Genomic DNA, 115,343 nt, shown 5'->3' with positions numbered 1-115,343 from the left:
TCATCAGTAAGGTCAAATGCATCATCTCTTACTGGATTTTTTGCGGATAAACTAAAGTGATTATCTCCTATTTCGTCTTGAAATTCTTCGTTTTTTATCATTAAAAGCAACTATTATTGTGGGTGTAAATATTTAAGGCGTAAAGATAAATAATAAAAATTAAAGAATTTCTATAGCTTCTACTATTTAAGACGACTTTATCGGTTCTAAAGGTCGTTTTAGTTTTTAGAATTGATCCTAAAAACAAAAGGCAATAACACAGTAGTTATTGCCTTGTTGTAAAATATTTTAGAATAGTATTAAAACTATAGGCTTACGGCAGCGTTTAATTGGATCGCATTGTAAACCGGAATTGCAGCTTTTAATATTCGTACCGCACTAATCAAGTCTTCTTTCTTTAATACATATGCAATTCGTACCTGATTTAATCCCATTCCTGGAGTCGAGTAAAAACCTGCTGCTGGAGCTACCATTACAGTTTCTCCATTCAAATCGTAACTTTCTAAAAGCCATTGTGCGAATGCATCAGCGTTGTCAATAGGTAGTTGTGCAATACAATAAAAAGCACCTTTTGGTTTGCTTACTATGACCCCTTCTATAGTATTCAGTTCTTCTACTAAAGTGTCTCTTCGTTCTCTATATTCTGAAATCACCTCGTCAAAATAACTTTTTGGAGTGTCTAAAGCTGCTTCGCTTGCAATTTGTTCAATTGTTGGAGGGCTCAATCGTGCTTGGGCAAATTTCATAGCGGTAGCCATTACTTCTTTGTTTTTAGAAACGATACATCCAATTCTGGCACCACACATACTATATCTTTTTGATACGGAATCAATCATAATAGCATGTTCTTCAAGACCTGGTACGCTCATTACTGAATAATGAATATCTCCATCGTACGTGAATTCGCGATATACCTCATCAGAGATCAAGAACAAATCATGTTTTTTGACTAAGGCAGCTAATTGCATGATTTCTTCTTTAGAATATAAATATCCTGTTGGGTTTCCGGGATTGCAAATAAGGATAGCCTTTGTTCTTGGAGTAATCAATTTTTCAAAATCTTCTACTGCTGGTAAGGCAAAACCTGTTTCAATTGTTGAAATAACAGGCACAACGGTAACACCTGATGCTGTTGAAAATCCATTGTAATTAGCATAAAACGGTTCAGGGATAATAATTTCATCCCCTTGATCCATCGTGCTTCCCATGGCAAACATAAGCGCTTCTGATCCACCTGTGGTTATTATAATATCTTCAACATTTACTGAAATACCTTGATTGATATAATAAGCGGATAATTTTTTTCTATAGCTTTCGTTTCCTGCAGAATGGCTGTATTCTAAAATTGTTAAATCAATGTTTTTAACGGCATTCATTGCAACTTCAGGTGTCTTTATATCGGGTTGGCCAATATTTAAATGGAACACTTTATTGCCTTTTTTCTTGGCTATCTCTGAGTAAGGAACTAATTTTCGTATAGGAGATTCAGGCATTTGTTTGCCTTTGTTTGATATTTTTGGCATAGTCTTAATTATTGAATTGCAAATTTGCAATTTTTTTTTCGAATTTATTATAATCATTGTGCGTATATATTGTTAAATCTGCATTTTTGGTATGATTTATTTAGTATTTTTATGTAAAAGAATCGCAATGAAAAAAACAATATTTTTAATTCTTATTTTTCTTTTTCTGTCTCCACTTTTTGCACAAGAAGGATTTCAGTTTGAAAACGATAGTGATAGAATCAGCGTACCTTTTAAATTAATTAATAATTTAGTTTTTGTACCGATAAAAGTCAATGGCATAGAATTGAATTTTTTATTGGATACCGGTGTAGCCGAAACGATATTGTTTAGTCTGGAAGAAAAAAAAGAAGTCCGTTTTTTTAATGCAGAAAAAATATTATTAAAAGGTTTAGGCAGTCAAGAAGCTGTTGAAGGATTGAAATCGACTAATAATATACTGGAATTTAGTAGTTTAAAAAACACCAGTCACATGCTTTATATTGTTTTAGATCCTGAATTTAATCTCTCATCTCACATAGGTATTCCCGTAAATGGAATTATTGGATACCAGTTTTTTCGTAATAATTTAGTTGAAATTAATTATGAAAAAAAGAAGGTTATTGTTTACAAAGAGAGTAAAAAAAACAGAACTAAAATCGAAAAGAAATTTAGCATTATTCCAATTACCCTTGAAAAATCGAAGCCATATTTGAAAAGTACTGTATTTCAACACAATAAAGCGGTTCCCGTTAAGTTGTTGATTGATATAGGTAATAGTGATGCTATTTGGTTGTTTCAGGACCGTTCAGAGTTTATAAAGGTTCCTTTGAAAAATTTTGACGATTTTCTTGGAAGAGGTTTCAGTGGTGACGTAGAAGGTAAAAGAGGTAAAATCCAAAAATTTCAAATGGCAGATTTTGAATTTAATAATCCTGTGGTGGCTTTTCCTGACACGACTTCGATACGAAATGTCTCTATGGTACCCGATCGGATGGGGTCTGTAGGAGGGGAGATTATGAAGCGATTTACGGTTGTATTTGATTACCAAAACCAACAAATGTATCTCAAAAAAAACAGGGATTATCACGCTCCGTTTAGCTATAATAAAAGCGGGGTAGAGATACAGCACAATGGATTGCAATGGGTTCAGGAAACAGTTAGAATGGAAACGGTTTCGCTGGGCGCTAAATACAATGAGAACAGCGGGGTTAAAATGACGAATGATTTTAAGTACAAATTTCAATTGAAGCCCATCTATGAAATTGCGCATGTTCGGAAGAATTCTCCTGCCGCCAAAGCGGGATTGCAAAAAGGAGATATTATTATTTTGATTAATAATAATGTCACTCATAAATACTCATTGCAAGAAATTAATTCTATGTTTAAATCTGAGGGGCTTAAGTGGATTAGTTTAGAAGTAGAACGCGAAAGCGAAATCTTAAAGTTCCGGTTTCAGCTCGATGATATTTTATAAAAAAAACACTTCTAAATAATTTTAGAAGTGTTTAGGTATATTCTATTATTTTTTAATTGGATAGGACTTCTCCTTTAATCTTTAGTGCAACTCGTCCTGCTTCATAATTTACTGCATTCGATTCTACTGTCAATGTTTTTCGGATGGGTCCAGGTGCCATATTGTATTTCACGGTAATTTTTCCCGTTTTTCCAGGCATGATGGGCTCATTTGGTTTTGTCGGAACAGTACATCCACAGGTAGACAAAACGTTAGTTATAATTAATGGAGCATTACCAGTATTTGTAAAAATAAAATCACGAGTGCCGTTTTCAGTTTTGGTCACCTTGCCATAATCGATAGTATTGTCTTTGGCAGCAAATTCAATTTTAGGTCCATTTTGAGCAAAACTGATACTGCTGAACAATGTTAAAGCGAATAATGCTATTATTTTTTTCATTTTAAAATTTTTAAAATCATTTAAGTAAATATACTTTCTTTTAATTAACGTACAAATTTTTATTTCTCTTTTTATAGTCTACTTAATTATTTACTTTTGTTGCTCATACAAATACAAATATCAGACCAAAGTCTAAATGGGTATTTGTTGCGTTGGTTATGCGTTTAACTGAACGAACAAACAATTGAATTTAACGATTAAACGAATCTATAATAATGATTATTCCTGCACAATTTGACGCTAAAACTATTGAAGATAAGTGGTATGACTACTGGATGAAAAATAATTATTTTCATTCAGAACCTGACCAAAGAACACCCTATACCATAGTTATTCCTCCACCCAATGTGACTGGTGTTTTACACATGGGACACATGTTAAACAATACCATTCAAGACGTCTTAATCAGAAGAGCGCGACTTAAAGGTTTCAATGCTTGTTGGGTTCCGGGAACGGATCATGCATCGATAGCGACAGAAGCTAAAGTGGTAGCTAAGCTGAAAGCCGAAGGAATTAATAAAAATGATTTAACCCGTGAAGAATTTCTGGCCCATGCATGGGAATGGACGGATAAATATGGAGGCGTAATTTTAGAGCAATTAAAAAAACTGGGTGCTTCTTGTGATTGGGAGCGAACTAAGTTTACCATGGACCCTGATATGTCAGCATCTGTAATTCGTTCTTTTGTAGACTTATACAATAAGGGATTAATTTACAGAGGATACCGAATGGTGAATTGGGATCCTGAAGCCAAAACAACTCTTTCTGACGAGGAAGTAATTTATGAGGAACAACAAGGGAAATTGTATTTTCTAAAATATAAAATCGAAGGAAGCGAAGACTTTCTTACGATTGCCACAACACGTCCAGAAACTATTTTTGGGGATACTGCAATTTGTATTAATCCAAATGATGAACGTTTTGCACATTTGAAAGGGAAGAAAGCGATTGTGCCCATTTGTGGTAGAGTAATTCCAATAATTGAGGATGTATATGTTGATATAGAATTTGGAACAGGTTGTTTAAAAGTAACTCCGGCTCATGATATGAATGATAAGGCGTTAGGGGAGAAGCACCATCTTGAAATTATTGATATTTTCAATGAAGATGCTACTTTGAATAGTTTTGGGTTGCAGTATCAGGGACAAGATCGTTTTGTGGTACGGGAGGCAATAGCCAAAGAATTGGAAACCATCGGCGCTTTGGCCAAAACAGAAACCCATTTGAATAAAGTAGGAACTTCTGAAAGAACCAAAGCCGTAATCGAACCTCGTTTATCAGACCAATGGTTCCTGAAAATGGAAGATTTGGTAAAACCAGCTATTAAATCAGTTTTAGTTGACGGAGAAATTAAATTGCACCCAAAACGTTTTGAGAATACGTACGCTCATTGGTTAAACAACATCCGTGATTGGAATATTTCCCGTCAATTGTGGTGGGGACAACAAATTCCTGCGTATTTCTATGGTGACGGGAAAGAAGATTTCGTCGTTGCTGAATCTATTGAAGACGCTTTAGTTCTGGCAAAAACCAAAACGTCAAATGCAGAACTTCAAACCTCTGATTTACGACAAGACGTAGATGCTTTGGACACTTGGTTTTCGTCTTGGCTGTGGCCAATGTCTGTTTTTGGAGGAATTATGGATCCGGAAAGCGAAGATTTCAAATACTATTATCCAACCAATGATTTAGTAACCGGACCGGATATTTTATTTTTCTGGGTGGCGAGAATGATTATTGCGGGTTATGAATATACTGATAAAAAGCCGTTTACGAATGTGTATTTAACCGGCTTAGTTCGCGATAAACAGCGTCGTAAAATGTCTAAATCATTAGGAAATTCTCCTGATCCTTTAGCGTTAATAGAGAAATTTGGTGCTGATGGCGTTCGTGTGGGACTTCTTTTGAGCGCTTCTGCAGGAAATGATATCATGTTTGACGAAGAATTGTGCAACCAAGGAAAAGCGTTTACTAACAAAATATGGAATGCTTTCAAACTAATAAAAGGTTGGGAAGTATCCGATGCAATCCCGCAACCGGAATCTTCCAAAGTGGCTATTGAATGGTATGAGGCTAAGTTGCAACAAACACTTCTGGAAATTGAAGATAATTTCGAAAAATATAGAATTTCGGAAGCTTTAATGGGAATCTATAAATTAGTTTGGGATGATTTTTGTTCTTGGTTTTTAGAAATGATAAAACCGGCTTACCAGCAGCCTATTGACAGCGTAACTTTTGCGAAAGCAATAGAAATGTTAGAAAATAATCTAAAATTATTGCATCCGTTTATGCCATTCCTGACAGAGGAAATTTGGCAAATTCTTGCCGAAAGAACTACTGAAGAAGCATTAATTGTTTCGACTTGGCCAGAATTAAAGCCGTTTAATGCAAGTATAACAGCTGATTTCGAAAATACAATTGAGGTAATCTCCGGAATCAGAACGATACGCAAAGACAAGAACATTCCGTTCAAAGATGCGATTGTACTGAAAGTGATGAATAATGATAAAGCGTCAACGTATTTCGATTCGGTGGTGATTAAATTAGGAAACATTACATCGTTAGAATATGTTTCGGATAAAGTGGACGGAGCATTGTCTTTCCGTGTAAAATCGAACGAATATTTCATTCCAATCACTGGGAACATTGATGTAGAAGCGGAGATTGCTAAACTTACCACTGAGTTGATGTATACGCAAGGTTTCTTGAAATCGGTTCAAAATAAACTGGCAAATGAGAAATTTGTAGCGGGTGCGCCAGAGAAAGTATTGGCAAACGAAAGACAAAAAGAAGCTGACGCTTTGGCAAAAATTGAAACCATCGAGCACAGTTTGAATGGATTGAAATAAGTTTAAATCTCTTATAAAAATAAAAATCCCAATACTGAAATTTTCAGGATTGGGATTTTTTATGTTTTAAAGGAAAATTTAGCCTAATAAAAACAAGAAAATTAACGGAAAAATTACTCCGGCTAAAGCCAGTTTCCATCCTCTGTTTTTCCAGCTGAATTTCCCAGCTTTAATCATAACAGTTCCAGTTAAGGCAATGATGATCAAACTTATCGCAAAAATATCAGAATAGTAAATCCAGAAATTGGAGGTGCTTTTATGTAATTTCATTGTTTGGCTTATGAGTGGTGTTTTAGAAAAAGAAACGATTTCACCTTTACCAGTTTTCAGGTCAATTTCAACATCGTGTTTTTCAAAAGAAATTTTAAAAACATCTTTCTTTACATTATGGCGTCTGAATTTATCATCGATACCCAATTGTTTTCCTAAATCTTCAGCAAATTTCTCATCGATTTTACTTTCTGCAGGAAGGGTTACTGTTATGGCTTTTGTTTCCGTAGTATATTTTTCAGGGTGCCATAATTCTCGGTGGTTCATCATAAGTCCGGAGAAAGCAAAAGAAACAATAAGTCCGATGTAAAAATAGCCTAAATCGCGGTGTAAGTTTCTTCCTTTAATTTTTTTCATGAATTTAAATTTATGATATTAATTTTTTGTAAGACCAGTTATTTTATAAAAAGTTTAATTAAAATTTATATTTTAGACTTGTCATTACTTGACGCGGTGCAATAGGATTTACACTGTAATTTTCATGAACGGTATAATTTAGCTCATTTGTTATATTTGATAACTTGCATAAGATAGAAACTTGTTTCCAGGTGTATCCTGCTGATATATCTATTGTTGTGTAACCCTCAAGAGGAATTTCTCGGTCATAAATTCCGTTAGGTAATGATTGGTCAATTTGATTGTTCCAGCCACCCACTCTTTTTCCAATATAATTTCCTGAAGCCCCAAAAGAAGCTCCTTTTATTATTCCAGAAGGCAACGTGTAGAAAAAGCTAAGGTTAGCGGTGTTTGCAGGAGTTCTTGCTAAACGATCTCCTTCTATAAAGCTTCCTTTTAACCCAGACGTTTTAGTGAAGCGCATGTCATTATAGCTGTAGCCAGCTATAATATTAAAACCATCTAAAGGATTTGCAATAATGTCAAATTCTACTCCTTTACTGGTTGTTTCTCCGCTTAACACTTTTATTGACGTGTCTATATTGCTGGAACCATCGACTTTAAATTCAGCAGTTTGGGCTAAGTTGCTGTTTGTTATTTGATACACCGTAATGTTTGTACTTAATTTGCCTCTCCAAAAATCCTTTTTTAATCCCACTTCATATTGGTCGATAATTGAAGGCTCAATGGCTTTTAAATCAACTGTGGTTCCAGTATTTGGTGTAAATGAATTCGAGTAACTTGCAAAAAGTGACATGTTTTTTGTTGGTTGAAATACAACTCCTAATTTTGGAGTGAAAGCTTCATCTTTGCGTTTTGGAGCTTCTGTAACCGTAGCTTTAATCAAGTCATAAGTGTTCACTTGTGCTTCTTGCCATGACCAGCGAATTCCTGCCAATATTTTAAATTTTTCGGTAATAGAAATTAAATCCTGCGCATAAATTCCAAAACGGTTGGTATCCGTTTTTACAATTCTGGTATTCTTTGAATCTGGAATAGCGCCTCCTTGATTAAAATTTCCGAAATCAAATATGTTGCCACTCCCATATGTTGTTGGGCTAAATGTAAAAGTATAGGCTTCTGTAAATGAGTTTTCCATATCAACACCAGTAAATAATTGGTGTTTTACTTTTCCTGTCGAAAAATTTCCTTGTATGCTTAATTGCTCTCCAATGATTTGTTCGAGGTTTTTATTTTGTCCCAAAGGTCTTTTCCAGTCCCCATTAGCAGCCGGTTGAATGCGTTCCGTTCCTTTAGAAGTTCTACTGAAGTTTTGAAAAGAAGTATTGAAATTTAATTTCCAGTTGGTGTTAAAATCATGTTTTACCAATCCTGAAACGGTAGCCTGTTTCGTTTGTCCGTTAGACCAAGTCGCTCCAAAATAGGTATTACGAGGGATATCAATGATTTCCTTTCCGATGATGGCAGTTCCAAAGTCTGGGGTCCAATCGTCTTTTAAATAGTCTCCTTGTAAAAGAATCTCTGTTTTATCACTAGCTTTAAAAAGAACCGAAGGATTGATATAGTACCGCTCTTTTGTCACATTGTCTCTAAAACTTTCGGAATTTTCATAAGAACCGGTAAATCGATAAGCGATAATTTCGTTTAAGGGTCCGTAAATATCAATTGAAGGTTTGTAAAAAGAATAACTTCCCATTTGCATGGCAATTTCTCCTCCTTTTTTGAATGAAGGTGTTTTGGTTACCATGTTCAAAATTCCTCCAGGGGCAACATTTCCATACAATAGAGCAGCGCTTCCTTTTAAGACTTCAACTTTTTCTAAAGAGGAGACTTCTGGAATTGAACCACTATTAAAACGAAATCCATTTTTAAACATATTATTGGCAGACATATCATATCCTCTTGAGAAGAAAGATTCTTGGGCGCCACCACGAGCTGATCCAACATATACGCCATTAACATTTTTTATTACATCACTTAGTCGTATTGCCTGCTGCTGTTCTATAATTTCACTCCCTATAATTTGGATACTTTGGGGAATATCCATTGGTTTTAGACCAGAACGTACTGCTGTAACTGGTTTTTTATGTTGATTTTGAGTAACAATTACTTCTTTAAGAATCCCACCTTTCTTGTTTTTTATGGTATCTATAACGGTGTCGAATGTTTCAGTGTTAGCTGTATTTTCGATTCCGTTTGCTGTTTCTTGTGCAAAGCCGCTTGCGCTAAATAATAAGGTCAAAACGGGTATTATAATATTTTTCATGATTATTTATTTGGATTGAATAAAAATAACGGTGCAAATATATAATCTGATTTTCATTTAACAAAACTTATTTAGATTAAATATGAATAGTATTTAAAATTATTTTATACTGCTTTGAAATACAGTATTTTGTCAAAAAAAAATCCTTACTTTTTAAAGTAAGGATTTTAATTAAAGTGTCAAATGTTAAATTTTAATATTTTGTTTTCGGGTTTTACCCCACCAAATATAGAATCCTGTGATAGGAAGACTCGCAATAAGTAAACTGACTAGAAAAGCAAATATTTTTCCGGCTAAACCGAAAACACCGCCGGTGTGAATATCATAATTAAGGAGTATTAATTGATCAGCAATTTTAGCTTCCTTATATCTTCCGTAAATGTGGTCTACTTTTTGTTCCTGTATCGTATATTGGTCAAAATAGCGGTAATCTATTTTTCCATACGTTCCTTCATCAGGATTTGCATTAGCAGCAATGGAAGAAAAGGCATTTTCTGGAGGATGGACTTCTATTGATTTCGCATTAGGGTATTCTTTTTTCATTAATGCCCAAATTTGATCTAACGGTTTTTTTACATATTTTGTTTTTTTGGTTGAAATAGGATCTTCATAAACAAGTGATTTTTCTCCGCCCAGAACAGTATAATATGAATAACTAAACCACTGAAAACCCCAAACTAAGCCGGTAATTGCAAAAATAATTGCAAAAACAAGCACATAAAAGCCAGTAATGGTGTGTAAGTCATAGTTTTTACGTTTCCATTTCGGGGCCTTTTTCCATTTAAACCAGAAGCGCTGTTTTACTGCATTTTTATTTTTTGGATACCAAAGTATGAATCCTGTAATAAGCATTATTAAAAATACTAATGTTGCCGATGCTACAACCAGTTGTCCAACTTCATGTGGTAACCAAAGGTAGAAATGCCCATCAAGAATAAACTTAAAAAAACCTTCTTCCATATTAGTAGTTGCAAGTACTTCTCCTGAATACGGATTTAGATATACTGTATAATGATAAGTAGGTTCAAAATGGAAAAATATAGCTTCAACAGCTTTAACGGGACCATTATATTTTATAGCATGAAGTATTTTGTTTGGTATTTCTTTTCGGGTAATTTCTTCTAATTGGGAGGGTAAAAGAAAAGCTTTTTCTTGTTTTTCAACAAACCGATATGTTTCGGTAGTGTTCTGAATTTCTTCCTGAAATGCATAAAGGCATCCCGTTACCGCAATAATAAAAACAATCAAGCCCGAGGTCAAACCCAGCCAAAGATGAATTTGTAGAATCGCTTTTTTTAAGGTGTTGTTTTTCATTAAAAAAGGATAAAACTCCTCAGTATAACAAGGAGTTTAGTTAAACAAAATTACTTCTGAAACTTAAAATTTATATGTTAAACCAGCGGTAACATTTCTCAAACGTTGTGGAGTTACAGTAGACCAACCTGAATAATATTTTTCGTTTAAAGCATTATTTAATTTCAAGGAGATATTAAATTTATCATTAGAGTAAGACAAAGCCGAATTTAAAACACTGTAATTTGGTAATTCAAAAGTGCCAATATTTGCCCTGTTTAAGGTTTTGTAAGCACTAGCATAATTTCCGCCAAACCCAATTCCGAACCCTTTCAATTTTCCTGAAGTCAACGTGTAATTAGCCCAGAAGTTAACGAGTGTTTCCGGTCCTGCTTCTTCGGGTCTTAGTCCTAAATAACCATCTCCGGGATTGTCTTTGGTTACTTCACTTTTATTGTTACTGAATCCAGCTATGATGTTAAATCCTTTTACCGGATTTGCAGTAAAGCTTACTTCAACTCCTTTGCTATTGACTTCACCCCCCTGAATCGCATTGTTGATATTGTTTGGATCGGTCATCAATCGGTTTCTTACATCAATAGTATAATAACTGATTGATGCGGATATAATATCTTTATATAAGTTTGTTTTTAAGCCAAATTCATATTGATTGGCTTGTTCTGGATCAAATGATTTCATTCTCGGATTAGAACCATCAATTTCAGAAATTTCTCTGGGTACTACGTTAATAAAACCATTCATATAATTTGAAAATACCGAAACTTTATCTTTGACTAACATATAAACCAACCCAAATTTTGGTGAAACTGCTACTTGGTTGTTTTCTTCCGTAGCCGTTGTAGATTTGAAGTGATCCACTCTTAAACTGGTCATTACGGATAACTTATCGGTTATATTTAGTACGTCTGAGGCATAAGCACTAATAACTTCCGTTTCTGCAGTAGTATTTCCGCTGAAGGAACCTACTAATAAATTATCAACTCCCGCTTGTGTCAAATCTCCGGAATCGGATCCATTAATTAAAGAAACCACACCGTTTCCTAGCCAGCCTGTGCTCCCGTTTAGTATACTTGATTTATAATAATCAACACCTGCGACCAATCGGTTTCTTAAATTTCCAATTTTAAAATCTCCAATGAAATTCTGTTGAATATCAGTTGCTAATGTTTCTCCGTTTCTTTTAGAAATGAATCTTGAAAAATTATTTCCGTTTGAAGCGTCAAATAAATAGGAATAGTATCCACTGGTTTTACTATTGCTTCTGGATAATACAGTTTGAGATGTCCATTGATCAGATAACTTGTACAACATTTGAGCTTGTAAATTATAAGTAGGATTACTAATAGACAATTCATTGGAAGTAAATGATCTTTTATAATTTCTTTCAAATAATTCTATTGAATCAAAGGATAGAGGCGCGTATCTACTCAAGAAAAGCATGGGTGCATTTGAAGAATTTCTATTAGTAAATTCAGTATTTATTAAAAACGAAAGTTTATCATTTACTTTATAACTCAATGAAGGCGCAAAGAAAAACGATTTGCCGAAACCTGCATCTAGAAATGAATTTTCTTTTTGATATGCTGTATTAATTCGTATGGCAACATCAGCGTTTAAAGGTAGATTTATGTCGGCGGTGATTCGGTCCATTCCATATGAGCCAGAATTATAACTAATTTCTCCACCAAATCTTGAAAATGGTTTTTTAGTTACAATATTTATTAAACCACCATAAGAAATCAAACTGCTTCCAAATAATGTCCCTGATGGCCCTTTGATAACCTCTATATTATCCACGTTTGCAGGATCAATACTTCCGTTATTTATTCCTGGAAGCCCGTTTATCATAGTTGGTTGAACAGAAAAACCTCTCATTGTAAAATATTCAGCACCATCTCCGCCACGTCCAGTTGACTCCCAAAGACGTGTTATTCCAGTCGCATTTTTTAACGCATCACTAAAGTTAGTTACCACTTGCTCTTTAAGTAACTCGCTAGTAACAGTGTTGTAAACTTGTGGATTTTCAATATTGTTCAAAGGCATTTTAGAAACCGTAGTGCTTTTTTCTCTTTTATACCTGTATTTGTTGGTGTTAATAATAACTTCATTTAAAATTTTCAGGGAATCTTTTTTTTGCTCTTTTGTTTCTTGAGCACTAGCTGTTATACTAACTAATAAGATGGACAGGTAAAGTGTATGTATCGTTTTCATTTATTTAGATTAATTAAAAATAATAATGCAAATATAGAAGAGCTTTCTATTTTAACAAAACTTATTTAGACTAAATATAAATAATATTTTAAAAAATGTTTTTATAGTATTGAAAAACAGTAATTTAAAAGCATAAAAAAAACCTTGCTTTTCAGGGTAAGGTTTTAATGATAAATAAATGTTAAACTTATTTGATTTTTTTCATTGAAAATTGTTCAGTGCTCGGTTTTCCTTGTTGGATTCCCGAAATTTTAGCTACTAAACCGTCTGGAGTGATGTGGGTGTAGCTAATTTTTTGAGGATAGTCGTGTTTTGGGTTTTCAAAAACCAATTGTTTCTCTGTTGTAGTGGTCAATAGGAAAGCAACTGGCTTATCATTATTTTGTCCTTTTACAGTAGCAGTGTAGGTTAATTGTTCCCCTTTTTGCTGTAAGGTTATAGATTCAAAATGCAAGGTGTCTTTTTCATTTATAAAGTATGACTGTGCTTGAAAGGTGCTGTCGTTTACTTTTCTCCAAGTTTCAGTAAGGTTACCTTCAGCTGATTTGTTTTCCCAATTACCCAAAAGCCAATTTGCCGCTTTGATTTTTTCATTTTTGTTTGAATCTGACTTTTTACAAGCAGAAATTGCCAAAAGTAGAACGAGAATAATGAATGTTTTTTTCATGGATTTCAAATTTAGATTTGGTAATGAAATTAATACAAATTTATCAAAAAGATTACTTCAGCATGCAATTTTTTAGTGGAGTTCAGGAAATTATATTTGCAACTAGTCCGGATAAAGTGTGTAATCTGAAAAGTTGCTAAAAAACGGGGGAATGTTCTTAGATGGTTTCTTTCAAAATAGTATAAACCAATTCTTTAGTAGGTTTTTGATCTTTTAATTTCGTTCTCACCACCTCAAAAGTAACTTTGAAATCACATCCCAATTTATAGTTGCTGCAACCATAAGCGGTTTTTCCTTTCAAAACCGTTCCTTTTTGACATTTCGGACAGGCTAATTCGTCTGGAATGGCTTTCGCCTCCGTTTTCTTAGGTTCTAATTTGAGCTGGAAATTCTCATCAAACCGAAGCAAACCTTCCACAACACCGGAATCGGTTTTGAAATCTTTCAAGTTTACGGTAGATCCTTTTTGCAGCAATCGCAAGTATTGGTTCTCAGATATTTTTTTCTCCGCAAAAGTGTAGGGCAATAGAAACGTGCAACCTGCTTTGTAATCGCCACACCCATAAGAAGATTTTCCTTTGATGAGTGTCGCTTTTTTACATTTCGGACAGGATTCCGCCAAAATTCCTGCCGCTTTCTTTTTCTCAACTTTAGCCACTACTTTTTGAACGCTTCCTACATGCGAAATATTGGCGCATCTGGTTTCACTGCGTACTTCATAAACCAAGACTTCAACCATGCGCTTCATATTGTTGATAAACGCTGCGGCGGTAAAAGTTCCTTTTTCAATATCTTTCAACTGCTTTTCCCAGGAACCGGTAAGTTCAGCCGACTTGACCAAATCATTTTGAATGGTATCAATAAGCTGAATTCCTGTAGGCGTTGGCAAGACCTGTTTTTTGTTTCGAACGATGTATTGGCGTCTAAAAAGAGTCTCGATAATATTGGCTCGTGTGGATGGACGCCCAATACCGTTTTCTTTCATCAATTCGCGTAAATCTTCATCGTCAACTTGTTTGCCCGCGGTTTCCATGGCGCGCAATAAGGTTGCTTCCGTAAACTGGTTGGGTGGCTTAGTTTCCTTTTCTAAAAATGAGGGTTCGTGTGGTCCTTTTTCGCCTACAACAAAACTGGGTACTATATCGGCTTCTTTTTCTTTGGCATTCGGGTCTTCGAAGACTATTCGAAAGCCTTTTTTTAAGATTTCTTTTCCGGTGGTTTTGAAAGCTAAATCGGCGGCTTTCCCGATTACGGTGGTATTGGCTACCAAACAATCGTCATAAAACACCGCAATAAAACGCTTTGTAATTATATCATACACCTGTTGCTGATTGTATTGCAAATTGCTTTGAATCCCCGTTGGAATAATCGCATGGTGATCGGTTACTTTCTTGTCATTGAAAACTTTGGTCGATTTTTTAATCTTTTTTCCTAAAAGTGGTTGCGTCAATGCGGCATAATTGGTTAAATTTTGTAGAATGCCAGGCACTTTTGGATAAATATCATTCGGCAAAAACGTGGTGTCGACTCTGGGATACGTGACTACTTTTTGTTCGTACAAAGTTTGGACAATTTTAAGCGTTTCATCTGCCGTAAAGCCAAACTTGGTATTGCAATACACTTGTAAGCCTGTTAAATCAAACAGTTTAGGTGCAAACTCATTGCCATTCTTTTTTTCGACAGAAACTATTTCGAAATCACTTTCTTTGACTTTTTGGGCCAAAATTTCGCCATCTTCTTTCTTCAAAAAGCGTCCTTCCTCGTAACTAAAAAGCGTCTCTCGATATACCGTTTGCAACTCCCAATACGGTTGTGGTTTAAAATTTTCAATTTCCTTGAAGCGGTCCACGACCATGGCCAAGGTTGGGGTTTGTACCCTTCCGATAGACAATACTTGTTTGTATCCGCCATGTTTTACGGTGTACAAACGGGTGGCATTCATACCCAGCAACCAGTCGCCAATGGCTCTGGAAAATCCTGCGTAGTATAAATTATCGTAGTTGGCGGATGGTTTCAAGTTCTCAAAACCTTCTTTGATGGCTTCGGTGGTTAGGGATGAAATCCACAAGCGTTTTACTTCACCTTTGTACTGGGCTTCGTTCATCACCCAGCGCTGAATAAGTTCTCCCTCTTGCCCGGCATCCCCGCAGTTGATGACGAATTCCGCTTTGTCAAACAGGCTTTTTATGATTCTGAATTGCTTTTGAATACCCGAATTTTCGACCACTTTGGTTTCAAATTTCTCGGGAAGCATGGGCAGGTTGTTCAAATCCCAACTTTTCCAGTGGGGTTTGTAATCGTTCGGTTCTTTCAGGGTGCATAAATGGCCAAAGGTGTAGGTTACGGCATAGCCATTGCCTTCGTAATACCCATCGTGTTTGGTATTGGCTCCTAAAACGGATGCGATTTCGCGGGCTACACTTGGTTTTTCGGCAATACAGACCTTCATTTTCTCCTTCTAATTTAAGGGCGCAAATTAGGAATTTAGAAGTTGGTATTAAAAAGAAATCGGTAGGAGTTATGAACGGGTTTGATTTTTTTAGGAGCAGAACGAATGGTTTTTTTAGGTACGAACGGTCCTGCTGTCCGCTGTATCTCTGCGCTACGCTGCGAGGATGCCGCTTCCATTAGGGCTAATGATTTCGTTTCATTTTCATAATAACGAAAGCAAAAGATACTGTAGCTTGTTATTTATTTTCTCCCGGAATGTATTTGTGTGAGCCGTCACAGCTGGGCATTTTTTTAGACAATCCACAGGTACAATCGTTGATTCCTTTTCCGCCAAGAATACGCGGAATGTAATTTTCTATTCTCGTTTCCCGAGTTTTGGATTGTTTGGCAGCCGAAAAATACAAATTGTAGGCTCGTTGTCGTCCCGGTGTTAAGGCCTTAAAAGCAGTTTTTAAGTCGGGGTTTTTGGCTAAGGTATTTTGTAATTCTGCCACCAGTTCAAGTTCGGTATTGCTTTTGAAATTTACTTTCAATCCTGCTTTTTCTATCTCAATGGCTTCATAAATATAGGCTTTGATTATAGATTGCTGTGCTATGATTTCTTCCAAATGTGTAAACTTAAAAAAACGCATTGCCTGACTGTTTTCTCCAGGTTTGCAAAGAAAACCATTGCTGTCTTGAAGTAACGTTCCTTTAAAAAAGCTAAGCGCACAGGATTCTTTAAAACTGCCTATAATTACAACATTATGAGCCTGAAAACAGTAACATGGCGTACGCCACTTGAATTCTTCGGTCAGCCCGCAATCAAGCAGTAATAGGCGTAATTGCTCTATTTCGGGCTGCCATTTTTTGGCATTGTTTATAAAATCATCAACTTTGGAATTCATTGTATTAGATTTTAAAAAATAAAGAAGATTTTGGTTTTATAAAAGTATTAAAAAACCGCGTTGTAAACGTTATGATGGTGCTAAAAATTAAAATTGGCACTCGTTGCCGGAGCACCGTTGGGATTATCTTCATATTGTTCAATCATAAATTTATTTTCGATTTTCTGTAACTTGAGTCTTCCTTTACCCTGTTTTTAGGCTAGCGCGAGCGTCCCGCTCGTGAACACAATATTGTCTCGTGTTTACAACGAAAAACGAATGAATAGATGATTCTGATTACGTTCACGAGCGAGACGCTCGCGCCAGCGGGGGGATTCCTTTTTATTAGATTTTAATAATAAAGAAGGTTTCAGTTTTATAAAACTATTAAAAAACCGCGTTGTAATTTCTATGTTATATTTTAAAAACATCCAGTCTTTGTATCCATTGAATTTCTGACTCTACAAACGTAAGTCTGGTCTTTATTATTCGGTCCGATTTATCCCTAGGGTTTTTAGTGATAAATCTCGCCTTGGAATTATTAAAATCCAAAGTGTATTTTTCATCAAAGTCATCCTGTTTTTTGGAAGAGAAACTAATCACATTGTCTTTCGCAGTCCATTTTCCTTTTCCGTATTTATATACTTCAGGTGGAATTCCGTTTTTGATTTTAGAATAGGAATGAAATACAAATGTTCCATCTTGATGTAAGGTTAATTTATAGTCAATAAAATGATTTCCTTCTTTGCTAAAAGTGCGATTGTAATCACCAGCAAATGCATTCGATTGCGCGAATATGGTAATGTTGAACATTAAAAGTAAGGTGGTAAGTAGTAATTTCATCGGTTTGGTTTTTTAATGTTTTTATAACTTTCTGACTTGTTTTATCTGCCCTCGTTTATGGGCACTGAATGCAATTCTGCCTTTACTTTGTATTAGATAAAAAAAATGGATACGAAAAACCAAACCCATTTATATCATAGATTGAAACTATAAACGATTGTTTGAAATCAGTAAACTTTGTATCCATAACAAATGCTGGATTTGGTTAGAAACTTTTTTTACTATTTGGCTAATTTGATTTTGTTTAGAGTAAAATTCAAATTTGAAATATCAGCTGTAACCTCATTTATTCTTGAGTTTGTAAAATACAAGTAGTTGTTATATATACTAAATGTATCTGCCCATTTTATTTTATCGCCTTCTACCAAAGTGTGAATACTGCCATCTGGTTTTCGATACTGGATTTTATTGTTTTCTAAATCGGCAAAATATAAATTACCATTGTCGTCAAATAGCATGCCGTCCGGTGCGGCAGTTTTTGCCTCAAATCGAACGCTTTTTCCCATGCTTTTTTCATCTTCAGAGTCAAGCATATTTGTTGCAATTGAATAGAGGCTGTATCCTGTAAGGGCATGAAAATAAAGTCGGTCGTTTACAGTGTCTAAGGCTATTCCATCAGAATGAATGGTATTTTTCCATTTTTTGTCTCCAAATGTTAAAAAGTTTTGTTCGGCAGCTGTTGATTTGTGGTTGTCTAAAACTCTTCTGGAACGACCTGATTTAATGTCTATGATGACAATACCAGAGTTTCCTGAGTCAGTAAGATAGATTTTTTGAGTTTTTTTATCTATCCTAAGATCGTTGATATAAGAATTAGGGTGGTAGCTGTTTTTATCTAAAATATAGGTTTTAACTAATTTATCAGTTGTCAGATCAAAAACAAAAAGACGAGGCGCATCCAGTACATTTTCGAATAATTGGCTTCTGGTGTCTAAAACATACAATTGGTTTTCAAAGGCAACTACTGATTGCACTCCAACAAATTTGTTGGCCACAACTGGCTGTCCAATCTCCCAAGAATTCCAATTTTCATCCGGATAGCTTTCTTGAACGGTAGTATTTGTTATTTCCACGACTGAATCATCAACTCCTTTTTTCCATCTCGGAAAGTTTACAAAAATACGCCCGGCATCAGTAAGTGTGACTCCGGTAACTTGTTGCCCTTTGAACGCAGCAACTTCTATCACTTGATTTGCTGTGCTGTCAACTTGATGATTTTTAACTTCGGCCGTTTTTTTGCTAGTTGTTTCTTTACAAGAAACAAAGAATGTAACTATTGAAAATATAATAAGGATCTTTTTCATTTTAGATGGTTTTATTTGTGGGCAACTGAATTAAGGGATTGCGTGGAACGAAGCAATGCCACAAAGTTAGACTATTATTTTAGTTGATTCTCTTTGTGGGCACAGTTTGCAAAAACTGCGTTAATGATTGTGGATATCCGAGCGATAGGGTTAATCATATTTCGGGGAGAAGAGGATCTCTTCTTTAATGTTTGTTTTATTCGAAATTCTAATCTCTTTTAAACAAGCACCTTTTTCATCTTGGGTTTCACAGGATATTAAAACTTCGTCAATAAGTGTATCCTTTTTGTCCTTGGCAACAATTTTAGAAAGTTCTTTGTTCGTATAATAAAAATACTGGGTGCTGAAAGTTGTAAAATTATCCACTATTTTATCAATAGTTCCATCGGTATTATAATGATAAATGGCTTCGTTTTCTTTGTATTGTTTTTTAGTGTAACAGCTGATACGTTCACGGTGATTTGGTTTCCAACGTGTTTTACAGTAATAAGGTTCTCTATCTGGATACAATTCCACTTCAAACCATATTTTCTTTTTGGTTTCTTGCAATAGATTGCCTAGTGAATCGACAGTTTTGGAGTATTTAATGCGGCCATTTCTAGTAAAGATCATTTGCTTTTTGTGCAAAAGCTTTTTCTGATTATTTTCTACTACATATATTTCTTCGGTAGCCGATTTTATTCCTTCAGGCAGCTGTCGTTTCTGAATGTACTTTTTTGTTGTACATGATTGTACCGCTAAGAGTAAGATAATAAAAAATAAAACTTTCATAATCGTAAAGTTTAGTAGGCACTAAGTTACGAATTTTAAAAGATTTAAATATATAGTTTTCACGTTGCTAACGCTACGACTGTGCTCTAAATTAAAATTGACACTCGTTGCAAACGAGCGCTAGCGGTTTTTTTTGACTGTTTAAAATTCTTCTTCAATTAATTCTCTGTTTGCCATTGCGCCCGCTACTCCGCCCATTGCAATTGCGTATGATACTGAACGCATTAAACTTGTTATATCACCACATGCAAATATTCCTAGTTTACTTGTTTTTTGAAACGAGTCAATTTTTATGTAATTCTGTTCTGTCAGTTCGCAACCTAACTGTTTTGGTATTTCACAATGCTGTTCAAATTTCGGTCTAGTATATAATGCATTTATTCTTTCTGAAGTTTTATGGTGAAAAACGACATTTTGAATTTGTCCTGAGTTGTGTTCAAAGTGGTTTATTTCTGTTTCAATTATTTTTATGTGGTGCGTTTCTAATTTTATAGTTTGCTCTTTTGTCAATGTTGATTTTCCATTTGTAAAGATTGTTAAATCCTTTGTCCAGTTATTAATTAACTTGCCAATTTCAAATGCCATATCACCGTTTGCTAAGATTCCTGTTTTGTCGTTCTTATATTCGAAACCATGACAATATGGGCAATGAATAACCGAAATTCCCCAACATTCAGCAAATCCTTTTATATTTGGGATAATATCTTTTACTCCTGTCGCAAAAATTAATTTCTTTGCGGTGAATTTTTTATTAGTTTGAGTTGTTATTTCAAAACCGTTTGTAGCTTTTATTCCGCTTACTGCGATTCCATTGTAAAATTTTACGGTTTTGTATTTTTCAACTTGCTGTTTAGCAAGCGTTGAAATTTCTTTTGGCGTTTTTCCGTCTTGCGTTAAGAAGTTGTGTGAATGTGGCGTTTGAAGATTGCAAGGTTTTTCACTATCTATAATTAATACCTTTCTTAATGCTCTTCCTAATGCCATTCCTGCTGAAAGTCCTGCATAACTTCCGCCAACAATTATTACGTCAAATATATTACTATGTTTCATTTTACTAAATTTTGTAAATGCAATTATTGGAATTCTAATGCTTTGAAAGGCGCTGAGCCTTGCTTAGATAATAGTCTACGAGTCAATATATTTTATATAATTATATATATCTTCAAAGTAGCTGTAGTCGTTAAATTTATGTTCAACTTTGCCAGATTGCATTTTTCATCAAGATATTTTCAAGAGATAATAACTAATGTTTTTCAGGAAATGTGGCGTATTTGCTTCGTTATCAGATAACATTCCTTTTTTTTCAAGAGCGTTATTTGTCCCTCTATAGTTTTAGGTGTTTTGTTCGCTATATTGGTATAAAAAAAAAGACCAGAAGGCTGTTCTTACGGGAAGCGCTACTGGTACGATTAGAACAAATATATATACAGTTGTATTATTGTGCAAATTTTTTAACATTTATTAGGGCTTATCAACAACATCAAGGGTTTGTAATTTAACAAATGTTTGAATTATAAATAAATATAATGAAATTTTACTGAAAACCGTAAACGCTATCTTTTTAACAAAAATCCCCTAGCCCTGATAGCAGCGGAATCCTTTTTCTGGTCTCGTTTTTTTTACGAGACCAGAAAAAGATATAGCGAATAGCAGGAAACAGCTCCTGAAAAAAAAATGTGAAATTTGAAAGTCAAAATGTGTAATATTTAACTAAATGTGTGTAATATTTCACTAATTTTGCACTCCAAATAAAGGACTAAGAAAATGTTAGACAGACTTCAAATAGTAAAACAACGTTTCGATGAGATATCGGATTTGATCATTCAGCCGGATGTGATCTCGGATCAGAAGCGTTATGTGCAATTGAATCAAGAGTATAAAACTTTGAAAGCTTTGGCTGAAAAGCGCGATGAATACGTGCTTCTCATGGCAAATATGGATGAGGCAAACGAAATAATAGCGGATAACAGTGATGCAGACATGACCGAAATGGCCAAAATGCAACTGGATGAAGCCAAAGAAAGATTACCGGAACTGGAGGATGAAATCAAATTTATGTTGATTCCTAAAGATCCCGAAGATGCCAAAAATGTTATGGTGGAGATTCGTGCCGGAACAGGTGGGGATGAAGCGAGTATTTTTGCAGGGGATTTATTTCGTATGTATACGAAATATTGTGAAAACCGTGGTTGGAGGACTTCGGTTGTGGATATGAATGAAGGTACTTCGGGTGGATTTAAAGAGGTAATTTTTGAAGTGACCGGCGAAGATGTTTACGGAACCTTGAAGTTTGAGGCGGGTGTTCACCGTGTGCAACGGGTACCACAAACAGAAACGCAAGGTCGTGTACACACTTCGGCAGCAACTGTTATGGTATTGCCGGAAGCAGAAGAGTTTGATGTGCAGATTGATATGAATGATGTACGTGTGGATTTTTTCTGTTCGTCAGGACCAGGGGGACAATCCGTAAATACAACTAAATCAGCCGTTCGTTTGACGCATATTCCAACAGGATTAGTAGCGCAATGTCAGGATCAAAAATCACAACATAAAAACAAGGACAAGGCATTTGGCGTTTTGCGTTCCCGTTTATACGAACAAGAATTAGCCAAAAAACAAGCTGAGGATGCCACCAAACGTACTTCTCAGGTAAGTTCTGGTGACCGTTCTGCTAAAATCCGTACGTATAATTATGCACAAGGTCGTGTAACGGATCACCGTGTTGGATTGACATTATACGATTTAGGAAACATCATGAATGGTGACATTCAGAAAATTGTTGACGAATTAGCATTAGTCAACAACATGGAAAAATTGAAAGAAGCAAGCGAAGTTTTCTAAAAAATAGAAGCAAGAATAAAAGTAAAAAGACCATGCGAATAATGAGCATGGTCTTTTTTTATGAATCAAAAACAAACCGATTCTCTTTTATGGATTGGTAAGGTTTGCTGTCTCTAGTTTCGTTTTGCGTTGAAGAATTGAATTTCTCAAAGCTTCATATTTAGCAGTGGCAGGATTAATTTCGGAGTCAAAAACGGTAGTGTCCTCTAATCTGTCAATTTTTGTATTTAGTTGATCCGATTTTTTTTCAAAATATTTTTCAATAGTATTCCATTTGGTAAGCGCATCTATGGAGCTTATATTCGCTACAGAATCAATGAAGCGGATATAATTATTTGTGGCTATTTCAGCTTTTTTTTCATTTTCACTTTTACATGAAGTAACAGTTATTGCTATTGAAAGAATACCTAATAGCGGCATTAAATTTTTCATTTTTATTAGATTATAATTGGAATCCGTTAGCCAGTTTTAAGGGCATCTTCTTGAATTATTAATTGCAATTGGCCTTTTAAACACACACACACACGCACACAGGTTATTGTATGGTTTTATCTCGAAATTGTTGATTTATTCATGTTTTTTAAATTATCCAAGTTTGTTTTTTCATCATTTAAAAGCTCTTTTGAATTTCCTACTAATTGGCGATAGTTATTTTTGTGTTGAGTCTTATTTTGAGAAATTTTATCCGACAATCTACCAGCACAATCTTTAAGTATATCTTTAAAACCGATGCCTTTATTTGCTATTATTTTTCTTGTTTCACTTCCTTTTGCTGGAGCTAATAATACCCCTAAAACGGTTCCTACTAATATACCACTCAGTATTCCTACTGCTAAATTGTTGTTTTTCATAATCATGGTTTCAAAAATTAAAGTTTTATCCTTTTATCACTTTTAGTAAAATTGCTATTACGGCTAGTATTAATAAAATATGAATGATGTTACTCACACTATAAATGAAAAATCCTAGGGCCCAAAGTAGCACTAACACTACTGCGAATATGTATAATAAATTTTGCATAATTTGGTTGTATTTTTTAGTAGCCTCGATTCTTAAAATGCTATTTTAATATTTCAACAATATGTAGCGAGCTTTAAGAAATATTCTTTCTTTTTCTATATTTTCAAATCGATAATTTTATCAGACGTTTATTTGAAAGCGATTAAATTTTAATGCTGTTCCGGCGATTAAGCTTTACTAAAATTCCGCTACATTATCTTTTTTGATATAATCTACCAAAACGAATAATTCATACTAAGGTCTTTTTTGTTATTTTGAATCCAAAAGAAATCTTCCATTTTCCATAAAGAGAACCTTTGAATACAGATGTACTAGAATGACGATTAATCTAAATTTTTACCGTTGCATGATTTTTTAGATAAATTGCTACAAAATAGCACTAAAAAGACTGTTATTGCTTGTATCGCGTTTTTCGTTATGACGCTTTCACAATTTAGTTTTGATTTCACAAAGGTGCAAAGTCACTCTTCATGGTTTGTTACATTAATCCCTAAAATTGTTACAGAATTTAACGATGCATTTTTTCATGCTAAATCAAATCGAATGTTTTGAAAGTTATTACAGTAATGTGAAGAATACCAATTTTTTATAAAACAATTGCACTTAAATTTTATAAGTAGTGCTCTGTGAGAAATATCGTTGCAGATTCAAAAGACTTTGGTTCTAACCAATCAGTATTTTAGTACTTGCAGTGAAATTGTTTTTGAAAAAGAAAAGCAAAAAAATACTATACTTTAAAAGTAAATTTTATAATATATAAGTATTTGTAGAAAGGGAATTGTTTAAAGATACAGAGACTATAAAAACATATGATTAAAAAGAACAACAGTAAACTCTTTTAAACTTTTTGAAAGTTTCCTCAAGCAACAGGAAGATAAATGATAAATGTAGCACCTTCATTCAGCACTCCAGTTGCAACTATAAATCCCTTATGATTTTCCACTATTTTTTTACAAATGGCAAGGCCAATTCCTGTTCCTTCATACTCGTTTTTGTTGTGAAGTCTATTAAAAAGTATGAAAATTTTCTTTGCGTAAACTTGTTCAAAACCAATCCCGTTATCTTTAACAGTAATTTTAAAGTAGTGTTTGTCATTATGGGGTAATAATTCCTCTTCATTGGCAGAGATTATAGAACAATTAATTGTGATAATTGGATTACGGTTCTCTTTACTGTATTTTAAAGAATTACCAATTAAATTAATGAACAGCTGTTGGATTTGGAACGGAATTACTTTTAAAGTTGGCAATTCATTACATTCTATAATTGCCTTTTTTTCTTCAATAATTTGCGCTAATTCTTGTTTTGCATTTTCAAATAAGTAATTTAGATTAGAGTCTTCAAAAATTTTTTCTGTTTTATTTGCCCTTGAGAATTGTAATAAATCGTGAATAAGAATTCGCATTCTGTTAGCAGATGATTGAATGCTTGCTATATATTGTTGTCCGGATTGAGATAAATTAGGATAATCTTTGCTGATTAATCGGGAAAGAAAAGTTTCAATTTTGCGCAAAGGTTCTTGCAAATCGTGACTTGCTATGTAATTAAATGCAGTTAATTCCTTATTGTTATTTTCTAATTCTCTGTTTCTTTCCTCAATAAGATTTTTAGCATAGACTTCCTCCGTCACATCACTAGTGGTTCCAATAAAGGTTCTGTTTCCGGAGGAAATATTTACAATTCGTCCCAATCCTCTAAAATACCGGATCTCACCATTTTTTCGTATCACTCTGTAGGTAAAAGGCGGAAGGTCATTATCAATAAAAATTCTGTTTGTATTCTGGATCACAAATTCTAAATCATCAGGATGAATAAAATTTAAAAACTGCTCTAAATTAGCTTCAAAAGATTGTGGCTCACAACCCAGAAGTCTGTATTCATTATCGGAGAAGCTATAGGTGTTGTTTTCTAAATTTAATTGCCAACTACCAAAGCCACCTACTATTTCTGCAAGATTATTGGCTTCATTGGCAAGAGAAAGTGTGTTGATAGTTTTTCTAAGAAGCACTAAATCCTTACTCATTTTAATAAAAGCAATGGTTATTAAAATTAAGGTAACTAATAGAGTTAAATAAATCAGTAGAGGAGTATAATTCATAGTTGATTCATAATCCTTTTGCCTATTATTCAAAAGATTTTTTTGGGTGATAATCATATCTTCTATTTTTAGCCGAATAGAATCCATAGTTTCTTTACCAACGATCAAATTATTCTTAAATAATTTTTCATCAGAAATCCCAAGTTCGGTTAGATATAATGTTTTTGAAAGATAGTTTTGTTTTTTATTAATAAAATACAATAGCTTTTTTAAATTACTTTGTTGTGTTCTACTATTTGCCGTAAGAATTGAAATTTTTTTATAGGAAGTTCTGACTAACGTTTTTGAATTATCATAAGGAGTTAGGAAACTCTTATCTTTTGTTAAAATATACCCTCTTTGTCCGGTTTCAGCATCTTTTATGTAAGACATCAGCCGTTCAAGTTCTGCATTGACTTCATGACTATTACTGACCCAGGTAGACGATTTCTTTAAAACCGTAATGTGTTTAAAAGTAATACCACCAATAAAAAATATAATAGCTACAGAAATTATAAAAATTATTTTCAGAAAAAGCGGTGATTTATGAAGTTGAATAAATTTCATTTTACATTCTCATTAAAAAATTATCTTTGTTTAATCCAGAGGTGTGGTATTGCCAATTTATGGTAACAATATCGGAAAGGATTTTCTTTAAAGTATCAAAATCATTTGGTTTTTTAATGTAAATATTCGCGCCATTAATGAAGGTCTCTTCAATGTGTTCTTCAGACGATGAGGTTGAATATATGGCTATTGCAATATCATTTAGTTTCTCATTTTTTTTGATTTCCAATAAACATTCAACACCATTCTTTTTTGGCATATTTAAGTCTAGGAAAAGTACATTTGGTAAAATGGATTCAGAATTATTCAAATAATTCATCAACTCTACACCATCATTAAAAGTATTGACTTTAGTGTTTATTTTGAGTTCGCCAAAAGCATCTGTAAAAAATAACCTGTCGTCTTCGTCATCATCTGCTAGGCAGATGTTTATATAATCGTTAGTCATAATGTTAGTGTTTAGCTGTTATTTTTAGTTGCTAATTCTCGTCGTTTAATAATAATCCTCTGAAAAGCAGAGGGAGTCATTCCTGTAGTATGTTTAAATTGGGTACTTAAATGGGCAACACTGGAATAATTTAATTGGATGGAAATTTCAGTTAAATTAAGAGGAGTATTTATCATTAATTGTTTTGCTAATTCTATTTTTTGAATAATAATAAAATGTTCAATAGAAGTATAGGTAACTTCTGAGAAAATATTAGACAAATAGGCATAACTCAAGTTCAACTTGTCGGCTATATATACGGAACTTTTTATATTTAATGGTTTTTCATTGTTGACCATTTCAATTATTGAGTCTTTTATTTTCTGAACTAATACACTTTTTTGATTTTCAACTATTTCTATACCATATTCTTTGAAAACACAGGTGATTTCCTCAATCTTTCCCGAAGGTACTTTTTCTGAAAAATTTAATTCGCTAAACCCTATCATATTAAATTTATATCCCAATTCAGATAGTTTTTCCTGAATGATTTTCTTTGTCATTTGAGCATAATCAAACTTTAAATATACTTTCATATAAACTTTTGTTTAATAGTAAAGATATAAAAAGGTTGCTTTTAAATTCAGTTTTGAAAACCATATATTCTAATTTTTGGAATTGAACTAGGTATTTGTGCCTTATTTTTAATTAATCATAAATCACTATTACTTGATTTTAAAGGTATTATTAAGATTTAAAAATCTTGTAGTTTTTGTTTTCTCCAATCAAAATTTTTAATTTAATTATTCAACAATCGTTAAATTTGTGTTTTTTTTAACATTTAAAGCCTGATTTTGTTTCTTTTTTTAGGAATAGGAACACAAATAGTAACAATTGGTATTGCATGGCGGGTGTATTTAACCCTCGATTTTTAGGAATGTGTTTGCTTAATTTGTTTCTTTTTTTAGAGAAAAAAATAGGCGTACATGATTTTTTTATAAGTAGAAGCAATAATTGATTTTTAAATAATCGAGTAAGTTTGAATTTTATCCCTGCATTATAATTAATATTGATTGTATGTTTGTAATTTTGCCACACAACTATATAATAATGACAACACAAGAACTTATTGAACAAATTCAACAAAAAAAATCATTCCTATGTATAGGACTAGATGTTGATTTAAATAAAATTCCACAGCATTTACTAGTGTTGGAAGATCCAATTTTTGAATTTAATAAAGCTGTAATCGATGCGACCAATGATTTAGCGGTGGCTTACAAACCCAATATTGCTTTCTATGAAGCTCACGGAATAAAAGGATGGTTGTCCCTTCAAAAAACTATTCATTACCTCAATGAAAAGTATCCTGAAATTTTTACTATTGCTGATGCTAAACGTGGAGATATTGGGAATACGTCTTCCATGTATGCCAAAGCTTTTTTTGAAGATTTGGATTTTGACAGTGTTACTGTTGCGCCATATATGGGAAAAGATTCTGTGGAGCCCTTTCTAGCGTTCGAAAATAAACATACGATTATGCTGGCTTTGACTTCTAATGAAGGAGCGTTTGATTTTCAGACTTTAAATGTAAACGGAAAAGAATTGTACAAACAAGTGTTAGAAACCTCTAAAACTTGGAAAAATAGTGAAAATCTCATGTATGTTGTTGGGGCTACTAAAGCCGAATATTTCATTGAAATTCGTAAAATTGTCCCTGACAGTTTCTTACTAGTTCCGGGTGTTGGTGCGCAAGGCGGAAGTTTGTCCGAAGTTTGTAAATATGGCATGAATGCCAATGTTGGATTGCTTATTAATTCTTCCAGAGCGATTATTTATGCTTCAAATGGAGCCGATTTTGCTGAAAAAGCGAGAGAAGAAGCATTGAATATGCAACAAGAAATGGAAGTAATTTTAAACGATATTTAACCGAATTAATTTTACATTGCCTGTGGGGAAGCATTAGTGGGCTTCTTTTATATGGTTTGAATTTTATTTACGTGCCGTTACTAATATAATAGAGCCTTGCTGTTTAAGGTTTAAACAAAATTATGAAATCATTTGTTGACCAACTTGGAACTCCGCATTTTTTCGAAACTTCACCTAAACGTATAATCTCGCTCGTTCCTTCACAGACAGAATTACTGTATGATTTAGGTTTGGAGGATCGAATTGTTGGGATTACTAAATTCTGTGTGCATCCGTATCATTTAAAATCGACTAAGAAAATCGTTGGTGGAACCAAAAAGGTTCATTTCGAGAAAATTAGATTGTTACAACCGGACATTATCATTTGCAATAAAGAGGAAAATACGGAAGAAATTGTTGCTGAGCTGAGTAAAATTTGTCCGGTTTGGGTGACGAATATTGTCACCATTGAAGATAATTTTAAAATGATTACCGATTTTGGTCAGCTATTCAATTGTAGAACTGAAGCCCAGAAATGGAACGACAAATTGGCTTTTGCCTTGAGCGATTTTAAAAAATTTATCAAAGACATACCGGTTAAAAAAGCAGCGTATTTCATTTGGAAAAACCCTTTTATGGTCGCGGGGTCTGATAACTTTATCAATGAATTACTGAAACTAAACCACTTTCAGAATATCTACGAAAATAATCCTCAAACTATGGGACGTTATCCTGAAATAGAACTAAAAAAAATACGCTTAGAAGGCGATCCGGATTTGGTTTTTCTTTCTTCGGAGCCTTATCCTTTCAAAGAGGAAGATGCATTCGAAATAGGAAGACATACACATCACGCAAAAACGGTGTTTGTTGACGGGGAAATGTTTTCTTGGTATGGAAGCAGGCTATTGAAAGCGTTTGATTATTTTAAAAAAATGCATCAAAAACTATAATTCACATTCCTCTAAAATCAATTCTTCTGTTGGTAAGTAAGAATTGATAGCCTTCTTTTCGATTTTAAAATTTTGCTCGGAGAGTTTTTGGTATTCTCTTTTAAGCTTTTCTATTTCACTTTTCTCTTTCAATAATCCTTTCATGGGTGTAATTTTTTTGCAAATTTACGTTTTACAAGTATAAAACAAGCAATATTATTTGTTAAGATTGGGATTTAAAATTAAAGTTCTATTTTTACCAAAAAAATACGTGATTAATTACACCATTTACGAAAATAAAAACAGTGATCAATGGGTGACTTTTGTTCATGGTGCTGGGGGTAGTTCTTCAATTTGGTTTAAGCAAATACGTGATTTTAAGAAACAGCACAATGTTCTATTATTGGATTTACGCGGTCACGGGGAATCAAAACCTACATTGAAAACGGCTTTCAAACAAAAATATACCTTTTCGGCTTTAGCCAATGATATTCTAGAGGTCTTAGATTTTCTAAAAATTAAAAAATCACATTTTGTAGGGATTTCTTTGGGTACCATACTCATCAGACAATTAGCAGAAATGTATCCGGAACGCGTGCAAAGCATGATTCTGGGGGGCGCAATCCTAAAAATGAATTTCCGTTCTCAGGTATTGATGCGATTGGGAAACATGTTTAAATATGTACTCCCTTATTTGGTTTTATATAAATTTTTTGCGTTTGTCATTATGCCTAAAAAAAGTCACAAGCAATCTCGTGTCCTTTTTATTAATGAGGCTAAGAAGTTATACCAGAAAGAATTTATTAAATGGTTTAAACTCACTGCCGAAATTAATCCGGTTCTCAAATGGTTTCGTCAGGTCGAATTAAATATTCCTACGCTTTATGTAATGGGTGAAGAAGATTATATGTTTTTACCATCGGTTCAGAAAGTAGTAGAGAATCACTATAAATCATCTAAACTCTTCGTAATAGAAAAATGTGGGCATGTAGTAAATGTGGAGCAACCTAATGCTTTCAATGATGCAGTTCTTTCTTTTATAAATACAGCTAAATAAAAAATGCCTGCATTATAAAATGCAGGCAATTCTTTAACTAACCAAAACCAAAATAATAAATAACCAGTTTATTACTCTGCAAAGATCACCCATAAGGGAATGTTTTGCTGTTAAGATTTTGTTATTACTTTGTTGTACATAAGTTAAGTTTTATAACTTTATTTCTAGAGCATTTCTTTAAGGATTTTGACGCCATCTGAGGCTATAGAATTTCTGCGGGTTTAAAGAACCATTAGAAATTTATAGTGATTTAGCTGTTGGCTGTTTAGGTGTATTTGTTAAAAAGATAAATTACTTTATTTGAACACGATGAATATTCTCGAACTGGAACTATTTACGGATAGCATTACTGAAACGGAGTTATTTTATAACAACGCCATCGGGTTGAAAACTATTTCTAAAACCAATTCGAGTGTTTCATTTGCCGCTGGTTCCACAAAACTAACTTTCCGGTCTTCTGAGAATTTAAAACCGGTATATCATTTTGCTTTCGATATACCTAATAATAAGTTGCTGGAAGCTTTTGCCTGGACGGAAAAGAAAACAGAAATTCTAGAGGTCATTCCACCGGAAAAAATTGCCGATTTCTACAATTGGAATGCCAAGTCTTTTTATTTTTATGACAATAATGGAAATGTTTTAGAATTTATTGCTCGTTTTAGTTTGGACAATGGATCAGAAGAAGCCTTTAGCGGATTATCAGTTCTATCCGTAAGCGAAATAGGTTTTGTTTCTCAAAATATTGCAGAACTCTGCGACGAAATTTGTGAAAAATATGATCTTTCATTATTTTCAAAACAGCCCAAATTAGATAAATTCATCGTTTTAGGAACTGATACGGGACTTTTTATTCTGGTGGAAGAAAACCGGGATTGGTATCCAACGCATCAAAAAGCAAAATCATTCTGGACAAAAGTAGTATTTGACAATAATGGGAAAACGAAGGAGATTGAGGTTTCAGCTTAAAAAAATACTCACTTTTGGTGCGCTTTTTTTATAGTAGTCCTTATCGAGATTATGGCTCCCTTTTCTTTATAGATAATGGGGAGGGAATTCTATAAAAACACTACTGTTTTATTATTATACACCATAGTTTTTCGTTCCGAATGCAATTTTATCGCTCTAGCCAAAACCATGCGTTCCAGATCACGTCCTTTCATAATAAAATCTTCAATAGAATGGCTGTGTGAAACTCGGGCGATATCCTGCTCGATAATCGGACCTTCATCTAATCCTTCTGTTACATAATGACTGGTGGCACCAATGATTTTTACGCCGCGTTTAAAAGCAGAATGATACGGTTTTGCTCCCGGAAATGCAGGGAGAAAAGAATGATGAATATTGATAATTTGATTCTTGTATTGCGCAATCAAATTGGGTGTGATAATTTGCATGTAGCGTGCCAATACAATGAAGTCTATATTGTATTCTTTTAATAAATCTAACTGTTTTTGTTCGCCTTCGACTTTTATATCTTTCGTGAAAGGAACATAATGAAACGGAATAGAAAAACGTTCCGCCACTGCTTTAAGATTCTCATGGTTGCTAATGATCAAAGGAATTTCAAGAGGTAATTCGCCAGCGCTGTAGCGTCCTAAAATATCATACAAACAATGGTCGTATTTAGAAACAAATAAAGCCATTTTTGGTTTTTCGTTTTGGGTATACATTTCCCACGACATATTGAAAGGAGCAGCTAACTTAGCTTGAAAATCAGTTTTAATAGCTTCAATGTTCCAATTATTGGTACTGAATTCACATTCTAAACGCATGAAAAATACATTTTCATCGGCATCTACATGTTGGTCGAGATAAATTATATTACCATCAATAGAGGCAATATAATTCGTAACGGAAGCAATAATTGCTTTTTGATCTTTGCAATGGATTAGGATTGTAATTTTTTGCATTTGCGTTTTGGTTTCAGCTTTGTTTTTTAGTGTGATCAGTGTTTACAGAATTAGCATATTTATTTTTATAAAAAAGCTGGATTGGGCTGTTTTGTGGTTAAAAAAAACAACCCAATTTCAATTTATTTGTTGTCCTGCATTGCAAAAACCTTTTGTAATAATACAGATGTTCTGGCACTAAAATTGGTTCTGATGTTTTTTTCTTCAACCGCAACCATCTTAAAAACACCATTTAACGCTTGATTGGTCACATAATCCGTCAAATCAGGATTTACTTTATTCACTAAAGGAATGCTGTTGTATTTTGTAATAATGTTCGTCCAAACTTTATCGGCACCCACTTTAGTAAATGAATTTTTAATCACAGGGTTGAATTTCCCGTACAAAGCGGTCGAAGTGCTGTTCTGTAAATAATTAGTAGCCGAACTTTCATTTCCCATCAAAATCGATTTGGCATCCATGAAAGTCATATTTCTAACGGCGTCTACAAATATTGGAGTCGCTTCCTTCACCGCATCTTCAGCAGCACGGTTTAATACTTTTAAACCTTCATCAGCCAATGAACTAAGTCCTATTCTTCTTAAACCAGCGTCTACTTTTCTCAATTCTTCTGGCAGTAAAATTTTAACAGCTTCATTTCTGAAAAAACCATCGGTGGCTGTCAATTTGGTTACTTGTTTTGAAATTCCATTATTCAATGCTTCCTTCAATCCGCCAGCAATATCAACACCGCCAATTCCTTGCGTTTGTGGAAATTGATTCAAAACTTGTTGCATTTCGGCACAACTAGAAAGCGAAATTGCTACCGCAAAAATTAAAATTTTCTTCATCATAATTATTTTATTAGTTTACTTCGTGTGTTTGCCCTTTGGCTTTTGTAAAAATACTACTTATTCAAAAACAAAGCCAACTATTCTTTAGGAGCACAAACTTTAGTTTGTTAATCACGTTTTGTCCCGCTTTTCGCTGTATCCTCGCCAAAAAAATCGAGGGATGCCACTTCAATCGGGGCTAAATAACAAAATTCTGCCTAATTTATCAACAACCAGCAATAACATCAAATAATTTTTAAAATAAAATTGTAAATTGCAGTCTTAAATTATCATATTCATAAAATGGAACAACAAATACCATATATCCCTAACAATAAAGTAAGAATTGTAACCGCTGCAGCTCTTTTTGACGGTCACGATGCCGCAATCAATATTATGCGTAGAATCATTCAGTCTACAGGTGTTGAGGTAATTCATTTGGGCCACGATAGAAGTGTGGAAGAAGTCGTCAATACAGCGATTCAAGAAGATGCCAATGCAATTGCAATAACGTCGTATCAAGGTGGTCACAACGAATATTTCAAATACATGTACGACTTGCTTCAGGAAAAAGGAGCAGGGCAAATTAAAATATTTGGTGGCGGCGGAGGAGTAATCCTGCCTTCTGAAATTGCCGAATTACAAGCGTATGGAATCACCAGAATTTATGCACCAGATGACGGACGTGCTATGGGATTGCAGGGTATGATAAATGATTTAGTACAACAATCCGATTATCCTGTTGGAGATACACTGACAGATGAAATAAAACATTTGGAACAGAAAAATCCAAAAGCAATTGCCAGAATCATTTCATCAGCAGAGAATTTTCCGGAAATAGCGGCCAAAACTTTGGTAGCCATCCAAAAAAAGAATCTGGATTGTAAAACTCCAGTTCTTGGAATTACAGGAACCGGTGGATCTGGAAAATCATCATTAGTGGATGAATTAGTGCGTCGTTTTCTAATCGATTTTCCTGAAAAAACTATTGGATTAATATCGGTCGATCCATCAAAACGGAAGACAGGCGGTGCCTTGTTAGGCGATAGAATTCGAATGAATGCCATCAATAGTCCTAGAGTTTACATGCGTTCATTGGCAACACGCCAATCAAATCTGGCTTTGTCTAAATATGTTGCCGATGCGATTCAAGTGATCAAAGCAGCAAATTATGACATCATAATCCTGGAAACCTCAGGTATAGGACAATCGGATACGGAAATCATGGATCACTCTGATGTATCCTTATATGTAATGACACCGGAATTTGGTGCGGCAACGCAATTGGAAAAAATCGACATGCTTGATTTTGCCGACTTGGTAGCAATAAACAAGTTTGACAAACGCGGTTCTCTGGATGCATTGAGAGACGTTAAAAAACAATACCAACGCAACCATAATTTATGGGATGCTAATTTAGATACACTTCCGGTTTTCGGGACGATTGCCTCGCAGTTTAACGATCCGGGAATGAATACGCTGTACAAAGCGATAATGGATAAAGTCCATGAAAAAACGGATTCTGATTTGAAATCAACGTTCAAAATCACGCGTGAAATGAGCGAGAAGATTTTCGTTATTCCACCGCATAGAACGCGTTACTTATCTGAAATTGCCGAAAGCAACCGAAAATATGATGTTACTGCGGTAACTCAAGAACAAGTAGCACAGAAATTATATGGAATTTTCAAAACGATTGAAACGGTAACCAAAAAAATACCTGAAATAAACAAAGCAGGAATTAATGACGATTCAGTTTTACCAAGTGCTTTGGAATCTGAAAAACCAGGTGCTGCTGAGGACAAAATATTTTTGAATCTTTTACTGAATCAATTCGATAAAGTAAAAATGGATTTGGATTCCTACAATTGGGAAATTATTTTGACTTGGGACGAAAAAGTAAACAAGTACAAAAATCCAGTTTATACGTTTAAAGTTCGGGATAGGGAAATAAAAATGGCGACCCATACAGAGTCACTTTCGCATTCCCAAATTCCGAAAATTGCGTTACCAAAGTACAAAGCTTGGGGTGATATTTTACGTTGGTGTTTGCAGGAAAATGTTCCTGGAGAATTTCCTTTTACCGCAGGTTTGTATCCTTTTAAACGGGAAGGAGAAGATCCATCTCGAATGTTTGCCGGGGAAGGTGGACCAGAAAGAACGAACAAGCGTTTTCATTATGTAAGTGCAGGATTACCGGCAAAACGATTATCAACGGCTTTTGACAGCGTAACTTTATACGGAAACGATCCACATGTACGTCCTGATATTTATGGAAAAATCGGTAATGCTGGAGTTTCTATTTGCTGTTTGGATGATGCGAAGAAATTATATTCTGGTTTTGATTTGGTTCATGCTATGACTTCGGTGAGTATGACTATCAATGGGCCAGCGCCCATGTTGTTAGGTTTTTTCATGAATGCGGCGATTGACCAACAATGTGAGTTTTACATCAAAGAAAATGGTCTTGAAAAAGAAGTTGAGGTAAAAATCAACAAAATTTATGAAGCAAAAGGAGTTGAAAGGCCGCATTATCAAGGTGATTTACCTCAAGGGAATAATGGTTTAGGGTTGATGCTTTTGGGTGTAACCGGAGATCAGGTTTTACCTTTGGAGGTGTATAACGAAATAAAAGCAAGAACGTTATCTCAAGTACGTGGAACCGTTCAGGCTGATATTTTGAAAGAAGACCAAGCCCAAAACACCTGTATTTTCTCTACGGAATTTGCGTTGCGATTGATGGGTGACGTACAGGAATATTTCATTACTAAGAATGTTAGAAACTTCTATTCGGTTTCTATCTCAGGATATCACATTGCTGAGGCTGGTGCAAATCCGATTACGCAATTGGCTTTTACACTTTCAAATGGGTTTACGTATGTGGAATATTACTTGAGCCGTGGCATGAACATCAATGATTTTGGACCCAACTTATCGTTCTTCTTTTCGAATGGAGTTGATCCAGAATATGCAGTTATCGGTCGTGTGGCACGTAAGATTTGGGCCAAAGCCATGAAAAATAAATACGGTGCTAACGAGCGTGCGCAAATGTTGAAATACCACATTCAGACTTCGGGACGTTCCTTGCACGCCCAGGAAATAGATTTCAATGATATTCGTACGACTTTGCAAGCGTTGTATGCCATTTATGACAACTGTAATTCATTGCACACCAATGCCTATGATGAAGCAATTACCACGCCTACGGAAGAATCAGTGCGACGTGCGATGGCGATTCAGTTGATAATCAACAAAGAATTAGGATTGGCCAAAAACGAAAATCCAATTCAAGGTGCTTTCATTATTGAAGAGCTAACGGATTTAGTGGAAGCTGCAGTTTTACTCGAATTCGACCGAATTACAGAACGTGGTGGCGTTCTTGGTGCTATGGAAACCATGTACCAACGCAGTAAAATTCAAGAAGAAAGTTTGTATTATGAGACTTTGAAACATACCGGTGAATTTCCAATTATTGGTGTGAATACATTCTTGAGTTCTAAAGGTTCTCCAACAGTAATCCCAGCCGAAGTAATTCGTGCCACTGAGGAAGAAAAACAATACCAAATTGATATGTTGAATCATTTACATCAGTCCAATCAGGATTTAGTAACGGAGCATTTAAATACGCTTCAGGAAGCAGCCATTAAAAACGAAAACTTATTCGAACATTTGATGGAAGCAACGAAGGTTTGTTCTTTGGGACAAATAACATCTGCATTATTTGAAGTAGGTGGGCAGTATAGAAGAAATATGTAATTCATATTTATAATCAAAGAAAAGGCTGTCCCAAAAGACAGCCTTTTTTATTATGACTCCAGAAGGATACTAATTAATAGTTGCAAGAGTTTTATTTTTCATCGTTGGTTTGTACACTTCCGAGATTGCTTTTGTTGTTAATTTTTTTTTGTTGGGAGGTAGTAATTTCGTGTTTTACTTTTTTTAGATTGTTTTCGACAATCAAATAGTACATTCCCACTGGAAATTCATCTAAATTATATGTTTTTGAGATTCCTTTTTCACCGGTAGCTTTTTCGGTGTAGATTAAATTATTGGCATCATCATAAATAGATACCATAGCCTTTTTAATTTGGTTTAGAGTAAAGCTAATTTCATTTCCTTTTCCTTTTTTTACGTTAAGTAAAAAATTGTAGTCAATTGCATGCATACTCATGCTAGTCATTGTTACTATCAACAATAAACTTAATTTTAAAATGTTTTTCATAATTCTAGTTTTTAAATGAATAGTTAAAATTTCTATTGTAAAACTATAATAAGAATCGCTTCCGGAATAGAACTTTATTTTCTGATTTAGGTGCTATTTTATCATCATAATGCCGATTAGGGATAAAATACAATAATTTATAAATTAATTTATGTTAAAAAAGTATATATTATTTAATTTCTAAATAAAAAAAGTAAAAGGTTTTTGTTTAATGTGGAGTTAATTATTAATTGAATTTTTTTTACAAAAATACATCAATATTGAATTAAGCTATTCAAAATGAATTAATTGCTTTTGTAAAGTGTATTCGATTTTTGAACGATAAAGCAGATTTTTCTGAAAAAGTGTATATTTACTTTTCAATCACCAAAAAAACTATCAAATGAAAAAACTTCAGATTCTATTTTTATTCTTCCTTCTTGGATACACTGCATTATCTTATGGTGCTAAAGCCGATACGTTACAAATCCCGAGTTCAGCTATGAATAAAACCTATAAAGCTGCGGTAGTATTGCCCAGTTCTTATGCAAAAAGCAAAGGTAATTATCCCGTTCTTTATCTGTTGCATGGCGCTTATGGTCATTTTAATGATTGGTTATCTAAAACTCCCGATAAGAATTTATTGCATAATTTAGCCGATCAGTATGATATCATAATTGTAATGCCGGAAGGGGAAACTTTCAGTTTTTATCTTGATAGTCCTGTTAATAAAGGAAGTCAGTTTGAAACGTATATCACAAAAGAAGTAATTCAGAAAGTAGATAATACCTATCGGACAATAAACGACAGAAAAGGACGCGTAATTACAGGACTTTCTATGGGAGGTCACGGGGCATTGTATCTTTCCACAAAACACCCGGAACTGTTTTGTGCAGCGGGAAGTATGAGCGGAGCAGTAGATATGGGGAGCATGATTAATCCAGAATCTAAAGAAAGAGTTACTAAACTAATGGAACCTGTTTTTGGAATTGAAGGAGTACCACAGGAAGTGTATGCCTCAAATGCTGTTTTAAATATGGTTGATAAAATAAAAAGTAACAAACTGGAATTAATTATAGATTGCGGAGTAGATGATTTTTTGATAGAATCTAACAGGGAATTGCACCGAAGATTCGTTTATAATAAAGTTTCTCATGATTACACAGAACGTCCAGGAGCGCATACTTGGGAATATTGGGAAAATGCGTTGCCTTCACATGTGCTTTTTTTTAGTAAAATTTTAAAAAATAATGCTGTAGTGGTAAAATAGACTTTGTATGTTTTAAATTTTTTAAAAGGCCTTTCATTACCATCACATGAAAGGCCTTTTGCATATAATCTACTAAAACAATAACGAATGTTGATTAGACTAATCTTTAATTTTTTTCAATTTTAAATAGCCTATATGCAGTGGGTTTTGTTCTAATGGCATTTCGGACTTTGTGATTTTTAACGAATATAAAGCTTTTAATTGCGCTGGTAACATGTCTAACACATTATAAATATCATCTATATCTATTCCATATTGATCGTCAATATGTGAAGGTGCTTCTTTGAAACCGCAATGTTTATAAAATGCAGTTTTTTTTGATTTTTTTGATGCCAATGCTAGACTAGCAGCAACTGTAATCATTTTGTAATGGTATTCTTCAAATTCATTTTCTTTATAACCTCCTAAATTGATGAAAAATAATTGTTCTGGAGTAATTTGTACCGCTGTATTTTTTGGAACAATTTCAATAGAGAAGTCATCAACCACAGAAACTTCTCGCCAGGCATCAATATGAATTTTACCTTTAGCTTCTGGCCAAAAAAGATTTATTTGAGGAATCAATTCTTTTAAGGATTTACCAATTCCAAAAAATATATCATGCTGTTCTGTAAAGCGTCCTTCTGGAACACAGCCTAGCATTATCATGTATAATTTAAGTTCATTTTCCATAATTCAAAAGTACATTTTTTTTTAAAATAAAGTTTGGCACAATTCATGAATAGAGTTTTTAATATAAATTATAAAAACGATAACGAATGAAAAAAATTACCTTATTTTTAGTTTTCATCGGGATGATGGCACTACAGAGTTGTGAAGTTAATGAGACTGTGGATAATGATACCATTAGTGAAGTTTTTGAAATTACGACTTCATTTAATTCCAATAATAATTACAGTAAATTGGTTTCTTTTGATCCACCAATTTACTCTTCGGATGCAGTTTTAGTATATCATCTATATGATACTGTAAATGGGGAGGATGTATGGAAGTTAATGCCTCAAACGTATTATTTCAATGATGGCGGAGAGTTGGATTTTAATTTTGATTATTCAAAGTTTAATGTAAATATTTTTCTAAAGGCTAACTTTAATTTAAATACTTTACCGGCTAGCTGGACACAAGACCAGACTTTTAGAATTGTAATAATACCCGCTAGTTTTTCTACTACTGTTAATAAGAATAATTTAGACGCGGTTATGTCTGCCTTAAAGGTTAGTAAAAGTGAAATTCAGAAAATTAATTTTTAGATTGTATTTTTAATATAAAAAAAGGGAAATCGTAAAATTTCCCTTTTTTTATTTATTTATATGAATTCCTTACTGCTTTTTCTCAAGGAGACTACAATACCAGCTATTAGTGAAATAGCTATAAAGGCTAGGGATCCCCATTCAGGAATTTCAATAAAATCATGAAGCACCATTTTAAATCCTACGAAACTTAAAATAGCAATGAGGCTGTATTCCAAATAACTGAATTTAGCTAACATATTTGCCAAGAAGAAATACATAGATCGCAATCCTAAAATAGCAAATATATTGGAACTAAAAACCAAAAACGGATCATTAGTAATGGCTAATATTGCGGGAACGCTGTCAATTGCAAAAACAACATCCATTACCTCGATTACTACAAGAGCAACAAAAAGGGGTGTTGCTGCAGTGATGTGTCTTCTTTTTACAAAAAAATGTTCCTCATCAATATGGTTAGATATGGGGATTATTTTTCGGAGTGTTTTATAAACAAAAGATTTTTTAGGTTGGAATTGCTCGTCCTCATTGCTAAACAGCATTTTCATGGCGGTGTATATAAGGAAAGCTCCAAATATATAAGTCATCCAAGAGAATTTATTGATCAACATTACTCCAAAAAAGATCATTAAGCCTCTAAAGACTATGGCTCCTAATATACCCCAAAATAAAACGCGATGTTGGTATTTTTGAGGGATTTTAAAAGCAGAAAAAATTATTGCAATTACAAATATATTGTCAATACTTAATGACAATTCAATCAAATAACCAGTTATGAATTTTATTGCTGCAGTTGTTGGCTTTAATTCATCTGGATTAGCAATGTAATTATTACTGTAAAGCCAATAAATCACACCTGAAAACATAAAAGATAAAGTGACCCATATTGCAGTCCACTTCCCGGCTTCCTTAGAACTTATAATATGTGGCGTCTTATTAAAAACTCCTAAATCAAGAGCTAGAAAAATCAAAACAGCGGTTAAAAAAGAAATCCAGACAATCATAAATTTAAGGTATTTGTATTTTGTGTAAAGATACTTTTTGATTTTTTAACTTTAACAGATATTTTAAGTAAAGTTAATAGTTGTTTATTATTTGATTTTTTATGTAATTCTCTTCCTGAAAAAAAAGTACCCTTAAAATTACTAAGTTGTGATTTCTGATGCTTTTTTTTAGGAATCTCACAAATTTGGAGGTTTAACCCATAAAAATTAGAGGCAAAATTTTATAAAAGTAATAATTAAATTATATTTGCATCAAAATAATAGGGGTCTAATTACTTAAAAACAATTTTTATGTCAACATTACGTTTTCAAGCTTTGAAAGAAGCATCGACTAGAAAGCCAATTAAATTTGAAGAATCTGATAGGAAATCAACTATTTTTGGTTCTAATGTCTTTAATGACAAAGCGATGAAGCAATTTCTAACTTCAGATGCTTTTAAAGGAGTGCGCGATGCAGTACAGCATGGAACTAAGATTGACAGGAAGTTAGCCGATTATATCGCCATGGGTATGAAGGAGTGGGCTTTGTCAAAAGGAGTGACTCATTATACACACTGGTTTCAACCTCTTACGGGAACAACTGCTGAAAAACATGATGCTTTTTTTGAGACATCTTATGATGGTAGCGATCCAGTAGAGAAATTTGGTGGAGCGCAATTAGTACAGCAAGAACCTGATGCCTCTAGTTTTCCAAATGGAGGAATAAGAAACACTTTTGAAGCAAGAGGATATACAGCTTGGGATCCAACATCTCCAGCATTTATTTTTGGAACTACATTGTGCATTCCTACGGTTTTTATTTCTTATACCGGAGAGGCTTTAGATTATAAAACACCTTTATTGCGTGCTTTAACGGTTATGGATGAGGCTGCTACTGAAGTATGTAAATATTTTGATAAGAATGTAAAAAAAGTTACTGCGACTTTAGGTTGGGAACAAGAATATTTTTTAGTTGATAGAGCCTTAGCGGATTCTCGTCCCGATCTTATGATGACTGGAAGAACTTTGTTAGGCCATACATCTGCAAAAGGACAACAACTTGATGACCATTATTTTGGTTCTATTCCTACCCGTGCATTAACTTACATGAGGGATTTAGAACAAGAATGTATGTTATTAGGGATCCCTGTAAAAACGCGTCACAATGAAGTAGCACCAAATCAATTTGAATTAGCACCAATTTTTGAAGAAACGAATTTAGCTGTAGACCACAACTGTTTATTGATGGATGTGATGCAAAAAGTAGCTGAACGTCATGAATTGAAAGTATTATTTCATGAAAAACCGTTCAAAGGAGTTAATGGTTCCGGAAAACACAACAACTGGTCATTAGCTACGGATACTGGAGTCAACTTATTAAGCCCCAGCAAAACACCAATGAGTAATTTGCAGTTTTTGACTTTCTTCATTAATACCATCAAAGCAGTAAATGATAATGAATCATTATTAAGAGCTGCTATAGCTTCGGCAAGTAATGATCATAGATTGGGAGCTAATGAAGCTCCGCCTGCAATTATATCAGTTTTTATTGGAGGACAATTGACTAAAGTTTTGGCTGAATTAGAAGGTGTAACTGCTGGAAAATTATCTCCTGAAGAGAAAACAGACTTGAAATTAAATGTAGTGGGTAAAATTCCGGATGTCCTTTTGGATAATACAGATAGAAATAGAACATCACCGTTTGCCTTCACAGGAAATAAATTTGAGTTTAGAGCGGTAGGTTCAACAGCTAACTGTTCTAATGCAATGACTACTTTAAATGCAATAGTTGCTAAGCAATTAAGAGATTTTAAACTGGAAGTTGATGCATTGATTGATTCAAAAGACATGAAGAAGGACGATGCGATTTTTAATGTATTAAGAGAGTATATCAAGCAATCTAAAAAAATCCTTTTTGAAGGGGATGGATATAGTGAAGAATGGGAAATCGAAGCTGCAAAAAGAGGATTGAGTAACTTTAAAACAACTCCTGAGGCATTAAAAGCAAGAATTTCTAAACAATCATTAGACTTATTTTCCGAATTGAATATCATGAACCACATTGAGGTGGAAGCGCGTTACGAAATTGAATTAGAGGAATACACTAAAAAAATCCAAATTGAAAGCAGAGTTTTAGGTGATATTTCTAAAAATCACGTTATACCTACTGCAATACGTTACCAAAATACGTTGATCACGAATGTTAAAGGTTTGAAAGATATTTTTGGAACTGATTTTGAGACTATTGCTAAAGAGCAAATTGTGTTGATTAAAGAGATTTCAGGTCACATTGAAGGAATCAATTCTAAAGTGGAAGAAATGACTAACGAAAGAAAAATAGCAAATAATTTGACTGATGCACAGGAAATGGCAGAAGCATATTGTAATAAAGTAAAACCCTATTTTGAAATCATTAGAAATCACTGTGACAAATTAGAGCTGTTGGTAGACAATGAAATATGGACTTTAACTAAATATAGAGAGTTGTTATTTACTAAGTAATCTACTCATAAACGTATTAAAAAGAGGCTTTTTCATTAAAAGCCTCTTTTTTGTTTATCATAAATGCCAAAAATAGTATTTGTTAGTATTTATCTTACTTTATAAAATTCGATTTTAGTTCTTTATCGACTTACTTAATCACTTCATCGAAAATATCTATAAAGGATTAAAAAACAGTTTGTTAGTTTTTTGATTCGAAAAATTCTTTTCTATCTTTGAAATGTAATATTGAAATAAGCAATAAATTAAAAACACATTTCTTATTAAATATTCCATAAAGAGAGGTTCCCCAAATCACTTTTAACCTATATATTAATTTGTATTAACAACCAATTAAATATATTTATTATGAAAAAAGTAATTTTAAGCATCTCCGCGATGCTAGTAGGTTCATTGGCTTTTGCACAAGGGAACATGAGTATGGTTAACCAACTTGGAGTTGGCAATGTTGGTTTTGTAACGCAAGCGGGATTACAAAATGATTCAGATGTTTTGCAAATAGGTTTTGCAAATCTTGCGATCATTGATCAAAGTGGAAGATTCAATGAATCAGACACAAATCAAGCAGGGGCACTTAACTATGCAGATGTTGAGCAAGACGGACGCCGCAATGATGCTTACATTGGGCAACTTGGAGTAGCTAATGCTGCTTACATTGATCAAGACGGAAGAAGAAATGACGCTGTAACCGGTCAATTGGGTTTCTTTAACGTATCTCAAACTACTCAAATCGGTAGAGATAATTCTTCCACAACATTACAGTTTATTGCAGGGAATTATTCAGACGTAATGCAAGAAGGGCATGATAACAATTCCACTGTTATTCAAGTTGGTTTTGGAAACGCATCTTATGTTGATACATATGGAGAGTTCAACAATGCTATAACTCTTCAATTTGGTGTTGATAATACTTCTAATATCAATCAAGATGGAACTGCCAATACTGCTTGGACTATCCAAACAGGCAGTGATCATATGAGTACGGTTAACCAATGGGGTTTAGGCAATTTAAGTGTAGTAGTACAATCTAACTAACTTTTACATTATTAAAGGGGACGGAGCTGTATATTCAACTCTGTCCCTTTTTTTTACTTTGTTTTATTTCAAATTAATTCATTTTTGAATTTAATTTTTTAGACAATATTTATTTTTATGGCAATATTAATAAATTAGAAAATCATGAAATCAAAGCTAAATAATATCCTGTTTGTAATTGCACTTGTACATACACTTTTTATTAATGGACAAGTTTTACAACCTAGCGAGTTTTCGTTAGGTTTATATGAACTGGTAGATAAGGTTAAAAATTCCAATTTTAATAATGATGGAATTGGTCAAGTTGAGCCATTAGACAAATATCTTCAGAATAATAATTTGATTCAGATTGCGCAGGTAGGTTTTAATAATTACTCGACTATTAATGTTAAGTCTGTAAATTATGAAATTATAGTTCATCAGAATGGATTCAATAATTATTTGAATATGTATAAAAACACGAGTGATTTAAATCAATCTGTTTCTCAATTAGGTTCTAATAATTTTATAAGTGATTTTTCATTATACACTGATGGTTCCACAAATATGTCTATAAATCAAGAAGGAAATAATTTATCGTTGTATAATAATGGCACAAATTCAATATCTAAAGATATGAAAATTACACAAACGGGAAATTCAGGGGCGATTTATATATTTAATCATTAACACTATGAAATCATTTATATTTAGGATAGTTTCTATTTCTTTTTTACTGTTCATAACAGTCGGTTTCTCTCAAAATATAAATAAAGACATTAAACCAAAAATAGAAGTTGAAGAAGTTGAAAATACACTTTCAATAACTGGAACTGTGGAGAATTTAAAATCAGAGTTTAGAAATATCTCCTTTAAACTTACCGTTTTTAAAAAGAATAAATTGAATTCTAATAGATCCGATAATGCACAAGATGGTCGTGTAACATTAGAGCCTATTCAAAAAGTTATTCTTTCTAAAACACAGATCAACAACAGCAAAGAGGATCAAATTATTATATTATTATTGATTTTTGATGAAGATAATACCATAATTGGAAAAGATCGTGTCGTTTTTGGTGGAGCGGACGAGACTAAAGTTATTATACTTAAGCCCCAGGACGGTCTAGAAATGTTGGGTATAATTTCTAATGAAACTAAAACTAAGTTAGGAAATGATTTTTATGATTTCTTCTATTCCGAATTTTCGAAATTAAAAATCAAATCTCAAAAAATAATTACTGTTCAAGAAGAGTTGACTTTTGGACGAACCACTAAGATTATTCTAAAAGTCGATAGTGATGTTATCGAAGAATTTATAGCCAGGCCTGATGAAGATTTTTTAAAATATGTGGCAGAATCATCTGCTACTAAAATCTTTCAATATTTTAAAAATATTGAAAAGCAAGCTAAATTTATTACTCAATACTAATCTTCAACTTCAATTTGTTGCTATCGCTTTTTTAAAGTATTAATTTCATATTGTTAGGCTTCTCATATTTTAAAGTTTTTTAAACCAGATCTACTATTCCTTCATTTAAATAAAAACTATTATGAAACTACTATTTGTAACCGGCTGTCTAATTATATTTTCTACTACTTTGAGTGCTCAAGACATGGTTTATAAGCCACGAAATCCTGCTTTTGGAGGGGATACGTTTAATTATCAGTGGTTGCTGAGTTCAGCTGAAGCTCAAAATGATTTTAAAGAGGATACAGGAACTGATTTTAAACAACCAACAGAATTAGAACGATTTAAACAAAATCTGAATAACCAATTACTGAATCAAATATCCAATTCGTTATTTCAAAAACAGTTTGGAGATGGCGGTATTAAGGAAGGATCTTATGTTTTTGGGAGCTTATCCGTTGATATTTATCCTTCAAATTTGGGATTAGTAGTTGATATACTTGATACGGATACTGGTGAACAAACCCAAATTATTATTCCAGGGAACTAATTTTTGTTCTTAAATCAAGTAGCATAATTGTTTTTTTTAATCTATCGAATTATCATAAATTAATGTATCAAAGATTGAATATTTGTAACATATTTTTGTCAAAAAAGCCCTAAATACTACCTACATTATGAATAAAAAAACTGTAATCACACTTCTATTTGTTTTCCTATTATCTAGTTGTGGTGCTTATTTCAATCAGCCCGTTGGTATTGAAAAAGCTATCTATGGAGAAAACACACCCGCTACATCTTTATTGACAAAGCTACCTAAGCCCAAGGAACAAATAGTTGTTGGGGTTTATAAATTCAAAGACCAAACCGGACAATATAAAGCGATTGATCAGGGAAGCACATTCAGTACTGCTGTGACTCAGGGAGCAACTTCTATTTTAATTAAAGCCTTAGGGGATTCTAAATGGTTTGTGCCAATAGAAAGAGAAAATCTAGGGAATCTTTTAAACGAGAGAAATATTATTCGTTCTACACGTCAAGAATATGCTACTGATTCAAAAACCACGGAAACCCAATTAACCCCTTTGTTATTTGCGGGTGTTTTATTAGAAGGAGGTATTATATCGTATGATTCTAATATCATTACAGGAGGATTTGGTGCTCGGTATTTTGGAACTGGAGGTTCAACAAGATACCGACAAGATCGAATCTCGATATATCTCAGGTTAGTTTCTACTTCAAATGGTAAAATTTTGAATACAGTGTATGTATCTAAGACCATTTTGTCTCAAAGCGTAGATGCTAACTTATTTAAGTATGTAAACATCAAAAGGCTTCTCGAAGTAGAAACCGGTTTCACTAGAAATGAGCCTATTCAGCTTGCCGTTACTGAGGCTATAGAAAAAGCAGTAGAAGGATTAATAGTGGATGGAATTAAAAATAATCTTTGGGAAGTAGCGGCAACCTCTAAGGAAGTAACCACTTTTATCGATTCCTATACCAAAGAAAAAGAAGAAGCGGATTTAGCATTACTTTATGGTAGAAATAGGGATGAAAAAAGAGGTAAAATTGGGATTGAAGCAACAAGTGGAGTTACGTATATGGCTGGAGATTATCCAAATCCGATCGCTAAGCCAATGCTTAGAGGTGCAATAAAGTATTTTATAAAACCCAATTTGAATTTGAGTGCTTCAAGCAATGTGTTTAGACTAGGAAATAAAGGTAAACTAGATGTTGGTTACGCCTCATTAGAACTGAATTTAGAGTATTTATTACTTCCTTATGACGTTTTTACCCCGTATTTTTTTAGCGGTTTTGGAGCAAGTTTTAATTCTGATTTTGACAATTTAAGTGCCAAAGTTTTATATGGTGCAGGAATAGAATATTTAGTAACGAATAATTTTGGATTAAAATTATACGGAGAGCATAATTTGAATTTTTCGGATAATATTGACTATGTAGTAAGTGGCGTTCGAGATGATTATTATTGGCGTTTCGGTTTTGGGATGACGTATTATTTTCATCGAAAACTAAAGACCAAAATCAAGTAAAGTTTGATTTTTTTATAAAAAAAACAAACCATTAAAGAGTAAGCACAAATAGTTTCTAATGTCTAATAAATAATACGGTATAAAGATGAAAAAATTAGGAATAAAAATCATAATATGTTTTATTCTCTTCGTTTCTTGTAGTGAAGAACAGATTGATGATAATGGCGTGGGAATAGTGAAAGGAAGAGTTGTTGATGCTGGAACATTTGAACCTATAGCTAACGCAAGAGTTTCTACAAGTCCAACAACAAGTACCTATTTTACTGATAAAGACGGTTATTTTGAGTTCAGTGAAATTCTAGTAGGTAAATATTCGTTTCAGGCACAAAAAGATGGTTATATTTCTAAGTTCGAGCCTGCTACAATTACTAAAAATGTGACCGTGCAAATCATCTTTGAGTTAGATATTTCAACGGCTAATAATAAGCCCCCAGCTATTCCCGTATTAACCTCTCCTTTGGATAATGCTAAAAGTCAAGGTTTGAAATTAAACTTGGCTTGGACGGCAACTGATAAAGAATTGGATCCTCTGACCTATACCATAACTCTTAAAAACGGAACGACTGATGTTGTGACTACTTTTAAAGATATTAAAACGACTACTTTTGAGATTTTAGGACTAAGTTACAGTACAAAATACTATTGGCAAGTATCTGCGTCAGATGGTATTAATACACCCTCGAATAGTGTAACGAATATTTTTACAACTGTTGCATTCCCTAATCCTAGGTTTTTGTACATAAAAAAAGTCAATAGCAATAATGTTATTTATACAGCTGATGAAGCGGGTAATCAATTACAATTGTCTTCCTCTGAAGTAAATAGCTATAGACCTAGAAAAAATCTGGAAATTAATAAAATTGCATATATAAGTTCTGATGGTTCTCAAAATCAAATTTATACAATGGATCCAGATGGTCTAAATGTTTTTAAAGTGACTAATTCTATTCCTATTGCAGGTTTCAACATGGAGCATATCAATTACAGTTGGAGTACCAACGGTAGTCAGCTGATATATCCAAATTTTGACAAATTATATCGAATTAATGCAGACGGAAGTGGACTAGTCGAATTGTTTAGAACTCCAAATGGTAAATTTATATCAGAATGCGATTGGAGCCAAGATACCACTCAAATTGTACTAAAAGTAAATGATATTTCGGGTTACAATTCCGAGATCTATGTGATAAATACTTCAGGAGTCGTCCTCTATCAGGTGCTGTCAGGATTAGATGGAGCGGTAAGTGGTTTAGATATTTCTGTTGATAATCAAAAAATCGTATATACAAGAGATGTATCTGGCTATCAAAGTTCGAACTATAGAAGACTCGATTCTCGTATTTTTATTTACAATCGTTTGACCAATACCTCCACAGAAGTAGATACAAATAAGCCAAATGGATTTAATGATCTAGATGTTAAGTTTTCTCCAAATGAAGCAGAAGTAATTTTCACAAGTACTTCTAACGATGGAATTTCGATCAAAAATATTGTAAAGTCAAGTATAACGGATCCAGATACGCGTGCAACTTTATTTTCTGGAGGCTCAATGCCGGAATGGAAATAGAATGTATCTACTCAATTCACCTTTGAATTTGTTCAGAAACATAATTATAATAACGATACAGCTGCTAGCGAAAAAAAATAAGTTTAGCTAAATTGCTAATATATGGTCCGGGATTTACTTGGTCAAAAAATAGTATAATAAATCCTAAAACCTAATTCTGAATTCCTAAATCAAATTAGTATCTTTGTTGCACAACTATCTGCCTAAAAGCAGGCTTCACAACTATACTACATGAGTTCAGAAACTTCAAAAAGATATGCGCTTCGCGGTGTTTCAGCATCCAAAGAAGATGTTCACAACGCTATAAAAAACATTGATAAAGGATTATATCCACAAGCATTTTGTAAAATTGTTCCGGATTATTTAACTCAGGATAGTGATTATTGTTTGATTATGCATGCTGATGGCGCTGGAACTAAATCCTCTTTGGCATATATGTACTGGAAAGAAACCGGTGACATCTCCGTTTGGAAAGGCATCGCTCAAGATGCTTTGATAATGAATATTGACGATTTATTGTGCGTAGGTGCAACCGATAATATTTTACTCTCATCCACCATTGGAAGAAATAAAAATCTAATTACGGCTGAAGTAATTTCGGCAATTATCAACGGAACCGAAGATCTTATCAAAGAACTGGATTCTTTTGGTGTGACTATACATTCCACTGGAGGTGAAACAGCAGATGTGGGTGATATTGTTCGAACAATAATTGTAGATTCAACGGTAACAGCCCGCATGAAACGTAGTAAAGTAATTGATAATGCTAATATTAAAGCGGGTGACGTAATAGTAGGACTAGCTTCTTTTGGCCAAGCTACATACGAGAAAAGTTATAACGGAGGTATGGGAAGCAATGGATTAACATCGGCACGTCATGATGTTTTTGGAAAATATTTAGCCACTAAATACCCTGAGAGTTACGATGCCGCAGTTCCAGAAGAACTAATTTATTCCGGACAGATTAAATTGACTGATGCGGTAGCAAATTCACCAATAGATGCAGGACAATTAGTGCTTTCGCCTACACGTACTTATGCACCAATCATCAAGAAAATTTTAGACCAATATTCTTCTAATGAAATTCACGGAATGGTGCATTGCAGTGGAGGTGCTCAGACTAAAATTTTACATTTTGTAGAGCATTTACACATTATAAAAGACAACTTATTTCCTGTCCCGCCGTTGTTCCAGTTGATACAAGAACAATCCCAAACTGATTGGAAAGAAATGTACCAAGTATTCAATTGTGGCCACAGAATGGAAATTTATGTTCCCGAAGCTGTGGCTCAAGATATTATTGCGATTTCGAAATCATTTAATGTGGAGGCTCAAATTGTGGGTAGAGTAGAAGCTGCTGATGCTAAGAAATTAACCATTAGTAGCGAATACGGTACTTTTGAATATTAAAGATTTTAACTGTAGCTATTTTTTTAATTTTTAATCTTTTAACTTTTTTCTAATGTACGAATTACTTTTTTGGAATTATGAGGAGGGTATCTATCTAAATCATCATTTGGTTTACGAAGATATTGCAGAACAGAAAATTATAGCGGGATTAGAAAATCTTCCCGTTGATGTTATCATGAACAGGCTTAATACGGTATTTTCAAACTGGGAAAAAGTAGATGACAACAGCTGGAAGAACAGTACCGGAAAAGGCGCTTTTCATGTTAAAACTACACCACAAAGCATTCAAATAGATTGTTATGGAACTGAGGGAAAAACGATGGATCTTCTTGTAGATACTATGGCAGAATTTAAATGTGCGCTCTATGACCCCCAAGTTCCAGTTCGTTATGATGAAATGAATGAATAGGATTTTTAGGAGCTGATCCAGCACTCCATTACAAGTCCTCCATTAAAAAAATATTTTTATAAATCCTGAAAGGAGCTCCCGTTGGTCGCTCTTTCAGGACAAGAAAAATTATTTTTTGCAGTCCGGGCTTTTCACTTCGATCTGGGCTAGAACTATCCTGTACCTAAGAATAGTTTTTTATGGCTAATACAGTTTAATTTTCAGCTTTTACCTCAGTACGATTCAAAAGAATTGGCTCTCCAAAACCAACTTTATTTAACTTTTGCAATTGCGTTTCAGCATCACCTACTACTAAATAAATCATTTTATTTGAATTTAAGTACTTTTCAGAGAGTTTTTTTATTTGTTCAATAGTAATGTTTTTTACTGTATTCCCCCGTAGTTTAGCGTAATCATCTGAAAATTTATAAGTGCTAATCTCATAGAGCATGTCTAGTTTAGCGGATAGCGTTTCAAATGTTCTTGCATTACTCTTTATTAAATATCCTTTGGTAACTTCTAGATCTGTTGCATTGAAGCGTGGACCATATTGTTCTACAATTTCTTTAATTAAACTTATGGATTCAAACGTTACATTAGAGCGAACACCGCTAAAAATAGTGAATGGGCCTTTGTTATTTGATCCATCAAATGAAGAACCAATACCATATGTATATCCTTTTCCTTCTCTTAATTGTTGGGTTAATTGTGATGCAAAACCACCGCCACCTAAACGATAATTCATAATAGTTGCTGGATAAAAATCCTTGTCAGTTGCAGCAAGTGCCGGATAACCAATTCTAATTACGGATTGTTTTGCTCCTGGAACATCATAAAAATAAATTTTTGATGCAGTAACAGTTTTTGTAAAGGCTATTTGAGGAATAGTAACTTTTTTGGACTCCCAATTTTTGTTTAGGGTCGCTAAAGAATTGGTCACATCATTTTTTGAAACAGCACCAACAATTTGAAAACTGGAAATTACCGGAGAGATGTTATTCACATAATAATTTTTAAGATCATCAATAGTAATTGTGTTTATAGAATTCTCTGTACCGATACGGTTGTTTGATAAGATCGATTCTTTTCCATGAATTAATTTTTTAAACTCATTTCTTGCAATGTTGTTGGGGTCTGCTTTCTGTTGTGTAATTTGACTTAGAGTGCTTTGTTTGATCAAATCAAATTCTTTGATGTCCCATCGGGGTTGCAACACTATTTCTTGTATTAATGCCATAGTCGCATTGTAATTCTTTGCCAGGGTATTACCTGAAATAAAGATTGCTTCATCAGTTGCATTAGCTTTGATTGTGGCTCCAAGGCTTTCGATAGCATTTTCGAGTTGCTCCGGAGTTTTATTTTTTGTTCCTTTTGTCATCAATTCAGCCAACATATTAGAAATACCTACTTTTTGTTTTTTTTCAAGTAGCATTCCCCCTTTTATTTGTAACTGAAACTGGACAAGTGGGACTTCATAATTTTCAATTCCCAAAACGTTTAGACCAGAAGATAATTCATTTTTCCATACTGATGGTAATTTAACATCCGGGCTTTTACCATAAGCTGGTTCTATACTTCGGTCAAATTTTGAAGGCGTTTTTTTATAAGTTGCTGTTATGCTGGCATCAAACGAATCTTCTTTACCGTCAATTATTTTTTCCTCAACAACGGTTGCTAAAGTGGAGCCTTCGAGTATTAAATTAGCACCTCCTTTTGGTACAAAACTGGTGGCAATATAAGATTTTCCTTTTATATATTTTTGATATACCCGCATTACATCTTCAGTAGTTACGGCAAGAATGTTTTTCACATCCTGATTAATATAATCTGGAGTTCCTGCAAAAATTTCATACTGTGCTAATTGAAATCCTTTCCCCAATACACTGGATAAATTGGTGTAAAAAGCAGTTTCTTGACCCGCTTTAATACGGTTTAAATCTTCCTGTGAGATCCCTTGGGCTTCAAAGTCTTTAAAAGCTTCGTTAACACCATTCAGGACTGTATTTAAATTTATTTTTTCAAAAGCAGTAATATTTAGCATATATTGCCCTGCTATTTCTGAATTGTATTGAAACAAATCAGCGGCATCAGTTAATTTTTTGTCTTCTACGAGTGTTTTGTATAGCGGGGCTTTCTTCCCTTTTGAAAGATAGTTGGCCAATACTTCTAGCGCGTAACTATCCGGATGGTATTCATAAACGGATGGCCATGTTAATGTCAGTTGAGGTAAACGAGCAAAATTATCTTCATAATATAATTTTTTAGTTTCACTAAGCATTACGGGCTGTTTCTCTATTTTAGGAATATTTTCACCTCGTTTGATCTCTCCAAAATATTTTTCAATCCATGCTTTAGTTTGATTGATATCAAAATCTCCTGCAATGGTGAGCGTAACATTGTTAGGTACATACCAGCGATTGTAGAAATTTTTAACATCTTCAAGGGTAGCATTTTGTAAATCTTCTAAGGAACCAATTACATCCCAATTATAGGGATGTGTAGGAGGATATAAATTTTTTGAGATTACCGAAAAATTGTGTCCATAGGGTCTGTTATCATAACTCTGTCTTTTTTCATTTTTAACTACCTGTTTTTCTTTTGCAAGAACAGGTTCAGTTACTGTATTGATAAAGTAGCCTAATTTATCGGCCTCTGCCCATATCATTTTTTCTAATGCATCTTTGGGTACGGTTTGAAAATAATTAGTACGATCTCGACTTGTAGAACCATTAGCACCAGCGCCACCAATTCGCGCACTCATTTTGTCAAGGCCTCCTTTACCTAAGTTTTCAGATTCTAAAAAAAGCAAATGCTCAAATAAGTGTGCAAATCCGGTACGGCCAGCCTTTTCTCTTGCGGAACCCACATGGCTTGTTAGAGCAACTGCAACAACGGGGTCCGATCGATCAATATGTAAAATTACTTGTAATCCGTTTTCTAAAGTGAATTTTTCAAATTCAACTTTGAAATCGTTTGATTTTTGATTTTGAGAATACGAGGAGAACGCACTAAGAAGTACAAAATAAAAAAATAATAACTGATTTGATTTCATTTTTTAAATTTAGTAAGAAGTTATTTTGTGAAAGAATATGATTTATTTATGGAACTAAAGTATGAAAATTAAATAATAAAATACAGAAGTTTAGGTTAAAACCAAAATAATGAGCAACAATGTCAAAAAAATAAAATTCACTCACCGCTTTATAAGTGCTGCTTAGCGATTAAATTAAATTTATAATTTAAAGAGAAAGTAGGGTAAAGGGTTTTATAGTTGTCTTATTAGTGAAAGTTGGTAGTACACCAATATCATAAATCACTAAATTAAAAATTATGAACCCATTTAAAGCCTTATTTATTTTGATTGCCTTTGGTTTTTCCATAAATGCAACTGCACAAAAAGCGAAAGTTACTGCTGACAATCAAAACGATACCAAACAAGAATTTCTATCATATTATGAGCAACGAGCTGCAGAGGATGCTAAATATGAGCAAGAATTTAAAGCAGAAAGTAGTAACGAAGATAAAGTTTTCTGGGCGGAACAAAAGCAATACGAAAAAAAATTAAAGAAAAACAACAGAAAAGCTTACCGAGTTTATATTCAAGGTAAAAAAGAGTCGTATTCGCAACACAACAACTATTGTGATCACGATCATCACAGCGACTATTATTACAGGAATGCAAGATTTTATTATTATGATTATAATAACAGAAATAATTATGAGACAAGATCTAGTGGGGCTACAATAAGCACTCCGGTTCGCATCAATACTCCAAGGGTACGATTGGGTATTTTTTAATTTGGCGTTAAACTCTGGATCAATTCCTTTATTTTTAAAACTTTAATAGTATGTATAAAAATTTATTTCCCGTTATGCTTAGATGGATTTGATGTTTCAAAATGCTGGACCTGTGTTGTAATATACAATGCCACTGGTCTAATGCCTAAATAGAGGGCCATACCAAATAGGGCTAATAGAGATCCGACTCCAGTAGGAATAACAGCACCAAAAGTATAAGTCATGCCAATTACAAACCCTAGAATGCATTCGGCCTTATAAATTGAAAAAAACAGGGCTAATATAAAAACGCCAATAAGCATATAACCTGGTATCTCAGCTATCATGGTGGTGTTCCGAGCCAATATATGATGGCTTGGAACACCACCATGATAATGGTTCCAAATTAAAAGTGATCCTATTGCAATTGTTGCAATTCCAGTACAATACAAACGGGTCTTAAAGAACATTCTACCATTCATAGTGGCTCAGTTTATAAGTTAGGTTGTCTTAAATTGGATTTGTTGACTTCTTCACTTGATTTGATTTCACTTGCTTTAAAATACTTTTAACGAAGTTATAAAAAAAACAGCATAATATACTACAAGTGTACTGTACTGGCAAAGTGGTAATAGCCTACGCGACTTATCTTTTATACTTTCGTTTTTAATAGATTTTTTTCAATGGCAATAACAGTCAGAATACCTAAAATATAAGCAAGTAAATCTACCCAAGCAAAGGAATTTCCAAGAATAACGATAGTGATTTTAGACTCCTGCAAGCCTAGCTTTTTAACCATATTTAAATATTGAGCTATTTCGATAGCAAATGAAAAGGCCAATACAAAACCTGTGGCAGCCCAAACCGATACATTTAGAAATGATTTTATAAAACAATACAGTAGAATAACAACTAAAAAATCTCCAAAATAGGGTCTTATAAAGCTATCATGTACAAACAAAGCAATTGTTAGTTCTATTAGAAAAAGTAAAATGGTATATGCAAAATATTTCGGGTTGAATTGAAACATATTAGTTAGTTAGCGGTTTGATTGTTTTATTTTTACTCCATTCTTTTTTGGTGTTCACTTATTTCTATTGTTTTCTCAAGCCTTGATATTCTGGTCTTTTCTTGTTTAGCAGTCATTATCCAATGTATCATTACCTTTTTGTAGGATGGTGCTTGTGTATTAAAAAAGCCCCATGCTATGGAGTTCAGTCTGAATTGACTTTCATAATTCGGCGAAAGGGTAACCGTATCTTTTTTTTCGTGAGAATAAATGCTGGATTTGCTCTCTGTACGTAAATCAAATGCTTTTTGGCCTTCAAGTGTTATTAGTCCGGATTTATTGAGTTCCTCTACTTTCCGGATGTTGATAGTGCTCCAAATACTGTTGCCTCTTCGAGGCGTAAAACGGATGCTGTAACTTTCATGATCTATTGATTTACGTACACCGTCTATCCAGCCAAAGCACAGTGCTTGATCCACAGATTGCGACCAAGTTATTGAAGGTTTGTTGCTACCCACTTTATAGAAACCAACTAGTAGTTCGGTTTCTTTTTTGTAATGCTTTTCTAACCATTCTCTAAATTCGGCTTGTGTTGCAAAAAAGATTGGTGTCATTTTAAAGATAAAGTTTATTTAATATGCAGAAAAATACAAAAAAAGAGTTTCACGACCATGCTGATTGTTTCTTTAAAAAAAAATCATTAGTGCAGTTTTCGCCCTGTGCTTATTCTAATTAGGAATTATGTTATAAATAATAAAATCATTTCCCATACAATTTCTAGTAGGTTCTTTAGCAGTAGGGACTTGATAGAATATCAACATTTTTTGTTCTAATGTGTAAGTTACTTAATAGTGTAGGCATATTTTACATAACGTTGCAAACGAGTGGGTTGTGCCAGCTAAGTTGGGGATATGAATTTTATATTTAGAGTCAAATACGTAAAAGAAATTTGTGGGATTAGCAAGTCTACAATGTACTAATTGAGCATGCAAGACTTTGCATTTATTATGTTTTTTAAGAGGATTAGGTTTTTATATTTTGAATTAATTTAAACAATAAGCGATGAAGGTCCATAACTTCTTGACTCGTAAGTCCAACATTATCAGACAAATGTTTTTGTAAAATTGTGGCTTTCAACTGTATTAACTTTCCCGTTTCAGTTAATGATATAATGACATTGCGCTCATCTATTTTAGAGCGCACTCGGCTTACTAAATCCATTTCCTGCATTCTTTTTAATAATGGCGTTAGCGTGTTTGACTGTAACTTTAATTTGTCTGAAAGGTAATTAACATTCACAGCGTCCGATTCCCATAAAACGATAAGCACCAGATATTGAGGATATGTGATTCCCAAATTGTCAAGAATAGGTTGATAGCATTTTGTAACCAGACGCGAAGCTGCATACAATGGAAAGCATAATTGATTCTCTAATTTTAGTGATTCCCTTGTTTCGTCATTTTCCATTATACTATTTATTTGATCCGTTTATATTTTGAAGCTATTTATAAATAAAGTAAATCAGCTTTAAGTTAAAACTAATTACAAGCTAAACTAGTAATGTTTTAATCCAAAGCTGACTTTTTATTGTTTATTTTAATTCAAATTTAATTCAACGTCAATATTTCCGCGAGTGGCATTCGAGTAAGGACATATTTTATGCGCTTTGTCCACCAGCTCCTTAGCTAGTTGATTTTCAATACCTGGAATTGAAATGTTTAATGAAACTACAAGTTGAAACCCACCTTTTGAGTCCGACTGAAGTCCCACAGTTGCCTTTACAGAAGAAGGGTTTTCTGGTCTAATTTTTTCTTGGTTCATGACTAAATTCAGTGCACTGTCAAAGCATGATGCATACCCTGCTGCAAAAAGTTGTTCTGGATTTGTAAATCCTTGTTGTGTACCTCCTAATTCTTTTGGCATTCTTACTTCAAGTTCTAACACTCCGTCTTCGCTAGTTACTTTTCCATTTCTACCACCTGTTACCGTGGCGCTGGTTTCATACAATGTTTTCATAATTTAAATTGTATCGTTTACGATTATATCGTAAACGATACAAATATATAAATAATATTTTAATAATCGGTTTTAATGATTTTATATACTTGTTTATTATAGTTAGCTTCACTTGTCATTAACGTCCCGCCACTACAGCGGGTTTGGGACTAAATTAAGCCCTGTTTTCGGATTTGCCACCCGAGCAATAGCGAACAGGCAAAGCAAATCATCCCAAATAAAAATCAACTTTACATTAAGCCAATTGCCCAAATCTGTTGTAGGCAGTGCTTTATTTTGACACTTTAGACTTCTTAATGTTCAAAGCTTTCTGTTTTATCCATTGAATTGAAATATCAAATGGTGCTGTAATATTGCCAGAAGCAGTATTGTGACCTAACGTTGAAAACAAGGTATATTCGAAAGGTTTGCCTTGAGCTTTCAATGTATTTAATTGCTCCATACACAACTTTACGGGAATCTGTATATCTTTCTCACCAAAAAGCCAAAGTCCGGGAATTAATAGAGTATTCAGAGAAATTTTTGGGTCAGTGGCCACGAATTGATACCTGTCTGGGTCATTTTTAGTATGTTCACGAGCATCAGATTCCGTATGATTTTCCCAAAAATTATTGTTTCCATTAGTATAAAACTGAAATCGAAGTTGTTCTAGAGTAGTAATTGTAGGGCAACTAAATAAAACCATAAATTCTATTTGTGGATTTTTATTTGCAGCAATTGGGATTATCCATCCTGCTTGACTGAAGCCAATTAATCCAATTGGTATTTTTTTATCTATCAAATAGGTTCGAAATGTATTTACTGCTGAACTTGCATCGTGAGATAATAAATTAAGATTAATAGTTTCAATATTATTCGTGCCAACAGATGGTCCAACATATACACCTCCTGATTCTCCAACTCCACGTTTATCATATGTCAATACAGCAATACCTTCTTTGGCAAGACGTTTAGCGAACTCCATTTCTCTTTTTACAGGATCAGACCCATGAACAATTACAACTGCTGCAAATGTTTTTTTAGGTGTTAAAATCGAGCCTGCAAGAGTGACGCCTTGACTTTCAAACTTTACATCTTGAATGGTAAAGTCGGCCGATTGAGAAAACACCATTTCTGGTAAAGTTATTAATAATAACCAAAGAAATAAGTTAATGTTCATTTTGGTAATTTAAAAATTGTTTGAATTGTCTTGGTCTTCGGTAGTATTGCCTAGAACGTCTCGCCACTTTGAGATGGCTGGAAATTCGTAACCTTTAAATTTTCGGCTTAACGAAAACTTGATGCGTAACGATAATTCCACTAAATTCCAGCTAGCTCAAAATGGCTGTTACCAGCAGTTTAATTTTGTACATCAAGTATTAATTTACCAGGAATTTTGATAGTTTTTCCATCATATGGTATTTTTAATAGAAATTCAGGACTATTGTCTTCAACCGATTTTGGTACAAATTCATAGTTAAATCTTGTTCCATCATTTTCGCCAACCTTAATCTCTTTATTATCCTCAATTTTATAGATTTCATATTTTGGCAATTTTCTATTGTAAGTTTGAAGTAACATAACAATGTTATTTTTCTGTCCCACTTTTAGAATTTGTCTGTCCGAAATTCCAATTAAAATCTGAGAGTATAAAAATTTAGCTTCGTTTTTTGATAATGAATCTTTAAGCTTTCTATTTTGTTCCTTGAGTATTGAGATTTCTGTCAAAAGATTTTCTTCCTCTTTTGGATTTTCTGCTGATTTATTACAACTCAAAGTTATAATGCAAATAGTTGTTATTAGTATTTTTTTCATAAATTGATGGTAACGTTCCCGCGCTTCAAGATGCTTGCGGAGATGATACCAGAGTAGTTTTGGCTGAACGAAATTATGATAATACCCCGTAATTCCAATAAATCCGCAAGTATATTGAAACGTGTGTTGCAAGATGCCTTTCTCTTTCCATATTTATTTAGAATCTATTTTATCAGCCTAATTCTTTTATTAAATTAAAAATCCTGCAGTTTGAATTCAAACCGCAGGATTTCATATTAAGATTCTTTAACTTCTTTTTGAGGCAATAAAGCAAGAATTAAATTTACAATAGGTATTAAAAATAACCAACCAGAATAGCCAGCATTTTTTAATCTTCTAAAACCCACTGAAACTAATGCTAAAATTGCAATAACCGTATATGTATTATGTATATATTCAGGCAGTAAAAATCTTTTAGCTAAAAACCTAATAATAACATTAAATAAAAAGTTAAAAATAAAAAAATTCCAAAATTCTTTTAAAGTTGCTTCATCTTTATAATTAAAGATATTTTTGAATGCGTTTAAATAATCTTTCATATTTTAAATAATTAACAATTATCAATCGTACAATTTAAATACCATTCAGCTACACAGGCAAACCCTTCAAGAACACATTGTGTCATTTGAAACCAATTTTGATTATGTATTCCCTCAACGGCACAAGCTCTTACACCAGCATATGAACAAGGATATTCTTTAGCTGTTAAATTTATTGTTTTGTTAGTTCCTGTAATTTTTTCATTGAATTTTTCACCTTTTATTATTTGTACACTATATACTAATTCATTGTCAATATAAAACTCAAAAACACCATTTGTTTTTGTTCTGTTTTTTAATAAATATGATTTTAATTCTTTTTCGTTTGCAAAAGAAGGCATCTTTTCATCACATTTGAATGACGATTTTATTGAATGAATATCATAATCTTTATTGAAGCTCTCTTTTGCTTTTTCCGTACCAACTAGATCATTAGTTTCTTTTACATAGCTCTTTTTGGTTTTTGTATTAAAGGCAACTATTCCCTCCACTTTTAGGGAACTTGTATTATTTAAATCTTCGTTTTCTTATTTTGAACAAGCAAAAAATATTGTACTTGTAATTAATAATACCAGAGTGGCATAAATTATTTTTCTCATTAATATGGTTTTTTAATGGTTACATTAATCCTCAATGTGGTTTTTCCACTTTTAGGCAGTTTTGGATTAATATTGTTATATGTTAATTCTGCCCGTTACATTCCGCTTTTATTTCAAGTACTACAATTTCTGTAGTCATTATGTCATATTTCTTTTCCGTAAATCAAAGTTTCAGCTTAAGATTTTCCACAATGTTCGTCATAAGGTTTCTTGCAACGTTCCCGCGCTACAAGAAGTTTGGGACTAAATTAAGCCCATTATTCGGATATGCCAAATCTTCCAAATACAAAACCAACTTCAAATTAAGCCTAATACCCAAATTGCTTGTAGCGTGTGTTGGCAGTAGTTTTTTTATGGGAGATATATGACTTCGTCAAGCTTTTTAATTTTTTTTACGCTCTTAAACATATTTTCTATTAGTCTATAATTAAGTATAAAATTTGTAATAATAAATTCTTTACCATCGGTAGAGTATAGTTTTGTATATCCATAATAACGTAATAAATTTTTATAATGTTTTGTTGATAAATGGAATTCAATCGATTTTAAGTTTTGAGAATCTAAAACATAATACGTTGAATTTTTAAACATTGTTATTGTTTCATTTTCAAAATCTAATTTGATTTTTGTATTTCTTTCGTGTAATAGATATTTCACGTACAAATAAATTGTCAAACCCAAATTATAAAATAAGTAAAAAGAAATAAGCAACAAAACTATTCCTGCATATCCTGATTTATAATTATTATTCCAAAATCCTGCTAAATTTTTTATTATTCCCGTTATTATTAAAGTCAAACATAAAACTAAAAATAACACAAATAGCGTTTTCAAAAAGAACTTAAATGTTAATAATCTGTAAGTTTTAATTTTTGATTTCATCAATTCCGTTTCGGTTTTTCAAAATTACTACCAACGTTCCCGCGCTACAAGCAGTTTGGGACTAAATTAAGCCCATTCTTCGGATTTGCCAAATCTTCCAAATACAAAACCATATTTAAATTAAGCCTAATACCCAAATTGCTTGTAGCGTGTGTTAACTGATGTTTTTTTATTCATTTCGATATTTTCTTTTGGGTACGTCAATATAAAAGTCTTGATATTCTCCATTTTTGTTTTCGCTTACAGTTCCGACAATCATTTGAACGGTTAAAGTGTCTTTTTCGTCACAATATTCACAAAATCGTTTTATTTCTTTGCGGTTTCCATTTTTGTCCACAAAGAAATATTTAGAACCTGAATAACTTATGGAGTTGCCTTTAATTTCAAATTTAGTTTTCAATATTCCATTTTTCGGAACTTTATATATTCTCCACCATAATCCTTCAAAATTTTTTTCAGCGCCATTTTTCTTATTATATTGAATAGTTACTTTTCCTTTAAATTTTTCTGGAATTAAAAAAACATCTTTTGATGCAGATGTCACTTGAAATATTATAAATCCAATAAATATCGGTAGTAATGTCCAAAATATTTGCCATTGATTTTCAATTTTTAGTTTTATTCGAGAAATTAAAATTTGAATAATTCCAATTAAGCAAACCACAAAGAATATATAAGTTGGATACCATTCAAATATAAACATACAAATATTTATTGCGATACCAGATAGCAAAAATACTAACCCTCCAAATAGTAAAATTCTGTTCAATTAATTAATTTTTTGTTGCGTTTCGGTTTTCGAAAATATCAGTTAACGTTCCCGCGCTACACGCAGGTTGCCAATTAAGGCGGATTAATAATTCGGTTTTTAACTTTTTTCGCCGACACAAAAGAATATTTCCAAAAGCCTAATGTGGTAATTGCTTGTAGCGTGTGTTGGCAGTAGTATTTTTCGTTAATCTAGTTAGTTTTAATTACTTTTGGTTTTAAACCTTTACGATTTTCACTATGCCTTATAAAAGATTCAACTTCACAGATAATTCCGATAACGATTTACTAACTTTAGTAAAAAGTTTAATTTCTCATTATGATGTGGAGCTGAATATTATTAATAAAAAATATACAAACTTTGCACCTAAAGAATATGAAGACTTAAGCTGTCTACTGTCACATATTTATTTTACTTTCAAAGAAGATTTGGCAATAACTTTTAATAAATTTCAAATTACCAACTATAGAAATTCTGATATTTTTAATATTTACAGACCAATAGAATTAGCGTTTAAAAGTAAAACAGATACTCTATTTGAAAAAATATATCCTATCTTGAATAATAATTAAAGGACGAATGATTATCTATATCATCTAGATTGTCTTTAAACACTTTTCTAAAAAGTTCTAATTCTGCCGAATTGGTTTCTTTCATAGTTCTATTAAGATTATCAATATAGAAATTTGACTTATTGTCTTCCATTGTTTTGATATCTTCAGTGATTTCAACAACAACTTTATAAGGTATTTTTGTTTCTTTTAATCTTGCGTTTAGAAACTCAACTTCCGAGTTTATTTTTTTTGCCGTGTAGTATTCTTTTTTACTAATAACACCATAACTCTTTGTTTCTATATTTTCTATCATATTTATTGTTAATTTTATTATATATTTACTTACTTTTTATTTTTAATTATGGAGAAAACAAACATTGAACTATCAAGCAGTAAAATAAACCTTATATTTAAAAGTTTAGCTTTTGCTATAATTACCATTTTTATTTTTAACCACTTTGGTAGCTTTTATAACCGTTATGACAATTATCAATCTAATGATAATGCTTTAATTGGCTATGGAACTATAACTCCTGAGACAACAGTAATTTTAATTTATAAATCTCCTTTTGGCACAAAGTTAGAGCACTCTAAAATTTTTAAACCTGCCGATACTTGGGTTTCTGGGGAAGGTGTAGATTCATATTTTGTTAAGGGTGAATGTTATTTTATGGCATTAATACAAGATTTTTTATACGTTACTATTCTTAGTGTTTTAATATGGCTAGGCTTTTATTTCTTTTCTAAACATAAAATATCAATAAAATAATTTTAACTATGTATTTACAAGAAGAGATTTTTGATCTATTCAACAAGATAAGAGATAACGAAGATAGGGTAAATAGCACTTTTGATGATAGTGTTGACAAAATTAAATCTCTTTTAAGCGGAAAACTGAATAGCGAGCAGACTACAATATATTTAGATTGGTGTAATAATAAATGTCCAAAATTTAGAGAGGATTATATGTCAAATATTGGAGGAGTCTATACTGATGACGATTTTCAAAATCCTATCCTTGACATAGTTTTAGATATTGAGAACAATAATAGTTAAAAACCTCGTTTTGTACTTCTTCAAAAACACTTATATTTTTAAAAAGTTTTCTATGGACAGCATCTTCTGTTTGATCTCTTAAAATTAGATAAGCTGTACGTGCAAAAATGCTTTTATCTTTTTTCTCCAGAGCTTCATCAATATCTTTCTTATAGCCCCACTTATATATTGTTGCGTTCTCAAAGTCTGTTAACGCTTCTATATTGGCTTTGCGTTTTTGTCGGTCTTTTTCATAACGTATCACATTAAACTTTTCAATTACTTTTTCTTCAGCTTCTGTCATATCTCTTTTCGGCAGTTTTCCGTAATATTACTGCCAACGGTTCGCGGCTCTCACGATGTTTGGGATTAAATTAAGATTTATGTTCCGGTTAAACACTGATTTTTCAGAAATAAAACCATCTTTAAATTAAGCCCAATACCCAAATATCTTGAAGCCGCTGTTATGCCTTCGGTTTTTTTTCGGTTTCGCTTCCGCACCGTTTAAGTCGGAAGTATTTTAAATTATTTATTATGTCAAAAAAAATTAACTTAGTTATTCCTTTGGAGTTTTATGTAAAAATAGATTCTTTATCTAAGCTTTTAGAAGAGTCTATTGAATTAGAGAAAAAACTACTTGAACACAATTTAAAAATCTATTTAGTTCCGATAAATGGAATCCCAGTTCCATTAACAAATTCAGTAACAAGTTTGTAATTTATTTCTTTTACTTCTTCTATTTGTGTTTCACATAAAGAATTTTTAGAGACAAAATCATTTCCTAAGTCCTTTAATTTAACATCTAAATCTACAAGTATTTCTTTGAATGATTGTAATTGCTCGGCCAATCCTTTTAATTAATCAGTGTTTTCTGTAAAATTTCTTTTTACTGATTCAATTTCTTTTTCGGCTAGTACTTTATATTCTTTCATTTTTATGTTTGTTTACGGTTCTGTTAAACTGAGGCATAACGTCCCGATGCCTGTGGTCTGTTGTGTAAGTTCGTAACCCGAGTATTTTTGGCTTAACTAAAATATGATTACGAAACGATAATTCCACTAAATTCCACAATAGCCACAGACAGCTGTTACCATACGGTTTCTCTTTTCCACCGTAAAAGTGAAAAGTAAATTTAATCTTAAATATTATGCTTAATAAATTTATTATTTTGAAAAACAGATTGTCTTTTTGGTTAGATGATTTTATTAATGAATTGATTTTCTATTCATATTGTTTAATTGGCTTTTTGGCAATTCTATGTATTTTATATGAACTGTGCTTTTTTCTGATTGTTTTAAATACACTGTTAAAAAAAATGTTATAATTGCTAAAACGTAAACTATAAAACTTATTCCATCTTTAGCTTTATTAAACCTGTATTCTTTAAGAAAGTTAAAATATTATGGTGCAATTTATATCTGTTCATATTTCGGTTTTCAAAACTGTATGGTAACTTGTATATATGCGCTACAAAGTAGCGCATATACATCTCATTTTGGGTGGATAGGCGCTACTGACTAGCGTATTACTTTCAAATGTACACTTTAATTATTATCTTACAAATCATCAAAGGGACTTTTTATTTGCTGAATACTTTTGGTACTCACATGAGTATAGATTTCTGTGGTTTTACTACTATTATGGCCTAATAATTCTTGAATGTAGCGTAAATCAGTACCGCTTTCTAGTAAATGAGTAGCGTAACTATGTCTCAACCAATGTAGTGTAGCTGGTTTTGTTAATTGGGCTTTATATAATGCTTGTTTGAGTACTTGCTGTAAACTCCGGCTATCATAAGGAATTCCAGCGACTTGCCCTTCAAATAAATAAGTTTTTGGTTTGTAAATTTTGTAGTAATCTCGTAGCATTTCTAAAATTTTTGGACTCAATGGGACTATCCTGTCTTTTTTGCCTTTGGCATTTTTAAGCAATACAATATTCCGCATAGAATCAATGTGAACGGGCTGGAGCGCTAATAATTCGCCACAACGCAGGCCACAACTATAAATCAATGAAAGCATTGTTTTATGTTTGATGTTACTATGAGCGTTTAATATCAATTTTATTTCTTCTTTGCTTAATACATTGGGTAAAAGTTTAGCTCGTTTTGGTCGGTGAATTTTATCAACTTCAATTTTTGTTTCTCGGATGGTTCTAAAAAATAATTTGATGGCATTGACAATCTGATTTTGATAGGAGGCCGAAAGCTTATTTTTTAAAATATACTCATTGTTGTAGATAATTACATCCTCATTTGTGATTTCGAAAATGGGTTTCTCTCGGTAGAAAATCAAGAAAGATTTTAAGGCTTCGCTATAGGTAGTAATGGTACTTTCACTATAGCGCTTAGAACGCATCCATTGTTTGAATTTTTCGATTTGTATTATTCCTTCCGCCGAAAGGATCGTACTTGCTAAAGGTTCTAGTTTAAAGCGTCCTCTGTTTTCAATTGTATCTGGAATGTGCCAAACTGTATTTTGCTGGCTCCATCTCGCTCCTTCTATTTGTTTGATACGTTCGATTAAATCTGCATTTCTATCAAAGTAAACTGCGATTCTATTTTCGTTTCTATGCTTTATCAATTTTGCCACCCAAGTCATATCGTGTTGATTTTGAGATTGAAAGATACTAATTATTTTATAAATGATTTTGTTACAGCAAGGTTTCGTGTTGTATAACTGCTGTTTTGCGTGAGGGATTACTTCACTTTTTTGATATTTTTGATAGGAGTTCAGTGAACTTCGTTTGTAGTAAAAATCCTTTTAGGAAGCGCAGCGGAATAAAAGATTACTTCACAATATTTTTATTTTAAGTTGAGTTCAGTGAACTTGTTTAAAACGAATAGCCCGATTTTTTTAGGGCCAGCCCAAAATGAGTTGACAAATGCTAGTGCGATTTTTGAATGCTATAATTATCTAATTTTCTATCATGAAAGTATTGAAATTAGGGTTGTCAGGAAGGCACTTTTTCATTTTGTTGGGCGAAAAATATTTTTTGAAGTGGGTTTCAAATTAACCTATCTTTGCCAGCCGAACAATCGGGTGAAATACGTTACTATGAAGTTTGATTTATTAAAAAAAGATCCGCAGTCCAAAGCCAGAGCGGGAACTGTTACCACTGATCACGGTGTGATTGAAACTCCAATTTTTATGCCTGTAGGAACTGTTGGTTCTGTAAAAGGCGTACATCAACGCGAATTGAAAGACGATATAAACCCGGATATTATCCTAGGAAATACCTACCATTTATACTTGCGACCACAAACCGAAATCCTCGAGAAAGCGGGTGGTTTGCATAAATTCATGAACTGGGACCGTAATATTTTGACGGATTCTGGGGGGTACCAAGTGTATTCGCTTTCGGCCAACAGAAAAATTAAGGAAGAAGGCGTAAAGTTCAAATCGCATATTGACGGTTCGTACCACTTTTTTACACCAGAGAATGTGATGGAAATTCAGCGTACCATTGGTGCCGATATTATCATGGCTTTTGATGAGTGTACGCCGTATCCCTGTGATTACAACTATGCAAAACGCTCGATGAAAATGACCCACCGCTGGCTCGACCGTTGTATCAATCATTTAGATACGCAACCTTTTAAATACGGATACGAACAAACATTTTTTCCTATTGTTCAGGGAAGTTGTTACAAAGATTTACGCCAACAATCAGCAGAATATATTGCGAATTCCAATCAACAAGGAAATGCAATTGGTGGACTTTCAGTGGGGGAACCTGCCGAAGAAATGTATGCCATGACCGAAATAGTTTGTGAAATCCTACCCGAAGACAAACCGCGTTACCTGATGGGTGTGGGAACTCCTATAAATATTCTGGAAAATATTGCCCTTGGAATAGACATGTTTGACTGTGTAATGCCTACGCGAAACGCCAGAAACGGAATGCTATTTACGGCTAACGGTTCGATAAATATAAAAAATAAAAAGTGGGAAGATGATTTTTCTCCTATTGACGAAATGGGAATCACGTATGTAGATACTGAATATACGAAAGCGTATTTGCGTCACCTTTTTGCTGCCAATGAATACCTGGGAAAACAAATCGCAACGATACACAATCTAGGATTTTATATGTGGTTGGTTCGGGAGGCCAGAAAACATATCTTAGCGGGCGATTTCCGATCTTGGAAGGAAATGATGGTAAAAAATATGAACCAACGATTGTAAAATTAGTATGACAAATTGATTAGGAGTTAGTGTATAGCTCATAATTCATAATTCATATCTCATAATTCAAAGTATGTTAACAATAATAGACAAATACATCCTAAAAAGATATTTAGCCACTTTTGCGGTCATGTTGTTGTTGTTTATTCCCATAGGAATTGTTGTTGACGTATCAGAGAAAATCAACAAAATGCTGGAAAATAAAGTTCCGTTTTTAGAGATTGCGCTCTATTACTACAACTTTACCGTTTATTTTGCGAATTCCCTGTTTCCGATATTTTTGTTTTTATCCGTGATTTGGTTTACCTCAAAACTGGCAAATGATACCGAGATTATTGCTATTTTGAGCTCCGGGATTTCATTTACACGTTTCTTAAGGCCATATATTATTGGTGCTTCCATAGTTTCTGTTTTTGTTTTACTGATGGGATTTTTTGTCGTTCCGGCTGCCAGTGAAGGATTTAACAATTTTAGGTATACCTATCTAAAAGGAGGTGGTAAAGAAGCTATGCGAGGGGATAATACGGATGTGTACCGACAAATTAGTGATGATGAATTCATCTATGTAAACAGTTTCAATACTGAGTCAAAAACCGCTTTTAATTTTTCGTTGGAAAAATTTAAAAATGAGAAGTTAGTTCATAAAATTACGGCGAGCAGGATAAAATGGAATCCGAAGGACAGTACCTACACGATGTACGATTATACTAAAAGAACAGTGGGCGAACTAAATGATAAAATTGAAAAAGTAGCTCAAAAAGATGCTGTTTTTACTTTTGATCTGGAAGATTTAACACCAGTGATTTATATTGCCGAAACGCTGAGTTTAGGAAAATTGAATGCTTTTATTGCAAAAGAGCGAGAGCGAGGTTCCTCTAATATCAATGTGTACTTAGTGGTATTGTATAAAAAATACAGTGTGCCGGTTTCTGCATTTATTCTTACCATTATTGCCGTTGCAGTTTCTGCTATGAAACGTAGGGGCGGAATGGGAACCAATCTTGCCATAGGTATTGCATTGGCTTTTGCCTTTGTGTTTTTTGATAAGATTTTTGGAGTTCTAGCCGAAAAATCGAGTATTCCTCCAATGCTAGCGGTTTGGTTGCCCAATATAGCCTTTGGAATTTTAGCCATTTATTTATTACGAAATGCAAAACGATAATTTAAAAAGTTACTTAAACCTTCATTTAATTGTTTTTATTTGGGGTTTTACTGCCATTCTAGGCGCTTTAATTACTATTACAGCTGATGCTTTAGTTTGGTATCGCATGTTTTTTGCAGGTGTATTTTTAGCCATTTTTATACTATTTAAGAAAAAATCGTTTAAAATTCCTGTGAAATCTTTTCTTAAATTAATTTTTGTCGGGTTGTTGATTGCATTGCATTGGATCTTTTTTTTCAAAGCCATCCATGTTTCTAATGTGTCAATTACCCTATCGGTTTTCTCTTTGGGTGCGTTTTTTGCATCGCTATTAGAACCTCTTTTTTATGGTAGAAAAGTGTTGTGGTACGAAGTCTTCTTTGGACTAATTATTATTGCAGGTCTTGGGCTGATTATGAAGGTCGAAATAAATTATCTGGACGGAATGCTATATGCGTTGGCCTCTATTATACTGGGCGTTTTATTTACGTTGATGAACGGAAAACTGATAGCGGATCACGATCCTTCGGTAATCTCATTTTATGAATTCTTTGCAGGCGTTGTCTTTATTTCGATTTACTTTATAGTTCAAGGGAAGTTCACAGCAGACTTTTTTGTTTTGACTGCCAACAATTGGATTTTAATTCTGATCCTAGCTTCAATTTGTACCGCTTATGCCTTTACGGCCTCAGTCAAAGTAATGCAAAAATTAACACCCTATACCGTAATGCTGACTACAAATCTTGAACCGGTTTATGGAATTGTATTGGCGTATTTTATCTTGGGAGGTAAAGAGAAAATGAGCTTTGAGTTTTACATAGGAGCATTAATAATAGTGCTTACCGTAATCCTTAATGGCGCAATTAAACACTATCAAAAAGGCAAAACCCAATTAGATATTTAAACTTTTCCGAAGCGAATTTTTACACATTAATAGAAAAATAGCCGTTTTGAACGATTTAAAATTTTATATTTGCTGTTCGAAATAAAAACAAAAACGCAAAAATCCTATGGAATATTTAGATTTTGAGCTTCCAATAAAAGAACTAGAAGAGCAGTTAGACAAATGTCTTATTATTGGTCAGGAATCAGATGTTGATGTAACGAATACTTGCAAGCAAATCAACAAAAAACTAGAAGAGACCAAAAGAAATATTTATAAAAATTTGACCGCTTGGCAACGAGTTCAGTTATCGCGACACCCAAGCCGTCCGTATACCATGGATCACGTTCGTGCTTTGTGCGGGGATACTTTTTTGGAACTTTTTGGAGACAGAGGTTTTAAAGATGATAAAGCCATGATTGGTGGTTTAGGAAAAATTGATGGGCAATCGTTTATGATTGTGGGTCAGCAAAAAGGGTTTAACACTAAAACACGTCAGTTTCGTAATTTTGGGATGGCAAATCCGGAAGGATACAGAAAAGCATTGCGATTGATGAAGATGGCAGAGAAATTCGGTATTCCTGTTTTGACTTTGATTGATACTCCAGGAGCTTATCCAGGACTAGAAGCTGAAGAACGCGGACAAGGCGAAGCTATTGCAAGAAACATATTTGAAATGATTCGTCTAAAAGTACCTATTATTACCGTTATCGTAGGTGAGGGTGCTTCTGGTGGGGCTTTAGGAATAGGAGTGGGTGACAAGGTGTATATGATGGAAAACACATGGTATTCGGTTATTTCGCCGGAATCCTGTTCTTCTATTTTATGGAAAAGTTGGGAGTACAAAGAACTGGCTGCTGAAGCTTTGAAACTAACTTCTGCTGACATGAAGAAACAAAAACTAGTCGATGATATTATTCCAGAACCTCTGGGAGGAGCACATTATGATAGAGAGTCTGCTTTCAAAACGGTAGAGCAGTATATTATGAAAGGGTTTAATGAATTGAAAGACTTATCAACAGAACAATTAGTTGCTCAAAGAATGGAGAAATACAGTAAAATGGGGGAATATAAAGAGTAAAATCTTACAAATTAATAATTGATCCGAAGCCTCACCGTTTCGGATTTTTTTATGGTTATAAACAAAAAATAGTTAGTTATCAACAATTATTTGTAACAACTCAATACTAATAATTTTTTAATTTTTGCTACTTTCGCTTCATGGAAAACTTCAGAAATATCAATCCTGTGAAGGTTGATAAAACTACAATTATTAGTCTTGAAAAAGGGAAATTGCAGCCACAGGTACTCGATTTAGAAGAAGCAGTGCTTGGTGCAATGATGATTGATAAAAAAGGGGTTGATGATGTAATTGACATTTTGCAACCGGATGCTTTTTATAAAGAGGCACACAAACATATTTTTGAAGCTATCGTACAGCTGTTTACAGAAACACAGCCTATTGACCTATTAACGGTTTCAGCACAACTCAAGAAAAACGCAAAATTAGATTTGGCCGGAGGGGATTTTTATTTAATCCAGCTTACGCAAAAGATATCTTCTTCTGCACACATTGAATTCCATTCCAGAATAATTCTGCAAAAATTCATTCAACGTAGTTTGATTCGGATATCTACAGAAATAATTGAAGACTCTTATGATGAGACAACTGATGTTTTTGATTTATTAGACCGAGCTGAATCCAAGTTGTATGAAGTGACACAAGGGAATATCAAACGAAGTTCAGAAACCGCACAGAGTTTAGTGTTACAGGCCAAAAAAAGAATCGAGGAAATTGCCGGACAAGAAGGGTTAAGTGGTGTGGCAACTGGTTTTGATAAATTAGATAAAATTACTTCGGGTTGGCAGCCTAGTGATTTAATTATTATAGCGGCAAGACCTGCAATGGGTAAAACAGCATTTGTATTATCAATGGCCAGGAACATGGCTATTGATTTTGGTATCCCAGTCGCCTTATTTTCTTTAGAGATGGCATCGGTTCAGTTGATTACCCGTTTGATTTCCTCAGAGACAGGATTGTCGTCGGAGAAATTGCGTACCGGAAAGCTGGAAAAACACGAATGGGAACAATTAAGTACCAAAGTCAAAAACCTAGAAAAAGCCCCGCTTTTTATTGATGATACGCCCTCGTTATCGATTTTTGATTTAAGAGCGAAAGCGAGACGTTTGGTTTCGCAACATGGCATTAGAATTATTATTGTTGATTACCTGCAATTGATGACTGCCGGAGGAAACGGAAAAGGAGGAGGTAACAGGGAGCAAGAGATCTCTTCGATCTCTCGAAACTTAAAGGCATTAGCAAAGGAATTAAACGTTCCGGTAATTGCCCTTTCTCAATTGTCGCGGGCAGTTGAAACCCGTGGTTCTAGTAAAAGGCCTTTGCTTTCTGACCTTCGGGAATCTGGAGCGATTGAGCAAGATGCCGATATTGTATCGTTTCTATACCGCCCAGAATATTATAAAATTGATGAATGGGATGACGAGGAAGCCTCACCTACTGCAGGTCAAGCAGAAATAATGATAGCTAAGCACCGTAATGGAAGTATAGAAAACGTCCGGTTAAAGTTTATTGGACATTTAGGAAAGTTTGATAATTTAGAGGATTACAGCGGTAGTTACGATGATTTACCCTCTAGTATGAATCAAGAGGACAATCCTTTTATTACCAAAAATTTGCCCTCAGCTAATGAAGCCTTTGGGAGTAACTTGAATGATCCCGATGATGACAGTGATGTGCCTTTTTAAAATAAAGAGTATTTAAAGTGAGAAATGATAATAGCCTAAATTAAGTAAATGATTTAGGCTTTTTATTAGTATTATACCTCTGATGTGTTTTGTTACGACAATAAAAAACAGTAGCTTAGCAAAAGATTTTTTCCTTAATAAGTATAATCTAAAACCTAGAACGATGGTGCAAAAAGAAATTTCTGGAAGTGTTGAACAAAGTAACGTTATAAATGCAATTCCGTTAAAAACTGCCCAAAACTGGGCTAAACGTTGGGCCAAACAAGAGGGGAACTATAACCAACACCATCATGTTAAAGCTTTTCTAATTCCTAAAGTAGATGTGCTGGAAGTACTGAAAGAAGGCGTTGATGCAGTCAGAGCTTACCTTGGAGTGGATGATAATGGAGTCGAAAAATTGATGATTATTGGGACTAAACTAGATCCCTTAACGGGAGTTTATGTAGATATGATTACTGAAACTGAAGGGGATGGCGATACTGCAGCGGCTTCAGATGATATTTATGATTTTACACAACCGTGTCCAACGGCATGTGACCCTGAGAGCCCAATGTTTAAATAACCTACCTACATGTTAGTCCTACTTGCAAATATTGGGAATATACTTCTAATATTCAATTTAATTCTTTTCAGTATTGGATTTAGAAAACAACAAAAAGCTTTTAAGATTTTTGCGTGTTATTTAGGTGTAATATTTATTATTCAGATGGCTTCTAAGATTTTGATCAGTTTTCATTTTCAAAATTTATATTTGTCTCATTTCTATTTTATCGGACAATTTATTCTTTTAAGTTTTTTTTACTGGACTCTTTTAAAAAAAGAGTATCAAAAAAAAATAATTAAAATAAGTCTTATTTTATGTTTATTGGCATTAGGAATTCAATATTCAATTAGCACAGACTTATTTTTTAAATTTAATTTATTTGAGATTTTTATCACCTCATTTTTGATAATCATATTCACAACCTTTCATTTTTATAATTTGTTAAATGAAAAAAAAGAGTATTATTATATTAATATCGGGATACTAATGTATTTATTTGGCAGTACTGTATTATTTCTCGTTGGCAATTTGATGTCTTCACTGAGTCCAAAATTAAATTTAATACCATGGATTTTAAATGCTTTTTTGTACATTGTTTATCAATTATTTATTTTATTCGAATGGAAGAAAAGTTTTTCTAAAAAGGGAATAAATACTACTGTATGAAAGAGAATACATTGCATGAAAGTGTCGTCATAGAAGCGATTATTTATAGTTTTATCGCTTTCTTATTGATGGGTTTGGTATTAGTATTATTTTTTTATTTTTCACGAAAGAAAATCATTCAAAAAGAATTTGAGAAAAAAGATCTAGAAATTCAATACCAAAAAGAGTTATTGAATGCTGTGCTTATTACCCAAGAGGACGAGCGAAAGCGTATAGCCCAAGATCTGCATGATGATATAAGTTCTAAACTCAATATTGTTTCCCTAAACAGTCATTTGCTCACTACACCTAATTTAACTAAAAATGAGGTTAATGAAATTACGGCGAATATTATTAATCTTACAGCAAAAGCTTTAGATAATTCAAGAAAGATTGCATATGGATTGTTGCCTCCTGTTTTAGAAAAATTTGGGCTTCATGCAGGTGTAGAGGAATTGTGTTTAGAATTCAGTAGTTCCAAAGCTGTTATTGTGAATTACGAAAGTAGAGTTTTATTTGCAATTGCATACAATGACAGACATTTACACGTTTTTAGAATTTTACAAGAGTTGATGAATAATTCCATCCGTCACGGAAAAGCTACTGCTATCTCTATTCTTTTTGAAGAGAAAAATGGGTTGAGAAGTTGTCATTATACTGACAACGGAATAGGTTTTGATATGAAGAAAGATTCCAATAAAAAAGGACTTGGAATGAAAAATATTGAAAGTAGAGTTGCTTTTTTGAATGGGAATATAACTATTGACTCCGCCTTAAATAAAGGGATGAAAGTAAATTTTAATTTTTAAACATTGGAAGAAACTATTAAAATAATTTTAGCCGACGATGAAATTCTTTTTAGAAAAGGTATTTCCTTTCTGTTGGGACGCGAGAAAAAAATTGAAATTATTTTTGAAGTTTCTAATGGTGATGAGTTGATATCGTTTCTTCAGGACAATAAAAATCAACATCCAGATATCATTATCATGGATTTAAAAATGCCAGGAATTAATGGTGTAGAAGCAACTAAAATTATTCACAGTCAATATCCTTCAATAAAAATCATTGCGCTTACCAGTTATGACTCTAAGTCTTTTGTTGCCAATATGATTGATGTAGGTGCCGTTTCATATTTAATAAAGAACGCCACACCTCAAGAATTACTGACAACTATAAAGGAAGTTGCACTTAAAGGATTTTATTATAGTGATCATGTAATGAAAATTATTCAGGCTGATGTGTTGACTCTTAAAAAAACAAAAAGCATTTTTGATAATAACTTTCTCACTGTCCGAGAGACGGAAGTACTTAAACTTATTTGTTCTCAGAAAAGTACGGTTGAAATTGCAGAGGAACTTTTTATTAGTCCAAGAACAGTGGAAGGACACCGAAATAATTTGCTATTGAAAACAGAATCTAGGAATATTGCCGGTTTAGTAGTTTACGCTGTTCAAAATGAAATCATGACACTTGAGGTTTAGTTATTGCTTATCGTGAAGATGGAGCAGATTTATTCCAATTTTTAAGTACTTTAAAGCCTTTATACCTTTTTGTTATTTAATTTAAACTATTTTTTATTGGATTATTTTGTTTCAAATTGTATTTTATGTCTTTAAAATTTTGATGTTTTAAAGTAGATATTTAATACATTAAATGATTTTAATAGAATTCAGGACCCTCATATATTGTAATGGAATCGTGTGAAATTAATATCAAGACTCTTCCCGTTTTTTTTGAATGTTGTAAAGTTGATATTCGGTCTGTTTTTTAATTCAATATTAGTTTTAATTGATGTAAATTTTTTCAAAAAATAGCGTATAATGGTTTTTAAATTAAGGTATTTTTTTAGGCTACGAGATCAGTAGTTGATAACAAAGTATGTAAAAGGTGAGGATGAGCACTACTAATATACACAGTCCGACTTTTTTTAATAGACTTATGAGGTTAAAAGGATCATTGCTTTCGTTGGAATTCATTGTTAAGTTTTTCATTTTGTTTAAGTAAGTCATAAATACAAATTTATACAAAGGGAACACTTTGAGTATAGGTATTTTTACGTGATTTAATTAGGCAGAAGGTTTTGGTACTTCATTTAAAAGTTAAATTATACTCGTTTGAACCGCTTAGTTTCTATCTTTGAGTTATATAAAGTACTAAAATATGATTAAAAAATTCTTGTGTCTATTTATCTGTCTACTATCAATCTCAACAAAGGCTTCTTTTATTTTGGTTCCAATGGATGAAACTACACAGGAAAATCATCTTAAAGCTTATGGAATTACTTTTTGGTGTTTAGAAAATAATTACAAAGCAAGCTGGTTACTCAATTATCGTGGTGGCTCATTTTTATTACCTGATGCTAATGAAATAAGAAAAGAATGTCAGATTAGAGGGGTTAGTTTTGAAGTTATTACTGATGGTGAGCAATTGATAATCTTAAATGAAATCGCAAGTCCCTCTCAGAATATGGAAACAGTGGTACTGGAAAAAGCACCTAAAATTGCAGTGTATACTCCCCAAGGAAAACAACCGTGGGATGATGCTGTGACTTTAGTTTTAACGTATGCTGAAATTCCTTTTACCCCAATTTATGATGAGGAAGTCCTAAGCGATCAACTGCTGCTATACGATTGGGTGCACTTGCATCATGAAGATTTTACGGGGCAATATGGGAAGTTTTATGGGGCTTATAAAAATACGCCTTGGTACATCGAGCAAAAGAAAGAGGCAGAAATACAGGCAACCAGATTAGGATATGTTAAAGTTTCTCAGGAGAAAGGAGCTGTCGCAAAAAAAATAAGAGATTTTGTAATTGGAGGTGGATTTATGTTTGCGATGTGCTCTGCAACAGATAGTTTTGATATCGCTTTAGCAGCCGATGGACTCGATATTTGTGAGGCCATGTTTGATGGCGATGCCAGTGAAGGAAATTATCAATCGAAGATGAATTTCAATAATTCGTTTGCTTTTAAAAATTTTACTTTGGAGCGAAAACCGGAACAATATGAATTTTCGGATATTGATATGACTTCGAAAAGAAGAATCTCAATGGAGAAAGATTATTTTACTTTAATGGAATTTTCGGCAAAATGGGATCCAATTCCAAGCATGTTAAGCCAAAATCACACGCAACTGGTAAAAGGTTTCATGGGGCAAACCACAGCATTTGATTCCGCTTTAATAAAATCAAATGTACTAATTATTGGAGCTTGTGAACTAAATGGAGAAGCACGTTACATTCATGGTCAAAAAGGAAAGGGAATGTTCACTTTTTATGGGGGTCATGATCCGGAGGATTTTCAGCATCAAGTGGGAGATCCGCCCACGGTTTTGGATTTGCATCCTAATTCGCCTGGTTATCGCTTGATTTTAAATAATGTACTTTTTCCTGCTGCGAGAAAGAAAAAGTTAAAAACGTAGTATAACACAAAAGCCAATCGTAATCGATAGGCTTTTGTGTTTTTAGCCCTGATGGCAGTGACATCCTTTCTTTGCCTTTTTAGGCAGAGAAAGATATAACGGACACAGGATTAGCTTCTGGAAAAATTACACGATTCCGTGTTCGTTTTCTTTATCTAAATATTCCTGTACGATATCAATTGCATTGGTTACTACGTCGCTTAATGCAGTAATGAAGCTGCCTTCTTCGGCACAATTTATGGCGTGTTTTATCGCCTCAGTTTCTTTAGGGATAATTTCATAGGTTACTGTTTTGCCGGAACTATTAATACCATCAAGTATTAAATTAATGATTTCGTCTTCGGTTCTTCCTCTCAGGTATTTTTCTTGTCTGATGATAATATGATCAAACATTCGCGCTGCAATATTGGCACATTCTCTTATGTCTTCATCACGTCTGTCACCTACACCAGCAATTATACCAATTTTTTTGGTAGCATCAACACTTTGAAGGTATTCCTCAACTCCCTTATAACCGGATGCATTATGAGCAAAGTCAATAAGTACTTTGAATTTTTTGAACTCAAAAATATTCATACGACCTGGAGTTTGTGCTGCACTTGGGATAAAAGTTTGTAACGACAAGCTGATATCTTCTGTTTTGAATCCCCATAAGTAACTCGCTAGAGTTGCCGCAAGTACATTAGCAATCATAAATTTTGCTTTACCGCCCATAGTTAAAGGAACGTGAGTGGCGCGTTCGATTCGGATTTTCCATTCTCCTTTTTTGATAGTTATATATCCATTTTCATAGACTGCAACGGTTTTCCCTTCCGCACTAAGCTTTTTGATAAATTCGCTATCTTCGTTTAAACTAAAATAGGCAACATTACAATTTAGATCTTGACCGAGTTTTACACAGTGTTCATCATCACCGTTCAAAACAGCCCACCCATTTTTCTTAATACTTTTGACCACAGTAGCTTTAACTCTAGCCAGATCGTCTAAAGTATGAATATCACTTAATCCCAAATGATCTTCCTGAATATTAGTGATAATTCCAATATCGCAACGGCTAAAACCCAAGCCGGAACGAAGAATTCCACCTCTGGCAGTTTCTAAAACTGCAAATTCTACTGTTGGGTCTCTCAAAATATATTCTGCGCTCAGAGGTCCGGTTGTATCTCCTTTTTCCATCATATGATTTTGAATATAAATCCCATCAGATGTGGTGAATCCCACCTTGAAACCATTATTTTTCACAATATGTGCCAATAATCGGGTAGTGGTGGTTTTACCATTAGTCCCAGTTACAGCAATTATTGGAATACGACACGATTTCCCCGGAGGATATAACATGTCAATTACTGGCGCAGCAACGTTTCTAGGTAAGCCTTCTGAAGGGGCCAGATGCATTCTAAAACCGGGAGCTGCGTTGACTTCCAGAATTACTCCACCATTTTCTTTTAACGGTTGTGTTAAATTCTCGGCCATAATGTCAACACCGCAAACATCGAGTCCAATTACTCTTGAAATTCTTTCAGCAAGGAAAATATTTTCTGGGTGCATCATATCGGTAACATCTACAGAAGTTCCACCGGTACTTAAATTGGCTGTAGATTTCAAAAACACAATTTCTCCGGTTCTAGGAATACTTTGCAATGTATAATTTAGTTTTTCCAATAAATCTTCGGTGTCTCGGTCCACATCTATTTGAGTGAGCACATTTTCATGCCCGTAACCTCTTCTTGGATCTAAGTTGGTAGTATCAATTAATTGCTGAATATTGTCCGTTCCGTTTCCTATTACGTGAGCAGGAACTCTTTTTGCGGCAGCAACTAATTTATTATCGATGACCAAAATTCTGAAATCGAAACCGGTTATGAATTTCTCTACGATAACACGTTTGCCATATTCCTGTGCAAAAGCTAAGCCGGAAACGGCATCTTCCCAATTGGTGACATTAATGGAAGCGCCTTTCCCGTGATTACCTCCCAAAGGTTTTAACACAATAGGATATCCAATTTTTTTTATTACTTCCGTTAGACTATCTTCATCAACACAAATGCTTCCGCTAGCCACAGGGATGGAGGCCATCTCCAACATTTTTTTGGTTTGTTCTTTGTTACAGGCAATATCTACGGCAATACTGCTGGTCTTACAGGTAATTGTAGCTTGAAAGCGCATTTGATTAACACCATATCCAAGTTGAACTAAAGAATTTGTACCGAGTCGTATCCAAGGAATATCTCTTGAAACAGCTTCTTCTACTATACTTCCTGTGCTTGGACCAAGGCGAACGCGTTCACGTATTTCACGCATTTTCTGCAAGTCGGCTTCCACATTATATTCTGTTCCGGCAATTAATGCTTCGGCGATAGCAACTGAGGATTCTGCTGCAAAAAGCCCAACATTTTCTTCAGTATAGCTGAAAACGACATTATAAGTACCAGGAGTTTTAGTTTCTCGGGTTCTCCCAAAACCAGTTTCCATTCCAGCAAGAGATTGAATTTCCAGTGCAATATGTTCAATAACATGACCCATCCAGGTTCCGCGTTCTACTCTGGAAAAAAATCCACCACGACAGCCTTCAGAACAACGGTGTTCAATCATGGAAGGGAACATAGCTTCAATACGCATTCTAAATCCGTCTATTTTGTTAGTAGGAAATTGTTCCATTTCTTCTAAATCCAAACGCATTTGGATTAATTTCTTTCTTTGAATACTCCAGATATTTGGACCACGCAGGGCTTGTATTTTAATTATTTTCATAAAAATTAGAAGATTATTTTTTGTGTAAAAAATAGTTTAATACTAAGGCTTAATTTTATTTTTAGCCAATATTGATCGGGATAAAAAATTAAATTAAAATCAAATAATTCAATCTAAAATAAGATACAATGGAACTAAAGTAAAGTTTTTAGAATAGGAATCAAAATTTATTCTTTTAAAATTAATGAACATGGTTTGTGTGCAATTATTGAAAAAAAAATACAAGTTCAAAGTATCTTTTTATCTTTTTGGTTATTTTTGCCAGATGAATATACTAGGAAAACTAATAATTATAGGTGGTGCAGTAGATAAAGGGAGTTTTAGTGAAACTAATTTGGACAAGAATGCTACTAGCAATTTAAATTTTTTTGAAACAGGGATTTTAAGAAGGATACTAAATGAATCTAAACACAAAGAGAAATCACGCATAGAGGTCATTACAACGGCCTCTGTTATTCCAAGAGAAATAGGTCCTGAATATGTTAAGGCTTTTGAACATTTGAATGCTAAAAACGTAGCTATTTTACATATTGAAAGAAGAGAGCAAGCAGCAGAGGAAGAAGTATTGACCAGATTAAAAGCAGCGGATATTGTTATGTTTACTGGGGGCGATCAATTGCGATTGACCTCTATTTTAGGAGGAACTTTGTTTCATGATATTTTATTGGATAAATACCATAATGAAGAATTTATTTATGCAGGTACTTCTGCTGGAGCCGCCGCCGCCTCTAATAATATGATTTATCAAGGAAGTAGTTCTGAAGCTTTATTGAAAGGCGAAGTGAAAATTTCGAGCGGATTGGGATTAATAGATGGCGTTATTATCGATACTCATTTTGTACAACGTGGCAGAATTGGAAGACTTTTTCAAGCAGTTGTAGGGAATCCCAGAGTATTGGGAATAGGGCTTGGAGAAGATACAGGCTTGTTGATTACCAATAATAATGAAATGGAAGCGATAGGCTCTGGCTTAGTTATTTTGGTTGATGGTCGTGAAATAAAAGATACAAATTTGACAAAAGTAGAATTAGGGCAACCCATCTCCATCTCCCATTTGGTAACTCATGTCATGAGTAAATTTGACACTTATAATCTTGAAACGCATAAAATGCGGATTGAATCTTCTCATTATTTGTAGAACTGTGGTATAAATTAAAATGCTTTGATCGATTATGAAACTAATTATACATGGTGGTTTTTTCTCAGAATCATCCACCAGCAATGAAACAAAAGCTCACAAACAAAACGCTTTAGAACGAATTGTGAAAGACTCCTATGAATTTTTAAAAACGCACTCGGCTTTAGAAACTGTTGTCTATGCTGTTTCTCTTTTGGAAGATGATGAATTGTTTAATGCGGGAATTGGTTCCCAAATACAAAGTGACGGAAAAATTAGGATGAGTGCTGCTGTTATGGATGGCGAAAGTCAGAAAATGAGCGGAGTCATCAATATTGAAGAGGTTAAAAATCCAGTTCAGGTTGCGCACTTATTGATGCAATATGACGATAGAGTATTGGGTGGAAACGGAGCAACTAATTTTGCACGAGAACATGGTTTTGAATCTTTTTCAACTGAAATTAAACAACGCAGAGATGAATATACAGCAAAATTGAAATCAGTAGGGATAGGAACTGTTGGTTGTGTTGCTTTAGACCATAGCGGAAAAATTGCAGCAGCAACTTCAACTGGGGGAAAGGGATTCGAAATTCCTGGTCGTATTTCTGATTCAGCTACTGTAGCCGGTAATTATGCCAATGCATTTTGTGGTGTAAGTTTAACCGGAGTTGGAGAAGATATTGTGAGTAATGCTACGGCAGCAAAAATAGTAACTCGGGTTACTGATGGATTTACTCTTAAAGAGGCTTTTAGCAAAACCTTTACCGAATTAAAACAGTATGATGGCTTTGCAGGTGCAATATCCATTGATTTTCAGGGGAATATTTTTCATCAGGATTCTCATCCTTCGATGGTTTTTGCCAGTTTTGATGGCAATAAATTTGAAGTTTTTAATTAAATCTTTATTTCTTTTAAATCGATACTTTTAAACGCATTAATTTAAAAAAAATTCGAACCAAATGGGAACATGATCAGATACGGTTCTAGCCCTTTTTAACGAACTGAAATTTTTGTAAAAAAGAATTATTCCAGAATTGAGGGTTCTGACTTTTGAAGATTTGTAATATATATTGTCAAATTCTGAGGCAAGGCAGTCATCAGTTTTACATTCTTTTTTCAGTGAGGTTTTTTGATTAACTAAAATGGACTGAAACCCCATTTTTTTCAAAGGATTAAAAACGGTGTGCGATTGAGGACAATTAAAATCCCCTGCAAAAATTAAGTTTAGAGTTGGATATTCATCGGGTAAAAACTTAAAATATTTAATTTCGGTTTCGGGTTGTCTTTTTTTTGTAATAGCATGAAAATTTACTGCTGTAAACTGTTTGTTATCATATTGAAATGTGCAAAAATACGGTTCCCGTTCTATCTCTAAGTGGTATTTTTTTTCAAGCCATGCCTTTCCAATCTTTTTTATTTTACTCGTCTTCCAAAGATAGGCATATCGTTCCGTTTTATAGACGTTTCCGCTGGTTGGGCTACTAATAGCATAATCCCATTTCGTTCCTTTACGATTGAGTTCCGCGGCTAATCTAGCTACAGCTTGAGTACCGCCACGACCCGCTACAACCTCTTGAATAGCAATAATATCATACCTATCAAGCGTGTTGGCGATATAGTTTATTGTTTCTTTGGTTTTAGAATTCCCCATGTTTTCAATATTCCAGGAAAGAAGCCTGATTTGGGCAAAAATGCAGAGTGGAATAAATAGGAATAAGAGCAAATAAAAAAATTTCAATTTATTCAAGTTGGTAAATATTGCAAGATGTAAAGGTCAAAAAAATCACACTTCTTATAAGTAAATTAACTATACAATAGTACTATTTATTTTTTACATAAATAATAAACTAAATAAATAATACAGATTACACCTATTGTAATAACGGCTATATGTGTAGAAAATAATAGATTAAATTTTAAAGGAAGTACGAATTTCATTGCTCGTTTTTTTAATGGTATAAAACTATTCTACTACAAAAGGTATTGGCTTTTTATTCTTAGAAGGAAGCAAAAATTTATTTTAGTTTGGTTCCAGATAGTATAGTACGATTTTTAGAATACATAATTTTTCCCTTCTTATTTCTTGAAGATCGTGTTATTGGATTTTTATTTTTGAAAGCATCAGAAGAGTTTTTAATGTTTTTTTTGGGATTAAATTTTCGGGATGCTTTAATTAGATCTTCTTGTGAATCAAATTTTTTATTATTTTGAAGAGTTATAAAAATAGTATTTTCTTTGTTTATTGGATTGTTTTTATATTTAAGTTTTGTTGGGTATGCGAAAAGTATGATCAAGAATACTACGCCTAATAAAACAGTTATTCTCATTGTGTAAGTATATGTATTCAAAACTGTATTCAATATTTTTCAATTGGATTCTGAACTTTTATTTATTAAATTTTTAATTGTATAAGTGTATTTCTTTAAAGAGATTGGCTGTAATTTTGAAATATCCAATTAACAATTTAAATGGAGAACATGAAAAAGAGTAATTAAAAAACAGAAGGCAAAATTGGATGGAAATCTATTCATTATGCATAAATATTATAATAGATAGGTTTAAATTAGTTGAACGTTTTGATTTTTTTAAATTTTTATCCAATTACTGGCAATCCAGTCTAATAATTGGGCTCTGTATACTTCATTCTCTAATGAGGAATGCTGTAAAAACCCTTCCACTTTTTGAAAACTTGCTTTTGTTTTGGGAACTTTATATTTTTTTAGGAACTCATTACAGAAATGGATTACCTCAAATTCTTCTGTTTTATCAACATACAATTGGTCCAGAATTTCAATATTATCTGGATTGTTGACTAAATCAATTGTTTGTGAATATCCTGTAAATGCTAAGTCTTCTCTAGTGAAATTTGCCATTTTTTATACTCTTAAAGTTATTGAATACAAACCTAACTTCTTTAAGAATGATATCTTTACGGGAAACCGTAAAAGCATCTTTTATTTTAAATATAATTTAAGAAAGATTAGGGGTTTCAATTAAAAAGTCAAATATTGGTTAAAACGAAATAGTGAAAAACTACAAGAATTAAAATTTTGGTTTAGTATTTTTATCTTTTAAAGTAATGGAAGAATTAGACTAATCCGAGGTCTTTAGTAATGGCTATAAGATGCACATTATTCGTAGCTTTGAAGTATACTTTTAGTTTATTAATGCGTTTTTCTAAACTGCTGCTCCCATTAGGAATGATTCTGGAATCTTTAAATTCAAATGAAATCTCGTCCAGAGTGAATCCTTTAGATAAGGACTTTAAAAGCGCAATATCATAGGCTTCAATTTCTATGAGCGATTTGTCTTTCATGGCATGATTGATTTCGGAAGTTAATTTGATTTCTTCATTGTTGTAAACATGATCAATGGCTTTTTTGAGTTCTGGAATACTGTCTCTGCCTTTAGATATGTAGGCGTTTATTCCTAAATTATTGAAGAGTGATTTTACTCTAAAAGATTTGTCTTCAATAGAAAATACAATTATCTTGATCTCTGGTTGTACTTTTCTTGCAGCTTCAATAAGTTCTTCACCAGAATTTAGTCTATTCTCACGATGGTCTTTTTTAAATGACAGATCGCTGATTAGTAAGTCATACGGAACCCCATCATACAGAGCTTTTTTAATTTTCAAAAAAGCATCATCACAATATTTAGAATGGTGAATCTCTGTAATAGAAAGGTCTTCCAGCGCTTGGACAACGGCAATACTGATACTGTCTAGATCTTCGGCAACTAAAACTTTATGAAACATAAGCATTTGTGTTATATTGGAAAAATAAATTGGATTTTAAATCCTGTATTGGATTTCGTATCAAAAGTAATGGTTCCTTTTATAGCACGAATACGGTTTTCCACATTTAGGAGTCCATTCTTTGAATTTAATTCATTATTTCCTATTCCAATTCCATTATCAGTGTAATCGATTTGCAATTTATTTTTATTTTCTTTAAATGTTAGCACTACTAAACTGCATTTACTATGCTTTTTCATATTTACAAGTAATTCTTGAAGTACGCGATAAACAATAATTTTTTTATGATTTTCCAAAGTTGACCAAGTTATAGTGTCGATACCAATGGTTAATACATTGACCATATCAGTATTAAATCCAGACATCATTTCTTTCAAGTGAGAAAGAAATAAAGATCCCGTTTCTATTGTGTTGTTTTCTCTGGAGATATTTCGAGTTCTGGAATAGATACCATCCAGATTAGTTAGTAATATTTCTTTATTTTGGCTCTCTGATAAATCTTTTGTTTCAGCAAAAGCGATACTTTGGTATATATCATTTGCTAATTCATCATGAAGTCTTTTTGCAATTCGAATCTCCGTATTGTAAGTTGCTTTTGTTTTCTCTTTATTATTCTTTGCCACAAGGAGATTAGAGATGAAAAGACTTATTAAAATTATTGTCCCAACTACACCATAAAACAGTAAATTTCTATTTTGCTCTTTTTCTTCCTGTAGTATTTTTTGAGCTTTTAGTTTTAAATTTTCCTCTTTTTCTTTTGTGGAATCGTACCTGATTTTTGCAAATTGATTTTTTGCTTTTTGTCGTATTTTATTTATACTATCATTGATTTGCAGATAGAGAAGAGAGAATTTTTTTGATTGGTTTACAGGTGTATTTTTTATCAGTAACTCCAAGCATTGTAAACGGTCATCAACACTATTTAGCGTAGTTGCTTTTTCATATGCCAAATGAGCATAAGTATCGGATAGAGCTGGATTTTTTTCTTTATAAAAATTTGATAAATGATAATAACTTGAAATCATTCCAAAGTGATCCTTAATTTGTGTCTTTATTTTTAAACCTTTGTTAAAATAGTAAAGTCCGAGTGCATTTTCGGATTTATCATACGCTTCACCTATATTATCGATTATGTTTGCAAATGTTTGGGAATGATTTATTACTTCTTTTTTTTTAATTAAAGGTAAAAGAATTTTTAAAGCTTGTTGATAGTCGCCTTTTTCTATGTGTATTAAGGCAATATTGTTTGTAATACTAGCTTTGTCAATTTGGTCTGTTTTTAAATTTAATGCTTTATTGAAATAATACAATGCATTTGTAAAGTCGGAAGTATATAAATAATTATTTCCAAGAGCGTTATATATATTCCACCTGCCATTGGGGAAATTTTTAGTATTTTCTAAAAAGGGTAGTGCTTCAACAGCGGTCGCTTCACTGCTGCTATAATCTCCTAAAACCCTTTCTATTTGGGCTAACCATGCTAATGAATGAATAATTCGAGAGGTATCTTTTTTTAAATCGGAGTTGAATTTCGCTCGGTTAAAATAATAGTAGGAACTATCAAATTTTCCATTTTCATATTGTAGATGTCCAAGTTCAATAAGTCTATCAATTTCAACTGTACTGTGTTTTTTTATGATAGTATTCTCCTCCCTTTTTTTACAGGATTGAAGCAGTAAGAAGGTGGTTGATAATAAAAACCAAAAGATTAAATGTGTTTTTTTTGAAGCCATCTTTCGAAATTACAGAAATTAATTTGATATATTGGAAGTTTTTGAGTGCTATATTTTTTATTTTTAGACACAAAAAAACCCCAATCTTACGACTGAGGTTTTCTATATAAGTAAGTAATGTAAATTGAGTTGATAAAAAACGTTTATTTTACTTTATTAAGTACTGCTTTGAAAGCTTCTGGGTGATTCATTGCTAAATCAGCAAGAACTTTACGGTTCAATTCGATTCCGTTAGCTTTTACTTTACCCATAAATTGTGAATAAGACATTCCTTCCAATCTAGCTCCAGCGTTGATACGTTGGATCCATAAAGCACGGAAATTTCTTTTATTCACTTTTCTGTCACGGTAAGCGTAGCACATTGCTTTCTCTACCGCATTCTTAGCAACTGTCCAAACGTTTTTACGTCTACCAAAGAAACCTTTGGCTTGCTTCATTATTTTTTTTCTTCTTGCTCTTTTAGCAACTGAATTTACCGATCTTGGCATAATTTTGATGTGTTTTTGTAGCAGGCGGCTTGAATTGAATCAAAAGCACTTAATGGCCATACTCCAAGGTTATTTTAAATTGTTTTAACCTAAAGATTATTTAGTCAAAAGTATTCAAAGTTGAATTTCGAAAGTTTTTTAAGACCTTTGACTTTGCAACTTTAAGCCTTAATTAAATAATTCTTAATTGTTGTTTGATGCTTTTCATATCTGTTTTGTGAACTAGCGCAGAGTGTGTCAATGCTAATTTACGTTTTTTAGATTTTTTAGTCAAGATATGACTTTTAAAAGCATGCTTTCTTTTAATCTTTCCAGAACCAGTAACTTTAAAACGTTTCTTGGCGCTAGATTTGGTTTTCATTTTAGGCATTTTTTCCTAGTATTTTAATTTATTCTTACTTACTTATCTTTGGTCTAAAGTATGAATGTCTAAAGTATGATTGTCAGTAGCTGGCTTTCTTACTTTAAGACTTTTGACTTTAAGACTTATTTCTTTTTCTTAGGAGCAATGAACATAATCATTCTCTTTCCTTCAAGAACAGGCATTGCTTCTACTTTACCAAATTCTTCCAGATCTGTGGCTAATCTCAATAATAAGATTTGACCTTGATCTTTATAAATGATTGAACGTCCTTTAAAAAATACAAAAGCTTTCAATTTTGCACCTTCTTTTAAGAATTTTTCCGCATTCTTTCTTTTAAACTCATAATCATGCTCATCTGTTTGGGGCCCAAAACGAATCTCTTTAACGACTACTTGTGTAGATTTCGCTTTCAGGATTTTATCACGTTTCTTTTGCTCGTAAACAAATTTCTTGTAATCCATTATTTTACAAACTGGAGGCTCCGCATTAGGAGATATCTCTACTAAATCCAGTTCGAATTGATCCGCTAATCTTAAAGCTTCCGAAAGTTTAAAAACTCCTGGTTCAATATTCTCACCTACAAGTCTTACTTCTTGTACACCACGAATAAGATTATTTATTCTATGTGCATCCTTTTTTTCTACGCGAGGTTGATAACCTCTGTTGCTTCTTATTGCTATGACTTTATAATTTAAGTTAAACTGTAAATACTTTTAATGTTTTGTTGATTTCTTCATTTACAATAGCAACAAATTCTTCTATTGTAACGGTGATATTTCCTTTTCCTTCTTGTCCATGACGACGGATAGAGATTGTACCATTTTTCTCCTCTTCCTCACCTACAATCAACATAAACGGTGTTTTTTGCATTTCGGCATCTCTGATTTTCTTCCCGATTGTCTCGTTTCTATTGTCTACCAGGGCGCGAATTTCGTGATTTTCTAGCAAATTTAAAACTTTTTTCGCATATATTTCATATTTCTCGCTCAAAGACAATATTATAGCTTGTTCTGGCATCAACCATAGCGGGAAATTTCCTGCAGTATGCTCTAATAAAATAGCGATAAATCGTTCCATGGATCCAAAAGGCGCACGGTGAATCATCACAGGTCTGTGTAATTCGTTATCAGATCCTTTATAGGTCAAGTCAAAACGTTCCGGTAGGTTATAATCCACTTGAATCGTTCCTAATTGCCATTGTCTTCCCAAAGCATCTTTTACCATAAAATCCAATTTTGGACCATAAAAAGCAGCTTCTCCATATTCAACTACGGTGTTCAAGCCTTTGTCTGCAGCAGCATTTATAATTGCATTTTCTGCTTTTTCCCAATTTTCGTCAGAACCAATATATTTATCTCTATTTTCTTTGTCTCTTAAAGATATTTGAGCGGTAAAATTTTCAAAACCTAATGAGCCAAAAACATACAACACCAAATCGATTACTTTCTTAAACTCTTCATCGAGTTGTTCTGGAGTACAAAAAATATGTGCATCATCTTGTGTAAAACCTCTTACACGAGTTAAGCCGTGTAATTCTCCACTTTGTTCGTATCGGTATACGGTACCAAATTCAGCATAACGCTTTGGTAAATCTTTGTACGACCAAGGACGTACATTATAAATTTCACAGTGATGAGGGCAGTTCATCGGTTTTAGCAAAAACTCTTCTCCTTCTGCAGGTGTAGTGATTGGTTGAAAACTATCTGCACCGTATTTCGCATAATGTCCTGAAGTTACATACAGTTCTTTTTGACCAATATGTGGGGTTATTACTTGCTCATATCCGCCTTTTTTTTGTGCTTTTTTCAAAAACTGTTCTAATCGATCTCTTAAAGCGGCTCCTTTTGGCAACCATAAAGGTAAACCTGCACCAACTTTTTGTGAAAAAGCAAATAATTCTAATTCTTTGCCTAATTTTCTATGATCACGACGCTTTGCCTCTTCTAGTAAGAGAAGGTATTCTGTCAGCTCTTTTTGTTTTGGAAATGAGGTTCCGTAAACACGGGTCAGTTGTTTGTTTTTTTCATCACCACGCCAGTATGCACCGGCTACACTCATGATTTTCATCGCTTTGATTATTCCAGTATTTGGAATATGACCACCACGACACAAATCAGTGAAAGTAGAATGATCACAAAATGTAATGGTACCATCCTCAAGATTCGAAATCAATTCGGTTTTATAAACGTTGTCTTTATATAATTCTAAAGCTGCTGCTTTAGAAACTGGGCGTAATTTAAATTCATGTTTTTCTCTTGAAATTTCAAGAACCCGATCTTCAATCTTCTTGAAGTCAGCATCCGTGATTTTTTGATCTTCAAAATCTACATCGTAATAAAATCCATTTGAAATCGCTGGTCCAAGAGTTAATTTTATTCCGGGATACATTTCTTCAAGAACTTGCGCCATGACGTGCGAAGTAGAGTGCCAGAATGCTTTCTTTCCATCGGCATCATTCCAGGTGTATAATGTAAGACTTCCGTCCGTCGTCAAAGGAGTTGTTGTTTCCACAGTTGTACCATTAAAAGAAGCCGAAATTACATTTCTGGCAAATCCTTCACTAATGCTTTTAGCAACATCCATGGGAGTTACTTCTGGAGCAAATTCTCTAATTGACCCGTCGGGCAAAGTAATCTTAATCATTGTTTGATATTTTAAGAATGCAAATATAGACCATTACAAAAACACAAACAATATATATGTAAGGTTTGTTAGTCTAAACAGTATAATCTAAAGCGTTTAATTAGAATCAATGTTTTTTGAAAAATAATTCTCAGTATAGTGCATAAATTATAACCAACGATTCCCTAAATAAAGGATCTTAGGTTTCAATACTATTCAATAAATAGTTCATGTATCCAATGCTGTTGAATTCAAAACTATAAATCTATTTTTTTTAGTTCTTTGTAATTGGCATACAAACGGCGTAATAAAATTCCATACAATACTCTGTAAAACAACCAGAATGCTCCTATAAAAACGATACTTGTAACAATTAAGAAACCTACTGTAATAGCCATGACTTTGGTATTTGCGTCAATTTGGCTCTTTAATGCATTCATTTCAGGATTATATGCAAATGCAATTACAAATCCAATAATCAAACTTAAAATTAGCATAGCTAAATTGTACCAAACATAATATTGAACCGTTCTGCGGGTTTTGAGGATATCTTGCATCAGTTGTTTGGTGGCAGCGGTGGTCGAAATCAAAATGTAATTTTTATAAAACAAATAAATAAAAATCAATATTACTGCATAATTAAAATAGGTCAATACTTCAAAATATGGAATTAATTCAACATGATTTATTCTCTTCAAATACTCATCTGAGTTGAAACAAACACTAAGGCAAGTCCAAAACAAAACCTCTAAAACGCTGATAATCAATATCCATTTTACTATCGAAGATGATTTTTTATGGATCATTTTGTAGATCTCAATTTCCGATACTTGGTCAAAAGAATTATCATTCTTCTGCCAGTCTTTTTTTAATAAATCCAGCTCTTTCATATTCCTAATGGATTTAATATTTTTTTTAATTTCCCTTTTATTCTATTCATTTTAACCCGGGCATTTACTTCGCTAATTCCTAATGTTTCTGATATTTCATGATAATCTTTATCTTCGAGATACATAAATATTAATGCTTTTTCAATGTCATTCAGCTGATAGACTGCATTGTACATTAGTTTTAATTGTTCCTCCTCTTCATAGTCATATTCTACATCATTCAGGAAATGGTGTCGTCCTTCAAACTCGATAGTATTTATGGATCGTTTTGTTTTTCGATACAAAGTAATAGCAGTGTTTAAAGCGACGCGGTAGGCCCAAGTAGAAAACTTACTGTCGCCTCTAAATTTTGGAAAAGCCTTCCACAGCTGAATTGTGATTTCCTGAAACAAATCTTTGTGTGCATCTTCACCATTAGTATACAACCTACAAATCTTGTGGATTATATTCTGATTTTCCTGCAGCTGCTTTACAAAAGAATGTTCTAGATTATCACTCATATATACGTTAGTAAGTCAATACGGGTTTTTGTTACACGGTAGGATCTTTTTTAGTAGCACAAATTTTCTATTCATCAAAAAGACTCGTCTCGCTGTTCATTTCAATCTTTATTTTCTGAGAAAATAAAAAAAATAAAGGATTTCCAATGCCATCGGGGCTAATTTACGCCTTTTGTTCTGGTAATATGTATTCCAAAAAACAAAAATTTCGATACTATTTGATGAAATGTAAAATTAAAAACATTGTATCTTTGATTGTTTGCAACTTTGAAATTTCCAAAAAAATGAACATCCCAAATTCAACTTTACCCAGAATAGTAATTATAGGCGGTGGTTTTGCAGGAATTGCATTGGCCAAAAAATTAAAAAATAAAAAAGTTCAGGTTGTTCTTTTAGACAAACACAATTACCATACTTTTCAACCCTTGTTATACCAAGTGGCTACTGGAGGATTAGAGGCGGGTTCTATAGCTTATCCCATCCGTAAAGTAATTCAGGAATATGATGATGTCTATTTTCGGCTTACTAACGTTCAGGAAATTGATACCAAAAACCAAAAAGTAATTGCCGAAATAGGCGAATTAAGTTATGATTATCTGGTAATTGCTACGGGTTCTAAAACCAATTATTTTGGAAATAAAGAGATTGAGCGAAATAGTATGGCTATGAAAACCATACCGCAATCGCTGAACATTAGAAGCCTTATCCTTGAAAATTTTGAACAAGCAGTTCTCACCACAGATGTTGTTGAACAAAATAGTCTGATTAATTTTGTACTTGTAGGTGGTGGCCCAACAGGAGTAGAGCTTTCAGGGGCTTTAGCCGAAATGAAAAAAGCCATTCTGCAAAAAGATTACCCTGACCTTGATATTGCCAAAATGGAAATCAATCTCATTCAAAGTGGGGATAGAATCCTAAATACGATGAGCGAGGCATCTTCACAAGCCGCAGAAAATTTTTTAACTAATTTAGGCGTGAAAATTTGGAAAAACGTCCGTGTCACTAATTATGATGGACGCACCATAACCACAAACTCCGATTTAACTTTTGAAACGGCTACCGTTATCTGGACTGCAGGAGTCCAAGGTGCTCTTGTTGCAGGATTGGATGCAAAAGCACTGGTTGAAAAAGTAGAACGTATTCGGGTAAACGCATTCAATCAAGTAATAGGATACGATAACATTTTTGCCGTAGGTGATATCGCATCGATGGAAACTGAAATTTATCCAGAAGGACATCCCATGATGGCGCAACCCGCAATGCAGCAAGGAGAATTATTGGGTGAAAACTTAATTAAGTTAATAAAAAAACAACCTATGGACCCTTTCGAATACAATGACAAAGGTTCGATGGCAACTATAGGAAGGAACAAAGCCGTTGTTGATTTGCCGAAGTATCATTTCAGTGGTGTTTTTGCCTGGTTTGTCTGGATGTTTGTCCACTTATTTTCACTGATAGGATTCAAAAATAAGGCCGTCGTTTTCTTGAATTGGGTGTACAACTACATTCGATTTGACCGAGAAGGAAGATTAATTATCAGGCCCTACAAGAAGAAAAGTTTCATGACATTTACGAGTGATGAAGTGTAATTGGCAAAAACTATAAAGTCAAATGTAGAAAGTTTTTATAGTAGATTGTTATTTTACTATAAGACTTTTGACTTTTAAACTTTAGGATTAAAAATCTTTTTCCTTATAATAATTTACCATTAAATTCACGAATTTACTATAGCCTTCTATACCGTCTTTTTGTTGGTTGACTTTTAAAAATTGATCATAAAAAGCATGGAAACCCTTGTCGATAATCGTATCGTATTGCTTCCAGAATTCCTCACTTTCCTTGTAGTTTTTCAAGATTCCGGGATGAACGGTTTGTAGCAGTTGTTTGAAAATTGTCTCGTCCCGAGCCTGCCAATTTCCTAAACAATAACGCAAAGCCATACTGTATCCAGAATATTGAATGTAGATATTGTCATTTTTTATTGAAGCTAAAAATCCAATAAAATTGCATTCGCTTTCGCTGGCATAGCCTATTTGGTGCGCCATTTCATGGTTAGTTGTCATGGGGAAGCTATACATCGGTCCTAGATAATTGACTTGGGCTTCATTGGTAAACGGATTCAAATAGCCTCCAAAACCCATGTAGGTCAGAGGTAAACTGAGGAGTGATTTCTTTGTGCTCAACTTGGAGTATGAAAAATAAGGGTAATCTGCAGCTAGGTTTTTGTATCCATTCAGACTCATTTTGAAAGCCTGTTCTTGCGAGTAAGGGAACACTACTTTTAAACGCTCATTTTTTGTGATTTGAGTTTGAATTGCATTGGTTTTACTAATTATTTTTTGAGTGAAAGTCAATAAATCTGCATCCGAATATTCTTTTTGAATATCCATTTTTTCAAAAAGTGGCTGGCGGTAATAGTTGAAAGCCCATAGCGAATGAAATAAAAAATAAAATACGGAAATACAACTTAAAATGGATAAAACAGACGTTTTCCATTCGGATCTCCATGTTTTTCGTTTGTTCCAAAACCATTTAATAATCAAAAAAATAATAATAAAATAAAGGCAATCCCCTACAGAAAAAGGAATTCTCCCTAAAAGAGTTCTTGAAAATTTAGAAAGTATTGGATATAGCCCATTGCTGTATAAGTGTTCTACTTGTTGTGGGAAATAAGGCAGAATCTGTAAAATTATTATTTGGGCCAATAGAAAAAAGGAAAGAAAATATTTTGTTCTCACAGGATGAATTTTGATGTCGTAAATATAATTACAATATCAATTAGTATCGATAAAGAAATTAAACTTTGTAACTTTGAGCTTTGTAAATGTAAACCTCAAATAAAAATAAATGAGTCAAGAAATAAGAAATCTGGAACCTAAAGCACTTTGGAATAAGTTTGCCGATTTGAATGCTGTACCTCGTCCTTCCAAAAAAGAAGAGCGTGTGATTGAGTTCATGAAAAATTTTGGGAACAGTCTTGGATTGGAAACTTTTGAAGATGAAATTCGCAACGTAATTATCCGCAAACCGGCTACTGCTGGAATGGAAAACCGAAAGCCGATTGTTCTTCAAGGGCATTTGGATATGGTGCATCAAAAAAACTCAGATACCATTTTTGATTTTGATACCCAAGGGATTGACATGTATGTCGATGGTGACTGGGTTCGTGCCAGAGGTACTACTCTTGGTGCGGATAACGGGCTTGGAGTTGCCGCAATTATGGCAGTTTTAGAAAGTACTGATATTCCGCATCCTGCTATCGAAGCTTTGTTTACTATTGATGAAGAAACGGGAATGACGGGTGCTTTGAATTTAAAAGGAGGAATTCTTCAAGGGCAAATTCTTTTGAACTTAGACACGGAAGAAGATGATGAAATCGATATTGGTTGTGCAGGAGGAATTGATGTGACGGCAACTGCAGAGTATGATGAAGACGAAACTCCGGAAGGTTCAGTAGGGTATACGATTACAGTAAAAGGATTGAAAGGCGGTCATTCAGGAATGGATATTCATAAAGGTTTAGGCAATGCCAATAAAATCATGAACCGATTATTATTTGATGGTTTTGATAATTTTGGTTTGCAAATCTCCGAAATAAAAGGAGGAAGTTTGCGTAATGCAATTCCGCGTGAAAGTGAAGCTAAAGTAATTATCGCCCAAGTGTACGACGAAGCTTTTGTTTTTGATATGCAACAGATTGTAAACGAAATCAAGACAGAGTTTAAAACAATGGAACCTACTTTGGAAGTTGTTTTTCAAAAAACGGAAACCCTACCTGCTAAAGTAATGCCTTCTATTGCTCAGTTTTACTTTGTGAGAGCTATGTATACGGCACATAATGGTGTGTATAGGATGAGTGCAGATTTGGAGGACTTAGTAGAGACTTCAAATAATATTGCCAAAGTAAGTATAGGGGCAGGAAAGCTTTCGGTACAATGTTTAACGCGTTCGTCTGTTGAAACGTCAAAATTTGATCTTGCAAATGCCTTGCGATCTGCTTTCGAATTAATGGGTTGTGAAGTAGAATTTTCCGGTTCTTATCTTGGATGGACACCAAACTCAAACTCAGAGATTTTAGATGTTTTGGTAGGGATATACGAAAAACAAAATAATGAAAAACCAAAAGTAGTGGCGTGTCATGCAGGACTAGAATGTGGTATTTTGGGAACTAATTACCCTGAAATGGATATGATTTCTTTTGGGCCAACAATTCATGGCGCACATTCGCCTGATGAAAGAGCTAGTATTTCCTCTTCACAAAAATTTTGGAAATTTGTATTAGAGATTTTAGCTAATATACCAGTGAAGTAAAATTTATTGTTCAAGATAAAAAAAATAGTGTTCAGTATCAAAAATACTGAACACTATACTTTAGATACTAAGTACGAGTTTTTAGTCTCTTTTCGGACTATTTTTTTTGTCTCTTTTTTCTTCTTTCTTTTCTTTTGCCGTTTTTAAAGGCTCTTTCTTAGCTGTTTTCTTCGCGTCTTGACTTTTTGCCATGATATGGATATTTAAATTTTGGTTGTATGTTTTTGATAGTAGTAAATGTAAAAAATATTTTTGATTTGTTTTAAATATTATATCAAAAAATCCCCATCAATGATTAATAATTCGGTGCCTTGGGTTGAAAGGGAGCGGTGTGAACTCAAATTATCAGACACTACATAAGTCATTCCTTTTGATAATTGAATTTGTTCCCCACTTTCAAGTTCGCTACTGAAAGCTCCTTCAAGACAATGCACAATATGTCCTTTTTGACACCAATGGTCAGCTAAATAACCATTAGAGTAAATCACTTTACGTATCCGAAGTCCGCCAATTTGAAACGTTTGCCAATGTGCGGTCCCCGTGTCTCCGTTGTGTTCCGTTTTTTCGATTGTATCCCAATTAATGGTTTGGAAAGGTATAGTAGACATAGTTTTTATTTATTTATTTATTCTTTTATTTAATTCCCATTAGAATTCAAAGCTAACACCTTTAAAATTAAAATTCCCCAACTGCTTTTAGGAATTGGGGAATGCTTTAATGTGTTGAAAAGAGTAATCATAAAGCAATAGCTTTTTATTTTTTCTTTAAAACCTTATATTCTTCATAGCAACCACTTATGGCATCCATAATTTGTAAGTCGTTAGCTGTTTTTATAAAAGATTCAGAGTAGTTGCAGCGTTGTAAAATTTCAGCAATCTCATTTTTATCTACACCCAAAAGCACGGATATGGTTTCTCTGTCAAATTTAGATTCTAAAAGATTCCGTACCGTGTCATCTTTCTTCATTTCTTTCAGTTTCTTGAGCTCTTTTGGATTTTTACCAAAAAAATTATAAAGTACATCTGCGGGATTAAAGATGGAACCAAGAACTCTTCCAAACGCATTAGGAGAATATTCACCTGCCTCATATCCTTGAGTTAATCCGGAAATGCTATACCTGAAATTTTCTCTTACGGGTATGATTTTAGTGTCTACTTCTAAATAGCCTGTTAAGTTAAAGGGACGGATTACTACTTCTTCAAGTGCTATGGCTTTTTCGGTAAGCTGTATTTTAGTGCTTTTATTTTTGATCCAGTCATTAGTAACTCGAATACGTAACGATTGAAATCCCAGACTCGTTACATGTAAGGTGTCATTGAGTTGTACATCTATTACAAAATATCCTCTAGAATCAGTAGTTGCGCCTCTAACTTTATTAATATTAATAATGTTGACGCTAGTTATGGGTTCTTTGGTTGTGTTGCTAATGATGATACCATTAACTTTTTGGGAGGGTTCTTTAACTTGCGCAAATGCGGTTGCAGAAAATAGTAAAAAAAAGAAAACTACAAAATATTTCATAAACTGATTTAAAACTTTAAAAGTAATAAAAGTGTATTAGATATTTTGTAGTTTCAATATAATTATAAGAAAATTAACAATGAATGTTAGTCTTTTCTTGGTCTTCTTGGTCTTGGTGCATCTCCAAACCCTTCAGAACGTCTTGGAGCTCTATCAGAACTACCTTCGTTTCTTGGAGCTCTATCAGAAAAACCACCTTCTCTTGGAGCTGAGCTTCTTCCGCCGAAACCACCTTCTCTAGGAGCCGAACTTCTTCCGCCAAATCCACCTTCTCTTGGAGCAGAACCTCTGTCGCTTCTAAATCCGCCTGAACCTTCTTTTCTTGGAGCAAAACTTCCTTCTCTTCTTGGAGCAGCACTTCTTCCACCACCAAAACTTCCACCAGAGCTTCTTCCGTTATGGTCACGTCTTCCGCCACCATCATTTTTAGAAATTTCAACATTGATTCTACGTCCTTCTAATTGTACGTTGTTCAATACTTCCATTACTTTATCAGTATGTTCTGGATCAGTGTTAAAGAAAGAGAATCCTTCTTTTACATCTACTTTGAAAACGTCATCACGACCTAAGTCTAATGTTTCTTTCAAATAATCTTTCAATGACATCCAATCAAAGTTATCTCTAGAACCTATGTTCACAAAATATCTTGTTGCACCGCCGTTGTTATTTTCTCTTGGAGCGCCATCTCTATCATCACGTTCCCGTCTTTCAGAACCTGAAGCTTGATTAGAAAGGTCTCTTGTTTTCTTGTAGTAATTGATAAAACGATTGAATTCAACCGATACCATTTTCTTGATTAATTCTTCTTTTGATAAATCTTCAAGTACACTGTTTATTGCAGGTAGATAGTTGTCAATTTCGTGATCAACTTCTACGTCTTTAATTTTATTAGCTAAGTGTAACAATTGGATTTCGCAGATTTCGATTCCAGAAGGAATTGTTTTTTCTTCGAATTTTTGTTTGATGATTCTTTCAATTGAAGAAATTTTACGCAATTCACTTTTAGTGACAATTACAATAGAAGTTCCTAATTTACCAGCACGACCAGTACGACCAGAACGGTGATTGTACGTTTCTATTTCGTCAGGTAATTGGTAGTTTACAACATGAGTAATGCTATCAACGTCAATTCCACGAGCAGCAACGTCAGTCGCTACCAGCATTTGGATTTGTCTTCCTCTAAAAGATTTCATTACACCATCACGTTGCGCTTGAGATAAATCTCCGTGCAATGCAGCAGCACTGTATCCGTCTTCTACTAATTTTTCGGCAACAGCTTGCGTATCTCTTTTAGTACGACAAAAAACTACAGAAAAAATGTCTGGATTAGCATCAGCTAAACGTTTCAAAGCTTCGTAACGGTCACGTGCATTTACAAGGTAAAATTCGTGAGATACTGTAGCAGATCCTGAATTTTTAGCACCAACTGTAATTTCAATTGGATCAGTCATAAATTGTTTTCCAATACGTGCTACTTCAGCAGGCATTGTTGCGGAGAACAACCATGTGTTTTTTTCGTCTGGCGTAGTAGAAAGGATGTTTACGATATCTTCGTAGAAACCCATGTTCAACATTTCGTCAGCTTCGTCAAGAATACAATAGTTGATTTGAGAAATGTTTACCAAACCTCTATTAATCATGTCTTGCATTCTTCCTGGAGTTGCCACAATAATTTGTGCGCCTCTCTTTATGTCTCTCGCTTGTTCTGTTATGCTAGCTCCACCGTAAACTGCTACCACATTAATACCTTTTTCGTATTTAGAGTAGTTTTTAATTTCGTTGGTAATCTGCAAACAAAGTTCGCGTGTTGGAGATAAAATTAATGCTTGTGTGTTTCTGTTGTTGGCATCAATTTTCTGAATAACTGGAAATCCAAAAGCTGCCGTTTTCCCTGTCCCTGTCTGAGCCAACGCAACCATATCTGTATCTTTTTCCAATAATAGGGGAATCGCTTTCTCCTGTACTTCGGTCGGATTTTCAAATCCTAGATCTAAAATCGCCTTCAGTAACGATTCACTCAATCCTAATTGTTCAAATTTATTCATATGTATTTTTAAAATAGGGTGCAAAATTACTGTTTATAATTCATATAAACTAATGCTATTTTAAGATTTAATGATTTATTATAATTTGATTATCAGAAAGTTATATTTTTATTTTCAAATATTAAATTTCATATGTATAATTCAGTGTCAATTAATGACAAAGGTTTAACTATTTCTTATAAAAAAACTTTAATTGTAGCAGTTTTTAATGCATATACTTTTTTTTAATCCTGTTATGAAGTGAGAATTTAAAAATTACTCAATATAAAATCAACTGTACAAGATGCCAATTATAATACGTGTGTTGCTAATTTAGTTTGGATCCCATTATTGCAGATACTATTTTTTTCTTTTGTTGCGCTGACTTCGCTAAGTAAAATCAATAGTTTGTCTGTTTTTAAGAAATGCAATAATGAGTTTCAACTGCTAACGTACATAAAATCAGTAGTTGTTTTTTTATTGTGAATTTTAAATCAACATTTCAAGTATGTATATCTTCTGAAAATTTGAAATTCAATATTTTATTAGATTGCAGGGATCTTAGCGGCGGAGTGCTTTTAAGATGCGAAATTCCAGTATTTTAATTCATATGTTTTTGCGATTTCTATTTTAAATAATGACATCTAATGGATTCATTTAAAATAAATAATTGGAATTGGTGTTGAAATGTAAAGTGTAGGGTTTAGTAACTTTTAGCGCATGACAGGCTAAAATTTCACAAAATGTTTAAACATATTTATTTTTAATAAATAACACTGGCGAATAATAAAAAACGTTTTCGTCCTTTTTTTTTGTTAAACATAATTGATTTCTTTTATTTCAATCTTTACTTTTATTACTTTTGATGCCCAATGAAAGTAGTTGTATTTTTCTTATACTTGTGTTTCCATCTGCTAGGTGGAGGAAATTATGTTCATGCAGCAACGCATGATAGCAGAATAAGCAGCGCTTTAACTTCAAGCAGTGTGAAAATTGGAGAAATAAGATTTGATAACACCAATCATAGTAGTAGTATAATTATTTCAGCTGATTTTGAATTAGAAGAGGAGTGTTTCAGCGGTGAAAATCTTAAAGATAAGGTTTCGGATAATTTTTTTACTAATGAAATAGACTTATCCAGAAGCTGGTATTTGATGTTCTCCTGTCAGCCTGTTTTAAATTATTACACCAAGAATTTTAAAATCTTCGCCCCATTTTGTGGCCAATCAAATCCTATTTATATTACTCAGAGTGTTTTAAGAATTTGATAATTACTTCACGTCAATTTCCAAAGTTGTGATCCCTACTTATCTCGCGAAAATATAGTGCCTTATTTTTGGGTACCGGAATACAAATACTTTTCAGGAAATTGATGACTTTTTACGTCTAAAGGAATTCTTAATTCCAAGCATCAATTCGCTTAATTTCCATTTTATATCATGAAAAGAATATTCGTTATCACGGGCTTAATTGCCTTGTTGTACCTTACAGGCTGTACAACTAAAAAAGAAGAAAAAGAAGAAGCTGAAAAATTTACAGTTACAAATCCAATAAAAATAGATACTTCATATACCAAGGAATATGTTTCGCAGATCAAATCTGTTCGAAATATTGAAATTCGAGCACAAGAAAAAGGGTATTTGCAAAACATTTATGTGGATGAAGGGCAGTTTGTGAAGGCAGGTCAACTGTTGTTTAGAATCATGCCAAGAATTTATGAAGCTGAATTGCAAAAAGCAAAAGCAGAAGAAAAAGCGGCACAGATCGAATTACTGAATGCCAAAACCTTGGCGGATAAAAATGTGGTTTCAAAAAATGAGCAAGCGATGGCGCAAGCTAAACTTGAACAAGCAAAAGCCGAAGTGTCGCTAGCAAAAATCCATTTGTCATTTACCGAAATTAGAGCGCCTTTTGACGGTACCATTGATCGTATTCCGTTGAAATTAGGAAGTCTTATTGATGAAGGTGAATTGCTGACAAGCCTTTCTGACAATAGTCAGATGTTTGCTTACTTTAATGTTTCGGAACCGGAATATATCGATTATCAAACCAATTTTAAAAATCGTGCCGAAACAAATGTAACGCTAATTCTAGCAAACAATCAGCCCTTTAAATACAGAGGAAAGGTTGAAATTATTGAAAGTGAATTCAATAACGAAACCGGGAATATAGCTTTCCGAGCAAAATTTCCTAATGGAGATAAACTCTTAAGAAATGGTGAAACGGGGGAGGTTCAGATATTGGTTCCGCTTCGAAATGCCATTGTTATTCCGCAGAAAGCAACGTATGAAATTCAAGATAAGAAATATGTTTTTGTGGTCGATAAAAATAATAAAGTGCGATCCAGGGAAATAACTATAAATAGTGAAATGCCCGACTTGTATGTCGTAAGCAGTGGTATTTCTGAGAATGATAAAATCGTGTTAGAAGGGGTTCAGAAAGTAAAAGAGGAGGACAAAATCAAGTATGAATATCTAGCACCTAATACGGTTCTGGCTCATTTGCGATTAAAAGCGGAATAACTTCGTAATTCCAATTTGGTTTAATCATTAAAAAATATATAGATGTTTAATAAATTCATTGAAAGACCAGTTCTATCGATTGTAATATCGCTAATAATAGTCTTTTTAGGTGTCTTGGCTCTAACAAATTTGCCAGTGACTCAATTCCCTTCAATTTCTCCACCAAAAGTCAATATAACAGCCGATTTTCCTGGCGCTAACGGTGAACTGATGATCAAATCAGTAATTATTCCGTTAGAAAGAGCCTTGAATGGTGTTCCAGGAATGAAATATATGACTTCTGATGCGGGTAATGATGGAGAAGCAAGCATACAAGTAATATTTAATTTAGGTACAGACCCAAATCAAGCGGCAATAAATGTTCAAAATCGGGTTGCTTCGGTGGTTAATAAATTACCGCCATTAGTGGTAAGAGAAGGTTTAAAGATTACACGCGAAGAATCGAGTATGTTAATGTATGTAAACCTTTATAGCAAGGATAATAATACCGATCAAAAATTTCTTTACAACTTTGCCGAAATTAACATCCTTTCCGAATTAAAAAGGGTAAATGGAGTAGGGTTTGCTGATGTTTTGGGTACGCGTGAGTATGCCATGAGAATTTGGTTGAAACCAGATAGAATGTTGGCTTATAAAATCTCTACAGATGAGGTTATGGAAGCATTGGCCAATCAAAGTTTGGAAGCATCGCCAGGTAAAACTGGTGAGAGTTCCGGTAAACGATCTCAGGCATTTGAATATGTATTGAAATATTCTGGACGATTTACAACAAAAGAGCAATACGGAAATGTTGTCTTACGAGCTAGCGCTGACGGTGAAATTTTACGATTAAAAGACGTTGCTAGTATTGAGTTTGGAAGTTCCATGTACGATATTTACTCGAATCTGAATGGTAAGCCTTCTGCTGCAATTGTATTGAAGCAATCGTACGGTAGTAATGCTAGCCAGGTTATTAAAGAGGTAAAGGCAAAATTAGCCGAAATCAAGAAAAATTCTTTCCCTAAAGGAATGGATTACGAAATTAGTTATGACGTTTCTAAATTTCTGGATGCTTCTATCGAAAAAGTAATTCACACTTTGGTTGAAGCCTTTATTCTGGTGGGATTGGTTGTGTTTTTGTTTTTAGGAGATTGGAGATCAACTATTATACCGGCAATTGCAGTGCCCGTTTCACTTATTGGAACTTTTGTTTTCATGCAATTCTTTGGAATTTCGCTCAACCTTATTACTTTATTTGCACTGGTATTAGCGATCGGTGTTGTTGTCGATGATGCTATTGTGGTGATCGAAGCCGTGCATGCCAAGATGGAAGAAGAGCATCTGTCAGCCATAAAAGCGACCAAAAAAGCGATGCATGAAATTGCGGGTGCTATTATTGCCATTACCTTTTTGATGGCTGCGGTATTCATTCCAGTTGCGTTTATGTCAGGCCCTGTTGGGATATTCTATCGTCAGTTCTCCATCACTATGGCAACTGCAATTATTCTATCTGGTATTGTGGCGTTAACACTTACACCAGCACTATGTGCTATGATGTTGAAAAACAATCACGGTAAGCCTAAAAAGAAAACTCCGGTAAACAGATTTATAGATGGTTTTAATACTACGTTTAATACTACGGCTGGAAAGTACCAAAATGCGTTGAGTCATATTGTAAATAGAAGAACCATCACTTTTATCGTGCTCATAGGTTTCTGTGTAGGTACATGGATAATAAGTAGCAACGTACCTTCTGGTTTTATCCCAAATGAAGATCAAGGGATGTTTTATGCGATTATTCAAACTCCTCCTGGTTCATCATTAGAAAGAACCAATAGTGTTGCCGAAAAACTTCAGAAAATCGCTGAAACTGTCGAAGGTGTCCAATCAGTTTCGGCTTTGGCAGGTTATGAAATTCTGACAGAAGGTACTGGTTCAAGCACCGGAACTTGTTTGATAAACCTTAAAGATTGGAGCGATAGGAAAAATGCAGTACAAGAGATTATGGCAGAATTAGAAGAAAAAGCTAAAAACATTCCCGGTGCTAACATTGAATTTTTCCAGCCGCCTGCTGTCCCGGGGTATGGAGCTGCAGGTGGGTTTGAACTTCGATTGCTTGATAAAGCGGGTTCAGGGGATTATAAAAAAATGGAAACAGTAAATACTGAATTCGTTAAAGAGTTAAATAAACGTCCTGAGCTAGCTTCAGTATTTAGCTTTTACAGTGCCAGTTTTCCGCAGTTTATGATGAAAGTTGATAATGATTTGGCACAGCAAAAAGGCGTATCCATTGATAATGCCATGAATACTTTATCTACACTGGTGGGGAGTAATTATGAAATTAGCTTTATTAAGTACGGATTTAATTACAAAGTAATTGTGCAGGCAGCTCCTGAATATAGAGCTTTGCCGGAAGATATTTTAAAATTGTATGTAAAGAATAACCGAGATGAGATGGTTCCTTTTTCGGCTTTCATGAAGCTGGAAAAAGTATATGGATTGTCGGAAATTACACGGCACAATATGTATACTTCTGCTGAAATAAGTGGAGCCGCAGCTGACGGGTACAGTAGTGGTGAAGCCATTAAAGCGATTCAGGAAGTGGCAGAAAAAAAACTGCCAAGAGGATATGGGATTGACTGGGCGGGAATTTCTGCCGATGAAGTAGCACAAGGGAATCAAGCCATTTGGATCTTCTTGATTTGTTTAGGTTTTGTGTACTTAGTTTTAGCAGCACAATATGAAAGTTTTATTTTGCCATTATCGGTCATTCTCTCTTTGCCAGCCGGTATTTTTGGCGCATTCCTTTTATTAAAGCTAACAGGCTTAGAAAATAATATCTATGCACAGGTAGCTATGGTCATGCTTATTGGTTTATTAGGTAAAAATGCCGTTTTGATTGTCGAGTTTGCTATTCAAAGGCATGCAGCAGGAAAATCAGTGCTCGAAGCAGCGATGGAAGGTTCTAAAGCTAGGTTTCGCCCTATTTTGATGACTTCATTTGCCTTTATTGCCGGTTTAATTCCTTTGGTGTTTGCCTCTGGACCAGGTAAAATTGGTAACAGAACTATTGGTACTGCTGCGGTGGGAGGGATGCTAATCGGAACAATTTGTGGTGTATTTATTATTCCTGGATTGTATTACGTTTTTGGTAGAATCGCAGAAAAATACAAGCTAGTAAAAAAGGAAGAAGAAAATCCATTAACGGAAGAAATTGATAATAATCATGTATAAAATCAAGCTACATAAATATTTTATCTCGTTAGGTATTTGCCTAGCGGTGGTAAGCTGTAAAGCTCCAGTAATCGCTAAATCGGATGTAAATATCCCTATTCCGAAATCTTTCGGAAGTAATCGGGATTCCACGAATACGGCTGCAATTCTATGGGGGAATTTCTTTAAGGACAAAAACCTGATAGCTTTGATTGATACAGCGCTTCAAAATAACCAGGAGCTGATGATTACTTTGCAGGAAATTGAAATTGCAAAGAATGAAATCCGAATCAAAAAAGGGGCGTTGTTTCCAACAGTTGGTTTAAGGGCTGGCTCCGGAGTTGAAAAGGTAGGACGGTACACCAGTCAGGGTGCTGGTGATGCAGCTACAGAAATTGTTCCCGGCATTGAAGTTCCAGATGCGCTAAAGGATTATACCGTGGCTGCTTATGCAAAATGGGAAGTAGACATCTGGAAGAAATTGCGCAATTCTAAGAAAGCGGCTGTGAGCAGGTATTTATCTACGGTAGAAGGGAAAAATTTTGTGATTACAAACCTTATCGCTGAGGTTGCAGCTTCGTATTACGAATTACTCGCTCTCGACAGCCAGTTGGGAATTGTAAAACAGAATATCAACTTGCAAAGTAATGCCTTGGAAATTGTCAGGGTTCAGAAACAAGCCGCTAGGACTACTGAATTAGCTGTTCAAAAGTTTAAAGCGGAGGTATTAATTTCCAGAAGCATGGAATTTGATATTCTTCAGAAGATAAAAGAAACGGAGAATAGGATTAATTTTTTGCTGGGACGCTATCCGCAAGAAATAGCGAGGGATAAAAGTGATTTTTTAAGTTTGCTGCCTTCAGGAATCAATTCGGGAATTCCATCACAATTATTAGCAAACCGTCCGGATATTAAACAGGCGGAATTAGAATTGGCTGCGGCAAAGCTAGATGTGAAAGTGGCTCGTGCAGAATTTTATCCTTCGCTTGATATTACGGCAGCATTGGGAATACAGGCATTTAAGCCTTCTTATTTCTTTAAGTTTCCGGAATCAGTACTTTATTCGCTTGCGGGTGATATTGCTGGACCACTAATCAATCGGAACGCGATTAAAGCCGAGTTTTACAACGCTAATTCACGGCAACTTCAGGCGATGTATAATTACCAGCGTACGCTTTTAAATGCGTATTTGGAAGTATCTAATCAACTTTCTAGAATTGGTAATTTGGAGAAGAGTTATGATTTAAAATCACAACAAGTAGATGCTCTTAACACGTCTATAGATATTGTAGGTGATTTATTTAAATCTGCCAGAGCTGATTATTTTGAAGTTTTGATGACGCAACGCGACGCGCTGGAATCTAAACTCGAGCTTATAGAAACCAAAAAAGCGCAGCTGAATGCCGTGGTACACGTCTACAGGGATTTAGGCGGTGGCTGGAAATAAAAATCAAACAAAAGGTAAAAGAGCCAGTCCATTTTGACTGGCTTTTTTATTGATGTTAATGTATCAGCTTTACTCAATGTATATTTTAATAAGGCTAATAAAAGAATTGGAGCAGTAGTTTTAGCACTAGCTATTTAATGACAAAGTTTATAATCTACTTTTTTTAGTTGGTTACTAAATGTTGATTTAAACCCCTGAGAACAACAACAAACAGATATTAAAACTGACCACCGTGGCAGACAATTTTCAAACCATTTTAGATGATTTGAGAAAATTAAGTAGAATACTCTATTGAATTTTAAATAGAGAATAAACGTAGCTTATTTATTTGTTTTTATATAGTTTCAATGTTGCTTCCAGCATTTCAATCATTTTATTTTTCAGACTTTCTGGCTCTAGGACTTGTACTTCCTGACCAATGGAGAGCAATTCCATAATAAAATCGTATGTTGGACTCATGAATAATTCGATAATGCATTCATTTTCGTTTTCCGAAACTATTTTTTGAGAAGAGTGTAATGGTAAGGATTTTATATAATCGGCCTGACCATGCGATAACCAAAGCTTAATTTTTTCCGGTTTTTTTCCCTCAGTAATTATGCCAAAAGAATACTGAAATTTTTCTTCCGGATTGAAGTCATTAGGATATTCAAATTTTTTACGATTCATATTTAAATCTGAAATTCTGTCTAAACCAAATGTTTTAAAAACGCCATCCTCAGAATCTTGTGTAAGTAAATACCAACGGTTTCTAGCTTCCTTTAAAGCTAAAGGATATACAGTACGTTTTTTCTTTTCATTATTCGCTTTCCAAAATTTCTCGTGGGTAAATTGTACTTCAAATTTGTTTCTTATAGCGTGTAATAAACCGTGCATGTGTTCGGCTCCGAGTGGTTTTCTTTTTTCAATGATGACTTGGTTTGTAACAGAATCCGAAATGCTCAAAGCATTAAATATTTGAAAGGATTCAAAAAGGCGTTCGTTTTTTACTCCATCTGCATCTTCTATGATTTGATACACGTTTTGCGAACGTTGGTATTTAATAATAATTTTATAAATTCCCCAAATTTCCTCTACGTCACGTTCAAAAGTACGTTTTGAAATCATATAATTTTCAGCCTCATCTAAAGAATGTTTTTCTAAATGATCTTGTAAATCTTTAAAGGAGCAAGGACTGGATCGCAACTTATTGATAATTAAATGATGTCGTTTGATGAATTGTTTTTTGGACATTGGGTGTGATTTTAAAAGAAATCGGATGATTTCATGATTCGATATTATGATTTATTCAAATGTTTTTCTAAATAAACTGTCAATGGCTTTGATCCCTTTTTCATTAATATTTCGAGACCCTATACCAGCAAAAGCGGCAGTTATTTTAGGCATATCAGACAATAAATTGAATTTTTTATTTGAATAATCCCAGTAGAACCAATGATTTAACTCCTGTTCAAATAGAAAGACTTCCTTATGGTTATCTATCGCCATTTGGACAGTAACCCCTGTGCCTCCTTTAACGAATTGTTTATTTTCAATTTGGATAAAAGTACTTATAGCAAATAGTTGTTCAGCATTTTTTACCTGAAACCAGCAACGGGCATAGAGTTTTAAATATGGTTTTAATCGATATTTTTTTAACGTCTCGTTGGCCGTGTTTACATGGGTGACACCTTCAATATATTACTTTTCGCTTAATTCATATTTATTTACACTAGTATGATAAGCGGTTTGATAACTGTAAGCAATTGTTTGAATGTTAAAGAGGGTACTGATTTTTTCAAAATAAGTATCAGCACCCTCCGCACCGCCAGAATGACATCGGATGTTGTTCTTGAAATTGCAATTTTTTAAATTCATTTTTTATAAAAGTACTACTTAATAACAAAGTGCCTTAAAAAATGCTTTTGTTTCCTCTTCAAAAATAGCAACCGGAATTTGATGAGCTAAATCACTTTTTATTGAAATAGTATAGTCAGTTTTAGGGTTACAATTATGAGCTAAAAAAGCTAAGTTGTCTTTTGCCTTAATAATATCATCCTGACCACCTAAAACGATTCGCATTAACAAAGATTGATTTGTTGGTAAAGATGAAAGAATTATTTGTTCAACCTTGTTTCTGTAAGGCAGTGCAGGATTGTAGAGCAAGGCGCAAATACCCAAACTATTTGCTAAATGAAATCCAACAGAACCTCCCATACTACTCCCAATTATGGCGTTAATATCTTGATTTTTATATTCATCATATAAATTTTGAATTACGTTTGGGTTTGATTTGTATTCTAAATCAGGAGCGATAACCGTTCCATAGGTGTTAAGAATCACTTTTTTTTCGTCGCTTAATTTACTTTCGAGTCCGTGGAGGAATAGGATGTTCATAGTTTCTATTTGAAATTAATGCGTTACGTCGTGCAATAAATAACCGTGATAAAACCCTGCAATGAATGATTCTTTATCAAAAGCCCAAATATTTAAATCTTTTTCGTATTTGCAAGTGTTTTTACCAATTGCTTTTATTAAATAAATCATGTCGCTCTTCGGTTTCTAGTTCTTTATATTTTATCTTTTTCACTGCCTTCTGTTTTTAGATAATTGAAAGAAGTCCCATCAATTGGTCTTTGGTTAAATTACCATCAATATAATATTTCACACTTCCGTATTTTTTGTCTTTAATTTCGCTCCCATCAATGTAATAGATTAAAGTGCCGTGTTTTTTATCTTTTACTTCATTGTTTTCAACATGATAATGTATTTTCCCATGTTTACTATCTCGGGTGATTTCAAAACTATCGAAATAAAATTTCACATGTCCATTCCTACTCTTTTCACGCACTTCATTCCCATCGATATAAAATAGAGTTGTTCCATGTTTTTTATCTTTAATTTCATTTCCATCAAAATAGAATGCTACTTTTCCGTGTTTTTTGTCTTTGATTTCTGGCATAGTAAATAAGTTTAATTATTATTTTTTATTTCAGCAATCAATTTCAAAATTTCATCACAAGTCCATCCTGCTGCCCCACTTAATTGATTGCATAAGATTATTTTTTGAGAATCATTTTTAAAAACTTCTATAAATCTTTCTCTTTTACTACTCTTCTCGCTTATTGGTATTTTTTTACTTTCTACATCAATATCAAAAATACTTTTAATCTGGGTTAGATCAATTGAACCAATAGCACCAATTATTACATATTTGAAACTTTTATAAAAAGCATGTTGAAGTAATTCATGTCTTAAAGCTGAAGATTTTATATGCGAGCTATATTTTGAAGGTATATGATTCACTTCTGTAGTAAAACAATGGTGGAAGAAATTATTTTCTAATATTTGTGAACTTGTTGTAATTTCTGATTTGGCAGTTATCGCTTTGACTAGATCACAATACATCCCCCATGTATGGTTTCTTTTTATTTTGTAATTCAGAATTTTACGTTCAAAATATTGTTGAGGATAAATGGGACTAAATTCTAAATCATCAACATTACTATTTTTAATTAGATACTCCCATTGTTTGTTATTGTTGATACTTTCATGCAAAAAAAGATCAGGATCATTATTGATATTAAAAGCTTTTTCCTTTCCCAAAAAAAGAATTTCTGAATTTGGATTTCCGTAACCAATGTAGTATGGATTACATAATGAATGTAAATCCTTGATTTCAGTTAATTTTACTTCAAAATCATTCCATTTATTTAATCGTTTATTTAAATCATGTTCTTTCAGAAGTTCAACCATTTTTTTAACAATTGGCTTTTCTTTTAATTCTTTCAAATACTCAATATATTTATCATCATAGTTATTTGAAATAAGTTCAATAAATTCTTTGTTCATCTTAGATTTATTTTTTAAAATTATATTTTATTAATATTGACTTCAATTTGCACATTCTAACTAATTTAGAATAATTTGAATTTATAAAAACACATTAATTCAAATGGGTTTTATATCAAGCGTTTTAATTAAATTTAACAATCGTAGAAATAAAATTTCCAATTTAGTCAACTAGGCATTTATGTATTAATAATGAGAGTGCTTTTTTTTTATATTGTTAAATTATTTGGTTTTACTTTTTTTAAAATTTAAGAAAAACATTTTTTTAAAATTCTACATCGTAAATATTCACTCTAATATACTCTATTAGGTCTTTTCTATAATCATCTTTCGTTATTTCGTAATCTTTCCAAAAAGTACAAGAGTAAAAATATAAAAGCTCCAAAACATCCTCTTTTGTAGTAGCAAGAACATCCAGATATTTGACATACCTCCAGAAACAAAAATAGTCTTCATCATAGTAATCGTCGCTTTCTCCCAATATTCGTTTCTGAAAAGGGAATCCCTCCACCTGATACCCTTTGCCTTCACAGTAGTCAATTATTATTGATCGTACTGCACTTTCATATATTTCGGCAGTTGTAAAATCGGCAACATCTCCAGGAACTAGTTTCCATTGCTGATACTGTTTTTCTATTTCTTCTTTTATTGCATCTATTTCCATAATTCTATTCTATTTTCCAATTCACCTCACTTAGATCCAAGGTGAGGTTGTTCTCGACTTCAAGCCAGGACGCTAAACCTCCATCGACAAATTTTAGGTTCAATCCATAGCCTGAAAAAGTCTCGTTTTCCACATTTATAGCTAGTGCTTTTTGTAAATGATTTCTCCTATTTGCATACTGTTCTTCCGTTAATTTAAATCGTAATCTTTTTCATAATTGGAATAATTTGATTTTTTGTGAAAGAGGAATATCCAAAAATAGGCTTAGTAATCCATTCCATTTTACGGTTTTCCTCATTCTGTCTTTTAAATCCATTTAACCCAATCGGATTGGGTTAGGTAAGGCACATTGTTAATGTCGCAAATATCCATAGTATGACCAGTTCCACCCGTTTTTGGATTGTCTAAATCATCATAAAAGAATGCGAAAGTGGTAGGCGGAATACCTGAATTTGTCCCTGTCACTTTAACTGTATCCCGAATGATATAAGCTGCTTTGATAGAGAATCGATCTTTTGCACCGCCAACATATTTATCTATCAGCGATTTCGTTTTTTTGTTGTTTTTCGATTGGTAAATGACTTCCGATTCGTTTGCCAAATCGATTTGATCTAATGAAATGGTTTCGTACGCATTATTTTGCTTTTCACGATGCTTGTCATACGGTGTAATTACTTGCAATCGTTCTGGCGCTGCCTGCAAAACACCTTGTGAGAAATAAAAATCGGCACCATCGGCGTTACCACTTCTGAAAGTTACCAAAGGTAAATGCGTTGCTAAAAGATTTCCTAATTGAATTAATTTTTCTTTATCCGATTCTAAAACGTTCCGTTTTCCTTCCAAAAGGATAATATTATTTTTTAAATTAAATTGGGTTGTAAATTCGGACAATGTCATATGATGTTTTTAAATTTCAAACAAAAATAAACGGAGATTACGTCAAGAGGTGACGCGTTGTTTGTCTTCTCTAATTTTTGGTAAATATTTTAATGTCCCTATAATTTGGAAATTCATTTGTTCCAATATGTTAACGGTAAGCTGAGAACTGATTCAAAAGACCATTTATCTTATCCTTACCTACCGGGTTCATAGAGTGACAATAGAATTTAGGGCAATCAAAATTATTATCTAAACAATAATCAACTAACCATTTAGCACATTCATAACCTGTTTTTTCAGTATGCAGCTGTGCGTCTTGCCATTCTTTTAATTTTTCATCATCAGCAGATAAATGGGATAATGTATACTGTATATCTGCCAAATCGTGGTCAAAAGAAATAAAATCAGGTAATCCATTTTTGGTAATCCATTGAATAAACTCATTATAGTTTTTTACAATTTCCCATTTTTTTTGTAAAAACATAGTTTGTTGTGTGTATTCATAAGCATCATGTGGATGGCGAATGTCATCCAAAAAAAGAAACCGTCCGCTTTCACTATTTTTATTTGATTGCATTTAAATTATTTTTATTTTAGAAAAAAACTGATAATCAACCTTAATTTCCATCCAAAATTTATCAATATTGTAAATGTCAAACCAAGTCAAATCAGTATGATCGTACAAATGATGAAAAGAATAACAATGGTTTGCTTTAGCAATGAGTGAATCTTGAGGAATAAAATGCATTTGACTAACTGTATTAGAACAATTGGTTTCGTATTCTTCTTTCATATGTGACATATCAATGAACGAATCCCATGTGTTTTTATAGAAAGGGTTTCCGTGAACTTCCGGATCGTATTTTTTATAATGTTTGTTATTCCAATAATCTGACATTATTTCAATATTGAAATCTTCAATTTCTTTATTGACAACCATCAATTTGCATTGTTCTTCAATTTTTCGATATTGATTGTATACCTTTTTTTCTTCTTCTCGAAGTTTATTGTTTATGAGTACTAATTTTTTATCAAGTTCCGTTGACCATTTGAATTGACTATCTATAAATTCATTCCGATGATCTATTGCTTTTTTTGATTTTCAGTTCTTTCATTAGACTGTTTTTGAATGGCTCTGATGAAACCTATTTCGAGTTCTTTGTCTATTTTCATTTTATTATTTTTTTAATTCCCAAAACCAACTGCTTTTCTCAGTTTAGGTTCATAATTATTATTATTATTATTATCAAAATTAAAAATATCGGCAACGGGTAATGCATGAGTGACTTCAATCTGATATTTCAATTTGTTTAATAATGTGTTAGTTCTATCAAGAGCAAGAGGTTTGAATTCATAAATAGTAGAAAGTCTTCCTTTGCGTAAAAGTGCTTTGTCAATATTTTTGACATCTGTATTAAAGGTTGCTATGATTTGAATCCCTAAACTTTCACCTAATAAACCATCAGTTAGATTAAGCAGCATAGAGAGATTTGAGTTTCGCACCTCATCGCGAGAAGTAATTAACTCTTCAGCATCTTCAATTACAATAACCGCATTTCTGTTTTGCAGTAAAAAAGGTGTCATTGCCGCATTGTCAAGTTCTCCTGCCATTTTTGTAGAAAGGAAAATTACTTTTTTGTGGATTTGATGTATTAAATATTTGATGTAAGTAGTTTTGCCTGTTCCAGGTTGCCCATGAAAAAGATACAGTCCATTTGTATTTGATTTGTTTATGTTTTTTACTATTCCTTTATGAATTGTAAAAAAGTCTTGATTGTAATGCAGAGTGAAGTCGATTTTTGGTTTTTTAATTGCAATTTCTTGGGTTATCAATCCAGAGATTGTCATTGTGATTAAGCTAATTTCGGTCGTTTTTTTTCGTTTAATCTGGTATTTTTTGACTTCTTCGAAAATCCGAAGTGCTTCGTTTCTGATTTGTTCAGTAAAATAAAGCATCGTAGTTTCATTTGAAATATTTATCAAAATGCCAGATTCCAAAAAAAAATTGTGAATCGTTAATTCATCTAATTGTGTTTCTGCATCGAATTCTTCACGTGAAATTTGATGTATTACTTTTCCAAAAACGCCTTTAGTTACATCATATCTAAGTTTTTTACCGTCGACTTTGTCTACATTATAGATGTTTGGAATTTGAGCAAAATAACTATAGAATAGTTTTGAAGTGATTACCATTATGCCTCCGTTCATAAAGGTATCTAATGAGGCATATAACGGTTTTTCGAATTGCTTTTTGCTAATTTTGTGATTTGTCTTGTCCATATTAATTGTTTTAAAATGCAATAATATGGATGCATAGCGACAAGATATGACATTAAATAAAAATGTCCCAACTATTTACTCTAATTGAGGTAAACAATATTTGATATTTTACATTAGTTTATTATTGGATCTTCCGCTTCACTGGTAGACACGATTCTGATTTAAATATACTTGGTTAAATACCAGTTTAGTTGATAATTTTATCAATTATGAATTTATTGCTCAATTTTAGAGAAAGTTTTATCTAAATTTTAAAAATTGGTTTTTTAGATACAATTTATGAAACAATTTTTATAATAATAAAGGGGGGTAAGATTAAGGGTATTTATTTTGGTAAAAGATAATATGTAATTATAAGATATGAAAAAAACCTCAGTTTACTGGGGTTTAATAACTTTAAAGTTGAAAAAAATCAATTTTTGTGACCACGGTGGGATTTGAACCCACACGCCCTTGCGAGCACCAGCCCCTCAAGCTGGCAAGTCTACCGTTTCTCCACGTGGCCTTAAAAAAGAAAAGGTCAAGTAATAAATTACTCGACCTTTAGTGACCCGACTGGGGCTCGAACCCAGGACCCCATCATTAAAAGTGATGTGCTCTACCAACTGAGCTATCGAGTCAATGCTTCAAGAAAAGTATGTGTTGATCACAAATTTGTGACCCGACTGGGGCTCGAACCCAGGACCCCATCATTAAAAGTGATGTGCTCTA

At 33.4% G+C, this 115,343-nt stretch carries 110 protein-coding genes and 2 tRNA genes (1 of these 112 running past the window's edge); 40 read left to right on the top strand and 72 right to left on the bottom strand.

The window, feature by feature from the left end; translation table 11 throughout:
• Nucleotides 1-101, bottom strand: partial view of a GTP cyclohydrolase I FolE gene (gene folE / locus AC0608_RS00560; protein WP_417960771.1) — the 5' portion only. It extends 571 nt beyond the left edge of the window; only the first 101 of its 672 coding nucleotides appear in the window; its start codon is at nt 99-101; its stop codon lies off the left edge, out of view.
• Between the two features lie 204 nt (nt 102-305).
• Nucleotides 306-1,523, bottom strand: coding sequence for a pyridoxal phosphate-dependent aminotransferase (locus tag AC0608_RS00555; protein ID WP_417990269.1), 1,218 nt, complete (start codon nt 1,521-1,523; stop codon nt 306-308).
• Nucleotides 1,524-1,650: 127 nt separating this feature from the next.
• On the opposite strand from AC0608_RS00555, the gene AC0608_RS00550 reads away from it, so the two are divergent.
• Nucleotides 1,651-2,979 (top strand): PDZ domain-containing protein, encoded by a 1,329-nt coding sequence (locus AC0608_RS00550; protein WP_478287754.1) that lies wholly within the window; start codon nt 1,651-1,653, stop codon nt 2,977-2,979.
• 52 nt (nt 2,980-3,031) lie between these two features.
• Here AC0608_RS00550 and AC0608_RS00545 read toward each other — a convergent pair whose 3' ends face one another.
• The gene (locus AC0608_RS00545) at nt 3,032-3,418 is read right to left on the bottom strand and encodes a DUF1573 domain-containing protein (protein ID WP_417960765.1); all 387 of its coding nucleotides are present in this window, start codon (nt 3,416-3,418) and stop codon (nt 3,032-3,034) included.
• Between the two features lie 215 nt (nt 3,419-3,633).
• Here AC0608_RS00545 and AC0608_RS00540 point away from each other — a divergent pair, with 215 nt between their 5' ends.
• Nucleotides 3,634-6,267, top strand: coding sequence for a valine--tRNA ligase (locus tag AC0608_RS00540; protein ID WP_478287753.1), 2,634 nt, complete (start codon nt 3,634-3,636; stop codon nt 6,265-6,267).
• A gap of 78 nt (nt 6,268-6,345) precedes the next feature.
• Here the strand turns inward: AC0608_RS00540 and AC0608_RS00535 are convergent, their stop codons facing one another.
• The 11 genes from AC0608_RS00535 to AC0608_RS00485 form a co-directional block, all read right to left on the bottom strand.
• A complete protein-coding gene (locus AC0608_RS00535) occupies nt 6,346-6,894 on the bottom strand; it encodes a PepSY-associated TM helix domain-containing protein (protein ID WP_417990266.1) in 549 nt (182 codons plus the stop codon).
• A gap of 58 nt (nt 6,895-6,952) precedes the next feature.
• Complete coding sequence (locus tag AC0608_RS00530) at nt 6,953-9,160, bottom strand: TonB-dependent siderophore receptor (RefSeq protein ID WP_478287752.1); 2,208 nt, start codon at nt 9,158-9,160, stop codon at nt 6,953-6,955.
• A gap of 186 nt (nt 9,161-9,346) precedes the next feature.
• Nucleotides 9,347-10,474: a PepSY-associated TM helix domain-containing protein gene (locus AC0608_RS00525; RefSeq protein ID WP_478287751.1), complete on the bottom strand. Its 1,128-nt coding sequence runs from the start codon at nt 10,472-10,474 to the stop codon at nt 9,347-9,349.
• A 63-nt stretch (nt 10,475-10,537) separates the two neighbouring features.
• Complete coding sequence (locus tag AC0608_RS00520; protein ID WP_478287750.1) at nt 10,538-12,685, bottom strand: TonB-dependent siderophore receptor; 2,148 nt, start codon at nt 12,683-12,685, stop codon at nt 10,538-10,540.
• Between the two features lie 187 nt (nt 12,686-12,872).
• Nucleotides 12,873-13,352: a DUF6265 family protein gene (locus tag AC0608_RS00515; RefSeq protein ID WP_478287749.1), complete on the bottom strand. Its 480-nt coding sequence runs from the start codon at nt 13,350-13,352 to the stop codon at nt 12,873-12,875.
• Nucleotides 13,353-13,509: 157 nt separating this feature from the next.
• Nucleotides 13,510-15,801, bottom strand: coding sequence for a DNA topoisomerase 3 (locus tag AC0608_RS00510; RefSeq protein ID WP_478287748.1), 2,292 nt, complete (start codon nt 15,799-15,801; stop codon nt 13,510-13,512).
• A 238-nt stretch (nt 15,802-16,039) separates the two neighbouring features.
• A complete protein-coding gene (locus AC0608_RS00505) occupies nt 16,040-16,690 on the bottom strand; it encodes a YdeI/OmpD-associated family protein (protein WP_478287747.1) in 651 nt (216 codons plus the stop codon).
• A gap of 393 nt (nt 16,691-17,083) precedes the next feature.
• Complete coding sequence (locus AC0608_RS00500) at nt 17,084-17,512, bottom strand: hypothetical protein (protein ID WP_478287746.1); 429 nt, start codon at nt 17,510-17,512, stop codon at nt 17,084-17,086.
• 221 nt (nt 17,513-17,733) lie between these two features.
• Nucleotides 17,734-18,816, bottom strand: a complete 1,083-nt coding sequence (locus tag AC0608_RS00495; protein ID WP_478287745.1) for an L-dopachrome tautomerase-related protein — start codon at nt 18,814-18,816, stop codon at nt 17,734-17,736.
• A gap of 150 nt (nt 18,817-18,966) precedes the next feature.
• Nucleotides 18,967-19,587, bottom strand: coding sequence for a hypothetical protein (locus AC0608_RS00490; RefSeq protein ID WP_478287744.1), 621 nt, complete (start codon nt 19,585-19,587; stop codon nt 18,967-18,969).
• 141 nt (nt 19,588-19,728) lie between these two features.
• Nucleotides 19,729-20,637 carry an NAD(P)/FAD-dependent oxidoreductase gene (locus AC0608_RS00485; RefSeq protein ID WP_478287743.1) on the bottom strand — a complete coding sequence of 303 codons (909 nt, stop codon included), beginning with the start codon at nt 20,635-20,637 and terminating at the stop codon, nt 19,729-19,731.
• A gap of 714 nt (nt 20,638-21,351) precedes the next feature.
• On the opposite strand from AC0608_RS00485, the gene prfA reads away from it, so the two are divergent.
• Complete coding sequence (prfA, locus tag AC0608_RS00480) at nt 21,352-22,428, top strand: peptide chain release factor 1 (protein WP_417960739.1); 1,077 nt, start codon at nt 21,352-21,354, stop codon at nt 22,426-22,428.
• A gap of 87 nt (nt 22,429-22,515) precedes the next feature.
• Here prfA and AC0608_RS00475 read toward each other — a convergent pair whose 3' ends face one another.
• From AC0608_RS00475 to AC0608_RS00450, 6 genes are all read right to left on the bottom strand, one after another.
• Nucleotides 22,516-22,860: a hypothetical protein gene (locus AC0608_RS00475; protein WP_417960737.1), complete on the bottom strand. Its 345-nt coding sequence runs from the start codon at nt 22,858-22,860 to the stop codon at nt 22,516-22,518.
• A gap of 116 nt (nt 22,861-22,976) precedes the next feature.
• Nucleotides 22,977-23,279: a YtxH domain-containing protein gene (locus tag AC0608_RS00470; RefSeq protein WP_478287742.1), complete on the bottom strand. Its 303-nt coding sequence runs from the start codon at nt 23,277-23,279 to the stop codon at nt 22,977-22,979.
• Nucleotides 23,280-23,304: 25 nt separating this feature from the next.
• Nucleotides 23,305-23,448 (bottom strand): lmo0937 family membrane protein, encoded by a 144-nt coding sequence (locus AC0608_RS00465; RefSeq protein ID WP_417960733.1) that lies wholly within the window; start codon nt 23,446-23,448, stop codon nt 23,305-23,307.
• An 859-nt stretch (nt 23,449-24,307) separates the two neighbouring features.
• Entirely contained in the window at nt 24,308-26,092 is a 1,785-nt protein-coding gene (locus tag AC0608_RS00460) for a sensor histidine kinase (RefSeq protein ID WP_417960731.1), read from the bottom strand.
• Nucleotide 26,093: 1 nt separating this feature from the next.
• A complete protein-coding gene (locus tag AC0608_RS00455; RefSeq protein WP_417960729.1) occupies nt 26,094-26,540 on the bottom strand; it encodes a response regulator in 447 nt (148 codons plus the stop codon).
• A gap of 11 nt (nt 26,541-26,551) precedes the next feature.
• Nucleotides 26,552-27,115, bottom strand: a complete 564-nt coding sequence (locus AC0608_RS00450) for a helix-turn-helix domain-containing protein (protein WP_478287741.1) — start codon at nt 27,113-27,115, stop codon at nt 26,552-26,554.
• A gap of 514 nt (nt 27,116-27,629) precedes the next feature.
• Between AC0608_RS00450 and pyrF the strand changes: the two genes are divergently transcribed.
• On the top strand, nt 27,630-28,448 hold the full coding sequence (gene pyrF / locus AC0608_RS00445; protein ID WP_478287740.1) for an orotidine-5'-phosphate decarboxylase: 819 nt from the start codon (nt 27,630-27,632) through the stop codon (nt 28,446-28,448).
• A 122-nt stretch (nt 28,449-28,570) separates the two neighbouring features.
• Nucleotides 28,571-29,377, top strand: a complete 807-nt coding sequence (locus AC0608_RS00440) for an ABC transporter substrate-binding protein (RefSeq protein ID WP_417960723.1) — start codon at nt 28,571-28,573, stop codon at nt 29,375-29,377.
• On the opposite strand, the gene AC0608_RS00435 is transcribed toward AC0608_RS00440, so the two are convergent.
• Nucleotides 29,372-29,521 carry a hypothetical protein gene (locus AC0608_RS00435; RefSeq protein WP_417960721.1) on the bottom strand — a complete coding sequence of 50 codons (150 nt, stop codon included), beginning with the start codon at nt 29,519-29,521 and terminating at the stop codon, nt 29,372-29,374. The two genes, AC0608_RS00440 and AC0608_RS00435, sit on opposite strands and share 6 nt — an antisense overlap.
• Before the next feature lie 106 nt (nt 29,522-29,627).
• Between AC0608_RS00435 and AC0608_RS00430 the strand changes: the two genes are divergently transcribed.
• The gene (locus AC0608_RS00430) at nt 29,628-30,413 is read left to right on the top strand and encodes an alpha/beta fold hydrolase (RefSeq protein WP_417960719.1); all 786 of its coding nucleotides are present in this window, start codon (nt 29,628-29,630) and stop codon (nt 30,411-30,413) included.
• Between the two features lie 309 nt (nt 30,414-30,722).
• Entirely contained in the window at nt 30,723-31,379 is a 657-nt protein-coding gene (locus AC0608_RS00425) for a VOC family protein (protein WP_478287739.1), read from the top strand.
• Nucleotides 31,380-31,468: 89 nt separating this feature from the next.
• Here the strand turns inward: AC0608_RS00425 and purU are convergent, their stop codons facing one another.
• Nucleotides 31,469-32,323 carry a formyltetrahydrofolate deformylase gene (gene purU, locus AC0608_RS00420; RefSeq protein ID WP_417960715.1) on the bottom strand — a complete coding sequence of 285 codons (855 nt, stop codon included), beginning with the start codon at nt 32,321-32,323 and terminating at the stop codon, nt 31,469-31,471.
• Between the two features lie 122 nt (nt 32,324-32,445).
• Nucleotides 32,446-33,153 carry a DUF4197 domain-containing protein gene (locus AC0608_RS00415; RefSeq protein WP_417990355.1) on the bottom strand — a complete coding sequence of 236 codons (708 nt, stop codon included), beginning with the start codon at nt 33,151-33,153 and terminating at the stop codon, nt 32,446-32,448.
• A 285-nt stretch (nt 33,154-33,438) separates the two neighbouring features.
• Here AC0608_RS00415 and AC0608_RS00410 point away from each other — a divergent pair, with 285 nt between their 5' ends.
• Nucleotides 33,439-36,891, top strand: coding sequence for a methylmalonyl-CoA mutase family protein (locus AC0608_RS00410; RefSeq protein ID WP_478287738.1), 3,453 nt, complete (start codon nt 33,439-33,441; stop codon nt 36,889-36,891).
• A 91-nt stretch (nt 36,892-36,982) separates the two neighbouring features.
• On the opposite strand, the gene AC0608_RS00405 is transcribed toward AC0608_RS00410, so the two are convergent.
• Complete coding sequence (locus AC0608_RS00405) at nt 36,983-37,357, bottom strand: T9SS type A sorting domain-containing protein (RefSeq protein ID WP_478287737.1); 375 nt, start codon at nt 37,355-37,357, stop codon at nt 36,983-36,985.
• Nucleotides 37,358-37,739: 382 nt separating this feature from the next.
• On the opposite strand from AC0608_RS00405, the gene AC0608_RS00400 reads away from it, so the two are divergent.
• A complete protein-coding gene (locus AC0608_RS00400) occupies nt 37,740-38,606 on the top strand; it encodes an alpha/beta hydrolase (RefSeq protein ID WP_478287736.1) in 867 nt (288 codons plus the stop codon).
• A 99-nt stretch (nt 38,607-38,705) separates the two neighbouring features.
• On the opposite strand, the gene AC0608_RS00395 is transcribed toward AC0608_RS00400, so the two are convergent.
• Nucleotides 38,706-39,278, bottom strand: coding sequence for a DUF1543 domain-containing protein (locus AC0608_RS00395; protein ID WP_478287735.1), 573 nt, complete (start codon nt 39,276-39,278; stop codon nt 38,706-38,708).
• An 86-nt stretch (nt 39,279-39,364) separates the two neighbouring features.
• Between AC0608_RS00395 and AC0608_RS00390 the strand changes: the two genes are divergently transcribed.
• Entirely contained in the window at nt 39,365-39,856 is a 492-nt protein-coding gene (locus AC0608_RS00390; RefSeq protein WP_478287734.1) for a hypothetical protein, read from the top strand.
• A gap of 56 nt (nt 39,857-39,912) precedes the next feature.
• Here AC0608_RS00390 and AC0608_RS00385 read toward each other — a convergent pair whose 3' ends face one another.
• A complete protein-coding gene (locus AC0608_RS00385) occupies nt 39,913-40,860 on the bottom strand; it encodes a TerC family protein (protein WP_478287733.1) in 948 nt (315 codons plus the stop codon).
• Between the two features lie 291 nt (nt 40,861-41,151).
• Between AC0608_RS00385 and AC0608_RS00380 the strand changes: the two genes are divergently transcribed.
• From AC0608_RS00380 to AC0608_RS00340, 9 genes are all read left to right on the top strand, one after another.
• Nucleotides 41,152-43,341, top strand: coding sequence for a glutamine synthetase III family protein (locus AC0608_RS00380; protein WP_417958304.1), 2,190 nt, complete (start codon nt 41,152-41,154; stop codon nt 43,339-43,341).
• 348 nt (nt 43,342-43,689) lie between these two features.
• Complete coding sequence (locus tag AC0608_RS00375; protein ID WP_478287732.1) at nt 43,690-44,376, top strand: hypothetical protein; 687 nt, start codon at nt 43,690-43,692, stop codon at nt 44,374-44,376.
• A 144-nt stretch (nt 44,377-44,520) separates the two neighbouring features.
• Nucleotides 44,521-45,045, top strand: a complete 525-nt coding sequence (locus AC0608_RS00370; protein WP_478287731.1) for a hypothetical protein — start codon at nt 44,521-44,523, stop codon at nt 45,043-45,045.
• Between the two features lie 4 nt (nt 45,046-45,049).
• A complete protein-coding gene (locus AC0608_RS00365) occupies nt 45,050-45,784 on the top strand; it encodes a CsgE family curli-type amyloid fiber assembly protein (RefSeq protein WP_478287730.1) in 735 nt (244 codons plus the stop codon).
• Between the two features lie 121 nt (nt 45,785-45,905).
• A complete protein-coding gene (locus AC0608_RS00360; protein ID WP_478287729.1) occupies nt 45,906-46,313 on the top strand; it encodes a curli production assembly/transport component CsgF in 408 nt (135 codons plus the stop codon).
• 127 nt (nt 46,314-46,440) lie between these two features.
• Complete coding sequence (locus AC0608_RS00355; protein WP_478287728.1) at nt 46,441-47,814, top strand: CsgG/HfaB family protein; 1,374 nt, start codon at nt 46,441-46,443, stop codon at nt 47,812-47,814.
• Nucleotides 47,815-47,899: 85 nt separating this feature from the next.
• Nucleotides 47,900-49,381 (top strand): carboxypeptidase regulatory-like domain-containing protein, encoded by a 1,482-nt coding sequence (locus AC0608_RS00350; RefSeq protein WP_478287727.1) that lies wholly within the window; start codon nt 47,900-47,902, stop codon nt 49,379-49,381.
• Between the two features lie 231 nt (nt 49,382-49,612).
• Nucleotides 49,613-50,791 carry an AIR synthase related protein gene (locus AC0608_RS00345; RefSeq protein WP_417958296.1) on the top strand — a complete coding sequence of 393 codons (1,179 nt, stop codon included), beginning with the start codon at nt 49,613-49,615 and terminating at the stop codon, nt 50,789-50,791.
• A gap of 52 nt (nt 50,792-50,843) precedes the next feature.
• Nucleotides 50,844-51,200 carry a hypothetical protein gene (locus AC0608_RS00340; protein WP_417958295.1) on the top strand — a complete coding sequence of 119 codons (357 nt, stop codon included), beginning with the start codon at nt 50,844-50,846 and terminating at the stop codon, nt 51,198-51,200.
• Nucleotides 51,201-51,393: 193 nt separating this feature from the next.
• Here the strand turns inward: AC0608_RS00340 and AC0608_RS00335 are convergent, their stop codons facing one another.
• Nucleotides 51,394-54,231: a M16 family metallopeptidase gene (locus tag AC0608_RS00335; protein ID WP_478287726.1), complete on the bottom strand. Its 2,838-nt coding sequence runs from the start codon at nt 54,229-54,231 to the stop codon at nt 51,394-51,396.
• A gap of 278 nt (nt 54,232-54,509) precedes the next feature.
• Here AC0608_RS00335 and AC0608_RS00330 point away from each other — a divergent pair, with 278 nt between their 5' ends.
• Nucleotides 54,510-54,977, top strand: coding sequence for a hypothetical protein (locus AC0608_RS00330; RefSeq protein ID WP_478287725.1), 468 nt, complete (start codon nt 54,510-54,512; stop codon nt 54,975-54,977).
• A gap of 62 nt (nt 54,978-55,039) precedes the next feature.
• On the opposite strand, the gene AC0608_RS00325 is transcribed toward AC0608_RS00330, so the two are convergent.
• The 11 genes from AC0608_RS00325 to AC0608_RS00275 form a co-directional block, all read right to left on the bottom strand.
• Nucleotides 55,040-55,438 carry a hypothetical protein gene (locus AC0608_RS00325; RefSeq protein ID WP_478287724.1) on the bottom strand — a complete coding sequence of 133 codons (399 nt, stop codon included), beginning with the start codon at nt 55,436-55,438 and terminating at the stop codon, nt 55,040-55,042.
• A gap of 170 nt (nt 55,439-55,608) precedes the next feature.
• On the bottom strand, nt 55,609-55,986 hold the full coding sequence (locus AC0608_RS00320) for a ribosomal maturation YjgA family protein (protein WP_478287723.1): 378 nt from the start codon (nt 55,984-55,986) through the stop codon (nt 55,609-55,611).
• A 32-nt stretch (nt 55,987-56,018) separates the two neighbouring features.
• Nucleotides 56,019-56,579: a YdeI/OmpD-associated family protein gene (locus tag AC0608_RS00315; RefSeq protein ID WP_478287722.1), complete on the bottom strand. Its 561-nt coding sequence runs from the start codon at nt 56,577-56,579 to the stop codon at nt 56,019-56,021.
• A gap of 409 nt (nt 56,580-56,988) precedes the next feature.
• A complete protein-coding gene (locus AC0608_RS00310; RefSeq protein ID WP_478287721.1) occupies nt 56,989-57,432 on the bottom strand; it encodes a MarR family winged helix-turn-helix transcriptional regulator in 444 nt (147 codons plus the stop codon).
• A gap of 129 nt (nt 57,433-57,561) precedes the next feature.
• Nucleotides 57,562-57,981: an organic hydroperoxide resistance protein gene (locus AC0608_RS00305; RefSeq protein ID WP_417958287.1), complete on the bottom strand. Its 420-nt coding sequence runs from the start codon at nt 57,979-57,981 to the stop codon at nt 57,562-57,564.
• A 271-nt stretch (nt 57,982-58,252) separates the two neighbouring features.
• Entirely contained in the window at nt 58,253-59,140 is an 888-nt protein-coding gene (locus AC0608_RS00300; RefSeq protein WP_478287720.1) for an alpha/beta hydrolase family protein, read from the bottom strand.
• A 179-nt stretch (nt 59,141-59,319) separates the two neighbouring features.
• Nucleotides 59,320-59,775: a hypothetical protein gene (locus tag AC0608_RS00295; protein ID WP_478287719.1), complete on the bottom strand. Its 456-nt coding sequence runs from the start codon at nt 59,773-59,775 to the stop codon at nt 59,320-59,322.
• A gap of 236 nt (nt 59,776-60,011) precedes the next feature.
• Nucleotides 60,012-60,314 carry a DUF805 domain-containing protein gene (locus tag AC0608_RS00290; RefSeq protein WP_478287718.1) on the bottom strand — a complete coding sequence of 101 codons (303 nt, stop codon included), beginning with the start codon at nt 60,312-60,314 and terminating at the stop codon, nt 60,012-60,014.
• Between the two features lie 11 nt (nt 60,315-60,325).
• Nucleotides 60,326-60,805 carry a hypothetical protein gene (locus AC0608_RS00285; RefSeq protein WP_478287717.1) on the bottom strand — a complete coding sequence of 160 codons (480 nt, stop codon included), beginning with the start codon at nt 60,803-60,805 and terminating at the stop codon, nt 60,326-60,328.
• Between the two features lie 459 nt (nt 60,806-61,264).
• Nucleotides 61,265-61,795 (bottom strand): PH domain-containing protein, encoded by a 531-nt coding sequence (locus AC0608_RS00280; RefSeq protein ID WP_478287716.1) that lies wholly within the window; start codon nt 61,793-61,795, stop codon nt 61,265-61,267.
• Between the two features lie 169 nt (nt 61,796-61,964).
• Nucleotides 61,965-62,564 (bottom strand): DUF6843 domain-containing protein, encoded by a 600-nt coding sequence (locus tag AC0608_RS00275; protein WP_478287715.1) that lies wholly within the window; start codon nt 62,562-62,564, stop codon nt 61,965-61,967.
• 239 nt (nt 62,565-62,803) lie between these two features.
• Here AC0608_RS00275 and AC0608_RS00270 point away from each other — a divergent pair, with 239 nt between their 5' ends.
• On the top strand, nt 62,804-63,136 hold the full coding sequence (locus AC0608_RS00270) for a hypothetical protein (RefSeq protein WP_478287714.1): 333 nt from the start codon (nt 62,804-62,806) through the stop codon (nt 63,134-63,136).
• Here the strand turns inward: AC0608_RS00270 and AC0608_RS00265 are convergent.
• Nucleotides 63,117-63,431: a hypothetical protein gene (locus tag AC0608_RS00265; protein WP_478287713.1), complete on the bottom strand. Its 315-nt coding sequence runs from the start codon at nt 63,429-63,431 to the stop codon at nt 63,117-63,119. The genes AC0608_RS00270 and AC0608_RS00265 overlap by 20 nt on opposite strands.
• A gap of 48 nt (nt 63,432-63,479) precedes the next feature.
• On the opposite strand from AC0608_RS00265, the gene AC0608_RS00260 reads away from it, so the two are divergent.
• Together AC0608_RS00260 and AC0608_RS00255 are read left to right on the top strand one after the other, a co-directional pair.
• Complete coding sequence (locus tag AC0608_RS00260) at nt 63,480-63,887, top strand: hypothetical protein (protein WP_478287712.1); 408 nt, start codon at nt 63,480-63,482, stop codon at nt 63,885-63,887.
• An 8-nt stretch (nt 63,888-63,895) separates the two neighbouring features.
• The gene (locus tag AC0608_RS00255) at nt 63,896-64,174 is read left to right on the top strand and encodes a hypothetical protein (protein WP_478287711.1); all 279 of its coding nucleotides are present in this window, start codon (nt 63,896-63,898) and stop codon (nt 64,172-64,174) included.
• Here the strand turns inward: AC0608_RS00255 and AC0608_RS00250 are convergent.
• The 3 genes from AC0608_RS00250 to AC0608_RS00240 form a co-directional block, all read right to left on the bottom strand.
• A complete protein-coding gene (locus AC0608_RS00250) occupies nt 64,131-64,457 on the bottom strand; it encodes a hypothetical protein (RefSeq protein ID WP_478287710.1) in 327 nt (108 codons plus the stop codon). The two genes, AC0608_RS00255 and AC0608_RS00250, sit on opposite strands and share 44 nt — an antisense overlap.
• A 352-nt stretch (nt 64,458-64,809) precedes the next feature.
• Nucleotides 64,810-65,001, bottom strand: a complete 192-nt coding sequence (locus tag AC0608_RS00245) for a hypothetical protein (RefSeq protein ID WP_478287709.1) — start codon at nt 64,999-65,001, stop codon at nt 64,810-64,812.
• Between the two features lie 708 nt (nt 65,002-65,709).
• Nucleotides 65,710-66,753 carry a tyrosine-type recombinase/integrase gene (locus tag AC0608_RS00240; RefSeq protein ID WP_478287708.1) on the bottom strand — a complete coding sequence of 348 codons (1,044 nt, stop codon included), beginning with the start codon at nt 66,751-66,753 and terminating at the stop codon, nt 65,710-65,712.
• A 456-nt stretch (nt 66,754-67,209) separates the two neighbouring features.
• On the opposite strand from AC0608_RS00240, the gene tgt reads away from it, so the two are divergent.
• The 9 genes from tgt to AC0608_RS00195 all read left to right on the top strand — a co-directional run bounded on the left by tgt (nt 67,210) and on the right by AC0608_RS00195 (nt 77,739).
• Nucleotides 67,210-68,340, top strand: a complete 1,131-nt coding sequence (gene tgt / locus AC0608_RS00235; protein ID WP_478287707.1) for a tRNA guanosine(34) transglycosylase Tgt — start codon at nt 67,210-67,212, stop codon at nt 68,338-68,340.
• A 73-nt stretch (nt 68,341-68,413) separates the two neighbouring features.
• Nucleotides 68,414-69,502, top strand: coding sequence for an LptF/LptG family permease (locus AC0608_RS00230; protein WP_478287706.1), 1,089 nt, complete (start codon nt 68,414-68,416; stop codon nt 69,500-69,502).
• Entirely contained in the window at nt 69,489-70,385 is an 897-nt protein-coding gene (locus AC0608_RS00225; RefSeq protein WP_478287705.1) for a DMT family transporter, read from the top strand. The genes AC0608_RS00230 and AC0608_RS00225 overlap by 14 nt, the downstream gene beginning before the upstream one ends.
• Nucleotides 70,386-70,491: 106 nt before the next feature.
• A complete protein-coding gene (locus AC0608_RS00220; protein ID WP_478287704.1) occupies nt 70,492-71,445 on the top strand; it encodes an acetyl-CoA carboxylase carboxyltransferase subunit alpha in 954 nt (317 codons plus the stop codon).
• Nucleotides 71,446-71,585: 140 nt separating this feature from the next.
• Nucleotides 71,586-73,130 carry a replicative DNA helicase gene (dnaB, locus tag AC0608_RS00215; protein ID WP_478287703.1) on the top strand — a complete coding sequence of 515 codons (1,545 nt, stop codon included), beginning with the start codon at nt 71,586-71,588 and terminating at the stop codon, nt 73,128-73,130.
• A gap of 163 nt (nt 73,131-73,293) precedes the next feature.
• Nucleotides 73,294-73,692, top strand: coding sequence for a hypothetical protein (locus AC0608_RS00210; RefSeq protein ID WP_417989411.1), 399 nt, complete (start codon nt 73,294-73,296; stop codon nt 73,690-73,692).
• A 644-nt stretch (nt 73,693-74,336) separates the two neighbouring features.
• Entirely contained in the window at nt 74,337-75,128 is a 792-nt protein-coding gene (locus AC0608_RS00205; RefSeq protein ID WP_478287702.1) for a sensor histidine kinase, read from the top strand.
• 3 nt (nt 75,129-75,131) lie between these two features.
• The gene (locus AC0608_RS00200; RefSeq protein ID WP_417958257.1) at nt 75,132-75,800 is read left to right on the top strand and encodes a response regulator; all 669 of its coding nucleotides are present in this window, start codon (nt 75,132-75,134) and stop codon (nt 75,798-75,800) included.
• Nucleotides 75,801-76,554: 754 nt separating this feature from the next.
• Complete coding sequence (locus AC0608_RS00195) at nt 76,555-77,739, top strand: asparagine synthetase B (protein WP_478287701.1); 1,185 nt, start codon at nt 76,555-76,557, stop codon at nt 77,737-77,739.
• Nucleotides 77,740-77,865: 126 nt separating this feature from the next.
• Here AC0608_RS00195 and cphA read toward each other — a convergent pair whose 3' ends face one another.
• Complete coding sequence (gene cphA / locus AC0608_RS00190; protein WP_478287700.1) at nt 77,866-80,490, bottom strand: cyanophycin synthetase; 2,625 nt, start codon at nt 80,488-80,490, stop codon at nt 77,866-77,868.
• Nucleotides 80,491-80,755: 265 nt separating this feature from the next.
• On the opposite strand from cphA, the gene AC0608_RS00185 reads away from it, so the two are divergent.
• Together AC0608_RS00185 and AC0608_RS00180 are read left to right on the top strand one after the other, a co-directional pair.
• A complete protein-coding gene (locus AC0608_RS00185) occupies nt 80,756-81,628 on the top strand; it encodes a cyanophycinase (protein WP_417958254.1) in 873 nt (290 codons plus the stop codon).
• Between the two features lie 34 nt (nt 81,629-81,662).
• The gene (locus AC0608_RS00180; RefSeq protein ID WP_478287699.1) at nt 81,663-82,505 is read left to right on the top strand and encodes an isoaspartyl peptidase/L-asparaginase; all 843 of its coding nucleotides are present in this window, start codon (nt 81,663-81,665) and stop codon (nt 82,503-82,505) included.
• Nucleotides 82,506-82,541: 36 nt separating this feature from the next.
• On the opposite strand, the gene AC0608_RS00175 is transcribed toward AC0608_RS00180, so the two are convergent.
• The 11 genes from AC0608_RS00175 to AC0608_RS00125 form a co-directional block, all read right to left on the bottom strand.
• Complete coding sequence (locus AC0608_RS00175) at nt 82,542-83,345, bottom strand: endonuclease/exonuclease/phosphatase family protein (protein ID WP_478287698.1); 804 nt, start codon at nt 83,343-83,345, stop codon at nt 82,542-82,544.
• A 277-nt stretch (nt 83,346-83,622) separates the two neighbouring features.
• Nucleotides 83,623-83,934: a hypothetical protein gene (locus tag AC0608_RS00170; RefSeq protein WP_478287697.1), complete on the bottom strand. Its 312-nt coding sequence runs from the start codon at nt 83,932-83,934 to the stop codon at nt 83,623-83,625.
• Between the two features lie 258 nt (nt 83,935-84,192).
• Complete coding sequence (locus AC0608_RS00165; RefSeq protein WP_417989403.1) at nt 84,193-84,480, bottom strand: hypothetical protein; 288 nt, start codon at nt 84,478-84,480, stop codon at nt 84,193-84,195.
• A gap of 215 nt (nt 84,481-84,695) precedes the next feature.
• The gene (locus AC0608_RS00160) at nt 84,696-85,364 is read right to left on the bottom strand and encodes a DNA-binding transcriptional response regulator (protein WP_417958248.1); all 669 of its coding nucleotides are present in this window, start codon (nt 85,362-85,364) and stop codon (nt 84,696-84,698) included.
• An 11-nt stretch (nt 85,365-85,375) separates the two neighbouring features.
• On the bottom strand, nt 85,376-87,097 hold the full coding sequence (locus AC0608_RS00155) for a tetratricopeptide repeat-containing sensor histidine kinase (protein WP_417958247.1): 1,722 nt from the start codon (nt 87,095-87,097) through the stop codon (nt 85,376-85,378).
• 143 nt (nt 87,098-87,240) lie between these two features.
• A complete protein-coding gene (rplT, locus tag AC0608_RS00150; RefSeq protein ID WP_035633036.1) occupies nt 87,241-87,585 on the bottom strand; it encodes a 50S ribosomal protein L20 in 345 nt (114 codons plus the stop codon).
• Between the two features lie 172 nt (nt 87,586-87,757).
• Nucleotides 87,758-87,955, bottom strand: a complete 198-nt coding sequence (gene rpmI, locus AC0608_RS00145) for a 50S ribosomal protein L35 (protein WP_022827375.1) — start codon at nt 87,953-87,955, stop codon at nt 87,758-87,760.
• Nucleotides 87,956-88,071: 116 nt separating this feature from the next.
• Entirely contained in the window at nt 88,072-88,629 is a 558-nt protein-coding gene (gene infC, locus AC0608_RS00140) for a translation initiation factor IF-3 (RefSeq protein ID WP_379852977.1), read from the bottom strand.
• Nucleotides 88,630-88,645: 16 nt separating this feature from the next.
• Nucleotides 88,646-90,592: a threonine--tRNA ligase gene (gene thrS / locus AC0608_RS00135; RefSeq protein ID WP_417958246.1), complete on the bottom strand. Its 1,947-nt coding sequence runs from the start codon at nt 90,590-90,592 to the stop codon at nt 88,646-88,648.
• A gap of 236 nt (nt 90,593-90,828) precedes the next feature.
• On the bottom strand, nt 90,829-91,461 hold the full coding sequence (locus AC0608_RS00130; protein ID WP_417958245.1) for a DUF8845 family protein: 633 nt from the start codon (nt 91,459-91,461) through the stop codon (nt 90,829-90,831).
• Nucleotides 91,458-91,961 (bottom strand): RNA polymerase sigma factor, encoded by a 504-nt coding sequence (locus tag AC0608_RS00125; protein WP_417958244.1) that lies wholly within the window; start codon nt 91,959-91,961, stop codon nt 91,458-91,460. The genes AC0608_RS00130 and AC0608_RS00125 overlap by 4 nt, the downstream gene beginning before the upstream one ends.
• Nucleotides 91,962-92,245: 284 nt before the next feature.
• Here AC0608_RS00125 and AC0608_RS00120 point away from each other — a divergent pair, with 284 nt between their 5' ends.
• On the top strand, nt 92,246-93,550 hold the full coding sequence (locus AC0608_RS00120; protein WP_478287696.1) for an NAD(P)/FAD-dependent oxidoreductase: 1,305 nt from the start codon (nt 92,246-92,248) through the stop codon (nt 93,548-93,550).
• Nucleotides 93,551-93,637: 87 nt separating this feature from the next.
• Here AC0608_RS00120 and AC0608_RS00115 read toward each other — a convergent pair whose 3' ends face one another.
• Nucleotides 93,638-94,699: a DUF3810 domain-containing protein gene (locus tag AC0608_RS00115; RefSeq protein WP_478287695.1), complete on the bottom strand. Its 1,062-nt coding sequence runs from the start codon at nt 94,697-94,699 to the stop codon at nt 93,638-93,640.
• Between the two features lie 109 nt (nt 94,700-94,808).
• Here AC0608_RS00115 and AC0608_RS00110 point away from each other — a divergent pair, with 109 nt between their 5' ends.
• A complete protein-coding gene (locus AC0608_RS00110) occupies nt 94,809-96,272 on the top strand; it encodes an aminoacyl-histidine dipeptidase (RefSeq protein WP_478287694.1) in 1,464 nt (487 codons plus the stop codon).
• 269 nt (nt 96,273-96,541) lie between these two features.
• Here AC0608_RS00110 and AC0608_RS00105 read toward each other — a convergent pair whose 3' ends face one another.
• The 3 genes from AC0608_RS00105 to AC0608_RS00095 all read right to left on the bottom strand — a co-directional run bounded on the left by AC0608_RS00105 (nt 96,542) and on the right by AC0608_RS00095 (nt 99,838).
• Nucleotides 96,542-96,880 (bottom strand): DHCW motif cupin fold protein, encoded by a 339-nt coding sequence (locus AC0608_RS00105; RefSeq protein WP_478287693.1) that lies wholly within the window; start codon nt 96,878-96,880, stop codon nt 96,542-96,544.
• A 145-nt stretch (nt 96,881-97,025) separates the two neighbouring features.
• On the bottom strand, nt 97,026-97,793 hold the full coding sequence (locus tag AC0608_RS00100; protein WP_417958236.1) for a carboxypeptidase-like regulatory domain-containing protein: 768 nt from the start codon (nt 97,791-97,793) through the stop codon (nt 97,026-97,028).
• 86 nt (nt 97,794-97,879) lie between these two features.
• Nucleotides 97,880-99,838 (bottom strand): DEAD/DEAH box helicase, encoded by a 1,959-nt coding sequence (locus AC0608_RS00095; protein ID WP_417958235.1) that lies wholly within the window; start codon nt 99,836-99,838, stop codon nt 97,880-97,882.
• 851 nt (nt 99,839-100,689) lie between these two features.
• Here AC0608_RS00095 and AC0608_RS00090 point away from each other — a divergent pair.
• The 4 genes from AC0608_RS00090 to AC0608_RS00075 all read left to right on the top strand — a co-directional run bounded on the left by AC0608_RS00090 (nt 100,690) and on the right by AC0608_RS00075 (nt 106,978).
• A complete protein-coding gene (locus tag AC0608_RS00090) occupies nt 100,690-101,085 on the top strand; it encodes a hypothetical protein (RefSeq protein ID WP_478287692.1) in 396 nt (131 codons plus the stop codon).
• Nucleotides 101,086-101,256: 171 nt separating this feature from the next.
• The gene (locus AC0608_RS00085; RefSeq protein ID WP_478287691.1) at nt 101,257-102,339 is read left to right on the top strand and encodes an efflux RND transporter periplasmic adaptor subunit; all 1,083 of its coding nucleotides are present in this window, start codon (nt 101,257-101,259) and stop codon (nt 102,337-102,339) included.
• A gap of 42 nt (nt 102,340-102,381) precedes the next feature.
• A complete protein-coding gene (locus AC0608_RS00080; protein WP_478287690.1) occupies nt 102,382-105,552 on the top strand; it encodes an efflux RND transporter permease subunit in 3,171 nt (1,056 codons plus the stop codon).
• Nucleotides 105,545-106,978: a TolC family protein gene (locus tag AC0608_RS00075; protein ID WP_478287689.1), complete on the top strand. Its 1,434-nt coding sequence runs from the start codon at nt 105,545-105,547 to the stop codon at nt 106,976-106,978. Before AC0608_RS00080 ends, AC0608_RS00075 begins: the two co-directional genes overlap by 8 nt.
• Before the next feature lie 324 nt (nt 106,979-107,302).
• Here the strand turns inward: AC0608_RS00075 and AC0608_RS00070 are convergent, their stop codons facing one another.
• The 14 genes from AC0608_RS00070 to AC0608_RS00005 all read right to left on the bottom strand — a co-directional run bounded on the left by AC0608_RS00070 (nt 107,303) and on the right by AC0608_RS00005 (nt 115,252).
• The gene (locus tag AC0608_RS00070; protein WP_478287688.1) at nt 107,303-108,211 is read right to left on the bottom strand and encodes a helix-turn-helix transcriptional regulator; all 909 of its coding nucleotides are present in this window, start codon (nt 108,209-108,211) and stop codon (nt 107,303-107,305) included.
• A 51-nt stretch (nt 108,212-108,262) separates the two neighbouring features.
• Nucleotides 108,263-108,466, bottom strand: coding sequence for a hypothetical protein (locus AC0608_RS00065; RefSeq protein ID WP_478287687.1), 204 nt, complete (start codon nt 108,464-108,466; stop codon nt 108,263-108,265).
• Between the two features lie 192 nt (nt 108,467-108,658).
• Nucleotides 108,659-108,835, bottom strand: coding sequence for a hypothetical protein (locus AC0608_RS00060; RefSeq protein WP_478287686.1), 177 nt, complete (start codon nt 108,833-108,835; stop codon nt 108,659-108,661).
• 18 nt (nt 108,836-108,853) lie between these two features.
• Entirely contained in the window at nt 108,854-109,354 is a 501-nt protein-coding gene (locus AC0608_RS00055) for a YqiA/YcfP family alpha/beta fold hydrolase (protein WP_478287685.1), read from the bottom strand.
• Nucleotides 109,355-109,559: 205 nt separating this feature from the next.
• Entirely contained in the window at nt 109,560-109,919 is a 360-nt protein-coding gene (locus AC0608_RS00050; RefSeq protein ID WP_417995111.1) for a hypothetical protein, read from the bottom strand.
• A gap of 11 nt (nt 109,920-109,930) precedes the next feature.
• The gene (locus AC0608_RS00045) at nt 109,931-110,809 is read right to left on the bottom strand and encodes a hypothetical protein (protein WP_478287684.1); all 879 of its coding nucleotides are present in this window, start codon (nt 110,807-110,809) and stop codon (nt 109,931-109,933) included.
• 265 nt (nt 110,810-111,074) lie between these two features.
• Nucleotides 111,075-111,473, bottom strand: coding sequence for a hypothetical protein (locus AC0608_RS00040; RefSeq protein WP_478287683.1), 399 nt, complete (start codon nt 111,471-111,473; stop codon nt 111,075-111,077).
• Between the two features lie 4 nt (nt 111,474-111,477).
• Entirely contained in the window at nt 111,478-111,606 is a 129-nt protein-coding gene (locus AC0608_RS00035; protein WP_478287682.1) for a hypothetical protein, read from the bottom strand.
• Nucleotides 111,607-111,779: 173 nt separating this feature from the next.
• Nucleotides 111,780-112,370 (bottom strand): hypothetical protein, encoded by a 591-nt coding sequence (locus tag AC0608_RS00030; protein ID WP_478287681.1) that lies wholly within the window; start codon nt 112,368-112,370, stop codon nt 111,780-111,782.
• Nucleotides 112,371-112,500: 130 nt separating this feature from the next.
• Complete coding sequence (locus AC0608_RS00025) at nt 112,501-112,929, bottom strand: cyclic-phosphate processing receiver domain-containing protein (protein WP_478287680.1); 429 nt, start codon at nt 112,927-112,929, stop codon at nt 112,501-112,503.
• Entirely contained in the window at nt 112,930-113,292 is a 363-nt protein-coding gene (locus AC0608_RS00020) for a hypothetical protein (RefSeq protein WP_478287679.1), read from the bottom strand. It abuts the gene before it with no gap.
• A 245-nt stretch (nt 113,293-113,537) separates the two neighbouring features.
• Nucleotides 113,538-114,632 carry an AAA family ATPase gene (locus AC0608_RS00015; RefSeq protein ID WP_478287678.1) on the bottom strand — a complete coding sequence of 365 codons (1,095 nt, stop codon included), beginning with the start codon at nt 114,630-114,632 and terminating at the stop codon, nt 113,538-113,540.
• A gap of 422 nt (nt 114,633-115,054) precedes the next feature.
• Nucleotides 115,055-115,137, bottom strand: a tRNA-Leu gene (locus tag AC0608_RS00010).
• Between the two features lie 42 nt (nt 115,138-115,179).
• Nucleotides 115,180-115,252: transfer RNA gene (locus tag AC0608_RS00005), tRNA-Lys, on the bottom strand.
• Nucleotides 115,253-115,343: the final 91 nt, after the last annotated feature.

This window comes from Flavobacterium sp. GNP008 (assembly GCF_056428965.1).
This window is presented reverse-complemented; position numbering and strand designations above follow the sequence as displayed.

What these genes read in the sequence shown, in the direction of transcription:
- AC0608_RS00555 (WP_417990269.1), bottom strand. Translation starts at nt 1,523, where the DNA reads ATGCCAAAAATATCAAACAAAGGCAAACAAATGCCTGAATCTCCTATA.
- AC0608_RS00550 (WP_478287754.1), top strand. Translation starts at nt 1,651, where the DNA reads ATGAAAAAAACAATATTTTTAATTCTTATTTTTCTTTTTCTGTCTCCA.
- AC0608_RS00545 (WP_417960765.1), bottom strand. Translation starts at nt 3,418, where the DNA reads ATGAAAAAAATAATAGCATTATTCGCTTTAACATTGTTCAGCAGTATC.
- AC0608_RS00540 (WP_478287753.1), top strand. Translation starts at nt 3,634, where the DNA reads ATGATTATTCCTGCACAATTTGACGCTAAAACTATTGAAGATAAGTGG.
- AC0608_RS00535 (WP_417990266.1), bottom strand. Translation starts at nt 6,894, where the DNA reads ATGAAAAAAATTAAAGGAAGAAACTTACACCGCGATTTAGGCTATTTT.
- AC0608_RS00530 (WP_478287752.1), bottom strand. Translation starts at nt 9,160, where the DNA reads ATGAAAAATATTATAATACCCGTTTTGACCTTATTATTTAGCGCAAGC.
- AC0608_RS00525 (WP_478287751.1), bottom strand. Translation starts at nt 10,474, where the DNA reads ATGAAAAACAACACCTTAAAAAAAGCGATTCTACAAATTCATCTTTGG.
- AC0608_RS00520 (WP_478287750.1), bottom strand. Translation starts at nt 12,685, where the DNA reads ATGAAAACGATACATACACTTTACCTGTCCATCTTATTAGTTAGTATA.
- AC0608_RS00515 (WP_478287749.1), bottom strand. Translation starts at nt 13,352, where the DNA reads ATGAAAAAAACATTCATTATTCTCGTTCTACTTTTGGCAATTTCTGCT.
- AC0608_RS00510 (WP_478287748.1), bottom strand. Translation starts at nt 15,801, where the DNA reads ATGAAGGTCTGTATTGCCGAAAAACCAAGTGTAGCCCGCGAAATCGCA.
- AC0608_RS00505 (WP_478287747.1), bottom strand. Translation starts at nt 16,690, where the DNA reads ATGAATTCCAAAGTTGATGATTTTATAAACAATGCCAAAAAATGGCAG.
- AC0608_RS00500 (WP_478287746.1), bottom strand. Translation starts at nt 17,512, where the DNA reads ATGAAATTACTACTTACCACCTTACTTTTAATGTTCAACATTACCATA.
- AC0608_RS00495 (WP_478287745.1), bottom strand. Translation starts at nt 18,816, where the DNA reads ATGAAAAAGATCCTTATTATATTTTCAATAGTTACATTCTTTGTTTCT.
- AC0608_RS00490 (WP_478287744.1), bottom strand. Translation starts at nt 19,587, where the DNA reads ATGAAAGTTTTATTTTTTATTATCTTACTCTTAGCGGTACAATCATGT.
- AC0608_RS00485 (WP_478287743.1), bottom strand. Translation starts at nt 20,637, where the DNA reads ATGAAACATAGTAATATATTTGACGTAATAATTGTTGGCGGAAGTTAT.
- prfA (WP_417960739.1), top strand. Translation starts at nt 21,352, where the DNA reads ATGTTAGACAGACTTCAAATAGTAAAACAACGTTTCGATGAGATATCG.
- AC0608_RS00475 (WP_417960737.1), bottom strand. Translation starts at nt 22,860, where the DNA reads ATGAAAAATTTAATGCCGCTATTAGGTATTCTTTCAATAGCAATAACT.
- AC0608_RS00470 (WP_478287742.1), bottom strand. Translation starts at nt 23,279, where the DNA reads ATGAAAAACAACAATTTAGCAGTAGGAATACTGAGTGGTATATTAGTA.
- AC0608_RS00465 (WP_417960733.1), bottom strand. Translation starts at nt 23,448, where the DNA reads ATGCAAAATTTATTATACATATTCGCAGTAGTGTTAGTGCTACTTTGG.
- AC0608_RS00460 (WP_417960731.1), bottom strand. Translation starts at nt 26,092, where the DNA reads ATGAAATTTATTCAACTTCATAAATCACCGCTTTTTCTGAAAATAATT.
- AC0608_RS00455 (WP_417960729.1), bottom strand. Translation starts at nt 26,540, where the DNA reads ATGACTAACGATTATATAAACATCTGCCTAGCAGATGATGACGAAGAC.
- AC0608_RS00450 (WP_478287741.1), bottom strand. Translation starts at nt 27,115, where the DNA reads ATGAAAGTATATTTAAAGTTTGATTATGCTCAAATGACAAAGAAAATC.
- pyrF (WP_478287740.1), top strand. Translation starts at nt 27,630, where the DNA reads ATGACAACACAAGAACTTATTGAACAAATTCAACAAAAAAAATCATTC.
- AC0608_RS00440 (WP_417960723.1), top strand. Translation starts at nt 28,571, where the DNA reads ATGAAATCATTTGTTGACCAACTTGGAACTCCGCATTTTTTCGAAACT.
- AC0608_RS00435 (WP_417960721.1), bottom strand. Translation starts at nt 29,521, where the DNA reads ATGAAAGGATTATTGAAAGAGAAAAGTGAAATAGAAAAGCTTAAAAGA.
- AC0608_RS00425 (WP_478287739.1), top strand. Translation starts at nt 30,723, where the DNA reads ATGAATATTCTCGAACTGGAACTATTTACGGATAGCATTACTGAAACG.
- purU (WP_417960715.1), bottom strand. Translation starts at nt 32,323, where the DNA reads ATGCAAAAAATTACAATCCTAATCCATTGCAAAGATCAAAAAGCAATT.
- AC0608_RS00415 (WP_417990355.1), bottom strand. Translation starts at nt 33,153, where the DNA reads ATGAAGAAAATTTTAATTTTTGCGGTAGCAATTTCGCTTTCTAGTTGT.
- AC0608_RS00410 (WP_478287738.1), top strand. Translation starts at nt 33,439, where the DNA reads ATGGAACAACAAATACCATATATCCCTAACAATAAAGTAAGAATTGTA.
- AC0608_RS00405 (WP_478287737.1), bottom strand. Translation starts at nt 37,357, where the DNA reads ATGAAAAACATTTTAAAATTAAGTTTATTGTTGATAGTAACAATGACT.
- AC0608_RS00400 (WP_478287736.1), top strand. Translation starts at nt 37,740, where the DNA reads ATGAAAAAACTTCAGATTCTATTTTTATTCTTCCTTCTTGGATACACT.
- AC0608_RS00395 (WP_478287735.1), bottom strand. Translation starts at nt 39,278, where the DNA reads ATGGAAAATGAACTTAAATTATACATGATAATGCTAGGCTGTGTTCCA.
- AC0608_RS00390 (WP_478287734.1), top strand. Translation starts at nt 39,365, where the DNA reads ATGAAAAAAATTACCTTATTTTTAGTTTTCATCGGGATGATGGCACTA.
- AC0608_RS00385 (WP_478287733.1), bottom strand. Translation starts at nt 40,860, where the DNA reads ATGATTGTCTGGATTTCTTTTTTAACCGCTGTTTTGATTTTTCTAGCT.
- AC0608_RS00380 (WP_417958304.1), top strand. Translation starts at nt 41,152, where the DNA reads ATGTCAACATTACGTTTTCAAGCTTTGAAAGAAGCATCGACTAGAAAG.
- AC0608_RS00375 (WP_478287732.1), top strand. Translation starts at nt 43,690, where the DNA reads ATGAAAAAAGTAATTTTAAGCATCTCCGCGATGCTAGTAGGTTCATTG.
- AC0608_RS00370 (WP_478287731.1), top strand. Translation starts at nt 44,521, where the DNA reads ATGAAATCAAAGCTAAATAATATCCTGTTTGTAATTGCACTTGTACAT.
- AC0608_RS00365 (WP_478287730.1), top strand. Translation starts at nt 45,050, where the DNA reads ATGAAATCATTTATATTTAGGATAGTTTCTATTTCTTTTTTACTGTTC.
- AC0608_RS00360 (WP_478287729.1), top strand. Translation starts at nt 45,906, where the DNA reads ATGAAACTACTATTTGTAACCGGCTGTCTAATTATATTTTCTACTACT.
- AC0608_RS00355 (WP_478287728.1), top strand. Translation starts at nt 46,441, where the DNA reads ATGAATAAAAAAACTGTAATCACACTTCTATTTGTTTTCCTATTATCT.
- AC0608_RS00350 (WP_478287727.1), top strand. Translation starts at nt 47,900, where the DNA reads ATGAAAAAATTAGGAATAAAAATCATAATATGTTTTATTCTCTTCGTT.
- AC0608_RS00345 (WP_417958296.1), top strand. Translation starts at nt 49,613, where the DNA reads ATGAGTTCAGAAACTTCAAAAAGATATGCGCTTCGCGGTGTTTCAGCA.
- AC0608_RS00340 (WP_417958295.1), top strand. Translation starts at nt 50,844, where the DNA reads ATGTACGAATTACTTTTTTGGAATTATGAGGAGGGTATCTATCTAAAT.
- AC0608_RS00335 (WP_478287726.1), bottom strand. Translation starts at nt 54,231, where the DNA reads ATGAAATCAAATCAGTTATTATTTTTTTATTTTGTACTTCTTAGTGCG.
- AC0608_RS00330 (WP_478287725.1), top strand. Translation starts at nt 54,510, where the DNA reads ATGAACCCATTTAAAGCCTTATTTATTTTGATTGCCTTTGGTTTTTCC.
- AC0608_RS00325 (WP_478287724.1), bottom strand. Translation starts at nt 55,438, where the DNA reads ATGAATGGTAGAATGTTCTTTAAGACCCGTTTGTATTGTACTGGAATT.
- AC0608_RS00320 (WP_478287723.1), bottom strand. Translation starts at nt 55,986, where the DNA reads ATGTTTCAATTCAACCCGAAATATTTTGCATATACCATTTTACTTTTT.
- AC0608_RS00315 (WP_478287722.1), bottom strand. Translation starts at nt 56,579, where the DNA reads ATGACACCAATCTTTTTTGCAACACAAGCCGAATTTAGAGAATGGTTA.
- AC0608_RS00310 (WP_478287721.1), bottom strand. Translation starts at nt 57,432, where the DNA reads ATGGAAAATGACGAAACAAGGGAATCACTAAAATTAGAGAATCAATTA.
- AC0608_RS00305 (WP_417958287.1), bottom strand. Translation starts at nt 57,981, where the DNA reads ATGAAAACATTGTATGAAACCAGCGCCACGGTAACAGGTGGTAGAAAT.
- AC0608_RS00300 (WP_478287720.1), bottom strand. Translation starts at nt 59,140, where the DNA reads ATGAACATTAACTTATTTCTTTGGTTATTATTAATAACTTTACCAGAA.
- AC0608_RS00295 (WP_478287719.1), bottom strand. Translation starts at nt 59,775, where the DNA reads ATGAAAAAAATACTAATAACAACTATTTGCATTATAACTTTGAGTTGT.
- AC0608_RS00290 (WP_478287718.1), bottom strand. Translation starts at nt 60,314, where the DNA reads ATGAAAGATTATTTAAACGCATTCAAAAATATCTTTAATTATAAAGAT.
- AC0608_RS00280 (WP_478287716.1), bottom strand. Translation starts at nt 61,795, where the DNA reads ATGAAATCAAAAATTAAAACTTACAGATTATTAACATTTAAGTTCTTT.
- AC0608_RS00270 (WP_478287714.1), top strand. Translation starts at nt 62,804, where the DNA reads ATGCCTTATAAAAGATTCAACTTCACAGATAATTCCGATAACGATTTA.
- AC0608_RS00265 (WP_478287713.1), bottom strand. Translation starts at nt 63,431, where the DNA reads ATGATAGAAAATATAGAAACAAAGAGTTATGGTGTTATTAGTAAAAAA.
- AC0608_RS00260 (WP_478287712.1), top strand. Translation starts at nt 63,480, where the DNA reads ATGGAGAAAACAAACATTGAACTATCAAGCAGTAAAATAAACCTTATA.
- AC0608_RS00255 (WP_478287711.1), top strand. Translation starts at nt 63,896, where the DNA reads ATGTATTTACAAGAAGAGATTTTTGATCTATTCAACAAGATAAGAGAT.
- AC0608_RS00250 (WP_478287710.1), bottom strand. Translation starts at nt 64,457, where the DNA reads ATGACAGAAGCTGAAGAAAAAGTAATTGAAAAGTTTAATGTGATACGT.
- AC0608_RS00240 (WP_478287708.1), bottom strand. Translation starts at nt 66,753, where the DNA reads ATGACTTGGGTGGCAAAATTGATAAAGCATAGAAACGAAAATAGAATC.
- tgt (WP_478287707.1), top strand. Translation starts at nt 67,210, where the DNA reads ATGAAGTTTGATTTATTAAAAAAAGATCCGCAGTCCAAAGCCAGAGCG.
- AC0608_RS00230 (WP_478287706.1), top strand. Translation starts at nt 68,414, where the DNA reads ATGTTAACAATAATAGACAAATACATCCTAAAAAGATATTTAGCCACT.
- AC0608_RS00225 (WP_478287705.1), top strand. Translation starts at nt 69,489, where the DNA reads ATGCAAAACGATAATTTAAAAAGTTACTTAAACCTTCATTTAATTGTT.
- AC0608_RS00220 (WP_478287704.1), top strand. Translation starts at nt 70,492, where the DNA reads ATGGAATATTTAGATTTTGAGCTTCCAATAAAAGAACTAGAAGAGCAG.
- dnaB (WP_478287703.1), top strand. Translation starts at nt 71,586, where the DNA reads ATGGAAAACTTCAGAAATATCAATCCTGTGAAGGTTGATAAAACTACA.
- AC0608_RS00210 (WP_417989411.1), top strand. Translation starts at nt 73,294, where the DNA reads ATGGTGCAAAAAGAAATTTCTGGAAGTGTTGAACAAAGTAACGTTATA.
- AC0608_RS00205 (WP_478287702.1), top strand. Translation starts at nt 74,337, where the DNA reads ATGAAAGAGAATACATTGCATGAAAGTGTCGTCATAGAAGCGATTATT.
- AC0608_RS00195 (WP_478287701.1), top strand. Translation starts at nt 76,555, where the DNA reads ATGGATGAAACTACACAGGAAAATCATCTTAAAGCTTATGGAATTACT.
- cphA (WP_478287700.1), bottom strand. Translation starts at nt 80,490, where the DNA reads ATGAAAATAATTAAAATACAAGCCCTGCGTGGTCCAAATATCTGGAGT.
- AC0608_RS00185 (WP_417958254.1), top strand. Translation starts at nt 80,756, where the DNA reads ATGAATATACTAGGAAAACTAATAATTATAGGTGGTGCAGTAGATAAA.
- AC0608_RS00180 (WP_478287699.1), top strand. Translation starts at nt 81,663, where the DNA reads ATGAAACTAATTATACATGGTGGTTTTTTCTCAGAATCATCCACCAGC.
- AC0608_RS00170 (WP_478287697.1), bottom strand. Translation starts at nt 83,934, where the DNA reads ATGAGAATAACTGTTTTATTAGGCGTAGTATTCTTGATCATACTTTTC.
- AC0608_RS00165 (WP_417989403.1), bottom strand. Translation starts at nt 84,480, where the DNA reads ATGGCAAATTTCACTAGAGAAGACTTAGCATTTACAGGATATTCACAA.
- AC0608_RS00160 (WP_417958248.1), bottom strand. Translation starts at nt 85,364, where the DNA reads ATGTTTCATAAAGTTTTAGTTGCCGAAGATCTAGACAGTATCAGTATT.
- AC0608_RS00155 (WP_417958247.1), bottom strand. Translation starts at nt 87,097, where the DNA reads ATGGCTTCAAAAAAAACACATTTAATCTTTTGGTTTTTATTATCAACC.
- rplT (WP_035633036.1), bottom strand. Translation starts at nt 87,585, where the DNA reads ATGCCAAGATCGGTAAATTCAGTTGCTAAAAGAGCAAGAAGAAAAAAA.
- rpmI (WP_022827375.1), bottom strand. Translation starts at nt 87,955, where the DNA reads ATGCCTAAAATGAAAACCAAATCTAGCGCCAAGAAACGTTTTAAAGTT.
- thrS (WP_417958246.1), bottom strand. Translation starts at nt 90,592, where the DNA reads ATGATTAAGATTACTTTGCCCGACGGGTCAATTAGAGAATTTGCTCCA.
- AC0608_RS00130 (WP_417958245.1), bottom strand. Translation starts at nt 91,461, where the DNA reads ATGAAAGAGCTGGATTTATTAAAAAAAGACTGGCAGAAGAATGATAAT.
- AC0608_RS00125 (WP_417958244.1), bottom strand. Translation starts at nt 91,961, where the DNA reads ATGAGTGATAATCTAGAACATTCTTTTGTAAAGCAGCTGCAGGAAAAT.
- AC0608_RS00120 (WP_478287696.1), top strand. Translation starts at nt 92,246, where the DNA reads ATGAACATCCCAAATTCAACTTTACCCAGAATAGTAATTATAGGCGGT.
- AC0608_RS00110 (WP_478287694.1), top strand. Translation starts at nt 94,809, where the DNA reads ATGAGTCAAGAAATAAGAAATCTGGAACCTAAAGCACTTTGGAATAAG.
- AC0608_RS00105 (WP_478287693.1), bottom strand. Translation starts at nt 96,880, where the DNA reads ATGTCTACTATACCTTTCCAAACCATTAATTGGGATACAATCGAAAAA.
- AC0608_RS00100 (WP_417958236.1), bottom strand. Translation starts at nt 97,793, where the DNA reads ATGAAATATTTTGTAGTTTTCTTTTTTTTACTATTTTCTGCAACCGCA.
- AC0608_RS00095 (WP_417958235.1), bottom strand. Translation starts at nt 99,838, where the DNA reads ATGAATAAATTTGAACAATTAGGATTGAGTGAATCGTTACTGAAGGCG.
- AC0608_RS00090 (WP_478287692.1), top strand. Translation starts at nt 100,690, where the DNA reads ATGAAAGTAGTTGTATTTTTCTTATACTTGTGTTTCCATCTGCTAGGT.
- AC0608_RS00085 (WP_478287691.1), top strand. Translation starts at nt 101,257, where the DNA reads ATGAAAAGAATATTCGTTATCACGGGCTTAATTGCCTTGTTGTACCTT.
- AC0608_RS00080 (WP_478287690.1), top strand. Translation starts at nt 102,382, where the DNA reads ATGTTTAATAAATTCATTGAAAGACCAGTTCTATCGATTGTAATATCG.
- AC0608_RS00075 (WP_478287689.1), top strand. Translation starts at nt 105,545, where the DNA reads ATGTATAAAATCAAGCTACATAAATATTTTATCTCGTTAGGTATTTGC.
- AC0608_RS00070 (WP_478287688.1), bottom strand. Translation starts at nt 108,211, where the DNA reads ATGTCCAAAAAACAATTCATCAAACGACATCATTTAATTATCAATAAG.
- AC0608_RS00065 (WP_478287687.1), bottom strand. Translation starts at nt 108,466, where the DNA reads ATGGCGATAGATAACCATAAGGAAGTCTTTCTATTTGAACAGGAGTTA.
- AC0608_RS00060 (WP_478287686.1), bottom strand. Translation starts at nt 108,835, where the DNA reads ATGAATTTAAAAAATTGCAATTTCAAGAACAACATCCGATGTCATTCT.
- AC0608_RS00055 (WP_478287685.1), bottom strand. Translation starts at nt 109,354, where the DNA reads ATGAACATCCTATTCCTCCACGGACTCGAAAGTAAATTAAGCGACGAA.
- AC0608_RS00050 (WP_417995111.1), bottom strand. Translation starts at nt 109,919, where the DNA reads ATGCCAGAAATCAAAGACAAAAAACACGGAAAAGTAGCATTCTATTTT.
- AC0608_RS00045 (WP_478287684.1), bottom strand. Translation starts at nt 110,809, where the DNA reads ATGAACAAAGAATTTATTGAACTTATTTCAAATAACTATGATGATAAA.
- AC0608_RS00040 (WP_478287683.1), bottom strand. Translation starts at nt 111,473, where the DNA reads ATGGAAATAGATGCAATAAAAGAAGAAATAGAAAAACAGTATCAGCAA.
- AC0608_RS00030 (WP_478287681.1), bottom strand. Translation starts at nt 112,370, where the DNA reads ATGACATTGTCCGAATTTACAACCCAATTTAATTTAAAAAATAATATT.
- AC0608_RS00025 (WP_478287680.1), bottom strand. Translation starts at nt 112,929, where the DNA reads ATGCAATCAAATAAAAATAGTGAAAGCGGACGGTTTCTTTTTTTGGAT.
- AC0608_RS00020 (WP_478287679.1), bottom strand. Translation starts at nt 113,292, where the DNA reads ATGGTTGTCAATAAAGAAATTGAAGATTTCAATATTGAAATAATGTCA.
- AC0608_RS00015 (WP_478287678.1), bottom strand. Translation starts at nt 114,632, where the DNA reads ATGGACAAGACAAATCACAAAATTAGCAAAAAGCAATTCGAAAAACCG.